Annotated in this window: 108 protein-coding genes, 5 tRNA genes and 1 other RNA gene (2 of these 114 cut by a window edge); 83 read left to right on the forward strand and 31 right to left on the reverse strand. The window is 49.0% G+C overall.

Translation table 11 applies throughout. The annotated features are described in order from the left end of the window. The 6 genes in view from XMG48_RS08850 to XMG48_RS08875 are tightly spaced (at most 23 nt apart) and all read left to right on the forward strand, a layout consistent with a single transcriptional unit that may run on beyond the window. Positions 1-472 carry the 3' portion of an acetyl-CoA C-acyltransferase gene (locus XMG48_RS08850; RefSeq protein ID WP_173481708.1) on the forward strand. The gene continues 710 nt to the left of window position 1, outside the view, so the window shows 472 of its 1,182 coding nt (coding positions 711-1,182); its start codon lies off the left edge, out of view; its stop codon occupies positions 470-472. Between the two features lie 17 nt (positions 473-489). Continuing rightward, positions 490-1,251 carry an SDR family oxidoreductase gene (locus tag XMG48_RS08855; RefSeq protein ID WP_173481709.1) on the forward strand — a complete coding sequence of 254 codons (762 nt, stop codon included), beginning with the start codon at positions 490-492 and terminating at the stop codon, positions 1,249-1,251. A 23-nt stretch (positions 1,252-1,274) separates the two neighbouring features. After that, positions 1,275-1,727, forward strand: a complete 453-nt coding sequence (locus XMG48_RS08860; protein ID WP_173481710.1) for a MaoC family dehydratase — start codon at positions 1,275-1,277, stop codon at positions 1,725-1,727. A 19-nt stretch (positions 1,728-1,746) separates the two neighbouring features. Beyond that, positions 1,747-3,696, forward strand: a complete 1,950-nt coding sequence (locus XMG48_RS08865) for an acetoacetate--CoA ligase (RefSeq protein ID WP_173481711.1) — start codon at positions 1,747-1,749, stop codon at positions 3,694-3,696. Between the two features lie 4 nt (positions 3,697-3,700). Further along, positions 3,701-4,486: an alpha/beta fold hydrolase gene (locus tag XMG48_RS08870; RefSeq protein ID WP_217363843.1), complete on the forward strand. Its 786-nt coding sequence runs from the start codon at positions 3,701-3,703 to the stop codon at positions 4,484-4,486. Between the two features lie 10 nt (positions 4,487-4,496). Beyond that, entirely contained in the window at positions 4,497-5,252 is a 756-nt protein-coding gene (locus tag XMG48_RS08875) for an enoyl-CoA hydratase (RefSeq protein WP_371731463.1), read from the forward strand. A gap of 8 nt (positions 5,253-5,260) precedes the next feature. Here the strand turns inward: XMG48_RS08875 and XMG48_RS08880 are convergent, their stop codons facing one another. Next, positions 5,261-6,280: an AraC family transcriptional regulator gene (locus tag XMG48_RS08880; protein WP_173481713.1), complete on the reverse strand. Its 1,020-nt coding sequence runs from the start codon at positions 6,278-6,280 to the stop codon at positions 5,261-5,263. A gap of 166 nt (positions 6,281-6,446) precedes the next feature. On the opposite strand from XMG48_RS08880, the gene XMG48_RS08885 reads away from it, so the two are divergent. The 11 genes from XMG48_RS08885 (at position 6,447) to XMG48_RS08935 (ending at position 21,155) form a co-directional block, all read left to right on the forward strand. Next, positions 6,447-7,286: a 3-hydroxyacyl-CoA dehydrogenase family protein gene (locus XMG48_RS08885; RefSeq protein WP_173481714.1), complete on the forward strand. Its 840-nt coding sequence runs from the start codon at positions 6,447-6,449 to the stop codon at positions 7,284-7,286. Between the two features lie 107 nt (positions 7,287-7,393). After that, positions 7,394-9,022, forward strand: coding sequence for an acyl-CoA synthetase (locus XMG48_RS08890; protein WP_217362097.1), 1,629 nt, complete (start codon positions 7,394-7,396; stop codon positions 9,020-9,022). Positions 9,023-9,069: 47 nt separating this feature from the next. Continuing rightward, positions 9,070-9,819, forward strand: a complete 750-nt coding sequence (locus tag XMG48_RS08895; RefSeq protein WP_173481716.1) for an electron transfer flavoprotein subunit beta/FixA family protein — start codon at positions 9,070-9,072, stop codon at positions 9,817-9,819. Positions 9,820-9,832: 13 nt separating this feature from the next. After that, positions 9,833-10,759: an electron transfer flavoprotein subunit alpha/FixB family protein gene (locus tag XMG48_RS08900; protein WP_173481717.1), complete on the forward strand. Its 927-nt coding sequence runs from the start codon at positions 9,833-9,835 to the stop codon at positions 10,757-10,759. Between the two features lie 74 nt (positions 10,760-10,833). Further along, the gene (locus XMG48_RS08905) at positions 10,834-12,603 is read left to right on the forward strand and encodes an acyl-CoA dehydrogenase (protein ID WP_173481718.1); all 1,770 of its coding nucleotides are present in this window, start codon (positions 10,834-10,836) and stop codon (positions 12,601-12,603) included. Between the two features lie 38 nt (positions 12,604-12,641). After that, complete coding sequence (locus tag XMG48_RS08910; RefSeq protein ID WP_173481719.1) at positions 12,642-14,270, forward strand: electron transfer flavoprotein-ubiquinone oxidoreductase; 1,629 nt, start codon at positions 12,642-12,644, stop codon at positions 14,268-14,270. 250 nt (positions 14,271-14,520) lie between these two features. Continuing rightward, complete coding sequence (locus XMG48_RS08915; RefSeq protein ID WP_173481720.1) at positions 14,521-14,952, forward strand: rubrerythrin family protein; 432 nt, start codon at positions 14,521-14,523, stop codon at positions 14,950-14,952. 59 nt (positions 14,953-15,011) lie between these two features. Next, the gene (locus tag XMG48_RS08920; RefSeq protein ID WP_173481721.1) at positions 15,012-16,352 is read left to right on the forward strand and encodes a heterodisulfide reductase-related iron-sulfur binding cluster; all 1,341 of its coding nucleotides are present in this window, start codon (positions 15,012-15,014) and stop codon (positions 16,350-16,352) included. 10 nt (positions 16,353-16,362) lie between these two features. Continuing rightward, the gene (locus tag XMG48_RS08925) at positions 16,363-16,947 is read left to right on the forward strand and encodes a DUF3501 family protein (protein WP_173481722.1); all 585 of its coding nucleotides are present in this window, start codon (positions 16,363-16,365) and stop codon (positions 16,945-16,947) included. A gap of 127 nt (positions 16,948-17,074) precedes the next feature. After that, on the forward strand, positions 17,075-18,073 hold the full coding sequence (locus XMG48_RS08930) for an efflux RND transporter periplasmic adaptor subunit (RefSeq protein ID WP_173481723.1): 999 nt from the start codon (positions 17,075-17,077) through the stop codon (positions 18,071-18,073). Position 18,074: 1 nt separating this feature from the next. After that, a complete protein-coding gene (locus XMG48_RS08935) occupies positions 18,075-21,155 on the forward strand; it encodes an efflux RND transporter permease subunit (RefSeq protein WP_173481724.1) in 3,081 nt (1,026 codons plus the stop codon). A gap of 80 nt (positions 21,156-21,235) precedes the next feature. Here XMG48_RS08935 and XMG48_RS08940 read toward each other — a convergent pair whose 3' ends face one another. Together XMG48_RS08940 and XMG48_RS08945 are read right to left on the reverse strand one after the other, a co-directional pair. After that, the gene (locus tag XMG48_RS08940; RefSeq protein ID WP_173481725.1) at positions 21,236-21,964 is read right to left on the reverse strand and encodes an SDR family oxidoreductase; all 729 of its coding nucleotides are present in this window, start codon (positions 21,962-21,964) and stop codon (positions 21,236-21,238) included. Positions 21,965-22,006: 42 nt separating this feature from the next. Next, on the reverse strand, positions 22,007-23,059 hold the full coding sequence (locus tag XMG48_RS08945) for an aldo/keto reductase (RefSeq protein WP_173481726.1): 1,053 nt from the start codon (positions 23,057-23,059) through the stop codon (positions 22,007-22,009). A 187-nt stretch (positions 23,060-23,246) separates the two neighbouring features. Here XMG48_RS08945 and gmk point away from each other — a divergent pair, with 187 nt between their 5' ends. From gmk to spoT, 3 genes are all read left to right on the forward strand, one after another. Beyond that, positions 23,247-23,864, forward strand: coding sequence for a guanylate kinase (gmk, locus tag XMG48_RS08950; protein ID WP_173481727.1), 618 nt, complete (start codon positions 23,247-23,249; stop codon positions 23,862-23,864). A gap of 65 nt (positions 23,865-23,929) precedes the next feature. Further along, complete coding sequence (gene rpoZ / locus XMG48_RS08955; RefSeq protein ID WP_173481728.1) at positions 23,930-24,142, forward strand: DNA-directed RNA polymerase subunit omega; 213 nt, start codon at positions 23,930-23,932, stop codon at positions 24,140-24,142. A 63-nt stretch (positions 24,143-24,205) separates the two neighbouring features. After that, complete coding sequence (gene spoT, locus XMG48_RS08960) at positions 24,206-26,332, forward strand: bifunctional GTP diphosphokinase/guanosine-3',5'-bis pyrophosphate 3'-pyrophosphohydrolase (RefSeq protein ID WP_173481729.1); 2,127 nt, start codon at positions 24,206-24,208, stop codon at positions 26,330-26,332. A 1-nt stretch (position 26,333) separates the two neighbouring features. On the opposite strand, the gene XMG48_RS08965 is transcribed toward spoT, so the two are convergent. Further along, on the reverse strand, positions 26,334-28,241 hold the full coding sequence (locus XMG48_RS08965; RefSeq protein WP_173481730.1) for an ATP-binding cassette domain-containing protein: 1,908 nt from the start codon (positions 28,239-28,241) through the stop codon (positions 26,334-26,336). Positions 28,242-28,308: 67 nt separating this feature from the next. Here XMG48_RS08965 and XMG48_RS08970 point away from each other — a divergent pair, with 67 nt between their 5' ends. Both XMG48_RS08970 and XMG48_RS08975 read left to right on the forward strand, forming a co-directional pair. Next, the gene (locus tag XMG48_RS08970) at positions 28,309-28,776 is read left to right on the forward strand and encodes a TIGR02444 family protein (protein WP_173481731.1); all 468 of its coding nucleotides are present in this window, start codon (positions 28,309-28,311) and stop codon (positions 28,774-28,776) included. 93 nt (positions 28,777-28,869) lie between these two features. Further along, positions 28,870-29,562, forward strand: a complete 693-nt coding sequence (locus tag XMG48_RS08975) for an FKBP-type peptidyl-prolyl cis-trans isomerase (protein ID WP_173481732.1) — start codon at positions 28,870-28,872, stop codon at positions 29,560-29,562. A gap of 63 nt (positions 29,563-29,625) precedes the next feature. Here XMG48_RS08975 and rsd read toward each other — a convergent pair whose 3' ends face one another. Together rsd and gshA are read right to left on the reverse strand one after the other, a co-directional pair. Further along, the gene (gene rsd / locus XMG48_RS08980; protein ID WP_173481733.1) at positions 29,626-30,093 is read right to left on the reverse strand and encodes a sigma D regulator; all 468 of its coding nucleotides are present in this window, start codon (positions 30,091-30,093) and stop codon (positions 29,626-29,628) included. 72 nt (positions 30,094-30,165) lie between these two features. Beyond that, on the reverse strand, positions 30,166-31,731 hold the full coding sequence (gshA, locus tag XMG48_RS08985) for a glutamate--cysteine ligase (protein WP_173481734.1): 1,566 nt from the start codon (positions 31,729-31,731) through the stop codon (positions 30,166-30,168). Positions 31,732-31,896: 165 nt separating this feature from the next. On the opposite strand from gshA, the gene XMG48_RS08990 reads away from it, so the two are divergent. The 3 genes from XMG48_RS08990 (at position 31,897) to XMG48_RS09000 (ending at position 36,104) form a co-directional block, all read left to right on the forward strand. After that, positions 31,897-34,167, forward strand: coding sequence for an ATP-binding protein (locus XMG48_RS08990; protein ID WP_173481735.1), 2,271 nt, complete (start codon positions 31,897-31,899; stop codon positions 34,165-34,167). Then, positions 34,164-35,525: a sigma-54 dependent transcriptional regulator gene (locus XMG48_RS08995; protein WP_173481736.1), complete on the forward strand. Its 1,362-nt coding sequence runs from the start codon at positions 34,164-34,166 to the stop codon at positions 35,523-35,525. The genes XMG48_RS08990 and XMG48_RS08995 overlap by 4 nt, the downstream gene beginning before the upstream one ends. A gap of 69 nt (positions 35,526-35,594) precedes the next feature. Next, positions 35,595-36,104, forward strand: coding sequence for a hypothetical protein (locus XMG48_RS09000; RefSeq protein WP_173481737.1), 510 nt, complete (start codon positions 35,595-35,597; stop codon positions 36,102-36,104). A gap of 10 nt (positions 36,105-36,114) precedes the next feature. On the opposite strand, the gene ilvA is transcribed toward XMG48_RS09000, so the two are convergent. After that, positions 36,115-37,629 carry a threonine ammonia-lyase, biosynthetic gene (gene ilvA, locus XMG48_RS09005; protein WP_173481738.1) on the reverse strand — a complete coding sequence of 505 codons (1,515 nt, stop codon included), beginning with the start codon at positions 37,627-37,629 and terminating at the stop codon, positions 36,115-36,117. A 127-nt stretch (positions 37,630-37,756) separates the two neighbouring features. On the opposite strand from ilvA, the gene rpiA reads away from it, so the two are divergent. Next, positions 37,757-38,428: a ribose-5-phosphate isomerase RpiA gene (rpiA, locus tag XMG48_RS09010; protein ID WP_173481739.1), complete on the forward strand. Its 672-nt coding sequence runs from the start codon at positions 37,757-37,759 to the stop codon at positions 38,426-38,428. Between the two features lie 60 nt (positions 38,429-38,488). Here the strand turns inward: rpiA and XMG48_RS12115 are convergent, their stop codons facing one another. From XMG48_RS12115 to XMG48_RS09020, 3 genes are all read right to left on the reverse strand, one after another. Continuing rightward, entirely contained in the window at positions 38,489-38,611 is a 123-nt protein-coding gene (locus XMG48_RS12115) for a hypothetical protein (RefSeq protein ID WP_256368141.1), read from the reverse strand. A gap of 105 nt (positions 38,612-38,716) precedes the next feature. Further along, positions 38,717-41,194 carry an ABC transporter permease gene (locus XMG48_RS09015; protein ID WP_173481740.1) on the reverse strand — a complete coding sequence of 826 codons (2,478 nt, stop codon included), beginning with the start codon at positions 41,192-41,194 and terminating at the stop codon, positions 38,717-38,719. Beyond that, entirely contained in the window at positions 41,191-41,874 is a 684-nt protein-coding gene (locus XMG48_RS09020; RefSeq protein WP_173481741.1) for an ABC transporter ATP-binding protein, read from the reverse strand. The genes XMG48_RS09015 and XMG48_RS09020 overlap by 4 nt, the downstream gene beginning before the upstream one ends. Before the next feature lie 94 nt (positions 41,875-41,968). On the opposite strand from XMG48_RS09020, the gene XMG48_RS09025 reads away from it, so the two are divergent. After that, positions 41,969-42,577: an arylesterase gene (locus XMG48_RS09025; RefSeq protein WP_254443080.1), complete on the forward strand. Its 609-nt coding sequence runs from the start codon at positions 41,969-41,971 to the stop codon at positions 42,575-42,577. A gap of 48 nt (positions 42,578-42,625) precedes the next feature. Here XMG48_RS09025 and XMG48_RS09030 read toward each other — a convergent pair whose 3' ends face one another. Further along, a complete protein-coding gene (locus XMG48_RS09030; protein WP_173481742.1) occupies positions 42,626-43,210 on the reverse strand; it encodes a superoxide dismutase in 585 nt (194 codons plus the stop codon). 214 nt (positions 43,211-43,424) lie between these two features. Here XMG48_RS09030 and XMG48_RS09035 point away from each other — a divergent pair, with 214 nt between their 5' ends. Beyond that, positions 43,425-43,709 (forward strand): hypothetical protein, encoded by a 285-nt coding sequence (locus XMG48_RS09035; RefSeq protein WP_173481743.1) that lies wholly within the window; start codon positions 43,425-43,427, stop codon positions 43,707-43,709. Here the strand turns inward: XMG48_RS09035 and nudE are convergent, their stop codons facing one another. After that, positions 43,710-44,255: an ADP compounds hydrolase NudE gene (gene nudE, locus XMG48_RS09040; protein ID WP_173481744.1), complete on the reverse strand. Its 546-nt coding sequence runs from the start codon at positions 44,253-44,255 to the stop codon at positions 43,710-43,712. A 40-nt stretch (positions 44,256-44,295) separates the two neighbouring features. On the opposite strand from nudE, the gene yrfG reads away from it, so the two are divergent. The 7 genes from yrfG (at position 44,296) to zapE (ending at position 50,584) form a co-directional block, all read left to right on the forward strand. Beyond that, positions 44,296-44,958 (forward strand): GMP/IMP nucleotidase, encoded by a 663-nt coding sequence (gene yrfG / locus XMG48_RS09045; protein WP_173481745.1) that lies wholly within the window; start codon positions 44,296-44,298, stop codon positions 44,956-44,958. Further along, complete coding sequence (gene hslR, locus XMG48_RS09050) at positions 44,955-45,335, forward strand: ribosome-associated heat shock protein Hsp15 (RefSeq protein ID WP_173481746.1); 381 nt, start codon at positions 44,955-44,957, stop codon at positions 45,333-45,335. Before yrfG ends, hslR begins: the two co-directional genes overlap by 4 nt. Before the next feature lie 67 nt (positions 45,336-45,402). Next, complete coding sequence (gene hslO, locus XMG48_RS09055; protein WP_173481747.1) at positions 45,403-46,281, forward strand: Hsp33 family molecular chaperone HslO; 879 nt, start codon at positions 45,403-45,405, stop codon at positions 46,279-46,281. A gap of 186 nt (positions 46,282-46,467) precedes the next feature. Next, positions 46,468-48,015 (forward strand): phosphoenolpyruvate carboxykinase, encoded by a 1,548-nt coding sequence (locus XMG48_RS09060; RefSeq protein WP_173481748.1) that lies wholly within the window; start codon positions 46,468-46,470, stop codon positions 48,013-48,015. 175 nt (positions 48,016-48,190) lie between these two features. After that, entirely contained in the window at positions 48,191-48,472 is a 282-nt protein-coding gene (locus tag XMG48_RS09065) for a hypothetical protein (protein WP_173481749.1), read from the forward strand. A 34-nt stretch (positions 48,473-48,506) separates the two neighbouring features. Next, the gene (locus tag XMG48_RS09070) at positions 48,507-48,989 is read left to right on the forward strand and encodes an Ivy family c-type lysozyme inhibitor (protein WP_173481750.1); all 483 of its coding nucleotides are present in this window, start codon (positions 48,507-48,509) and stop codon (positions 48,987-48,989) included. Between the two features lie 200 nt (positions 48,990-49,189). Further along, positions 49,190-50,584, forward strand: coding sequence for a cell division protein ZapE (gene zapE, locus XMG48_RS09075; RefSeq protein WP_217362096.1), 1,395 nt, complete (start codon positions 49,190-49,192; stop codon positions 50,582-50,584). 39 nt (positions 50,585-50,623) lie between these two features. Here zapE and XMG48_RS09080 read toward each other — a convergent pair whose 3' ends face one another. Beyond that, positions 50,624-51,580 carry a hypothetical protein gene (locus XMG48_RS09080; protein WP_254443632.1) on the reverse strand — a complete coding sequence of 319 codons (957 nt, stop codon included), beginning with the start codon at positions 51,578-51,580 and terminating at the stop codon, positions 50,624-50,626. Between the two features lie 137 nt (positions 51,581-51,717). Here XMG48_RS09080 and trxA point away from each other — a divergent pair, with 137 nt between their 5' ends. The 5 genes from trxA to ybaK all read left to right on the forward strand — a co-directional run bounded on the left by trxA (position 51,718) and on the right by ybaK (position 56,353). After that, the gene (trxA, locus tag XMG48_RS09085) at positions 51,718-52,044 is read left to right on the forward strand and encodes a thioredoxin TrxA (RefSeq protein WP_173481753.1); all 327 of its coding nucleotides are present in this window, start codon (positions 51,718-51,720) and stop codon (positions 52,042-52,044) included. Between the two features lie 180 nt (positions 52,045-52,224). Then, on the forward strand, positions 52,225-53,484 hold the full coding sequence (rho, locus tag XMG48_RS09090; protein WP_173481811.1) for a transcription termination factor Rho: 1,260 nt from the start codon (positions 52,225-52,227) through the stop codon (positions 53,482-53,484). An 83-nt stretch (positions 53,485-53,567) separates the two neighbouring features. Further along, complete coding sequence (ubiD, locus tag XMG48_RS09095) at positions 53,568-55,046, forward strand: 4-hydroxy-3-polyprenylbenzoate decarboxylase (RefSeq protein WP_173481754.1); 1,479 nt, start codon at positions 53,568-53,570, stop codon at positions 55,044-55,046. 77 nt (positions 55,047-55,123) lie between these two features. Then, positions 55,124-55,858: an NAD(P)H-flavin reductase gene (locus XMG48_RS09100; protein ID WP_371731462.1), complete on the forward strand. Its 735-nt coding sequence runs from the start codon at positions 55,124-55,126 to the stop codon at positions 55,856-55,858. A gap of 15 nt (positions 55,859-55,873) precedes the next feature. Further along, entirely contained in the window at positions 55,874-56,353 is a 480-nt protein-coding gene (gene ybaK, locus XMG48_RS09105; protein WP_173481756.1) for a Cys-tRNA(Pro) deacylase, read from the forward strand. Between the two features lie 22 nt (positions 56,354-56,375). Here ybaK and XMG48_RS09110 read toward each other — a convergent pair whose 3' ends face one another. Next, positions 56,376-58,316 (reverse strand): acetoacetate--CoA ligase, encoded by a 1,941-nt coding sequence (locus tag XMG48_RS09110; protein WP_173481757.1) that lies wholly within the window; start codon positions 58,314-58,316, stop codon positions 56,376-56,378. Between the two features lie 149 nt (positions 58,317-58,465). Further along, positions 58,466-60,385, reverse strand: a complete 1,920-nt coding sequence (locus tag XMG48_RS09115; protein ID WP_173481758.1) for an FAD-dependent monooxygenase — start codon at positions 60,383-60,385, stop codon at positions 58,466-58,468. A gap of 180 nt (positions 60,386-60,565) precedes the next feature. Between XMG48_RS09115 and XMG48_RS09120 the strand changes: the two genes are divergently transcribed. Next, positions 60,566-60,982 (forward strand): MarR family winged helix-turn-helix transcriptional regulator, encoded by a 417-nt coding sequence (locus tag XMG48_RS09120; RefSeq protein ID WP_254443635.1) that lies wholly within the window; start codon positions 60,566-60,568, stop codon positions 60,980-60,982. Between the two features lie 72 nt (positions 60,983-61,054). On the opposite strand, the gene XMG48_RS09125 is transcribed toward XMG48_RS09120, so the two are convergent. Continuing rightward, positions 61,055-61,651 carry a TetR/AcrR family transcriptional regulator gene (locus XMG48_RS09125; RefSeq protein WP_173495325.1) on the reverse strand — a complete coding sequence of 199 codons (597 nt, stop codon included), beginning with the start codon at positions 61,649-61,651 and terminating at the stop codon, positions 61,055-61,057. A gap of 76 nt (positions 61,652-61,727) precedes the next feature. Here XMG48_RS09125 and XMG48_RS09130 point away from each other — a divergent pair, with 76 nt between their 5' ends. From XMG48_RS09130 to XMG48_RS09145, 4 genes are read left to right on the forward strand one after another with little or no spacing between them, the layout of a single operon-like run. Then, positions 61,728-62,210 (forward strand): cytochrome b, encoded by a 483-nt coding sequence (locus XMG48_RS09130; RefSeq protein ID WP_173481760.1) that lies wholly within the window; start codon positions 61,728-61,730, stop codon positions 62,208-62,210. A gap of 4 nt (positions 62,211-62,214) precedes the next feature. Beyond that, positions 62,215-63,519, forward strand: a complete 1,305-nt coding sequence (locus XMG48_RS09135; RefSeq protein ID WP_173481761.1) for an efflux RND transporter periplasmic adaptor subunit — start codon at positions 62,215-62,217, stop codon at positions 63,517-63,519. Further along, the gene (locus XMG48_RS09140; protein WP_173481762.1) at positions 63,516-66,602 is read left to right on the forward strand and encodes an efflux RND transporter permease subunit; all 3,087 of its coding nucleotides are present in this window, start codon (positions 63,516-63,518) and stop codon (positions 66,600-66,602) included. The genes XMG48_RS09135 and XMG48_RS09140 overlap by 4 nt, the downstream gene beginning before the upstream one ends. Positions 66,603-66,612: 10 nt before the next feature. Then, positions 66,613-67,821 (forward strand): NnrS family protein, encoded by a 1,209-nt coding sequence (locus XMG48_RS09145; protein WP_217363688.1) that lies wholly within the window; start codon positions 66,613-66,615, stop codon positions 67,819-67,821. A 153-nt stretch (positions 67,822-67,974) separates the two neighbouring features. Here the strand turns inward: XMG48_RS09145 and folD are convergent, their stop codons facing one another. From folD to hemC, 6 genes are all read right to left on the reverse strand, one after another. Beyond that, complete coding sequence (gene folD, locus XMG48_RS09150; protein ID WP_173481763.1) at positions 67,975-68,823, reverse strand: bifunctional methylenetetrahydrofolate dehydrogenase/methenyltetrahydrofolate cyclohydrolase FolD; 849 nt, start codon at positions 68,821-68,823, stop codon at positions 67,975-67,977. An 81-nt stretch (positions 68,824-68,904) separates the two neighbouring features. After that, positions 68,905-69,405, reverse strand: coding sequence for a TIGR00645 family protein (locus tag XMG48_RS09155; RefSeq protein ID WP_173481764.1), 501 nt, complete (start codon positions 69,403-69,405; stop codon positions 68,905-68,907). Between the two features lie 10 nt (positions 69,406-69,415). Continuing rightward, positions 69,416-70,645, reverse strand: a complete 1,230-nt coding sequence (locus XMG48_RS09160) for a heme biosynthesis HemY N-terminal domain-containing protein (RefSeq protein ID WP_173481765.1) — start codon at positions 70,643-70,645, stop codon at positions 69,416-69,418. Continuing rightward, the gene (locus XMG48_RS09165; protein ID WP_173481766.1) at positions 70,645-71,844 is read right to left on the reverse strand and encodes a uroporphyrinogen-III C-methyltransferase; all 1,200 of its coding nucleotides are present in this window, start codon (positions 71,842-71,844) and stop codon (positions 70,645-70,647) included. The genes XMG48_RS09160 and XMG48_RS09165 overlap by 1 nt, the downstream gene beginning before the upstream one ends. 12 nt (positions 71,845-71,856) lie before the next feature. Further along, the gene (locus tag XMG48_RS09170; RefSeq protein ID WP_173481767.1) at positions 71,857-72,621 is read right to left on the reverse strand and encodes a uroporphyrinogen-III synthase; all 765 of its coding nucleotides are present in this window, start codon (positions 72,619-72,621) and stop codon (positions 71,857-71,859) included. Continuing rightward, on the reverse strand, positions 72,605-73,537 hold the full coding sequence (gene hemC / locus XMG48_RS09175) for a hydroxymethylbilane synthase (protein ID WP_173481768.1): 933 nt from the start codon (positions 73,535-73,537) through the stop codon (positions 72,605-72,607). The genes XMG48_RS09170 and hemC overlap by 17 nt, the downstream gene beginning before the upstream one ends. Before the next feature lie 165 nt (positions 73,538-73,702). Between hemC and argH the strand changes: the two genes are divergently transcribed. Beyond that, the gene (gene argH, locus XMG48_RS09180; RefSeq protein ID WP_173481769.1) at positions 73,703-75,100 is read left to right on the forward strand and encodes an argininosuccinate lyase; all 1,398 of its coding nucleotides are present in this window, start codon (positions 73,703-73,705) and stop codon (positions 75,098-75,100) included. Positions 75,101-75,162: 62 nt separating this feature from the next. Here argH and XMG48_RS09185 read toward each other — a convergent pair whose 3' ends face one another. Next, complete coding sequence (locus XMG48_RS09185; protein WP_173481770.1) at positions 75,163-75,675, reverse strand: glycine cleavage system protein R; 513 nt, start codon at positions 75,673-75,675, stop codon at positions 75,163-75,165. Between the two features lie 93 nt (positions 75,676-75,768). On the opposite strand from XMG48_RS09185, the gene XMG48_RS09190 reads away from it, so the two are divergent. Then, the gene (locus XMG48_RS09190; RefSeq protein ID WP_173481771.1) at positions 75,769-76,686 is read left to right on the forward strand and encodes an AEC family transporter; all 918 of its coding nucleotides are present in this window, start codon (positions 75,769-75,771) and stop codon (positions 76,684-76,686) included. Positions 76,687-76,883: 197 nt separating this feature from the next. On the opposite strand, the gene XMG48_RS09195 is transcribed toward XMG48_RS09190, so the two are convergent. The 4 genes from XMG48_RS09195 to XMG48_RS09210 form a co-directional block, all read right to left on the reverse strand. Beyond that, positions 76,884-77,477, reverse strand: a complete 594-nt coding sequence (locus XMG48_RS09195) for a 5-formyltetrahydrofolate cyclo-ligase (protein ID WP_173481772.1) — start codon at positions 77,475-77,477, stop codon at positions 76,884-76,886. A 5-nt stretch (positions 77,478-77,482) separates the two neighbouring features. Next, a non-coding RNA gene (ssrS, locus tag XMG48_RS09200) (6S RNA) lies at positions 77,483-77,661 on the reverse strand. 51 nt (positions 77,662-77,712) lie between these two features. Further along, positions 77,713-77,994 (reverse strand): cell division protein ZapA, encoded by a 282-nt coding sequence (locus XMG48_RS09205; protein WP_173481773.1) that lies wholly within the window; start codon positions 77,992-77,994, stop codon positions 77,713-77,715. Beyond that, complete coding sequence (locus tag XMG48_RS09210) at positions 77,991-78,200, reverse strand: TIGR02449 family protein (protein ID WP_173481774.1); 210 nt, start codon at positions 78,198-78,200, stop codon at positions 77,991-77,993. The genes XMG48_RS09205 and XMG48_RS09210 overlap by 4 nt, the downstream gene beginning before the upstream one ends. Positions 78,201-78,387: 187 nt before the next feature. Here XMG48_RS09210 and XMG48_RS09215 point away from each other — a divergent pair, with 187 nt between their 5' ends. The 8 genes from XMG48_RS09215 (at position 78,388) to XMG48_RS09250 (ending at position 86,230) form a co-directional block, all read left to right on the forward strand. Next, entirely contained in the window at positions 78,388-78,951 is a 564-nt protein-coding gene (locus tag XMG48_RS09215; RefSeq protein ID WP_173481775.1) for a UPF0149 family protein, read from the forward strand. Further along, the gene (pepP, locus tag XMG48_RS09220) at positions 78,951-80,264 is read left to right on the forward strand and encodes a Xaa-Pro aminopeptidase (RefSeq protein WP_173481776.1); all 1,314 of its coding nucleotides are present in this window, start codon (positions 78,951-78,953) and stop codon (positions 80,262-80,264) included. The genes XMG48_RS09215 and pepP overlap by 1 nt, the downstream gene beginning before the upstream one ends. Continuing rightward, positions 80,257-81,513: a 2-octaprenyl-6-methoxyphenyl hydroxylase gene (gene ubiH / locus XMG48_RS09225; RefSeq protein ID WP_371731461.1), complete on the forward strand. Its 1,257-nt coding sequence runs from the start codon at positions 80,257-80,259 to the stop codon at positions 81,511-81,513. Before pepP ends, ubiH begins: the two co-directional genes overlap by 8 nt. Next, a complete protein-coding gene (locus XMG48_RS09230) occupies positions 81,506-82,798 on the forward strand; it encodes a UbiH/UbiF/VisC/COQ6 family ubiquinone biosynthesis hydroxylase (protein WP_173481777.1) in 1,293 nt (430 codons plus the stop codon). The genes ubiH and XMG48_RS09230 overlap by 8 nt, the downstream gene beginning before the upstream one ends. Positions 82,799-82,880: 82 nt before the next feature. After that, the gene (gene gcvT, locus XMG48_RS09235) at positions 82,881-83,984 is read left to right on the forward strand and encodes a glycine cleavage system aminomethyltransferase GcvT (RefSeq protein WP_173481778.1); all 1,104 of its coding nucleotides are present in this window, start codon (positions 82,881-82,883) and stop codon (positions 83,982-83,984) included. 19 nt (positions 83,985-84,003) lie between these two features. Next, a complete protein-coding gene (gcvH, locus tag XMG48_RS09240) occupies positions 84,004-84,393 on the forward strand; it encodes a glycine cleavage system protein GcvH (RefSeq protein ID WP_173481779.1) in 390 nt (129 codons plus the stop codon). A 77-nt stretch (positions 84,394-84,470) separates the two neighbouring features. Continuing rightward, positions 84,471-85,667 (forward strand): class I SAM-dependent rRNA methyltransferase, encoded by a 1,197-nt coding sequence (locus tag XMG48_RS09245; RefSeq protein WP_173481780.1) that lies wholly within the window; start codon positions 84,471-84,473, stop codon positions 85,665-85,667. A 146-nt stretch (positions 85,668-85,813) separates the two neighbouring features. Continuing rightward, positions 85,814-86,230, forward strand: a complete 417-nt coding sequence (locus XMG48_RS09250) for a CBS domain-containing protein (protein ID WP_173481781.1) — start codon at positions 85,814-85,816, stop codon at positions 86,228-86,230. A 15-nt stretch (positions 86,231-86,245) separates the two neighbouring features. On the opposite strand, the gene XMG48_RS09255 is transcribed toward XMG48_RS09250, so the two are convergent. After that, on the reverse strand, positions 86,246-86,905 hold the full coding sequence (locus tag XMG48_RS09255; protein WP_173481815.1) for an HAD family phosphatase: 660 nt from the start codon (positions 86,903-86,905) through the stop codon (positions 86,246-86,248). Between the two features lie 140 nt (positions 86,906-87,045). Here XMG48_RS09255 and rppH point away from each other — a divergent pair, with 140 nt between their 5' ends. The 25 genes from rppH to fusA all read left to right on the forward strand — a co-directional run bounded on the left by rppH (position 87,046) and on the right by fusA (position 110,991). After that, positions 87,046-87,531, forward strand: coding sequence for an RNA pyrophosphohydrolase (gene rppH, locus XMG48_RS09260; RefSeq protein WP_173481782.1), 486 nt, complete (start codon positions 87,046-87,048; stop codon positions 87,529-87,531). 33 nt (positions 87,532-87,564) lie between these two features. Then, positions 87,565-89,859, forward strand: a complete 2,295-nt coding sequence (ptsP, locus tag XMG48_RS09265) for a phosphoenolpyruvate--protein phosphotransferase (protein ID WP_173481816.1) — start codon at positions 87,565-87,567, stop codon at positions 89,857-89,859. Continuing rightward, a complete protein-coding gene (locus XMG48_RS09270; RefSeq protein WP_173481783.1) occupies positions 89,860-90,669 on the forward strand; it encodes a sulfite exporter TauE/SafE family protein in 810 nt (269 codons plus the stop codon). Next, the gene (gene lgt / locus XMG48_RS09275; RefSeq protein ID WP_173481817.1) at positions 90,669-91,448 is read left to right on the forward strand and encodes a prolipoprotein diacylglyceryl transferase; all 780 of its coding nucleotides are present in this window, start codon (positions 90,669-90,671) and stop codon (positions 91,446-91,448) included. The genes XMG48_RS09270 and lgt overlap by 1 nt, the downstream gene beginning before the upstream one ends. A gap of 14 nt (positions 91,449-91,462) precedes the next feature. Then, entirely contained in the window at positions 91,463-92,314 is an 852-nt protein-coding gene (locus XMG48_RS09280; RefSeq protein WP_173481784.1) for a thymidylate synthase, read from the forward strand. A 12-nt stretch (positions 92,315-92,326) separates the two neighbouring features. Further along, positions 92,327-92,839, forward strand: a complete 513-nt coding sequence (locus XMG48_RS09285; protein ID WP_173481785.1) for a dihydrofolate reductase — start codon at positions 92,327-92,329, stop codon at positions 92,837-92,839. Positions 92,840-92,841: 2 nt separating this feature from the next. Then, positions 92,842-93,807: a bifunctional biotin--[acetyl-CoA-carboxylase] ligase/biotin operon repressor BirA gene (gene birA / locus XMG48_RS09290; protein WP_173481786.1), complete on the forward strand. Its 966-nt coding sequence runs from the start codon at positions 92,842-92,844 to the stop codon at positions 93,805-93,807. After that, positions 93,797-94,519, forward strand: coding sequence for a type III pantothenate kinase (locus tag XMG48_RS09295; protein ID WP_173481787.1), 723 nt, complete (start codon positions 93,797-93,799; stop codon positions 94,517-94,519). Before birA ends, XMG48_RS09295 begins: the two co-directional genes overlap by 11 nt. Then, the gene (locus XMG48_RS09300) at positions 94,519-95,160 is read left to right on the forward strand and encodes a hypothetical protein (RefSeq protein WP_173481788.1); all 642 of its coding nucleotides are present in this window, start codon (positions 94,519-94,521) and stop codon (positions 95,158-95,160) included. Before XMG48_RS09295 ends, XMG48_RS09300 begins: the two co-directional genes overlap by 1 nt. Before the next feature lie 23 nt (positions 95,161-95,183). Further along, a tRNA-Thr gene (locus XMG48_RS09305) sits at positions 95,184-95,259 on the forward strand. A gap of 17 nt (positions 95,260-95,276) precedes the next feature. Then, positions 95,277-95,360 (forward strand) — tRNA-Tyr (locus tag XMG48_RS09310). Between the two features lie 17 nt (positions 95,361-95,377). Further along, positions 95,378-95,452, forward strand: a tRNA-Gly gene (locus tag XMG48_RS09315). A 13-nt stretch (positions 95,453-95,465) separates the two neighbouring features. Further along, a tRNA-Thr gene (locus tag XMG48_RS09320) sits at positions 95,466-95,540 on the forward strand. Between the two features lie 165 nt (positions 95,541-95,705). Next, positions 95,706-95,781: transfer RNA gene (locus XMG48_RS09325), tRNA-Trp, on the forward strand. A gap of 62 nt (positions 95,782-95,843) precedes the next feature. Further along, the gene (gene secE, locus XMG48_RS09330; RefSeq protein ID WP_173481789.1) at positions 95,844-96,212 is read left to right on the forward strand and encodes a preprotein translocase subunit SecE; all 369 of its coding nucleotides are present in this window, start codon (positions 95,844-95,846) and stop codon (positions 96,210-96,212) included. A gap of 9 nt (positions 96,213-96,221) precedes the next feature. Beyond that, positions 96,222-96,764 (forward strand): transcription termination/antitermination protein NusG, encoded by a 543-nt coding sequence (nusG, locus tag XMG48_RS09335; protein WP_173481790.1) that lies wholly within the window; start codon positions 96,222-96,224, stop codon positions 96,762-96,764. Between the two features lie 95 nt (positions 96,765-96,859). Continuing rightward, positions 96,860-97,294 (forward strand): 50S ribosomal protein L11, encoded by a 435-nt coding sequence (gene rplK / locus XMG48_RS09340; protein ID WP_173481791.1) that lies wholly within the window; start codon positions 96,860-96,862, stop codon positions 97,292-97,294. After that, entirely contained in the window at positions 97,294-97,989 is a 696-nt protein-coding gene (gene rplA / locus XMG48_RS09345; RefSeq protein WP_173481792.1) for a 50S ribosomal protein L1, read from the forward strand. Before rplK ends, rplA begins: the two co-directional genes overlap by 1 nt. Positions 97,990-98,205: 216 nt before the next feature. After that, positions 98,206-98,700: a 50S ribosomal protein L10 gene (rplJ, locus tag XMG48_RS09350; RefSeq protein ID WP_173481793.1), complete on the forward strand. Its 495-nt coding sequence runs from the start codon at positions 98,206-98,208 to the stop codon at positions 98,698-98,700. A 42-nt stretch (positions 98,701-98,742) separates the two neighbouring features. Next, the gene (gene rplL / locus XMG48_RS09355; RefSeq protein ID WP_173481794.1) at positions 98,743-99,114 is read left to right on the forward strand and encodes a 50S ribosomal protein L7/L12; all 372 of its coding nucleotides are present in this window, start codon (positions 98,743-98,745) and stop codon (positions 99,112-99,114) included. Between the two features lie 178 nt (positions 99,115-99,292). Continuing rightward, positions 99,293-103,393 carry a DNA-directed RNA polymerase subunit beta gene (gene rpoB, locus XMG48_RS09360; protein WP_173481795.1) on the forward strand — a complete coding sequence of 1,367 codons (4,101 nt, stop codon included), beginning with the start codon at positions 99,293-99,295 and terminating at the stop codon, positions 103,391-103,393. A 66-nt stretch (positions 103,394-103,459) separates the two neighbouring features. After that, positions 103,460-107,686: a DNA-directed RNA polymerase subunit beta' gene (gene rpoC, locus XMG48_RS09365; protein WP_173481796.1), complete on the forward strand. Its 4,227-nt coding sequence runs from the start codon at positions 103,460-103,462 to the stop codon at positions 107,684-107,686. 112 nt (positions 107,687-107,798) lie between these two features. Further along, the gene (gene rpsL, locus XMG48_RS09370; protein ID WP_173481797.1) at positions 107,799-108,173 is read left to right on the forward strand and encodes a 30S ribosomal protein S12; all 375 of its coding nucleotides are present in this window, start codon (positions 107,799-107,801) and stop codon (positions 108,171-108,173) included. 147 nt (positions 108,174-108,320) lie between these two features. Continuing rightward, a complete protein-coding gene (rpsG, locus tag XMG48_RS09375) occupies positions 108,321-108,791 on the forward strand; it encodes a 30S ribosomal protein S7 (RefSeq protein ID WP_173481798.1) in 471 nt (156 codons plus the stop codon). 106 nt (positions 108,792-108,897) lie between these two features. Then, positions 108,898-110,991 carry an elongation factor G gene (fusA, locus tag XMG48_RS09380; RefSeq protein ID WP_173481799.1) on the forward strand — a complete coding sequence of 698 codons (2,094 nt, stop codon included), beginning with the start codon at positions 108,898-108,900 and terminating at the stop codon, positions 110,989-110,991. Between the two features lie 48 nt (positions 110,992-111,039). Here the strand turns inward: fusA and XMG48_RS09385 are convergent, their stop codons facing one another. Together XMG48_RS09385 and hemL are read right to left on the reverse strand one after the other, a co-directional pair. Further along, complete coding sequence (locus tag XMG48_RS09385; RefSeq protein ID WP_173481800.1) at positions 111,040-111,624, reverse strand: hypothetical protein; 585 nt, start codon at positions 111,622-111,624, stop codon at positions 111,040-111,042. A gap of 6 nt (positions 111,625-111,630) precedes the next feature. Continuing rightward, the gene (hemL, locus tag XMG48_RS09390; protein WP_173481801.1) at positions 111,631-112,914 is read right to left on the reverse strand and encodes a glutamate-1-semialdehyde 2,1-aminomutase; all 1,284 of its coding nucleotides are present in this window, start codon (positions 112,912-112,914) and stop codon (positions 111,631-111,633) included. A 180-nt stretch (positions 112,915-113,094) separates the two neighbouring features. Between hemL and argC the strand changes: the two genes are divergently transcribed. The 3 genes from argC (at position 113,095) to XMG48_RS09405 (ending at position 115,037) form a co-directional block, all read left to right on the forward strand. Continuing rightward, entirely contained in the window at positions 113,095-114,129 is a 1,035-nt protein-coding gene (gene argC / locus XMG48_RS09395; protein ID WP_173481818.1) for an N-acetyl-gamma-glutamyl-phosphate reductase, read from the forward strand. 66 nt (positions 114,130-114,195) lie between these two features. Beyond that, entirely contained in the window at positions 114,196-114,534 is a 339-nt protein-coding gene (gene erpA / locus XMG48_RS09400) for an iron-sulfur cluster insertion protein ErpA (RefSeq protein ID WP_173481802.1), read from the forward strand. Positions 114,535-114,596: 62 nt separating this feature from the next. Beyond that, positions 114,597-115,037, forward strand: a complete 441-nt coding sequence (locus tag XMG48_RS09405) for a YtoQ family protein (protein ID WP_173481803.1) — start codon at positions 114,597-114,599, stop codon at positions 115,035-115,037. Here XMG48_RS09405 and XMG48_RS09410 read toward each other — a convergent pair. Continuing rightward, a protein-coding gene (locus XMG48_RS09410; protein WP_173481804.1) for an anhydro-N-acetylmuramic acid kinase crosses the window boundary here: on the reverse strand, positions 115,034-115,343 show its 3' end. It continues 776 nt past the right edge of the window; 310 of the gene's 1,086 nt are visible here — the last part of the coding sequence; its start codon lies off the right edge, out of view; the stop codon is at positions 115,034-115,036. The two genes, XMG48_RS09405 and XMG48_RS09410, sit on opposite strands and share 4 nt — an antisense overlap.

The raw sequence follows: 115,343 nt of genomic DNA on the forward strand, positions 1-115,343 counted from the left end.
AAAAGATGGCACAGTCACAGCTGCCAATTCTAGCTCGATCTCTGATGGAGCATCTGCGCTATTACTTATGCGAGAGTCCACGGCTAAGGCTAAGGGGCTCACACCGTTGGCTCGTATAGCTTCGCACAGTACCCATGCTCAACTACCTGCGGAGTTCACAATTGCGCCAATCGGTGCGATTAAGAAAGCAGCTGAACGTGCTAACTGGGATCTAAATTCCATTGATCTCTTTGAGATTAATGAAGCCTTCGCGGTAGTGACCATGTTGGCGATTAGTGAACTAGGTTTAGATGGTTCTAAAGTCAATGTTCGTGGTGGTGCTTGTGCGCTAGGACACCCGATAGGTTCAAGCGGCTCGAGAATCCTTGTGACTCTTCTGCATGCTCTAAAACAGAGCGGGAAAAAGCGTGGCTTAGCTTCGCTTTGCATTGGTGGTGGCGAGGCTACTGCAGTCGCGATTGAAATGATTTAAGACAGGGTGAAATCAATATGCAAATAAAAAATAACGTGTTTGTTATTACCGGTGGTGGACGTGGACTTGGCCGAGCAATGGCCGAAAGTCTTGCTAGGCAGGGGGCTGGTTTGGCTCTTATCGACCTGAGTGAAGAAAACCTCAACGAAGCGGTTGCCTCGTGTCAGTCTCTAGGTGGTGAAGCGCGAGGATATCTTTGCGATATTACTAACGAGACAGCGGTAGAAGACTGTTTTGTTAAGATCAAAACAGAGTTTGGAAAGATCAATGGATTAGTGAATAACGCCGGACTCATGCGCGATGGTATGTTGATAAAAGTTAAGGATGGAGAGTTGCAAGACAAGATGTCACTCGATCAGTTCCAGTCTGTTGTGAACGTTAATATGGTCGGTAGCTTCCTGTGTGGTCGTGAGGCTGCTGCGATTATGGCGGTTCAGGGTGAAGGTGGCGTTATTGTAAATATCTCCTCAGTTTCACGTGCGGGTAATATCGGTCAGACCAACTACTCGGCAACTAAAGCGGCTGTTGCAACAATGGTAGCAAGCTGGGCGGGTGAGTTGGCGCGACATAAGATTCGTGTTGGTGGAATTGCACCAGGTGTTATTGCTACAGAAATGACTGCGCAGATGAAACCAGAAGCGATCGACAGGATGATTTCATCTGTACCGCTGCGTCGCTTGGGTGAAACCGAAGAGATGGCTCACACTCTACAATATATTATTGAAAATGACTTCTTCACCGGTCGAATCGTTGAGATGGATGGCGGGCTAAGAATCTAGTAAGAGAAACGGAGCTATATTTTATGCGTTATTTCGATGATTTCACTATAGGAGAGCGCCTCGAAGGCGGCAGTGCAACGTTAACTGAAGCTCAGATTATAGACTTCGCGATGATGTATGATCCGCAGAGTTTTCATGTAGATAACCAAGCGGCAGCTGAAAGCCATTTTGGAGGTTTGATTGCCAGTGGCTTTCAAACGATTGCCCTCTGTTTCAGACTATTTATTCAGCGGGATCACTTTAGGGCCTGCTCTATGGGTGGGCCAGCAATCGATGAGCTCCGTTTTTTGATCCCAGTGCGTCCAGGTGACACTCTGAGGTGTGAAGCGCAGATCGAGGAGTTAAGCCCTTCAAAATCAAAACCAAACATCGGCATCGTACGTTACCGCATAGAGGGCTTTAATCAGCATAGAGAGAAGGTCGTGAGCTATCTTGTGACTAATATGCTTAAACGTCGACCTGAAGATAAGCCTTAGCGCAAAAGAGATTCCTATTATGGCTAAACAACTTTGGCAACCGACTCAGTCCCAGATTGAACATACTCAGGTGTGGCAATTTATGCAGACCGTTAATCGCAAATACTCATTAACTCTGCAGGAATATTCTCAACTTCACGAATGGTCAGTTGAGAACTCTGAGCAGTTTTGGTCTGACATTTGGGACTCGGCTGATGTGTTAGGCGATAAAGGGCGTGAGCCTTATCTGGTAGATAGGCAAAAAATGCCTGGAGCGCGTTGGTTTCCCGGCGCAAAGCTAAACTTTGCAGAAAATCTGCTTAAGTTTCGTGATAATCGCACTGCGATTTTATTTCGCAATGAGCAGGGTGGGCGACAGAGCCTAAGCTACTCTGATTTGTATACTAGTGTTGCTCAATGTGCATCCGCTCTGCGTAATCTTGGTGTTGGGAAGGGCGATGTAGTTGCTGGTTTCTTACCAAATCTGCCGCAGACCTGCGTTGCTATGCTGGCTGCAACAAGTCTAGGTGCAACCTGGACATCCTGCTCTCCGGATTTTGGTTTTCAGGGGGTTCTCGATCGATTTGGTCAGGTTGCTCCTAAAGTTCTTTTCACCGTTAGTGCCTATCTCTATAACGGCAAACGTATCGAAACGTGGGAAAAGAGCGCACAGCTTGTAGATGCTTTACCGTCTGTAGAGCAGTTGGTAGTGATTCCCTACATTGACGAGTACGTTGAACTCTCTGTGATTAGCAAGGCGTTGCACTGGGAAGACTTTGTTGATAAGACAGCTTCCGACATCAGGTTTGAGCGAATGGCCTTTGATGATCCGCTTTATATTATGTATTCATCAGGCACTACTGGCCAGCCAAAATGCATAGTGCATGGCATCGGTGGGACACTTTTGCAGCATCTTAAGGAGCATCAGTTACACACTGATCTGAGGCGCGAGGATACCCTCTTTTACTACACAACTTGTGGCTGGATGATGTGGAACTGGTTAGTGAGTGGTCTTGCTACAGGCGCCACACTAATGTTGTTCGATGGCTCTCCCTTCGCTCCTGGACCTCGCGTGTTGTGGGATATAGCGGAACAGGAGTCTGTGACTATCTTTGGTACGAGCGCTAAATATTTGGCAGCGCTGGAAAAGACTGGCTTTAAGCCGCGTGAGTCTCATAATCTATCGCAACTACGAACGATACTATCGACGGGTTCTCCTCTTAGCAATGAGAGCTTCGAATATGTATACCGTGACATTAAAGAAGATCTTTTACTCGCCTCTATCTCTGGAGGTACAGACATTATTTCCTGCTTCGCACTCGGCTGTCCAATTTTGCCTGTATACGCTGGCGAGTTGCAGTGTCGCGGTTTGGGTATGGCTGTGGCAATACTCGACGATGGAGGCGAAACAGTAGTTGAACAGAAGGGAGAGCTGGTTTGCTGCGACCCCTTTCCATCAATGCCAATCGGTTTTTGGGATGACCCCGGCCAAGTGAAGTATCGTTCTGCCTATTTTGATCGATTTGAGAATATCTGGGCTCATGGTGACTACGGCGAAATTACGAAGCAGGGCGGTTTAATAATTCATGGGCGATCTGATGCAGTATTGAATCCTGGCGGTGTGCGTATAGGAACAGCTGAGATCTATCGTCAAGTTGAGCAGTTAGGAGAGGTGCTCGAGAGTGTCTGTATTGGGCAGCCGTACAGAGATGATACGAGGGTCGTTCTATTTGTCGTGCTTCGTGAAGATTTTCGACTGGATGATGAGCTCAAACTGAAGATTCGACAGCAGATTCTAAAAAATACAACGCCGCGTCATGTGCCTGCTGTAATTATTCAGGTTTCCGAAATCCCTCGCACAATTAGCGGTAAGATAGTCGAACTGGCCGTGCGCAAAACTGTCTTAGGCGAAAAGGTTAATAATGTGGAAGCGCTAGCGAATCCGCGCGCTCTAGAGCTATTCAAGAATTTAGCAGAGTTGCAGGAGTAATAGGGTGGAGAAACAGGTCACTACCGATCAGGGGCTGGTTAGCATAAAGATCTGGGGGGCAGAGCTATATCCCGAAATTGCGCCCCTGGTACTTATGCATGATTCCCTTGGTTCGGTTAACTTGTGGCGTGAATTTCCAGAACAGCTTCTCGAACGACTCCAACGACCTATTATCGCATATGACCGTCTCGGATTTGGAAACTCCGACTCCAGAGCAGTATTACCTAACCTCGACTTTATAGCTGAAGAAGCTAAGCACTACTTTCCACAAATTAAAACTGCTTTAGGGTTTAAAGAGTATCTAGTTTTGGGCCACTCAGTGGGAGGTGCGATGGCTGTGGAAATTGGTGCTTCGGACCCTGATTGTTTGGCGGTAATTACGATTGCAGCACAGGCTTTTGTGGAGAAGCAGACGCTTAAATCTATCAGCGAAGCAAAGTTACTCTTTACGCAGGATGGTCAGCTCGAAAAGCTTGAACGTTGGCATGGTGCGAATGCTCGGTGGGTACTTAGTGCCTGGACCGATGTGTGGCTAAATCCTGACTTCGCTGAATGGCGTCTAACCGATGCGCTTAATGAGCTAAAATCTCCAGTGCTCGCTATTCATGGTGAATTGGACGAGTATGGCTCGCAGGCATTTCCCCAATATATTCATGATCAGAGTGCAGGCCCCTCTGACCAGGTGATAATTCCCGATTGTGCTCACGTTCCGCATAGAACAAATGCAGAGCAGGTGCTTGAGAGTATCGAACAGTTTCTGAAAACTAATCTAGTCACAGACCAACAATAAGAGGAATGATGTGATGACAGTTTTAATACGTGAAGACAAAAGTGGTGTGGTGAAGCTAACCCTTAATCGCCCTGATCACTTCAATACTCTATCTGAAGCATTGCTTGAAGCGCTGCAGCACGAACTCGATGATATTGCACAGGATGAAAGTGTGCGCTGTGTGGTGATAGCAGGTAGCGGTCGCGGTTTTTGTGCTGGGCATGACCTGAAAGAGATGCGCGCTCATCCTCAGCAGAGTTATTACCAGGACCTCTTCGGGCGTTGTGGTAAAGTAATGCAAAGCATTGTGGCGCTTCCTGTGCCTGTAATAGCGAAGGTTCATGGAATTGCGACTGCCGCAGGATGTCAGTTGGCTGCTAGCTGTGACTTGGTAATTGCGGCAAGTTCTGCCCGCTTCGCAGTATCGGGTATCAAGCTAGGGCTCTTCTGTTCGACTCCTGCGGTAGCGTTGTCTCGATCTATCGCACCAAAGCGAGCTTTCGATATGCTCGTGACCGGTGATTTTATCAATGCTGATACAGCGTATGACTGGGGTCTAGTCAGTCAGGTCGTAGAAGAGGAAGAGCTTGATCAAGCTGTGGCCGACAAGGTTGCTAAAATTACCGAAAAGAGCCCTGATGCAATCCGCTTTGGCAAAGCAATGTTCTATCCGCAACGTCAGATGGCTCTATCAGATGCCTACGCATTTGCTGGCGATGTTATGGCTGAGAATATGATGTGCCAATCTGCCATCGATGGTATTGATGGTTTTTTGCATAAATCTTAAAGGATCTATTATGGGGCAGACCTGTTACCAGACCTAAATTCTCTAGGAGTTTGGCCGGTCCACTTCTTAAAAGATCGGGTAAATGCAGCAGTTTCAGAAAAACCAAGCTGTTGCGATATCCGCTGAATTGAAAGAGAGGATTGGTTTAGTAGATGTAGAGCACTGTCTCGTCTGAGCTCGTCTTTAATATCTTGAAATCCAGTACCCTCATCATCAAGTTTTCTTCGTAGCGTTCTAACAGTCATATTGAGTTGATGGGCGACACTTTCCATATCTATCTCGACAAACTCCATGTGACCCATGATATCTCTGACGCGACGGGTGAATACCGGTAGATACTCTTGTCGCGTGAACCATTGCAGCGGTGCACTTCTCAAATGATCTCGAAGGGTGTCGAGATTTTGGATAATTGGCGCTTTTAACGCCTCTACCTCAAAGATGAGTCGGTTAGCGGATGCTTCATATGAGACTGGGCAGGGGAAGATAAGCCGATACTCATCTGCGTGTGGTGGTTTGGGGCCTGTCATTTGCGCTTCAAATAGTTGGATCCTGCGGCCAATGAGCCAGCTTGGAAAGCGGTGCCACAACAGAAGTAGGAAGTCTCTTAGAAGGTAATCTGGATCCAATTCAGGTTTAGATAGCGACATCTCTAACGTCACTTTTTCTCCGTCGATAGATAGATTAAGCGAGAGGGATTCGTTCACTAAGCGGTAAAAGCGGCATAGGTGCTTGTAAACCTCTAACAGGTTTTCTGCACGCACGGCCTCTCTCGCGAAAAGACTAAACGTTCCGTACCGGGCTGGACGTTCGGCACAGGCCATGAACTCATCGTCACCCCGCTCCCATGAGAGTCGAGCTAGCGAGCCAAATTGCGCGGGCGTTAACCTAAACTTCTGGTTACCGAGAAGTCGCCCGTCCAGATTTGCGTCTTTAAGCAGTGAGCCAATATCAACACCCATTCGAGCTGCAGATTTAAGTGTTCCCAATGCAAAATGACTGGAGATGCTGTTGTTATCAAAATTCTGCATTGATCTGACCGAAAATCTATCTATTGGCTTCTACTTAGGTATTAGTGTCACAATATAGCGCAATTTCATGTCCGAAAATATCAATAAATAGTCTCGCCTTGTCATTTAGTCCTTGCTTTAATTGCTAGATAATTCCAAACATGCAAAAAAGCTTAAGGTTGGTTACATGATTCAGCAGGTTGGTGTCGTTGGTGCAGGTCAGATGGGGCAAGGTATCGCCCAGGTTTTGGCGTGCGCAGGCATCCAGGTTGTTTTGGTAGATATCTCCGCAGATCAGTTGGAGCTAGCGCTCGGTCGAACTGAAACGAGTGTTGCTAAGTTGAAAGAGCGCAACAAGCTGGCTGCGGGATGCAATCCACTCCCTTTCATTACCACATCTGTATCAATGGATGCGCTAGCTAATTGTGACCTGGTGGTTGAGGCTGCTACTGAAGATGAGATGACCAAGCGTAAGATTTTTCAAGCGCTCAATGGTGTATGTAAACCTTCAGCTATTCTGGCGAGTAATACCTCCTCAATTTCAATCGGTCGATTGGCAGCTTTAGTAGAAAATCCAGATCGTATGTTGGGTGTGCACTTCATGAATCCGGTGCCTTTGATGGCCCTGATTGAAGTGATAGTGACTAAGCACACCTCAGAAAATACTCGATCGGCTGTGCTCGAGCTCGCTGAGAAATTAGGTAAAACAGCGGTTGTTGTTAAAGACCGTCCAGCTTTTGTGCTTAATCGAATTTTACTTCCGACCATTAATGAAGCGATTCGTGTTGTCGAAGAGGGTACTGCAACACCAGAACAGGTCGATCAAATCATGACACTTGGGGCAGGCTTCCCAATGGGGCCGCTAGCTCTCGCTGATATGATTGGTCTAGATACCTGCTTAAGTATTTTGGATTTGATGTTTGTTGAGCTGAAAGATGCTCGTTATCTACCTGCACCTCTTTTGCGTGAAAAAGTGGTTGAGGGAGAGTTAGGTAAGAAAAGCGGAAAAGGTTTTTATACCTACTAAAATTAGGGAATTAACGCTGTTTAAGCTGCTCAAAGCGGTTTAAGCTGTGACGATAAACAGAATAAACGAGTGGTAAAACTCGCAAAAAATAAATGAGGGATAATCAGATGCACAACTCACCCTTTGAGACCAACCTTGATCAATGCTCTGCAAACTATGCAGCATTAACACCTATCAGCTTCCTTGAGCGTTCTGCGTTCATCTACCCTGATCGAACTGCAACAGTGAATGGCGCTGTTCGTCGTACTTGGTTAGAGACTCTCACACGTTGTAAGCAGTTAGCGAGCGCCCTCAATAAAGCGGGTGTTAAAAAGGGTGAGGCCGTATCAATCATTGCATCTAACCTTCCAGAGCATTTTGAATCGCACTTCGGTGTGCCGATGGCTGGAGCTGTTCTTAACTCGATTAACACGCGTCTGGATGCGGCAGCTGTTGCGTTTATCCTTCAGCACGCTGAAGCAAAGGTATTCCTAGTCGATAAAGAGTTTGGTGAATTGGCTACGGCTGCACTAGGCATGCTAGACAACAAACCGCTTGTGATTGGTATTGATGATGCTAGCTATGATGGCGGTGTGATGATCGGTGAGATGGACTACGAAGCGTTTATCGCTGGTGGTGATCCGGAATACGATTTCCCGCGCGTTACTGATGAGTGGAATGCGATCTCATTAAACTACACTTCAGGTACTACAGGTGATCCGAAAGGGGTTGTTTACCACCACCGTGGTGCTTACCTGAATGCTGCAAGCAATGCGTTATCTTGGGGTATGGAAATTCACGCATCGTACCTTTGGACTCTACCAATGTTCCACTGTAACGGCTGGTGTTTCCCTTGGACCATTGCCGCACAAGCGGGCGTCAGTGTGAGCTTGCGTCATGTCCGTGCCGATAAGATTTTTGAACTAATCAAAGAAGAAGAGGTTGGCTACTTCTGTGGTGCGCCAATCGTTCTTAATATGCTGAACTCATCTCCTGCTGAGATGAAAGCGGGCATCAACCACAAAGTTAAAGTAATGACCGCGGGTGCTGCTCCTCCAGCTCCAGTTATCGCTGGTATGGAAGCAATTGGTTTTGAGGTAACTCATGTCTACGGTCTAACTGAGACCTATGGTCCATGTGCTGTTTGTGCATGGAAAGATGAGTGGAATGAAAAATCACCTGCAGAAAAATCTGTGCTTAAAGCTCGCCAAGGTGTGCGTTCGCCAATGATGGAAGGCATGGTGGTTATGGATCCAGAGACCATGGAACTTGTGCCTAAAGATGGTGAGACCATGGGTGAGATCTTCATGCGAGGTAACCTTGTCATGAAGGGCTATCTGAAGAACCCATCAACTACTGAGAAGTCATTCAAAGGCGGCTGGTTCGCATCGGGTGATTTGGCGGTATGGCATGCAGATGGCTACGTGCAGATTAAAGACCGTTCGAAAGATGTCATCATCTCGGGTGGTGAGAACATCTCTAGTATCGAAGTTGAAGGTGTTCTTTATTCTCACCCTCACATTCAAGAGGCTGCAGTTGTAGCGAAGAATGATGAGAAGTGGGGCGAAACACCGTGTGCATTCGTCACTCTAAAAGAGGGTGCGCCAGAGGTAAGTGAAGCGGATGTGATCGAGTTCTGTCGTGAGCACCTAGCACGTTTCAAAGTACCTAAGAATGTTGTTTTCGGTCCGCTACCAAAAACGTCGACTGGTAAGATTCAGAAGTTTGTACTGCGCGATCAAGCAAACGCGCTGTAACACAGTTTAGTAGACTGGTCTTAGTGGCCAGGATTTAAGGAGTTAACATGAAAGCATTAGTCGCAGTAAAACGCGTTATTGACTACAACGTTAAGGTTCGCGTTAAAGCGGATAACAGCGATGTAGATTTGGCAAACACTAAGATGTCGATCAACCCATTCTGTGAGATTGCAGTTGAAGAAGCTGTACGTCTTAAAGAGGCGGGTGTCGTGTCTGAGATCGTTGTGGTTTCAATTGGTGACAAGTCTTGTCAGGAGCAGATGCGTTACGCAATGGCACTAGGTGCAGATCGAGGTGTGCAGGTCGAAGCGGAAGGCAAACTAAACTCTCTTGATGTTGCTCGCATTCTTGCGAAAGTGAACGAGTCTGAAAATGCTGGCATCTTTATTCTTGGTAAACAAGCGATCGACTCTGATAATAACCAGACTGGTCAGATGCTTGCGGCTCTTCTAGATGTGCCACAGGCAACTTTCGCATCTGAAGTAAAAATTGCAGACGGTAAAGCTCAGGTAACTCGTGAAGTGGATGGCGGTCTTGTGACTGTTGAGATGGATCTTCCAGCAGTTATCACTACTGACCTTCGTTTGAACGAACCACGTTTCGCAGCACTGCCAAAAATCATGCAGGCTAAACGTAAGCCACTGGATGTTAAGACTCTAGCTGACCTTGGCGTTGAGCTAACAAACAGCGTAGAGCTTATCTCTGTTGAGACTCCAGCAGAGCGTAGCGGCGGTATCAAAGTGGATTCAGTAGATGCACTGATCGACAAGCTACGTAACGAAGCACAGGTTATTTAAGGGAGAGTTGATGATGAAAACGTTGATTATTGCTGAACACGACAGTCAGTCACTTAAAGGTGCAACTCTTTCCGCAGTGACTGCTGCAACTAAACTAGGCGCGCCAGTTGATGTGCTAGTGGTAGGTTCTTCTGTAGCTGCGGCTGCAGCGCAGGCAGCTTCAGTTGCGGGTGTTGATCGTGTCCTAACAGTTGAAGATTCTGCTCTTGAACACTCACTTGCTGAGTTTGTTGCACCAATCGCTAAGCAGCTTGCAGGTGATTACACGCACGTTATTTTAGGTGCGAGCACTTTCGGTAAAGATTTGGCACCACGTGTTGCTGCACTTTGCGGTGTGAATCAGCTATCTGAAGTTATCGAAGTGATCGATGCAGATACGTTCAAGCGTCCAATCTACGCTGGTAACGCTATCGCGACTATGAAGAGCAGCGACGCGCTTAAAGTGATGACTGTTCGTGGTACTGCATTTGCTGCTGCTGGTAATGGCGGTTCAGCTGCTGTTGAAGCGGCATCAGTGACTGTCCCAGCTGCGAAAGTACGTTTCGTAGGTGCAGAGGTGAGCGAATCAGATCGTCCAGAACTTGAATCTGCAGATATCGTTGTTTCAGGTGGTCGTGGTGTAGGTTCTAAAGAGGACTTCGCTAAGGTATTCGAACTTGCAGATAAGCTTGGTGCTGCAGTGGGCGCATCACGTGCTGCGGTCGACAGCGGCTTTGTGCCAAACGATATGCAGGTTGGCCAGACAGGTAAGATGGTAGCGCCTAAGCTATACATTGCTGTAGGTATCTCAGGCGCTATCCAGCACCTTGCAGGTATGAAAGAGTCAGGCACTATCGTTGCTATTAACAAAGATGAAGAAGCGCCAATCTTCGGCATTGCAGACTACGGTCTAGTGGGTGATCTACACGAGATCCTTCCAGAGCTAGTATCGAAAATCTAAATCAAACAAGGGCAGCCTAGCTGCCCTCTGTTTTTAAGAGCTTTCCAACGCTTTCCAAATCGGGAATCTATTCTATGAGTATCTATAACGCGCCTGCACAGGACACCGCTTTTGTATTGGATCAATTGGTTGAATTCGATCAACTTTGCCAGGCGATGGGCCTGGATGAAGTTAATCTTGAACTGGCCAATGTCGTCGTTGAAGAGGCGGGTAAGCTCGCATCTGAAGTACTGGCTCCGCTCAATGCAGTGGGTGACCAAAATGGCGCACGCCTTGACGGTGATAAGGTTATAGAGACCTCAGGTTTCTCGGATGCTTACCAGCAGTACATGGAGAACGGTTGGGCAACCTTAACCGCGCCGGAAGCTTTTGGTGGGCAGGCCCTTCCGAATGTAGTGGGTACCGCCGTGAACGAGCTTTGGCACTCGGCCAATATGGCGTTTGCACTCTGCCCGATGTTGACTCAGGGTTCGATTGAAGCACTGATCGCTCACGGCAGTGATGAGCTAAAAGATCAGTACCTATCGCGCTTAGTCAGCGGTGAGTGGACCGGCACCATGAATCTGACTGAACCTAACGCGGGTTCAGATTTAGCAGCCGTTTCAACCAAAGCGGTACCGAATGGCGATCACTACCTGATCTCAGGCCAGAAGATCTACATCACTTGGGGCGATCATCAGATGACCCCGAACATTGTGCATTTAGTCTTGGCGCGACTTCCAGATGCACCGGCCGGTGTAAAAGGGATTTCGCTGTTTATCGTGCCTAAGTTCTTGCTGGATGAGAACGGAGAGCCTGCAGAGCTAAACGATGCAAAATGCATCTCTCTAGAGCACAAATTGGGCATTCATGGTTCGCCAACCTGTACGATGAGTTTTGGCGATAATGGCGGTGCAGTAGGCTACCTGGTCGGTGAAGAGAACAAAGGCTTGGCTTACATGTTCACCATGATGAACCATGCACGTCAGTCGGTGGGTCTGCAGGGTTTGTCGATCTCTGAACGTGCTTATCAGCAAGCGGTTGCCTACGCGAAAGAGCGCACACAGGGCAGTCGTAAAGATGGTTCGAAAATCCCTATTATTGAGCATCCCGATGTGCGTCGCATGTTGATGGCGATGCGCTCGGGCTGTGAATCGATGCGTGCATTGGCCCTAGTTGCTGCTGCTGAGATTGATCGTTCGCACATCGAGGGTGATCAAACGGCGGCTAAAGCGCGTGTTGAACTGTTAACGCCGATCGTGAAGGGCTGGATGACAGAGATGGCCAATGAACTGACCTCTCTGAATATTCAGGTTCATGGTGGCATGGGCTTTATCGAAGAGGCTGGCGCGGCTCAGCACTACCGTGACGCCCGTATCTTAGCCATTTATGAAGGTACTAACGGCATTCAGGCACTGGATCTGATTGGTCGTAAAACCTTGAGCGATAACGGTGCAGCGTTAGCGGATCTGCTTGATGAAATGGCGGCTATTGAAGCCGATCTTCGAGCGTGCGGACTTGATAAGATGGCCAATCGTTTTGTGGCATCCGTGGCCCGCGCACGAGAGATTCGAGAGTTTATTCTTGATCGTGCTGCTGCCGATCGCAGCTTAATGGGTGCGGTCGCATTCGATTTCTTAATGCAGATGGGCTACCTCACCGGCGCCTACCTAATGGCAAAAGAGGCCATTCGAGCTAAAGCCTTAAGCGGAGCAGGTTCTGCTTACTCGGATGAGTTTTTGGCCGCTAAAGTTGCCACCGTGCGCTTTTATGCAGAGCACTACTTGCCACGAGCAGAAGCTCATGCACAAACGATTATGACGGGCCTTGATGCCGCATTTGTGCTGAGTGACGAACAGTTTTAATTTACATTTCAGTGATTGAGTCGTTTTAGGAGAGATCAATGGATTATGAAGTAATGGACTTTGATGTCCTAATTGTAGGTGCAGGCCCTGCGGGACTTGCAGCTGCTTGTAAGATCAAACAACTCAATGCTGATCTGATGGTCTGTGTTGTTGAGAAAGCGGCTGAGGTGGGTGGTCATATCCTGTCAGGCGCGGTGGTCGATCCTAAAGCGTTAACTGAACTCTTCCCAGATTGGAAAGAGCAGGGCGCACCCCTGGTCACTGAAGCGAAAACAGACGAAATCGTCCTTCTGAAAAACGAGATAAAATCGATTACAGTGCCTAACTTTGTGGCACCTAAAACGATGCACAACCACGGCTGTTACATCGCCTCTGTTGGCAATCTGTCACGTTGGTTGTCAGAACAGGCTGAAGCCTTGGGTGTTGAGGTGTTTCCTGGCTTCCCTGCGGCTGAAGTTCTTTATAACGAAGACGGCAGTGTCAAAGGTGTTCTCACCGGTGCGATGGGCATTGGCGAAAACGGTGAAGAGAAAGATAGCTACGTGCCGAGCATGGCGCTGCAGGCTAAGTTCACACTCTTTGCCGAAGGCTGTCGCGGTCATTTAGGTAAAGAGCTGATCAGTCAGTTCAACTTGGATGAGGGCAAAGATCCTCAGCACTACGGTCTTGGTATTAAAGAGCTATGGGATATCGATCCTGCGCAACATAAAGAGGGCTTGGTGATTCATGGCTCTGGTTGGCCATTGAGTGACGGTACAAGTGGTGGCTTCTTCCTTTACCATGCTGAGAATAATCAGGTCGTTGTGGGCCTAATCGTCGATTTGAACTACTCAAACCCTTGGGTCAGTCCTTTTGATGAATTCCAACGTATGAAGCACCACCCGAAAATCGCGCAGTACTTAGAGGGCGGTACTCGTGTCTCTTACGGTGCACGTGCCATTGCTAAGGGTGGTTACAACTGTCTTCCAGAGATGACCTTCCCTGGTGGTCTATTGATCGGTTGTGATGCCGGTACCTTGAACTTCTCGCGCATCAAAGGTGTTCACACGGCAATGAAGTCGGGCATGTTGGCGGCCGAAGCGGTAGTCTCTGCTATTGCTGAAGAGTCAAACACGGCAACCACATTTAATGATCTCTACAAAAACTCTTGGTTGTACCAAGAGTTGTACAGCTCACGTAACTTTGGCCCAGCTCTACATAAGTTTGGTCCAATTCTTGGTGGCGCTTTCAATACGCTGGATCAGAACATCTTTGGTGGTCGTATCCCAGTGACACTGCACGATACTCACGTCGACCATGAGATGCTGCGTCCAGCAAGCGAGTGTACGAAGATCGATTACCCTAAACCAGACGGAAAGCTATCATTCGATAAGCTTTCGTCAGTGTTTATTTCGAACACCGTGCATGAGGAGGATCAGCCTTGTCACCTACAGCTGAAGGATAGCCGTGTTCCTATCACCGTTAACTTTGCTCAGTATGCAGAGCCAGCACAGCGTTACTGCCCAGCCGGTGTATATGAAGTGCTTGAAGATGAAGCCGAACCACGCCTTCAGATTAACGCAGCCAACTGCCTGCACTGTAAGACCTGTGACATCAAAGACCCCACCCAGAATATTCGTTGGGTGGCACCAGAGGGTGGCGGCGGCCCTAACTACCCGAACATGTAAATCAGGCATTGGTTTAGCGGCCTGGTGAATTACTAATTAAAGAGAGCTTTTTAGCTCTCTTTTTCGTTTCTTAAAGAGACCGCTTTATGTTGCCAGCTTTAGGGTTGAAAGGTGAATAGGAAAGATCTATCAGCACCATAGAAAATTAAAATTAAGCCAATTTTGAGATCCTGGCGTATTTTTAAGTGAGACAAGAAATTTTCTTGTCCAAGCTCTGTTTAGTTAGCTAACAAAAATAGGAGAGAACATCATGGATCTCAAAGGTACTAAAACAGAAGAGAATCTAAAGGCAGCATTCGCTGGCGAATCAAAAGCAAACCGTCGTTACCTATATTTTGCCAACATGGCAGACATCGAGGGTGCTCCAGAAGTAGCCAACGTATTCCGTAATACGGCTGAAGGTGAAACTGGTCACGCGCACGGCCACATGGAATACCTAATCGATGGTGGTTCAGGTGACCCTGAAACTGGTCTAGCTGCAGGTAATGTGGCGGAAGCACTGGAATCTGCGATTGCAGGTGAAACTCACGAGTACACTGACATGTACCCAGGCATGGCGAAAGCAGCTCGTGAAGAGGGCTTTGACGAGATTGCTGATTGGTTCGAGACGCTTGCAAAAGCAGAACGCAGTCACGCTAATAAGTTCCAGAAAACACTGGAAGCTTACAAAGCGGAAGCGTAATCAGCCCACGATAGGTCGGGCAACCTGTTCGACCTATCGATCTTTGCCTGGAGAGTGTTATGAGTACAAAAAAAGAGGGCAATCTAGAAGCCCCAACACGCCATCCTCTGGATTGGAAAAATCCAACTTTTTACGACAAAGATGACCTTCACCAAGAGATGGAGCGCGTCTTTGATATCTGTCACGGTTGCCGTCGTTGCCTGAGTTTATGTGACGCCTTCCCAACGCTGTTTGATCTGATTGATGAAAGCGAAACTATGGAAGTCGATGGTGTTGCTAAAGAGGACTACAAGAAGGTTGTTGATCAGTGCTACCTCTGTGACATGTGTTACATGGCGAAGTGCCCTTACGTACCTCCACACCCGTTTGATTTAGATTTTCCGCATCTTATGCTGCGCGCTAAAGCGGTCGAGACCAAAGAGAAGGGTCTCCCCATGCGCGACAAGATTTTATCCAGCACTGACACCACCGGTAAGCTAGCCGGTATCCCCATTGTCAGTGAGACGATTAATACGGTTAACCATTGGAAGCCGACGCGCAAAGCACTCTCTGCAACCTTAGGCGTTGACGAAGAGGCATGGTTACCGCCATTTGCAAGTAAGAAGTTACGCAGCAAAGCCAAGCCGAATGAGATTTTTGACGTTGTAGCGGGTGAACGCACACCCGGCAAAGTGGCACTGTTTGCGACCTGCTACATCAATTACAACGAGCCGGGTATTGGTGAAGATTTTATTGCAGTACTAGAGCACAACGACATACCTTGGACCTTTGCTCAGAAAGAGGTCTGCTGTGGCATGCCGAAGCTAGAGCAGGGCGATCTTGAAGGGGTGGACTCACTAAAACGTATCAACATCCCGCAACTGGCTAAGTTAGCCAAAGAGGGTTATGCGCTGACGTCGGCTGTGCCAAGTTGTACCTTGATGTTTAAACAAGAGCTGCCACTAATGTACCCGGATGACGAAGAGGTTAAGTTGGTACAGGAAGCATTTTGGGATCCGTTTGAATACCTGATCGCACGTCAAAAAGATGGTCTATTGAAAGCGGAGTTTGAACAAGGACTAGGTAAAGTCTCTTACCATGTTCCCTGTCACGGTCGCGTGCAAAACGTCGGTAAGAAAACCGAAGAGATGTTGAAGCAGATTCCTGATACCGAACTAAAAACAGTAGAGCGATGCAGTGGTCACGCGGGCACTTACGGTGTTAAGAAAGAGTTTCATGAAAAAGCGATGAAGATAGGTAAGCCGGTATTCCGTCAGATGGCTGATTTTGATCCGGATTACATTTCGAGTGACTGCCCATTGGGAGGAGCTCACATCGCACAAGGTATCGATAAAAATCACGATAAGCAGCCAGAAAAGTCACACCCAATATCACTATTGCGCAAGGCTTATGGCATTTAAGGAGTAGAGTATGACCCAATTAGTACGCGACTCGTTAATGTCGCTGGAAACCTACCACAAAGAACGTCCTGAATTTCGTAAAAAGGCACTGGAGCACCGCCGTCGAAGAACGGTCTTTATTGGTCCCAACGTCACGCTTCAGTTTGAAGACGAGTTGACCATCCGCTACCAGATCCAAGAGATGCTTCGCATCGAGAAAACCTTCGATGAAGAGGGTATTCAAGATGAGTTGGATGCCTACAACCCACTGATTCCAGATGGGACCAACCTGAAGTGTACACAGCTCATTGAATTTGCCGATCCAGATGAGCGCAAAGTGGCACTGGGTAAGTTGGTCGGGCTTGAACACAAAACCTATGTTCAGGTATTCGGCCATGAAAAGGTGTTTGCAATAGCCGATGAAGATCTAGAGCGCAGTACTGAAGAGAAGACCAGTGCCGTCCACTTCATGCGTTTTGAATTGACCGATGAGATGATCGCGACACTCAAAGCGGGTGCGGCTCTTGCTGTCGGTGTGGACCACCCCAACTATCAGCACCATGTTGATGAAGTGGACCCAGAAACTCAGGTTACTTTAACCGCTGATCTTAAATAGTTCTGATCCCTGAAGAGAGGGTGCAGTCGGCCACCCTCTCACTCTTTCATTTTGCAATGCACCATTCCTTGCTAGACTGCGTAGATATCGGTCTAGATTTTTAGACCATCCGTCACAATCGAGGTTAATGATGCGCTCCCTTCTTTTTGTTCTAGTGTTTGGCATAGCTAATAGTGTTCAGGCAGCACCTGTGGTGTCGACTCAGTCTTTTGCTGACTTAGTCTATTACCCAACATTCTCAGCACCTGCAGAAGTGATCAGTGCCAATGATGCTGCGCTGAGTGCAGAGCTCTCTGCACGTATTGTGAAGATCAATGTTGAGGTGGGTGATCGAGTGAAGCAGGGCGACGCTCTGGTGAATTTAGATTGCCGTACCTACGAGAGTCAGTTGGCGACGCAAAAAGCGGTTTTGAGTGAGTTGCGCTCACAACGCCCACTTTTGAGTGATCAATACGAACGTGCCAAGACCTTGAACAAACGAGGCAATCTAGGTGACGATGCTCTGCAACAGCGTGAAACGGCGCTTACCTCATTGGATGCCCGCATCGATGTGCAAAACCGTCAGATTGAACTGGCTGGTATTGCGACTGAAAATTGTTCGCTGGTTGCTCCATTCGATGGAGTCATTGCAGCACGAATGGCTCAGCTAGGTGCCTTAGCCGCTCCCGGTATGCCTCTGCTTCAGTTGGTTCAAACGGATGGGGCAGAACTAGAAGCCAAAGTCGCCCCTGGAAAAGGGGTTGCTGAGAGCAAGGTGTGGTTTGAAAGCAACGGCCAATCTTTCGCGGTTGAGTTAAGAGCTAAATTGCCCATTATTGATCGTCGCGAACGCACGCAGACCTACCGTTTTATTTTTACTGAAGCGACGCCCGAGATTGGTGCAACGGGTCGTTTAACCTGGACCGCCAATCAACCGCACGTCTCCTCTGAACTGTTGGTTCGTCGTAAAGTCGATGGCGAATGGAAGCTTGGTCTGTTGCTTGAAGAGCAGGGTGTCGCACAATTTGTCGTCGTCGACGGTGCCATAGAGGGTCAGCCTGCGGCGGTTGATCTTCCCAAGGGGTCACAGGTCATTACCGAGGGTCGATTGCTCGCAGTCGAGGGCGAAGCGGTAGAGGTGCGCTGATATGTGGCAACGCTTCATTACTAACCATGTGCTAGCTAACCTGACCTTCTTGCTAGTACTGGCGGTCGGTCTGTTGAGTTATCAAGGACTACCCCGCCAACAAGATCCAACCATCAACTTCAACTGGATCATCGTCACCACACCGCTGCCGGGTGCTACAGCGCTTGATGTTGAGAGTAAGGTGACGGATCCGCTTGAAGATGCGTTACGTTCACTGGCCGATGTAAAGTTTGTCTCGAGTAATTCACGTGAAGGGATCTCTAGTATCCTAGTGCGCTTTGAGGACATCGATGATCGTACCTTCGATAAACGCTTAGCCGATCTGCGTCGTGAAATACAAAACACTGAATCTGAACTGCCGGATGCTGCGTTAGATTCACTGATTCTGGAGATCACCAGCTCCAATGCCTTCCCTGCCGCAACGGTGGCGGTGACCAGCTTGGCGGATGACGAGAACCTGCGTCTGCAAGCGACTCGTATCGACAAAGATCTGTCCCAGCTTAAAGGCGTTTCTCGCATCGACCCTGTGGCACTGCCTGACCCAGAACTGCAGGTCAATCTGGATGTCTCTGAACTGGAAGCCCTAGGCATTACCCCACAACAGGTTGCCAACACCGTTACTGCCTTCTTCCAAGATGAGGCGGCTGGTAACTTGGTACAAGGCGATCGTAACTGGTTGGTGCGTGTTGTCGGTACGGCCGCTGACCCAAGCTATCTGGCCAATCGACCGGTATTGGGGGCATCGGGAGAAGTGCCACTGTCACGTGTCGCCAGTGTCGAGCGCGCTCGTGAAGATTCTAGTTTCTTAGTACGTGTCGATGATAAACCGGCTGTGCTGTTGGCGGTAATGAAGAAAGAGGGTGCCAACACCCTGGAATTGGTTGAGCGTGTTCAGACCTACATGGATGAGCGAAATGCTCTATCGGTTGAGACCGGTGTCGAGATGGTCTTGATCGATGATCAGACCATTGCGACGCGCAAGTCGATTCAAATCATGGAGAACAATGCCCTGATCGGTCTGATCCTGGTGTTGGTTGTGGCTTGGCTCTTCTTAGGTACACGCATCGCACTGCTCACAGCGATCGGCATCCCCTTTATTTTGGCAGCCACTTTCTGGGTACTGGCGGGACTGGGCGAAACGTTGAACGTCACCGTGCTGTTGGGTGTGGTGATTGTGTTGGGTATGTTGGTTGATGACGCCGTCGTTGTGGTCGAATCGATCTACTATCGGCTACAGCGCGGATTTTCGGGGATTGCCGCCGTTCAGGGTTCGTTGAAAGAGGTAGCGGCTCCCGTCACAGCGGCGGTACTGACCACCATCGCCGCTTTTTTACCGCTGATGCTACTGCCCGGTATTTTGGGCAAGTTCATGAAGGTTATTCCTATGGTGGTGTCGATCGCCCTAGCGATCAGTCTGATTGAAGCCTTTTGGATGCTGCCTGCCCACATTTTGGCGGCTAAGGTTGGGTTTGATAAACCGAGTCGAATTCAGCGTCTGCGTGAAACCATGACCCACCGCGTGCAGATCACCTATGTTCGTCTGTTGATCAAAGCGCTGCGCCGTCCGGTTCTCTCACTGATTGTCGCCGTATTGCCACTGATAGGCGCGGTCGGTGCCCTAGGCAACGGCTACATTAAGATGGATTTCTTTGCGGCCGATCCTGTCCGCCTATTCTATGTGAACGTTGAAATGCCGGCAGCGACGCCTGTCGCGAAAACGATGGAGGTGGTCTCACGTGTGGAAGAGCGTGTCCGTCAAAATGTGCGTGACGGGGAAGTGCGCGCCATCGCAAGCTATGCCGGTCAGATGTTTACCGAGACAGAGCCGCGTATTGGCGAGCAGTACGGCCAGATTCTTGTCGGTCTAAACCCTAAAACACCTGAACTGCGCACAGTTGAAGAGATGACCGATGCGGTGCGTGAAGATTTGGGTGACATTGCCGGTCCGATTCGCATCTCATTCTTGCGCCTATCGGGTGGTCCGCCTGCCTCTAAACCGATCTCGGTCAAGGTACGTGGTGATGATTACCAAGAGATTCGCGACGCTACCAACATTCTGATTGAAATTCTGAACAGTCACGAAGATTTCGTGGATGTTGAAGACGATGCGGCTCGTGGTCGTTATGAGTTGAGTCTGGAGTTAGACAGTGATGCGATCAATCGTACAGGTTTGAACCCTGCGGATGTTCGTCGCACCCTGCGCCTATTGGTCGACGGTGAAGTTGTCGCGAGTATGCGAGATGCCGGTGAACGCCTGGATGTTCGTGTTCGTGCTAATCCTGAGTCGCTACCCTCTCTTGAGCGTCTGCTTAGCTACCGTATTCCTGTTCCCGCGGGCGGTGCTATTCCTCTGTCGGAGTTGGTAATAGAGGAGCGTAAACAGTCGTTGGGTAACATTCGTCACTACAACTTCCGTCGTGCAATCACCTTAGAGGCTGACCTTCGCTCTGGCGGTATGGATACCGTACAAGCCAACGCCTTCTTGCTAGAGCGCTGGAAGGAGTACGAAGCGCAATATCCTGCCATCGATCTCGACTTCTCGGGTGAGTTGGATGATATTCAAGAGAGTATGGATTCGATTGCGATTCTCTTCTTGGTCGGCGTCGGCTTGATGTATCTAATATTGGGCACGCAGTTCCGCAGTTACTGGCAGCCATTAATGATCTTGGCGACAGTGCCACTGGCGTTTACCGGTGTTGTATTGGGCTTGATCGTGACGCAAAACCCGCTCAGTCTCTACACTATGTACGGTGTCGTGGCCTTAGCCGGTATTGCCGTGAATGCCGCGATCGTACTGATATCGGCCGCCAATGACCGAATTGGCAATGGCATGAGCCTGATGCATGCGACGCTTTATGCTTCGCGTCGACGGGTCATTCCGGTATTGATTACTACCCTGACCACCATGGCGGGTCTATTTTCGCTTGCAGCGGGTCTGGGTGGTAAGTCACTGATCTGGGGCCCAGTCGCCACCTCGATCGTATGGGGCTTGGGCTTCTCGTCTGTGCTAACGCTGTTTGTGATTCCGCTTCTTTATCGTCTGTCGATGCGAAGAGCGGTTAAGCGAATTTCTGAAAGCTGAAGTAGTTTTAACGCTAGCTCCAAGGTATGAAACCTGCCTTAGGAGCTAGCACTCGGTGCGAAGCGAAAATTACTCGCCCATCAGAGATCAAAATTCGTTGGAATGATGACCATGTCACGCACAGTCATATGACGTGGCCTAGTCAACATAAACAGCAACGCCTCTGCGATCTCTTCTGGCTCGATTAGGCTGCCATTGGCACGAGCCTCTTTTAATTTACCTTCCGGCCAGTCCGAGAGTAATCCCGTTGCCACAGGCCCAGGTGATACCGATCCAATACGAATGCCGTGCTTAAACATCTGACGTCGAGTCGTCTGAACAAAACAGTCGATCGCCCATTTTGATGAGGCATAAATAGGTTCCCATGGCGTCGGGTAGTGGGCTGCTAGCGAGCTGGTCACCAAAATGTCACCGGTCTCTCGCTCAATCATATGCGCTAACACAGCTTGTACGTTTTTCATCACCACATTGATATTTAAATTCAGCATTCGATCAATCTGGTCAGCGTCAGACTCCATGAGATCTCCGCCGACATAGAGCCCAGCGTTGGCGTGAAAGATATCCAGATGCCCAGTCATCTCCAGAATGCGTGGCACCATCTCTTTGCACTGTTCCGGATCGAGCAGGTCAATGACCAGTGGTAGAGCCTTATCCCCAAGACGACTGCAGATATCAGACAGCGCAGACTCGTTTCGATCGATAAAGATAACTGTGGCACCTTCATCCAGCATCGCTTTGGCACTGGCGAAACCAATGCCTGACGCAGAGCCTGTAACCGCGGCAATTTTGCCTTTTAATTGTTCGCTCATATCAATCTCTTATTTTGCATCGGCTATCAGGATAGCCGCCTCTTAAAAGGGTTGAGGGTAGCGCTTAAAGACAGCCGCTAACTCAGTTTGTAGCTCTTCAGACAGTAGCATATCAAAAGCGGCGATGTCCTCTTTTAGTTGATCCATTGAGGTCGCCCCAATAATGGTAGAGGTTACGCCATCAACCTGATCACACCATGCGAGTGCAAGCTGTGACGGGGTGTAACCAAACTGTTTGGCTAACTTGACGTACTCTGCAACAGCTTCATGAGCCTGGGGTGTATTCCGATGCAGGGCAGCGGGGTTTGAGATGCTCCAGCGGCTTCCTTTCGGCATTGCTCCATCAGCGTATTTGCCAGAGAGTAATCCTGATGCCAACGGTGACCAAGGAAGATAGGCGATCTCTTCGTGAACGCAGTTTTCGATCAAATAGGGCCAATCTTTGGCATGCAATAGACTAAACTCATTCTGAATCGATACGGGTTTTGGCAGATCGTATTCACGGCTCAGTTTTAGATAGGTGTTGATACCCCAAGTGGTATCGTCAGACAGGCCAAAATGACGAATTTTTCCCGCTTTTATGCAATGGTCTAACCCTTTCAAGATATCGAGCATCTGAGCTTCATGCTCCGCCGCGTTAATGTCGCTGAACTTGAAGAAGTTTGGCGTATGCTTACCAAAGTGGGGTGATGTCCGGTTTGGCCAGTGCAGTTGGTAAAGATCGATGTAGTCAGTCTGTAGACGCTCAAGTGAGTTGTCGACCGCTTCAATTACTGCCTTGCCAGTAATGGGCCCCCCGCTTCGAACCCAGGGTAGTCCAATTCCAGCGATTTTGGTGGCGATGATCATCTCACTGCGACGAGAAGGGTTGCGGGCAAGCCAGTTACCAATAATCGCTTCTGTTTTTCCGTAGGTCTCAGCCGTTGGGGGTACTGCGTACATCTCGGCGGTATCAAAAAAATTAATGCCAACCGACAATGCATGCTCGATCTGTTCATCGGCTTCGGCTTGGGTGTTCTGTTTCCCCCAAGTCATGGTGCCTAAACAGATTCGCGAAACGTCTAAACCACTGGTTCCTAAACGGCTGAACTGCATGCTAACTCCTTCTAAGCTGAATCAAATTCTAAGTGGGCAGGTTAATGCTTTACGCTAACACACTCTGTATAGATTCGGTGACTCTATTGTTAGTTGCCCTCTGCTGGTTCTAGTGTTTCGGTTCTATCCCTAAACAGGAGCCTTATGTTGTTATATCATTCTCGGCTTATTAATCAGGGTGTCAGTTATGTCAGCAGCTCAGGGCTTTCTTTATATCATTTCCGCTCCGTCCGGTGCCGGTAAAACCAGTCTCGTTAAAGCGTTATTAGAGCGCGATCAGCGCATTCGCGTGTCGGTGTCTCATACTACCCGCGCTGCTAGGCCTGGCGAGGAGGACGGTGTTTCCTACAACTTCGTTGATCTACCTGAATTTGATCGTCTGATCGAAGCGGGACAATTTCTCGAATACGCAGAAGTCTTTACCAATAAGTACGGCACATCAAAAGGCTGGGTGGAGTCGCAACTGGCACAGGGTATCGATGTGATTCTAGAGATAGATTGGCAGGGTGCTGAGATCGTTCGTGAAAAGATGCCCAAAGCGCGCTCTATTTTCATTTTGCCACCGAGTCGCGAAGAGCTTCTGCGTCGATTAACCGGGCGTGGCACCGACAGTGACGAGGTGATTGCCGGTCGTATGGCGCAAGCTGAATCTGAGATGAGTCACTACGGCGACTTTGACTACCTAGTGATTAATGACCAGTTTGAGACCGCTCTGGATCAATTGGCCGCTATTTTTACCGCAAATCGTTTAGAAATGGCGGTTCAACAGCAGGCGCAGCAAAGATTACTGGCTGAACTCTTGTAGAGAGCTGCCTAAACTCTGTACAATCGCCGGTTCGAATTTGTTACTACTCTTTAAAGAGGTTACTCATGGCACGTGTTACTGTAGAAGATTGCCTAGACAATCTTGATAACCGTTTTGAACTTGTAATGGTTGCGTCTAAACGTGCGCGTCAGATCGCTACGGGTGGTCAAGATCCTAAAGTTGAATGGGAAAATGACAAACCAACGGTTGTTGCTCTTCGTGAAATCGCCGAAGGTCACACAACTCGCGCAGTGCTTGACGAGCCAGTTCTAGACTAACTCTTCCAACTCTCTTCAAAGTGGGGCATCATCCTTATCATATTGTTTGTTAAGCGATAACTGATGCCCACTATAGACGCTCTATCCGAACGCCTTACCGAATATTTGGACTCCGATGAGATCCGAAAGGTAAGGCGTGCTTATTTTTACGCGGAACAGGCCCATGATGGTCAGCGTCGTAAAAGTGGTGAGCCCTACGTTACCCATCCCCTAGCCGTTGCCAGTGTTCTTGCTGAGATGCACATGGATCGCGACTGTCTAATAGCAGCCATGTTGCACGATGTCATCGAAGATACTGAGATCGATTTTGACGGTATCTCTGGCCAGTTTGGTGAAACCGTTGCACGAGTTGTTGATGGTGTATCTAAACTGACGCATCTTGAGTTCGAGAGCAAAGCGGAAGCGCAGGCAGAAAACTTCCAGAAGATGGTCTTAGCGATGGCAGAAGATATTCGCGTCATCATCGTTAAGCTAGCGGATCGTCTTCACAATATGCGTACGTTGGGTGCTATGCGCCCAGATAAACAGCGTCGTATCGCTAAAGAGACTCTGGATATCTACGCACCGATTGCAGCCCGTTTGGGTATGCGTGATGTTCAGGTAGAGCTAGAGGATTTAGCGTTTAAATCTTTCCACCCGATGCGTGCTAAGTACATTCGCCGTGCGGTGGTGCAAGCGCGGGGGCAGCGTAAAGATATTATCTCTGAGATACAGGAGGCCATTAATCGCCGCTTGAAACAGGAGGAGTTAGTCGGTGAAGTGACCGGCCGTGAGAAACACCTCTACTCAATCTATCGCAAAATGAAGAGCGAAAATCGCAGTTTTGCCAGCATCATGGATGTGTTCGCTTTTCGTATTGTTACGACATCTGTTGATAACTGTTACCGAATTTTAGGCGCAGTACATAACCTGTTTAAACCCGTACCGGGGCGCTTCAAAGATTACATTGCTATCCCAAAAGCAAATGGCTACCAATCGCTGCATACCGATCTGTTTGGTGCACGCGATATTACTATTGAGGTACAGATCAGAACCCATGAGATGGATGCCGTCGCTGCGCAGGGTATTGCCGAACACAGCCACTACAAACAGAGTGGCGATGGCAGCAGTGCCGAAGGCTCTTACAACCGTGCGCGCAAATGGCTACAAGGCCTGCTTGAAATGCAGCAGGCTGCCGGTGACTCGATGGAGTTCATCGACAGCGTTAAGAAAGAGCTGTTCCCAGATGAGGTCTATGTCTTCACTCCGAAGGGACGCATTCTTGAGCTACCGAAAGGGGCAACCCCGGTCGACTTTGCTTATGCGGTTCATACCGACGTGGGTAACTCCTGTATCTCCTGTCGTGTTGATCGACATCTATCGCCGCTGTCAGAGCCGCTGAAAACCGGTCAGACCGTTGAGATCATCACAACCCCACGTGCCCAACCCAATATGGCTTGGCTCAACTTTGTTGTGACCGGTAAAGCAAGGACAGCGATTCGCCACTTCTTGAAGAACCAAAAACAGCATGAGTCGATCGAGTTGGGTCGTCGCCTGTTGAACCAGTACTTGGCTCAATATGAGATCAGTGATCAACAGCTTGATCAGAATAAGCTGGACAAGCTGTTACAAGATTTGAACTTCGAGACTCTCGATGATCTGTTAGAAGATATCGGATTGGGTAATCGAATGGCTTACGTCATCGCTCAGCGTCTACAACCGACGGATGGTGAATCTGACGAACCAGAATCACTTATTGGTACAGACGGTAAACCGATCTCGATTCGGGGTGCAGAAGGCATGGTCATGCACTTTGCTCGCTGTTGTTACCCCATTCCTGGCGACAATATTGTCGGTAATATCTCGGCAGGACGTGGCTTGGTGGTGCACCGCTCTGACTGTCGCAACCTCAACGGTAAGCGTGACGAGACCACCAATCGCAACATCTACATCGAGTGGGGCGAAACAGGTGAGGATGAGTACACCACCGTTTTAGAAGTTCAGGTTGAATCACAACGAGGCATCATCGCACAGCTGGCGATGGCGGTCTCTTCAGTAGGCGGGAACGTCAATCAGCTACTGTCAGGCGAGAAAGATGGTCAGATGAATGCCGTTACCATTGAACTGACAGTGACCAACCGTGTTCATCTGGCGCGGGTTATGAAAAAGCTGCGTGCTATTAAGCAAGTGACCCGAGTGAGTCGAATTTAGCCTAGGCGTGCTCTTGTTCAAGCTCTTCGAGCTGCTCTTGAGTTTCAAACCACTCCAGCTCAACACCCTCTAATTCGCTTTTAGCTTCGGCCTGCTGGCTTAGTAGGGCCTTTAACTCATCTTTGCGTTGATCCGTATACAGATCCGTGTCGGCAAGCTGTGACTCTAGGGCTTCCAACGATTGATTGAGCTTCTCCATTTTCGCATCAAGCTTCTCAAGCGCTTTTCGCAAAGGGCGTAATTTAGAGCGTTTTTCAGCCTCGATGCGTTTCTGCTCTTTCCGATCGGCGGCGCTTTGTGAGCGGCCTTCCGATGCGATGACCGGTGAAGAGTCCTCTTGCCGTTGGGTCGCTAGCCATTTGTGGTAATCATCGAGGTCACCGTCAAACTCGGTCACTTTGCCCTCGGCGACCAGAAGAAACTGATCGACGGTGTTCGCCAGTAGATGGCGATCGTGGGACACCAAGATAATCGAGCCTTCAAAGTCCTGAAGGGCTAGAGTCAGTGCGTGACGAACTTCCAGATCCAGGTGGTTGGTGGGCTCATCGAGCAGCAGCAGATTGGGTTTGTGCCAAGCGATCAATGCTAATGCAAGGCGAGCCTTTTCACCGCCAGAGAAACGTCCAATCGGATCCAGTGCATCATCGCCACTGAAACCAAAAGAACCGGCAAACGAACGCAGTTGAGCTTCGGTTGCCTTAGGAGCAATACGCTGCAGATGCAACAGAACCGAGGCGTTCATATCCAGTGCTTCGAGCTGATGCTGTGCGAAGTAGCCAATCTTTAGATGCTCACCACAGGAGCGCTCGCCACTGATTAGAGGTAGATCTCCGACCAAGCTTTTGACTAGGGTCGATTTACCAGCGCCGTTTCTACCCAGTAGGCCAATTCGCTGACCGGGTACAAGACTAAGTGATACACCGTTAAGAATTTTACTCTGTTCGCTGTAACCCAGTTCCGTGTTGTAGAGATTCAGCAGGGGCGATGAGAGTTTGTCGGAACAGTCGAATCGAAAACTAAACGGTGAATCGATGTGTGCCGCGGAGATCATCTCCATGCGCTCTAGCTCTTTAATGCGGCTCTGCGCCTGTTTGGCTTTGCTCGCCTTGGCTTTAAATCGACGCACAAAGCTTTCGATGTGTGCTATTTGTGCCTGCTGCTTGTCGTAAGCGGCTTGTTGTTGCGCGAGTCGTTCAGCGCGCATGCGTTCAAAAGCGGAGTAGTTGCCTTTATACAGGGTGAGCTGTTGCTGATAGAGGTGTACGACTTGGTTAGCGGTTGCATCGACAAAGGCGCGGTCGTGCGAAATCAGAATCAGGGTGCCTGGGTATTGATTCAACCACTGCTCTAGCCAGATGGTGGCATCCAAATCTAAGTGGTTGGTCGGTTCATCCAGTAGTAGCAGTTCAGATCGGCACATCAATGCCTGAGCAAGGTTAAGACGAATGCGCCAACCACCCGAAAAACTCTGAACGGGTTTGCTAGCGTCATTAGGTGCAAAGCCTAAACCATTGAGTAGAGTGTGGGCGCGGGATTCGGCACGGTAGCCATCAATGGCATCCAGTTGTGCGTAAAGCTCACCTAACTCTGGGCTATGTTCCTGCTCGGCAATGGCCAGTTTGCTCTGCAGCTGGCGCAGCTCCTTGTCACCATCGAGTACATAATCCAACGCGCAACGATCACTGCTGGAGACCTCTTGGGCCATATGCGCAATCTTGCCAGGAGCGGGTTTGTGTAGCTCCCCGGTGTCCTGTGATAGCTCACCTAGAATCAGCTTAAATAGACTCGATTTACCGACGCCATTGGCACCAATAAGGGCGACCTTCCAACCAAAATGGATGTTTAGGTCGGCGTGGTCAATTAGGCGCTGGGCGCCACGTTGTAAACTGAGCTGTTCAAGTCGTATCATGGGCGGCAAGTCTATCACAGCAAGGGCCGTAATCCTCTCTGTTAGATTCCTTATATTTGGAGATATCGTGGTTCCTTCAGGATTAAAACTCGACAACCCTTTGTGGTCTTTCGCCCTAGAGATCTACCCGTCAGTCGCTAAGCCGATGCTATCGATTCAGTCGAAAGGTGGGCGAGTCAATTTAATGTTGGCCGCGCTCTGGTCGGCTTCTGAGCAGATCGAATGGCCTGATTCGGTTCCCGACGCTATTGAGGCGTGGCATCAAAAAATTTTGCCGATTCGGTCGCAGCGTATGTCGTTAAAACCTCAGCTTAATGACTACCCCGAACTTGAAGCCCTGTATCAGCATTTAAAAGGGGTGGAGCTGAACATGGAGCGCGTCGAGATAGCGATGCTTCATCAGTGGCTTGCGCCCAAGCCTAAAGCGATGAACCTGATAACAGCGCAATCTAATTTGGACAGAGTCTCAGCCGGCGTCAGTGATATTGATCAGGATAAGGATGCCGTTCTTCAACGCCTGAAACCGCAAACCTAATGGGTTTTAATCCTGCGGTGTATAGGTTTTAATGTTTCTTTCATCTCATTCAGAGACACTGGTCTCATTGATAACACGAATAAGGATTTTCCAATGAAAAAAGCGGTATTAGCGCTTGCTCTATCTTCTGCAATGCTAGCGACACCTTCTCAGGCGACTGAACTTACGACCGATGATCAAAAGTTGAGTTACGGCATGGGCTTGGTACTTGGTGAGCGTCTAATGGCTGATTTCGACTCTCTTGACTACGATCTACTGAGTCAGGGTGTTAAGGACATGTTCGAAGGCAACAAGCCGTTGATGACCATGCAGGAGCTGTCTGATGTGATGATGGCATTCCAAGCGAAAAAGCTAGAAGCTGAACAGGCGAAAGAGCAAGCACTAGCGGATGCTAACCTGAAAAATGGCCAAGACTTCATGGCAGAGAATGCTAAGCGTGAAGGTGTTGTCACTACTGATACGGGTCTTCAGGTAGAGATTTTGGAAGAGGGCGCAGGCCCTACACCAACAGCAGAAGATAACGTCAAAGTGCACTACAAAGGTATGCTGATCAATGGCCAAGAGTTCGATAGCTCTTACGGTCGTGGCGAACCAGTGACCTTCCCGCTGTCTGGCGTTATCAAAGGGTGGACTGAAGGTCTGCAGATGATTAAAGAGGGTGGTAAAGGACATCTAGTGATCCCATCTGATCTGGCTTACGGCCCTGGCGGTGCTGGCGGTATGATCGGACCAAACGCGACGCTAGTGTTCGAAGTTGAACTGCTTGCGATCAATCCGGCTGAGTAAATTGCTCATATATAAAAGAGGCTGCCATTTGGGCAGCCTTTTTTGTTTCAGTGTCCCGCAAATTTAGCTAACGGCTTCGCGATGTGTCTCATGCAGCATGGCGATCATCTGATCCTCTAACTCAAATCGATCAGCCAAGGCTTCGCCCAGTTTAGAGACCTGTTCGCTGAAGTAGCGGATATCTTCAACGGTCGCTGCAGGCAGATCAGAGAAACGGTCGTTAAAATCGAGCGCAAGATCGGTTGAAATCTGAATCTTGGGAAGGAGTGCTTGAGCCTCTGCTAGTTGTGAATCGCTGAAGGCTTCTCCCTCTGCTACCAGCTGTTGGTAAACTTCAAAGTGTCCTGATGAGAGGTAGTCTACCAAGAGTTGGCAAAATTCACCCAGTCGCGCATCCAACTCTTCGCCCACTTGAGTATGGGGAATTTCCATTAGAATTCGAATTAACGCGGCACGTTCATCCAGCCAATGGTCAATAATGGTGCTGACACCGCCCCAGCGTTCACGAGCATCTTTGCAGTTCTCTAACATAACAAAACCTCCAACTGAGATTTCAGTCTATGCCGATCGATAGAGTGCTGGCAAGTGATAACTAAGTTCCACTTAGGAGGCTAGGTAGTGCTGAAGGAATTCATCAAAGGGTGCTTCATCTTGTGATTCAGCATCGCGCTGTTTGGCCAGTGACTGTTCAGCCTCTTCAGTTAGTCGATGTTTAACAGCTGGATCAAGCGGTTCGCGTGACAGGGTCTCGCGGTGCACCTGTCCCATTTTGAGCGTCCACTGTTGGAAGGTGAGTGAGCTCGATTTCAGCTCGCTAATAATTTTAGCTGAAGGAGTCAGCTGCGGATCAGCTACCAGTTCATACTGTTTCTGAACCGCTTGTTGATAGGCATTTCCGCCGTGGATCTGATCGAGTAATTCAGCGACCAGAGTCACCTGATCGAGGATGTCGCGAGCAAACTGCTCACGTGACACTTCGCCCTCAAGAGTCTCAAGCATCAGACCTGGGCGACGCCCTTCAGAGACAATCTTGTCTTTGTTGTGAGCTACCATAGCGCATTCAGTGCTAGTAAGTAGTTGCTCACCTGCAAATAAACAGGTTAACAGGAAGGCGTCCATAAAGAGGCTCTGCTGCAGATCGATACCAATCGGCAGCAGTGGGTTGATATCGGTGTTACGTACTTCGATGTACTGAACCCCTCGTTCCATCAGTGCGTGGACAGGTTTTTCACCGCTGAAGGCAACGCGTTTCGGACGAATGTCACTGTAGTACTCATTCTCAATCTGCAACACATTGGAGTTGAGCTGGCGATACTGGCCATCGACTTTAATACCAATCGCTTCATAGGGTTGGTGCGGTTGGTGTATCGCAGCCTGAAGAGAGTCTGAGTAGGTATCAAGATGGTTGAAGCAGACGTTCAGCCCCTCTTGGGCTCTGTTTGAATAGCCCAGATCACTCATACGCAGTGACGTTGCGTAGGGGAGGTAATAGGTATCATCGTCGAGAGGCTCTAGGTGGTGCTCTACAGAGTGCAAGAAATCTTTGCTGACAGCCGGTGATGCACCGAACAGGTAGAGCAGCAACCAGCTGTAACGACGGAAGTTACGAATCAGTGCAAAGTAACGATCGGAGGCGAAATCTTGGTCGCTAAGTTCCGAGTCGCACACCTGTTTCCACGCTGGCCAGAAGGCTTCCGAAATCGAGAAGTTGTAGTGAATGCCTGCGATGGTCTGCATCATCTTTCCGTAACGATGCTCAAGGCCCACACGATAGATGTACTTCAGTTGTCCAATGTTGGAGCTGCCGTATTCGGCAATGCGTATGTCATCTACCGATTTGATCGCACAGGGCATGCTGGCACACCAGAGCGATTCATGACCTAGTAAAGAGTAGGTGAATTGATGCAGTTCGGTCAGCTCTTTGAGTGAGTCGCGCACATCGGTGCTGACTCCGGTAATGAACTCCATCAGAGCTTCAGAGTAGTCGGTCGTGATCTGTCCATGGGTCAGCGTAGAACCCAGCGCGGCGGGGTGGTCTGTCTTGGCAATATGACCGGCACTGTCGATTCGAAGTGCCTCTTTCTCGATGCCGTGACCTAGCTCACGCAACAGATGTTGATGACCGCTTGCAACGAGGCGATCCAGATTCTCTTTAACTGCTTGTAACACCTTGAAGCTTCCTTACTCTTGGTTGGCGAAGTATATCAGAGAGCCTTCAGAAACCACGAGGATTGCAGACGATTTAATTTCATATTCAACATCGGGGTTGTGGGATGCCCTGCAAGGTGGAAAAATCGATATCTGTTTATTTAAAACGCCTATACAGGATAGTCGATGCCCGAGCGTTATACGCCCAAACAGTTCTTACCTTTCCGACCCGAAGTGATTCTAGGTGTGCTTACGCTGTTTGTCGTCTCTTTGATCTACTTGACCCTGTTTACCCGTCAACAGGCATTAGAGGAGCTGCATCAGCAGGCCTCCAGTGAGCTTGATCGTTACCGAGTGTCAGTGGAGCAGAGACTGGATCGTTTTCGTAGCTTGCCCGAACTGTTAGCCGATCATGAATTACTGGCTGATGCGGTCACTGGCGCCGAAGAGGAGCGTGTTGGGCAGGCGAATCTCTATCTGCAACGAGCCGTTGATCTGGTCAATGCATTGGATATCTATGTGATGGACAGTGCGGGCTACACCAGAGCCTCCAGCAACTGGTTTAAAGAGACCAGTTTTATTGGGCGGAACTTCTCATTTAGGCCCTATTTCACCGATGCCATGAAAGGGCAGTCGGGGCGCTATTTTGCTTTGGGCAGTACGACGAATAAACGGGGCTACTACTTCAGTCACCCGATGCACCGCAATGGTGAAATCATTGGGGTTGTCGTCGTTAAGATCGACTTGGATCAGATCGAAGAGCGCTGGAACAACCCGGCCACCGAAGTGATGGTGTCAGATGAGGATGGCGTTATCGTTATCAGTACCGAGCCAGATTGGATGTTTAAGACACTCAGCCCGCTGTCAGATGAGCAGATGAAGCGGATAGCCGAAAGTCTTCGATACGGTGATCAGCCGCTTAATTCTTTGAATATTGCTAAACGCAGTGTGGAGGATGAGCAGTTTGAGATCATTACTGTGCTGCACAATGAGAGTGACAACCCTGCAGCATCGGCCGAGCTCGACACACGACAGTATCTGCTGTTGGCGGACCAGATCTCTAACACTGGTCTGACCGTTCGCCATCTCGCCAATCTGCAAACGGTTGAAGATCGCGTATTGGTGGTGCAGTTGATTACCACGATACTGGGTGTGTTGATCGTTCTGGCCAGTCTTGTGGCCTTTCAGCGACGCCGCATTCGCATTGAGCGTCAGCGCTATACTGAGCGTGAAAGCCGAGTTCGAAAAGAGCAGGAAGCGCGCATTGAAGGCGTGATTAATAATACTCAGGTTGGCCTCTCTCTGATCGATACAGAAGGTAAGATTGAGTACTTTAATCCGGTGCTGGAGAGACTGCTGGGGTATCGCTTGGATCAGATCATCGGCAAGCCGTTTCATGAGCTACTGTCGCCGCAGGATCAGTTACTACTGAAGCGCTATATTGAGTTAGAGGTCGCAACCCGTGAACAGCATCTGAAGCTGGAGGTGGATTGCCTCAACGCTAATGGTAGCGTTATCCCGGTTGAACTGACCCTCAGTAACATGGAGCAGAGTGGCCGTTATCACCTGATTGTCACCTTGGTTGATATCACCGAACGTCGCGAGCATTTACAGGCCTTACAGCGTGCACAAAATGAGCTTGAACGTCGTGTTGCAGAGCGTACTCAGGACCTTCAGGCCGCCAACAAAAAGCTATTGTCCGAGATCGAAAATCACCAGTTAACTCAGAACGAGTTGGTACAGGCGGCTAAGTTGGCGACCATTGGTCAGATGTCAGCCGGTATAAACCACGAGTTGAATCAACCACTGACGGCAATTCGCAATTACGCCGATAACGCCTTGAAGTTTCAGACACTGAATAATGCAGAACGAGTCACGAGCAATCTGCAGCAGATTGCCAATCTGACGCAGCGAATGGCCAACATACTGCACCCCCTGAAAGAGTTCTCGCGTAAGCAAGATCCGCAACAGAGTAGTGTGTCGCTGCGTGATCTGCGCGATGGGGCTATGTCTATCCTTTACGGGCAGTTAGAGCGTCAAAATGTTGAGATCACCTGGCCCGATAACTCGGATCAAATTTGGTTGAAAGCGGATCTTCTGCGTATGGAGCAGGTGATGGTGAATCTGATCAACAACGCTGCTCAAGCGATGGAGCAGAGTGAAGATAAGCAGATTCAGGTTCGTACAGAGTTTCTCGGGGAGCAGATCGCCATCTCTGTATGCGATACCGGACCCGGTTTAAGTGATGAGGCGTTAGAGCAGATCTTTACACCATTTTTTACCACAAAAGAGCAGGGGCTTGGTTTGGGGCTTGGTCTCTCTATTTCGCAGCGGATTGTCGAGTCGCTTGGTGGTATGCTTAGCGCCCACAACTTACCCGAGGGTGGCGCCGAGTTTCGTATTCTTCTAAATAGGGCTCAACCACCCAGTGCACAAGCAACTAAGGAGTCCGAGTGACAGAGTCTAGAGCTGACGAGATTCAAGTATTACTGGTAGATGATGACGCCTACATCTTGGATTCGGCTGGGCAAACGCTGGAGCTTGAAGGTTACTCTGTGGTGACCTGTGATCGTGCTGAAAAGGCGTTGGGTATCATCAGTTCAGGTTGGTCGGGGATTGTCGTCACCGATATCAACATGCCGGGTATGACCGGTTTAGAGCTACAGGCTAAGATCAAAGCCATCGATTCTGATATTCCGGTCATCATTATTACCGGTCATGGCGACATCTCTATGGCGGTAACGGCGATCCGTGATGGCGCCTACGATTTCATTGAAAAACCCTTTGCCTCTGAGCTGCTGATTGATGTCGTACGTCGTGCGATCGAAAAGCGCTCGTTAACTCTCGAAAACCGAGCGCTTAAAGAGGAACTAGCCACTCACAACGCGGCAGGCCCTCGTTTAATTGGCGCCAGTCCGCGCATTCAACAGCTGCGTAATATTGTTCGAGCGGTTGCTGATACCCCTGCGGATATTTTGATTCACGGTGAGACCGGAGCGGGTAAAGATCTGCTAGCTCGCTATATCCATGAAAACAGCAGCCGTCGCGGGGCCAACTTTGTCGCCATTAACTGTGGGGCGGTTCCTGAAAACCTAATTGAGAGTGAACTCTTTGGCCATGAGGCGGGCGCCTTTACCGACGCCAAAAATCGTCGAATTGGTAAGTTAGAGCATGCTCAAGGTGGAACACTGTTCTTAGACGAGATCGAAAGCATGTCGATCTCTTTGCAGATTAAACTGCTGCGTGTGTTGGAAGAGCGTGTCATTGAGCGTTTAGGTTCGAACGACCCTATTTCACTGGACTTAAGAGTCATCGCCGCCTCTAAAGTGGACCTGCGTGAAGCGGCCGACCAGGGCGATTTCCGAGAGGATCTCTACTATCGACTCAATGTCGTTCGAGTCGATCTACCCGCCCTTAGGGAACGCCGCGAAGATATCCCTTTGCTGTTTAAACACTTTGCTCTGGTCGCCTCAGGTCAGTTTGGCCGTGAAGTCGAACCGCTAACACCGGAGCAGATTCAGCAACTTGTCGCCTATGATTGGCCAGGTAACGTGCGTGAGCTGCGCAATGTGGCGGAGCGTTTTGTGCTGCTCGGTGAGCTCAATTGTGGGGAAGCGGGCGAGTTGGAGAGTAATCAGAACACCACTATGAGCCTACCTGATCGCGTTGAGTACTTTGAGAAAACGTTGATTCAAACCGAATTGGCTCGTCATGCCGGCTCAATCAAAGAGACGCTGGCCGCTTTGGGTCTACCTAGAAAAACCCTCTCTGACAAAATGCGTAAGTACGGTCTTGATAAAGCGGACTACAAATAACGCACCCGGTTGTCAGGACCTGACTATTCGTTATACTTGCCCGCTTGTTTGAATATAAGGCGACTCTCTATGTTGGGTTCAATTGCAGCTGTTTGGGGTATTGTTGGCGTTGTTGCTCTGTTGAGCAGTGCAATCTATCGCTTAGCCCCCATGGCTTTGGAACTTCCGTTTGCTGAATTGAGTTTTGGCCATTGGGTGGCACTGGCTTTCTCGTTGGTTTTTATGGGATTTGCAGAGGGATATCGAGGCTTCCAGCAAAACTTTTCACCTCGTGCAGCAGCGCGAGCTCGCTACCTTCGTCACCATGTGACGCCTGCGCGTTTGGTACTCGCACCGCTCTTTTGCATGGGGTTCTTCCATACCACTAAGAAGCGCAAAATCGTCAGCTATTCACTGACCACATTTATCATTGTGTTGATCATTGTGGTGCACTCTATCCCGCAACCTTGGCGCGGCATTGTCGATGCTGGTGTCGTACTGGGTCTGACCTGGGGAACTATTTCGTTGCTGGTATACGGAATGAAAGCGCTAACTAAAGAGGTGTTCGACGTCTCACCCGAGACCCCAGAACACCACTGATGTTTTTCGGTTAACCTAGGAAGAGCTGGTAGGCTGGGTTGGTGGTCTCTTCAAACCAGGTGTAGCCCAACTCGTCTAAATACTTACGCACTTCAGAACGCTCTTTCTTAGGCACTTCCATACCCACTAAAACGCGTCCATAGGCAGCGCCGTGGTTGCGGTAGTGGAACATTGAGATATTCCAACGCCCACCCAGAGTATTTAGGAACTTCATCAACGCGCCTGGACGCTCTGGAAATTCAAAGCGGAAGAGCGCTTCGTCACCACAGGCATCAGGCTTGTGACCGCCAACCATATAGCGAATATGACTTTTTGCCACCTCGTTATCGGTAAGGTCTGTCACTTCATCTAATGCGTCGTTAAGTTCGGCCAGTAACTCTTCGCGACCATCGTTGTTTTTTCGGATTTGAACACCGGCAAACACCACGGCCGCATCGCTGTCGCTATAGCGGTAGTTGAACTCAGTGATGTTGCGATTCCCCAGCGTTTTACAGAACTGCTTAAAGGCACCTGGTCGCTCTGGGATTTTGGCCGCTATTAATAACTCACGTTTTTCACCGATCTCTGAACGCTCAGCAACATGACGCAGACGATCAAAGTTTACGTTGGCCCCTGAGTTGATGGCGATTAGATTTTTGCCGGTGCACTGCTCGCGCTCGACATAGCGTTTGAGGCCGGCAACCGCTAGGGCACCTGCGGGTTCTGACACCGCACGGGTATCGTCAAAGATATCTTTAATGGCCGCACAGATCTCATCCACGCTGACGGTGATCACTTCATCGACATGATCTTTACATATTTCCCAAGTGTGCTTACCGATCTGAGCTACGGCGACACCGTCCGCAAAGATGCCAACTTGTGGCAGTGTGGCACGACGACCCTTCTCCATAGCCAGTGCAAGACACGCGGACTCATCCGATTCAACGCCAATGATCTTGGTCTCGGGTCGAAGGTATTTTACGTAAGCCGCCACGCCGGCAATTAAGCCGCCACCGCCGACCGGTACAAAGATCGCCTCGATGGGGCCAGTATGCTGGCGCAACATCTCCATCGCAACGGTACCCTGTCCTGCAATGACATCGGGGTCATCGTAGGGCGGGATGTACGTTAAGCCTTTCTCTTGCTCTAGTTTGGCAGCATGCTGGCGCGCATCGTCAAAGGCATCACCGTGCAGAACCGCTTTTCCGCCCAAGCGACGCACGTTGGTGACTTTCACGTCTGGCGTAGTTTTGGGCATAACAATGGTCGCTTTAATACCAAGGTATTTAGCCGCATTTGCAACGCCTTGAGCGTGGTTGCCGGCCGATGCAGTAATAACACCGCGCGCCTTCTCTTCATCGGTCAGCTGGGCCATACGGTTGTAGGCACCACGAATTTTGAACGAGTAGACAGGTTGTTCATCCTCACGTTTTAGTAAGACTTTGTTACCTGTGCGCTCGGACAAACCGGGTGCGTCATCCAGTGCGGTTTCGACGGCTACGTCATAAACGCGCGCTTCGAGAATTTTTCGTATGTATCGCTGCATAGTGATCAAGAGCTGTTTTGCTTAAGAAATATGGATGCAAATGGTATAGACTCACTGCTATTGCGTCTAGATAGCCAGGCAAATGGCTGCTAAAACACCCGAAAATTGACTGTTTAGAGATGGATTGATGACTCAAGACGAAATGAAACAGGCGGTCGCACAAGCGGCACTGGATTATGTATTGCCAAAATTAAAAGCGGATTCGGTGATTGGTATCGGAACCGGCTCTACGGCTAACTGCTTTATTGATGCTTTGGCAGCACACAAAGGTGCATTCGAGTCGGCCGTGGCCAGCTCGGAAGCTTCTGCCGAGCGTCTGCGCTCACATGGCATTGAAGTGGTTGATTTGAACTCAGTATCAGGTATTGAGGTCTACGTCGATGGCGCCGATGAGTTCGATCCACACCTAAACTTAGTCAAAGGTGGCGGTGGTGCGTTGACTCGCGAGAAGATTGTCGCAGCAGCATCCAAAGAGTTTGTTTGTATTGTCGACCAGACTAAACAGGTGGATGTCTTGGGCGCTTTCCCTCTGCCGGTAGAGGTGATTCCGATGGCTCGTTCCTACGTGGCTCGCGAATTAGCGAAGCTGGGTGTTCAGCCTGAATACCGCCAGGGCTTTGTAACCGATAATGGCAACATCATCTTGGATGTCCACGATATGGAGATCCTCAATCCAAAAGGGCTAGAGCGAGAGTTGAACGACTTGGTGGGTGTTGTCACCAATGGTCTGTTTGCGCTTCGTCCTGCAGACCTTGTCCTGATGGCAACGCCAGAGGGTGTTGAGACACTGACTGTTTAAGTCGTAAAAGTACAACCAAAAAAAGGAGCCATTAGGCTCCTTTTTTGTTGGTTGAGTGGCTTACCACTGAACAACCTGAGTGAGTGCGATGCTGACTGGCATAGTGATCCAAGCAAGAGCAACTAGGTTGATTGCGATCCAGCCCCAGCCAGATTTGTCACGGAAGTTTTCGTCGTGTGCCATGGTTTTAAACCCTCAAATTTGTTGATGTAGATCAAAATTTGAGCGAATTCTACACATCTTTAATGAAAAATAACACTACTCCAATAGTGGAATTAGCCGTTGTTATTACCCATTGGATTTAAGAATGGCATAGCACTGCTCTATCTTAAGTGGAGCACGCAGCAGACTGGCTATCGCAATAAACGCGAAACTAGCCAATATTGGCAGAGTGAACCACAGCTCCCAGTGAGCAGAGAGCGGTATCTTCAACAAAAACTGATTCATGGCTGCCAAGGTGATCTCTGCACTGAACACAGCGAGTGAGCCACACACTAGACCCAAAAGACCAAACTCCAAGAGATCAAGCTGTTTGGTCTCAGTCGCTCTTGCCCCTAATGTTTGCAGCAGTGCCACCTCAGTTTTACGCTGTTCTAATGCTTGGAGCAGGGTGATAGTGACCAGAATAAGGCCAGTCGCCAGCGTCATAATCAACACAAAGGCCGAGCTTTCAGCGAGTCTTTCTAACCAGCCAGCGAGCTGTTTCATCAGTTGATCGATATCGATCAAGGTTAACGACGGGAATTCGCGAAGCAGTTCGTTCGCTTGTGCTTTGCGCTCCTCGGCCAGTTTAAAGCTGGTGATCCATGTGCCCGGATAAGATTGCAGTGCTGCTGGCGAGAAAATGACGTAGAAGTTGGGTTGGAAAGATTCCCACTTCACTTCACGCACACTGGTGATGACACCACTGACGGGCTGGCCACCAACGTCAAAGCCGAGCTTGTCACCCAGTTTAAGCCCTAGATCCTCCAGCATGTCCCGCTCGATTGAGATCTGGTGCTCGCTAGAGTCTGAATCCCACCACTCACCTTGGATGATTTGGTTATGCACCGGTGGTTGCTGACGCCAGGTCAGGTTTAACTCACGGCGTAGAGAGTTATCTTTTAGTTGCTCTTCGTTAAGCTGAGGTCTAATCGGTGCATCGTTAAGATCCACTAATCGCCCGCGTATCATGGGATAGAGTTCGGTATCAATGTCGCGTTCTGCTAGGAACTGATCGACTCCCGGCTTTTGCCACTCCTGGATATTGATTAAGAAGTAGTTCGGCACGTCTTCAGGGAATTGCGCTTGCCACTCTTTGACTAAGTCCTGACGAGCCACCCAGATAACGCTCAACAACATCAGTAACAGAACCATGACACCCGCTTGTAATCGGTGCCATTTACGTTGCTGGCGCAAACGCATGGTGAGCAAACGCCCAAGGGCAAGGCGGTTAGCTAAAAAACGCCCGAGGCTATGCAAAATCAGTTGGGCCAACCAACCGAACAGCAGGCCGCTGATACCCAGCATGATCAGTAAAACCGCAGCAGCGGCAGGCGCCGCCAAAAATAGCAGTAAGACAGCGCTTAGCAGTACCAGACTGATGAGGTAGAGCCCCCAGCTCGCTTTTTGAGTCGTGTTCGTCTGGTCGCTTCGTAGTAACTGTGCAACTGGGACCTTGGCCTGCTCCAGTGCGGGAGGCATGCCGAGTAGAAGTAGCATCGCATACCCCAACGCAGGGCCTATTATGTAGCTACTCCACTGCGCGTTAGGGAGCGCTTGTGGAAGCAGACCGGATAGCCAGATATCGGCTAGGCCAGCGAGAAGAGCGCCAGCCATCCCGCCAATCACTGCGATAACGGTTGCGGCTATGCCAAGTTGCCAAAAATAGAGCCTTACTAAGGCGTTGGGTGTTAACCCCATGCTTAAGAAGAGCGCGCTGCGACTCTGCTGGGCATGTCCGAAACGACGCAGTGCCAACAGAATGGTCAGTGATGCAAGCAGTAGGGTCGTCAGTGAACTCAAACGAACATAGGAGAGACCGTTAGCGAGGGCGTTACCGGTGACCGGTTGATCATTGATCAGTGACAGTATCCGCTCGTGGTTCTCCAGCGTCGGTTTTAGACGTGCCTCGTACGTTTTAAGCTGATCATTGTCACCACTGATCAGTAGACGGAACTCGGCTCTAGAGCCAGGACCCAGTACCGCGCTCTTCTCAAGATCTTGCTGATTGACCAGAAGATGTGGGTTGAGTGTGTTGAAACCGCTGCCTCTATCGGGGGACTGCTTTAACCTGGCGGTAAGCACTAGATCGGCGTAACCGAACTGCAGGGTATCTCCAATCGACAGGCCTAGTTGATCAATAATGCGCTCTTCAGCCCATGCGGTTCCCGGCTCAGGTGCCGCTACTTGCATAGGTGGATCAGTAATCACCTCTCCCCTGAGCGGGTAGGGATCAGAGATTACTTTGGCTGAGCTTAGGATGAGGTTGTCACCAGCACCGACCATGGTGGGGAATTGAATCACTCGGGTGGTGGTTAGCCCCAGCTCTTCAGCTAGGTCCGTGCGTTGTTCATTAATGGGTCGACTGGATCGAACGACCAGATCGGCCCCTAGCACTGAGGCACTCTCCCTGAGGAGGCCACTCTCTAAACGATCACTGACGATCGATAGAAAGCTGGTCAGTGTCACAGCGAGTAGAGCCGCAAGGATTAATACTCGCCACTCAATGGTGCGCAGTTGCACCCACAGCTGTCGCCTTGCGATGCGGGGAATGGCAGAACTCATGACAGCTCCTCGATAGCCCCATTACTCAGTTGAATTCGACGCTGACAGCGTTTTGCTAGCTCAAGGTCGTGAGTGATCAATATCAGCGTTGTGCCCTGTTGCTCGTTTAATGAGAAGAGCTGTTCAACGATTTGCTGCCCCGTCGCTTCATCGAGGTTGCCGGTAGGCTCATCGGCAAAGAGCAGGGCAGGGTTACCTGCAAAAGCACGCGCTATCGCCACGCGTTGCTGCTCGCCACCGGACAGTTGTAAAGGATAGTGATCAGTTCGATCACCCAGCCCGACGTTTTGTAGCCATTCCGACGCTGTTGCCTCCGCGTTTTGCTGCTGGCGAATCTCAAGGGGTAGTGCGACGTTGTCCTGTGCTGTTAGCTCGGGCAGTAGGTGAAAGGATTGGAAAATAAAGGCAATTTTATCGGCTCTGAGTTTTGCTCGTTCTGCATCCGACAGTGACTCTAAAGGCTTACCTTCAAATTCGACTGTCCCAGAGGTGGCCGTATCCAACCCCGCAAGCAGACTGAGTAGCGTCGATTTACCGGCGCCAGATTTACCGATGATCGCTATCGTCTCCCCGGCATTAATGGTTAGGTTGAGATTGACGAACAGATCCAGTGTTCCGCTTCCGGTCTTAAACTGTTTTCCCAGCTGTTTTGCTTCAAGTAGAACGGAGCGGCTAGTCATGGTGTCCTCTTAATGATCCAATAGTCTTCTAATACCCTTACGACTATTATTAATTTTGGGTTTGTTACGTCGCTTTTAAAGGTTCGAGGTCGTTTTGTTAAAGAATTTCATACTGCACTTATTCATCGCTTTTTGGTTAGCGCTGCCGGTTAAGGCAGCGGATATTATGGTGTTGGGAGATAGCCTCTCGGCCGGTTATGGATTAACCCCGGGTGAAGGTTGGGTAGAGTTGATGGAACAGCGTTTGGAAAGTTCCGGTCTGACGTTATTAAATGCCAGTGTCAGTGGTGAAACCACAGCCGGGGGGCTGGCGCGACTTCCCGATCTGTTAGAGCTACACGAACCTAAATGGGTCCTGCTTGAGTTAGGAGCCAATGACGGTTTACGCGGTACTCCTCTGAATATTATTCAAACCAATCTTGAAGCTTTGGCCAGTAAGATTACTGAGTCAGGTGCAAAGCTGATTGTGATTGGTATTCAGCTACCGCCCAACTATGGTCCACGATACACCCGCGCTTTTTTTAATCTATTCCCCCAGCTGGCTGAAACATTTGATGCACCACTCGTGCCATTCCTGTTAGAGGGCGTGGCGACCGATTGGGATCTGATGCAGTCAGATGGCCTACACCCTAAAGCGGTCGCTCAGCCGATCATTCTTGAGACCGTGATGAGTGTTGTGGGACCGGAAATAGGCGTGCAGTAGACAATAAAAAAGAGAGCCGAAGCTCTCTTTTCAATGACGGGCTACTGATTAAGCCGCTAGGTTTGCGTTTGCAAAGTCCCAGTTCACAAGTGACCAGTAACCGTTTAGGTAGTCTGGACGTACGTTGCGGTAATCGATGTAGTAAGCGTGTTCCCAAAGGTCTACAGTCAGGATCGCTGTTTGACCGTTAGTCATTGGCGTGCCTGCGTTGCTAGTGTTTACGATCTCTAAAGAACCGTCAGCGTTTTTAACCAACCAAGTCCATGAAGAACCGAAGTTGTTAACCGCTTTGTCGTTTAGCTCTTCTTTGAACTTGTCGAAAGAGCCCCACTGAGCGTTGATCGCGTCAGCAATAGCGCCTGTTGGCTCACCGCCACCGTTTGGTGATAGGCAGTTCCAGTAGAAGGTGTGGTTCCATACCTGTGCTGCGTTGTTGAATACGCCGCCAGCTGGTGCCGTTTTGATGATCTCTTCTAGAGATTTACCTTCAAACTCAGTACCTGGTACTAGGCCGTTTAGCTTAACCACGTAAGTGTTGTGGTGTTTGCCGTGGTGGAATTCTAGAGTTTCAGCAGAGATGTGTGGTTCTAGTGCATCTTTTGCGTATGGCAGTGCTGGAAGTTCAAAGCTCATTTTATGCTCCAATCATTTCAGTTAGTCAGGGCATAAAAACCCTGGCGGTAAGTTAGTGGATGCGATCATATCACCTTTCGCCCGACTATTAATGGCACAAAAAGTAATGTCTTTAGATCACTCGGTTGTTTCGTATCTGCAACTAAAGATAGCTGAAATTATGTTCACCTCTGATTACAATGCGGCCATCTTGATCATTTACAAGGCTTAAAGCATGTCAAAGGTTCTGTTGTGGATCGCCGTTGTTATGGGCGCCATCTACATTGTTCGTGTTAACTACTTTGGATCCAAAACCTACGAACCGTTTATGAACGGTTGTCTGGTGTCAGGTGCCTCTGAAGCGCGCTGCAGCTGTCTAACCGATTATGTCCACGAGCGCTTTGACGACTTGGAAGTCGGTCGCATTCTGCGTAGTGATCGGTCTGATGCTGGTTTTTCTGAGCGCGTGGATCGCGTTATTGCAGCTGGTACGTTGGCCTGTAAGTCTGCGGATCAGTAACTACTGCTCGGCAAGCCATTGCTTGACCAGAAACAGTGCGGCAATGGCTCGGCCTTCATGAAAATCACTCTGCATCGCCAGTGTCTCGATATCCGCCAGTGGGTATTTCACAACTTCCAGAGGCTCTGGTTCATCACCTTCTAAACGACTCTCATAAAGATCCTGCGCCACAACCAGTGTCAATGAATTCCCCATGTAGTTGGGAACCGCGCTCATATTTCGGATAACCTGAAGTTGATTGGCAGCAAAACCCGCCTCCTCTTGAAGCTCTCGATTGGCTGCTTGTAGGGCATCTTCGCCGGGATCGATCACGCCTTTGGGTAGTGTTAAGACATAATCATCAAAGCCGGTCGCATACTCTCGAATCAGAACGATGTTCTGTTGGGCATCGATGGCAAGCACCATGACGGCGCCTCGGCCCTTGGATGCCAGACGTTCAAATCGACGCTCCTCACCATTGCTGAAGCGAAGGTCGACCTGCTCGACATGAAACAGTGCACTCTTCTCTGGCTTAGTGACCTTCAAAATTTCCGGTTTGATCGGCATACTGGTATCCAAATAACGTTTCCTAGAGTGTTCCCCGATTATGCTTCAATGGCAAGAGATAGACACCGTCTTCTTAGATATGGACGGCACCCTGTTGGATCTTCACTTCGATTCACACTTCTGGCTTGAGTTTCTGCCTGCTCGTTACGCAGAGATTCACCAAATCGATGTTGAAGAGGCTAAGAAATATATCCTGTCGAACATTATGGAGGAGCAGGGGACATTAAACTGGTACTGCTTTGACTACTGGAGCGAACGCTTTCAGCTTCCGATTGCTGAGTTAAAACATGAGGTGGCCGATAAGATTGGCTATCGCCACTCTGTGCCCGAGTTTCTTGCTTGGCTCAAACAGAGTGGCCGACGTGTGCTGATTGTCACCAATTCGCACCGTGCAGGGGTTGATTTAAAGTTCTCTCGTACCAATTTAGCGGATGAGGTACAGGGTGTGATCAGTTCACACGACTATGGCTATCCGAAAGAGTCGCAAGCCTTTTGGGAGACTCTTATGAAGCATGAGCCCTTCGACCCTGAGCGTACATTGATGGTGGATGACAGTCTACCGGTTCTGCAGTCCGCACATGATTTCGGCATCAAGCATCTGCTAACGATTGATCAGCCTGATCTGCAGATGCCCCCACGCGACATGAGTGATTGTGATTTTATGTCGATCAATGATTTTAATGAGGTAATGGTAAACGAATGAGTAGCGGTATCCGTCTAGATAAGTGGCTTTGGGCTGCCCGGTTCTACAAGACCCGAGGCATTGCCAAAGAGATGATTGAAGGCGGTAAGGTGCACTACAACGGGCAAAGAGCAAAGTGCAGTAAAGCGGTTGAGATTGGTGCCAAGCTTAAGATTCGTCAGGGCTACGACGAGAAAGAGATCGAGATCGTTGCACTCTCTGATCAACGTCGTGGCGCGCCAGAAGCTCAAAAACTCTACGTTGAGACTCAAGCCAGTATCAATAAGCGCGAAGAGAACGCTGCGATGCGTAAGCAGTTGGGCTCAGGGCCTGATGCACGACCGGATAAAAAGAGCCGTCGTGAGTTGTTGCGGGTTAAAGGTTATTTACGAGATTGATAGCTGAAACCTGCACCAATTCCGCGTAAAATCGCGCCCCAATTGTTAAATTATTATAGGTCTTCTGATGAGCACACCTGATCAAATTCAACGCGTCCTGTTTGATAATGCCGACGTGCGAGGCGTTGTTGTCGGTCTTGAAGAGAGTTTCCAGCAAGCGATTGCTTATGGTGACTACCCGGATGAGATTCGCCACCTGTTGGGCGAGATGTTGGCGGCGGTTGTGCTACTCAGTTCAAACTTGAAGATCGAAGGTCGTTTGTCACTTCAAGCACAGGGCGACAGTGGACTGCGTCTGCTTCTTGCTGAGTGCAACGATAAAGGCCAGGTCCGTGCGATTGCTCGTTTTGACGAAGAGACTCTAAAGCACGGCGAGCGTTTCGATCACTCCTTTGTTAATGGTCGCATGGCGCTGACCATGGAGCCTGAACAGGGTCAGCGTTACCAAGGCATTGTACCGCTTGAAGGGGCGAGCGTTGCCGAGTGTATCGAAGGCTATTTCCGCCAATCAGAGCAGCTACCCACGCAACTGATTCTGACCACCGATGGTCAGCGTGCCGCTGGCATGATGCTGCAAGTGTTACCGGCTGCTGGCAATGGTGATGAGGATTGGAATCACATCTCTACTCTGGCGCAAACCCTGCAAAACGATGAGCTACTCGAGTTGGATAACGAGACACTGTTGTATCGTCTATTCCACCAAGAGAGCGCACGTATCACAGATCCTGAGCCGTTAAGCTTCTCGTGTGACTGTTCACGTCAACGCAGTGCAGCCGCTCTGCAAACGATGACCGAAGAGGAGCTTCTGAGCCTTGCTGAAGAGCATAACGGTGTCGTATCAACAACTTGTCATTTCTGTAATCGCAGCTATGATTTTGATGCGCAAGACATTAAAGCACTGTTCCACAACGATGGGGCATTGAACGAGAGTGACTCGTTACACTAAAGGTTATCGATCTGGGGGTTTGTTAGAGCCCCCGGCTATGAGATAATCGCGCACCTACAAAAAGAGTTGGCCACGACCTTTCAAACCAACCACCAATAATATTATTTAAATTATTTTCCGCGTTCCGCCCTCTTTGAGGACGGTAACTTTTAGGTACAAATGGGTTAAAGCCCAAGGGATCAGTTGATGACTAAAGAGTCAATCGCAGAGAATCACCTTAACCTGACGCCTGCCGCGTTGGTTGAGGCTGCTATCGCACGCAATGAAGGCGTACTAGCAAACACAGGTGCACTTGTCGTTACTACCGGTAAGCGTACAGGTCGTTCACCAATGGATCGTTTCATCGTCCAAGAGCCAAGCACATCCGATGCCATCTCTTGGGGGCCAATCAACCGTCCATTCGACGCAGACAAGTTTGATGCATTATGGGCGCGTGTTGAAGCGTACATTTCTGAGCAAGAGTCTTTCACTTCTGAAGTGCATGTCGGTTCTGATCCAAGTCACTACCTTGCAGTGCGTATGACCACTGAAACTGCATGGCAAAATCTTTTTGGTCAAAATCTCTTCATCCGTCCAAGCGACTACAACCCTAAGGGTAAAGAAGAGTGGCAAATTCTTAACGCTGCTGGTTTCGAGTGTGAGCCAGAGCGTGATGGCACCAACTCTGATGGCTGTGTCATTCTGAACTTCGCACAACGTAAAGTGTTGATCGCCGGTATGCGTTACGCGGGAGAAATGAAGAAAGCGATGTTCTCTGTACAGAACTTCCTTCTACCTGAAAAAGACGTGCTACCAATGCACTGTTCAGCGAACATTGGTGAAGATGGCTCAACGACGCTCTTCTTCGGTCTTTCAGGTACTGGTAAAACAACCCTTTCTGCAGACCCAAGCCGTTACCTAATCGGTGATGATGAGCACGGTTGGGCGAAAGGCGGTGTCTTCAACCTAGAAGGCGGTTGTTACGCTAAGACAATCAACCTTAGCCAGAAAAACGAACCGATCATCTGGGATGCAATCCGTTTTGGTGCAATCGTCGAGAACGTTGTTCTAGACGAGTGTCGTGAAGCGGATTACAACGATGTCAGCCTGACAGAGAACGGTCGTTGTGCCTACCCGTTGAGCCATGTTGAGAAGCGTTCGGCGACTAATATGGGTGACGAGCCAGATAACATCGTATTCCTAACCTGTGACCTAACCGGCGTACTGCCTCCTGTCTCTATCCTGAGCAAAGAGGCAGCGGCGTACCACTTCCTATCTGGCTACACAGCGTTGGTTGGCTCTACAGAGATGGGTTCAGGCGGCGGCATCAAGTCGACCTTCTCAACCTGTTTTGGTGCACCATTCTTCCCGCGTCCACCAAGCGAGTACGCAGAACTACTGATCAAGCGTATCGAAGAGTACGGCTCTAAAGTTTACCTAGTGAATACCGGTTGGACCGGCGGTAGCTACGGTACAGGTGAGCGTTTCAGCATCCCAACGACTCGCGGCATTATCTCAGCGATCCAACACGGACACCTTAAAGATGTGGAAACTAAGCACATCCCTGGTCTAAACCTAGAAGTGCCTGTGACCGTTCAGGGTGTTGATGACAACCTACTTGTGCCACGTGATACTTGGGCAAACGGCGCCGATTATGATGCTGCTTGTGCCGATCTGACCGCACAGTTCGTTAACAACTTCGAAAAATTTGAAGGTGTTGATGAGAAGATCATTGCTGCAGGCCCTCAAATTTAAGAGGCTGCAAGCAGTATAGAGAGGCGACCTAAGGTCGCCTTTTTTATTGCTGTGAAAACTAATTTCGAACTTAAACCTTGGGTACTCCATGTAAGAAACACCTGGCTTTGGCGGTGTAAGTTAATCTGTGATTCAATAGAAAAAAATATCAAGGGTTTAAAGGAGGGTCTGAACGATGTTAGATGAGGACTTAATCGCAGACTGGCTCGGACCTGTATACCAAATACTTCGTTGGCTTGGTTTTTCTGAAGCTTGGCACTTTGGTGGGTTGTTCATCTTCTTCGCTGTAGGCTTCATTGTTTCCATAAAATTCACGTCCAAAAAACCAGCCATAACTTTGAACCAATCTGAAATCGATGCGGTTCGCGAGGCAAAAAATAAGAAGGGGTTGTCAGGAATACTTGCAGCTTTCAAAGCAGGTGAACAAGTGGGCAGCAGAAACAAAAAAAATAAATGAGACTGATATCCACTCAGGACAGAGGGGCTCTTCTATGAACAATCAAATAGCAGCTGTGTTGAGCGTGTTAATGCTAGCGGTTCCAGTTCAAGCCGAAGAAAACCCAACGCGTGACGATTTCTCCGATGTATTAAAACAACCAATGCCTGACTATCTCACAGACGTGATCGACAAACCGGACTATCGGATGAAATGGAACGGTCTGTTTGAAGGCGAGGTTGGTGTAGATCAGTGGTTGGCTGAATACCTGGACAACGGTGCCGTGGAGCATCCAGTTGAGTACGTAGAGGAGGGCGGTTTCGTTTTTGAAATTTATAGTCTGTGTGAGCCTCACAACTGTTGGGGTAGCAAATTTACGTTTGTCGTCTCCAAAACATGCCCTCTAGTTCATGGGGTGATGACTAGTTTCGACGAAGTGACTCGCCAATTCGGCGTAAAGCTGAAGTTCTATGATGGGGACAAGCCAATTTATGTTCTGCCTCAGTTTGCAGACCTTTGCAGAGCTGAGCTCAAATAACTCTCGTTATCAACTATAGCCAAAAGGTTATCAGACCGATAAACAGATCTAATTTCATATTACTGAGGCTTGGGGGTAAATTTTAACTATCTAACAAACAGGAGAAACGCGATGAGTGGTTTCAATGAAAGACTTGATCATATATTGCCTACCATACCGTATTACTGATCAGATTCATGATGAGTACGGTTAGGAAGAATATGGCAGCACAACATTTCGTCACCCAGCAACCCCTATCGATAGGCCCCGTGACTGAGACCTATGAACGAATGGTGGATGCGGGGGAGGTGCAACGAGATGAGGCACAAGTCACACTAGCCGCAAAACTCGATGCTCTGCATGATTCGCTTGCCTTGCTACCGCCAGTCCCTGTGGGTTCTGATAAATCGATAGCGAGCAGTACTACTAGCAACAGCCCGCTTCCACTTGGACGATCTTTGGTCTCCGCTCAGTTCTCTCTTCGAAAGAAACTCAATTTGTGGTCTTTTAGTCCACCACCGCGCGGTATCTATATTCATGGTCCGGTCGGAGTCGGCAAGAGCTTTCTAATGGACCTCTTTTACGCGTCGGTTAAGGCTTCTATTACCAAGCGCCGCGTCCACTTTCATGAATTCATGCTAGACGTGCACCATCGCCTATTTGTCTTCAAACAGAAGCACCCACTAGATGATGTGATGCCTGTTGTTGCACAACAATTGGCACAGGAAGCTCAACTCCTCTGTTTTGATGAATTTCAAGTAACCGATGTTGCCGATGCCATGATTTTGAAGCGACTGTTTTCATTATTATTGGATAGGAATGTCGTAGTGGTCGCCACCTCAAACCGCTCCCCGGATACATTGTATGAGGGAGGCATTAACCGATCCCTCTTTTTGCCATTCATAGACATGTTAAAAGACAGGTTCGACATTATCTCCATGGAGGATTCCGCCAGAGATTATCGACTCGAAACTCGAGCAGATGGTCATTCCTATTTTTGGTCAAACAAGGATGTACATGGCAATAACAACATTCAGTCGCAGCTTAAAGATATATTTGGTGGCACTGTATCGGGAACTGAGGACGAGGTCATTGACGTACGCTTCGGCCGCACCGTCCAGGTCAAACGACATAATGACCGGTGCGCCTGGTTTGATTTTTCCGAGTTGTGTCACCAGCCGCTTGGCGCGTCCGATTATATTTCCCTTTGCGACCGATTTCCGGTCCTCATCATCGACGGTGTTCCGCAATTAGACGTCAATCACCTTGACGAAGGGCGACGATTTTTGACCCTCATTGACCTGTGTTATGAATCTCGCACCCGCTTGGTGCTGGCAGCCAACGTCCCACTCGATGAACTGTTTGTCGATTTCTCAGCGCAAATTGAACGCAGCGATGGCAATGAAGAGTTGTTTGTTAGTGAAAAAGGGGGCAACTCAAGCTCCTTTGCGACGACCATGATTCGTTCCAAAGAGGGTGAAGATATGGAGTGGTCGGCAACGGGTCTAAATGGCGCGTCACTGGCAAAATTATCGGCCGCCAATGATCTAGCCTTCTCTTTTCGACGAGCCGCGTCTCGGTTGGTCGAAATGAGTGGTAAGGATTGGGGGCGGTAAAAACTTCAACGACTCAAAGCCGCCTCTCAGTTTTTAATATTACTCCTGCTTTCTCATGAAGAATCGATAGAAGGTTTGATCTGATATCAGAGGTAGTAGCCGCGTTAGTAGGGCAATGATAATCAGTGCAAAAGCCAATCTAGCCCAGAGTATGCCGTGCAGTTCTGCACCGGTTAGTGCGATCAGTAGGGTATCTTCAATCAGGCTGTGACACAGGCCAAGAAGGGCAAAAGAGGCAAAAATATCGCGTCCACTGATGGTGCCTCGCTCTGCTTCACGAATCAGTAATCCGCCACCATAGGCTAATCCCAGTGTCATCCCTATTAAGCTCATCGGTAGGGCTTCTCGTTTAATACCAATCAGTTTGAGAATCGGTCTAAGTAGATATTCGATGGCGCGCTCTAAACCCGTCACTTTGGCAATTCTTAGAACGGCTACCAAACCAAAAATGACGACAACGGTCCAAAATAGCATCTCGAGTTGTGCACTTAGCCACGCGGTCCAACTGTTGTCACCAATCTCTGGGGCAAAATCGAAGCTAACCAGCTGCTGCATGCTGGGCATATCTTGGTAGACCCAATGCATACAGATCGCAAGCCCAAGTGCGCCGCCAATGCGAATCAGAATCATCGGCAGTAATCGGCAACCCCCTCGATAGGTGATGGCGATCTCAACAATCAAGTTGTGAGCGCCCAACATGAGGATGCCCATTAATGTGATCTGCTCTAGGGTCCAATCTTGTGAGTAGGTGAATAGGACAATTAAGCCTGCGTAGATGTTGGTGAGCAGAGTGGTGGCCCATACAATGCCGGCAATGGCTGGAAGCCCCAGCCACTCCATAGGTGCACTAAGAGTATCGGCTAAGAAGTCGGCTGCACCGATTAGCCCCAATAGGCGTACAACAACGATGGCTGGGATGAGTATTTTGAACAGGGTCAGGGTAACGCGAACACTGTCCTCTGTGACTTCACGCAGGTGTTTCATTAGTGGATTCATCACAGTTCTCGACATCATTCCCATTATTGGTGAGCAGATGCTATTATTGGGCAAGTTATTTTGCAATTTAAGGTTGATGTCTTGTTAAGACAAGTCTTGCAACCGCTTCGCGTAAAACGCATTGGAGATAAGAACAGATGAGCGAAAACATCCTAAACGTAACTGACGCAAGTTTCGAAGAGGACGTCCTTAAGGCTGAAGGTCCAGTACTGGTTGATTACTGGGCAGAGTGGTGTGGCCCTTGTAAAATGATCGCACCGGTCCTAGAAGAAGTTGCGACTGAGTACGCGGGTCGTTTGAAAGTGTGTAAGTTGAACATCGACGAAAACGCTGAAACCGCTCCTAAGTTTGGTATTCGTGGTATTCCAACACTGATGATCTTCAAAGGCGGCAACGTTGAAGCAACCAAAGTTGGCGCACTGTCTAAGTCGCAGCTAACGGCGTTTGTTGACGCAAACATCTAAAAAATAGGTAAAAGGCGGGTTATCCCGCCTTTTCTTTGTCTATTGGCTAGACAGCACCACCAACTGGTTATATATTAACTACGTTGGTTGATTTCTGACCAACCCAAATAATCTTCTTCTAATTTCAATCATTCCTGTCTCGCGGCTCTCGTCGTGCACGACACTATTCATAACGAAAACATGAACCTTACCGAACTCAAACTAAAAAGCATGCCTGAACTGCTCGATATCGCAGCAGAAATGGGCCTAGATAACCTTGCTCGTTCTCGTAAACAAGATGTCATCTTCTCGATCCTTAAGAAGCACGCCCGCAGTGGTGAAGATATTTACGGTGACGGTGTTCTTGAAATCCTACAGGATGGCTTCGGCTTCCTTCGTTCAGCGGACTCTTCTTACCTAGCTGGACCTGATGATATTTACGTATCGCCAAGCCAGATTCGTCGTTTCAATCTGCGCACGGGTGACACCATTGCTGGAAAGATCCGTCCACCGAAAGACAGTGAGCGTTACTTCGCACTGCTTAAAGTGGCTGAGATCAACTACGACAAGCCTGAAAATGCCAAGAACAAAATTCTGTTTGAGAACCTTACGCCACTCTTCGCTCAGAAGCGTCTGCGTATGGAGATCGGTAACGGTAGTACAGAAGACATTACCGCACGTGTGTTAGACCTAGTGACGCCAGTCGGTAAAGGTCAGCGTGCATTGGTGGTTTCGCCACCTAAAGCCGGTAAAACATTGATGCTTCAGAACATTGCTAACAGCATCACTCGTAACAACCCAGAGTGTTACCTGATTGTTCTTCTGATTGATGAACGTCCGGAAGAGGTAACCGACATGCAGCGTACGGTGCGTGGTGAAGTGGTAGCTTCAACGTTTGATGAGCCGCCATCACGTCACGTCCAAGTGGCAGAAATGGTGCTAGAGAAAGCGAAACGTCTAACTGAACACAAGAAAGATGTCGTCATTCTTCTGGATTCGATTACTCGTCTAGCGCGTGCCTACAACACGGTTGTGCCTTCTTCGGGTAAAGTCCTTACCGGTGGTGTCGATGCGCATGCACTTGAGCGTCCTAAGCGTTTCTTTGGTGCGGCACGTAACATCGAAGAGGGTGGTAGTTTGACGATCATTGCTACGGCTCTTGTTGATACGGGCTCTAAGATGGATGAAGTCATCTTTGAGGAGTTCAAAGGTACTGGTAACGCCGAAGTTCACCTGGATCGCCGCGTTGCTGAGAAGCGTGTCTTCCCTGCGATCAACATTCGTCGTTCTGGTACTCGTCGTGAAGATCTTCTAACAACTGAAGAAGAGCTCCAACGTATGTGGATTCTGCGTAAGCTGTTGGATCCAATGGAAGATGCGGCCGCAACTGAATTTGTCATCGATAAACTGAAGGACTTCAAGACCAACGAAGAGTTCTTCCTTTCGATGAAGCGTAAGTAATCAATCTGAGCGTTTATTTGGCTTAGTATTGAAACAGGGCGAGCATTTACCACTCGCCCTTTTTTGTTTTTGCCGAGGATTGTATGGCGACACCTAAGTACAGAGATCTGCGTGATTTTATTAGCCAGCTGGAAGCTCGTGGTGAGCTCAAGCGAATAACGCATCCTGTCGACCCCAACTTAGAGATGACAGAGATCTGTGACCGCACGTTAAAAGCCGGTGGTCCAGCACTGCTGTTTGAAAACCCGGTTGGTTATGACATGCCGGTATTAGGCAACCTGTTCGGTACACCTGATCGCGTTGCACTGGGCATGGGGGAAGAGTCTGTTTCGGCACTGCGCGGTGTCGGTAAATTGCTGGCGCAACTTAAAGAGCCTGAACCACCCAAGGGTTTTAAAGATGCACTGGACAAAATACCACTCTACAAACAAGTGCTGAACATGGGGCCCAAGGTAGTCAAAAAGGCACCTTGTCAGGAAGTTGTACTTGAAGGTGATGCCGTCGATTTGGATCTGATTCCGATTCAGACCTGCTGGCCAGGTGATGCGGGTCCTTTGGTCACTTGGCCATTGGTCATTACTCGCGGGCCTAACAAAAAGCGTCAAAACCTAGGTATCTACCGCCAGCAGAAAATTGCTAAGAACAAGCTGATCATGCGTTGGCTGTCACATCGTGGTGGTGCGTTGGATTTTCTTGAGTGGAAGCAACAGCATCCTGGTGAGCCTTTCCCGGTTGCAGTGGCGTTGGGTGCGGATCCTGCGACCATTCTAGGCGCTGTGACACCGGTCCCCGATACTCTGTCCGAGTACGCTTTTGCCGGACTGTTACGGGGTGGGAAAACGGAAGTGACGCCCTGTATTGGTAGCGACCTGCAAGTACCTGCTAGCGCAGAAATCGTATTAGAGGGTTACATCTACCCTGACGAAATGGCGGACGAAGGTCCGTTTGGTGACCACACCGGCTACTACAACGAGGTCGACAGTTTTCCCGTCTTTACGGTGGAACGCATCACGAAACGTGCTGATGCGATCTATCACAGTACTTACACGGGCCGTCCACCGGATGAACCGGCTGTTCTGGGCGTTGCATTGAACGAGGTGTTTGTACCGATTCTGCAGAAGCAGTTCCCAGAAATTGTCGATTTTTACTTGCCACCAGAAGGATGCTCTTACCGCATGGCGGTCGTCAGTATGAAGAAGCAGTACCCGGGTCATGCTAAGCGTGTGATGCTGGGTGTATGGTCCTTCTTGCGTCAATTCATGTACACCAAATTTGTTGTCGTTGTGGATGAAGACGTGAACACTCGTGACTGGCAGGATGTCATCTGGGCCATTACTACGCGTATGGATCCGGCTCGGGATACGGTGATGATTGAGAATACCCCGATCGACTATTTGGACTTTGCATCCCCTGTGTCTGGGTTGGGTTCCAAAATGGGATTGGATGCGACCAATAAGTGGCAGGGCGAAACGGATCGTGAATGGGGAGAGCCCATTACCATGGATGAGTCGGTGAAACGTCGAGTAGATGATATCTGGGCTGATCTTGGAATCGACGACTAAGTCCCCACTATTTAGTTACCTGACTAGAGTAAATTGTTAATTCACGCATCGCGTGGACTGTTATTTGGAGAGTGAACGTGGCAAGGAAAGTTACGACGATTTTATCGGCTGATCTGTTAAATAGGGATGTTTACCGTATCCGCCTTTTGCTTCCTGAGTCTGAGCAAGCGGGCGCTGAATTTAAAGCGGGACAGTATCTAGATATCTGCCTGCCAGACGGGAAAAAAGCTTCATTCTCTATTGCCTCGGCACCCGAGGCAGGTCGTGAATTAGAACTTCACATTCGCCACATGCCTGACAGTGAGTTCAACGACTCGATTGTCCAACACCTGCTGCATCAACCGAGCGTTGAAGTGGAGTTGGCGATGGGCGACTGCACCATCAATCTAGATGAGCTCAATGACGATCAGCCCATCATCTTTGCTGCCGCCAGTACCGGTTTTTCACAGGTGAAAAGTATTGTTGAGCACCTGATCGCCAGTGCGCGCAAAAATCCGATCCATGTCTATTGGGGCGCGCGGGTTGAAGACGATATGTATCTCGAAGCGTTGCCGAAGAGCTGGGCAGAGCACCACGCCAACATTCACTTTATTCCTGTCGTTAGTGAACCAGATAAGAGCCCGGGTTGGAGTGGACGTACGGGCTTACTACCAGCGGCCATTGTGGAAGATGTTGACGACCTGACAAAAGCAGAGGTGTTCGCATGCGGATCGCCGGCAATGGTGTATGCACTGTTGGATGCTTTAGAAGAGCAGGGCTTTACTCAGAGTCAGATGAAATCTGACGTGTTTGCCTACGCTCCGCGTCCTTAATCATTAAATTCACCTATGACCCCTGCTATTGATGCTGCCAAAAAGGCAAAAATATCCTTCAATACGCATCAGTATGAACATGCACCCGGGGCCGCTTACGGCCTCGAAGCTGCAGATAAGTTAGCCCTCGACCCAGGTCAGGTTTTTAAAACTTTGATGCTTGAGACTGACCGAGGCCCAAATGCGCTAGCGGTCGCAGTCATACCAGTAGCAGCAACGTTGGATCTCAAAGCCGCAGCCAAAGCGCTAAAACAGAAAAAAGTATCGATGGCGGATCCTCAGGTTGCTCAGCGCTTAACCGGCTACTTGGTTGGAGGGATCAGTCCACTGGGGCAGAAGCGAGTTTTTGCTACCTTAATTGATCAGAGTGCCGAGTCTTTGAAGACTTTGTATGTCAGCGCTGGCAGACGTGGACTTGAGATTGAGTTGGCACCAACTGACCTGTTGAGAGTCACACAAGGTCAGTTTGCAGCGATTGCTAAGTTTAAAAATTAATTAGTTTGGGTCGTTTTAATTCCTAAACTCCTAACCCTTCAAACAGCTCTAACGCCTCTGGATTAGCCAGTGACTCTCTATTTTTAACCGGCTCGCCAACCAGCACGTTGCGTACTGCTAGCTCAACGATTTTTCCGCTTTTGGTTCTCGGGATGTCCGTAACCGCTTTGATGATACCGGGTACATGTCTCGGCGTGGTGTTGTTGCGGATGGTGCGTTTTATCTCGGCCACTAGGTCGTCGGTGAGTTCCAGGCCGTCTGCGAGCACGACATAGAGCGCTACCACGACATCATCCTCTTTGGGTAACCCGACGCAGATGCTATCGGTGATTCCCGCGACCTTTTCGACTTGACGGTAGATCTCGGCTGTACCGATTCGGACACCGCCTGGATTCAATACCGCGTCAGAGCGACCGTGGATGATCACGCCCTTTCGTTTTGTCAGTTCAGCGTAATCACCGTGCGCCCAGATGTTATCGAAGCGTTCAAAGTAGGCTGCTTTGTAACGTTCACCCTGCGGATCATTCCAAAAACCGATGGGGCGGCTAGGGAAGGGGGCTGTACACACCAATTCACCCTTCTCCTCGAGCAAAGAGTTGCCCTCATCGTCATAAATATCAACGGCCATACCTAAGCCTCTGGCCTGTAACTCGCCTGAGTAGACGGGGAGGGTCGGCACACCCAACGCAAAGCATGAGACGATGTCGGTTCCGCCTGAGATAGAGGCCAGATGAAGGTCTTGTTTAACTGAGTCATAGATAAACTCGAAACTTTCCGGTGAGAGTGGCGATCCGGTCGAGAGTATCGATCTAAGCTGAGCAAAGCTGTGGTGCTGATTGGGTAAGTAACCGGCATTCTGAATCGCGGCTATGTACTTGGCGCTGGTGCCGAAGGCAGTGATCTCCTCTTGCTCCACGATGTCCCACAGTGCCGAGGCAGTCGGGTGGAAAGGGGAGCCATCAAACAGAACGAGTGAAGCACCAACTGCTAAACCAGATGCCATCCAGTTCCACATCATCCAACCGCAGGTTGTGAAGTACATTAACCGGCTGTCAGGGCCTAAGTCTGTATGTAGGGCTAGCTCTTTCATGTGCTGGAGCAGTGTTCCGCCAGCGCCATGCACGATGCATTTAGGAACTCCTGTCGTGCCCGATGAGTAGAGGATGTAGAGCGGGTGATCAAAAGGGAGTTCAACAAAATCGATGTCGCCGGCTTGGTCGTCCAGTGCCTCTGACCAAGGCTGTGCTCCCTTGATCCCCGTTAGATCGGGTGAATCATTCAGAAACGGGTAGACCACGACCCCTTCTACACTGGGAATGCGATCAACGATCTCCGGTAGTTTGTCGAGGTTGTTAATCTGTTTGCCTGCGTAGTGGTAGCCATCTACCGTAAAGATCAGTTTCGGTTCAACTTGCCCAAACCGGTCGACGACGCCATTGACACCAAAGTCAGGTGAGCAGGATGTCCAAACCGCTCCCAGTGCTGTGGTGGCCAACATCGCAATGATCGCCTCTGGCGCATTGGGTAGGTAACCTGCAACACGATCGCCGGCGCCGATATTCATCTTTTTCAGGTAGCCCTGTACCGATGCAACCTGCTGAAAGAGCTCTGCATAGGTCAGCGTTCTGCGTTTGCCATTCTCACCCCGAAAAATGATCGCAATGCTGTCATCGCGACGTTTTAATAGATGCTTGGCAAAGTTGAGCTTGGCCCCTTCAAACCAACGGGCGTCACGAATTCCAATCCCGGTTTGTAGAACCTCTTGTGCTGGCTGACTGAACTCAATATCGAGAAACTGGCACACCGAGCCCCAAAACTGATCGGGCTGATCGATACTCCACTGCCACAGATCATCATAAGTCGACAGTGCCAGTGAGCACTGGTCGTTCACGCGGTTTTGGAATTCGGTTAAGCGTGCAGCTGCAATGCGTTGATTACTTGGCTGCCATAGCAGTTTAGACATGAGGTTACCTAGGGTTAAGACACTATAAGAACCTTAAGTTAAGGCGTTCATTCACTCAAGCGGAAAAACAGCGGAATTCACTTCGCGAAACCGTTGATGTGCGCAATAAAAAAGGCACCCTCAGGTGCCTTTGATCCTTGGATCTGAACTTAGTTCTGCTCAACAAAGATGTTGGAGAAGAAGTCGGCCAATTCGTCGGTTGCCGATAGTGGCAGTACGTGTGCGATGTACTGGTCTGGACGAACGACGATCATACAGCCTTGCTCACGATCGATACCGCGCATATCGAAGATGTCGCCATTACCTTTATGATCAACACAGAAGACTTTCTCATGATCCTGGATACCCAGCTTGCCCTTCTTAGGAATCAGTAGAGAAGGCATTTTATCGTAATCCAAGTCGTAGAATGTCTGCTGGAATACAGCGCGAACATCAATGACTGAATCGATGTCAGCACCTGACTTGGTGTACTTAACAACCGGTGAGTTGCTGTCGTTCTCTAACCAGTCCGCTAGCGTATGAATGGCAGAGCTTGAGCTGGTGTCGTTTTTGCCTGCAAATGCGTAGATTCTCCAACGAGCATCGGCCTGAGCTGCGTGACCAAGTTGCATGTGCTTAGCATCTGATAGGCGTAGAACCGGCGCTGAGTGGAAACGACGTCCAATCTCTTCTCCTGTTGCTAGTGCTTGGTAAGTTTGTGCACCGGTTAGAATTGATTCATCATATTTAACGGCCAGACCGCCGGTGAACTCCAGATTCTCTTTGAAGGCACGAACGAAACGAGGCTCATCGCCTTTATCCAGTTCAGACGTACCAGGAGGTGCCGACATGATGCGCGCCCACTCGTGGTCGGTCTCAACAAGACGTTTCGCTTCTGTCCAACGCTCTTTAGAGTAAGTGTGTAGTAGAGATGCGTCTGATTGACCAGTCAGTACGTGGACTAACTTCCAGCCTAGGTTGAAGGTATCTTGCATTGATACGTTCATACCCTGACCCGCTTTCGGGCTGTGCGTGTGACAGGCATCGCCCGCAGTGAATACGCGAGGGTTGCGAGTTGCACGCTCTTCATCAGTCACATCATCGAAACGGTCCGTCATGCGGTGACCAATCTCGTAAACAGACCACCAAACAACCTCTTTCACATCGATGCTGTATGGGTGCATGATGCGGTTAGCCGCTGCGATCGTGTCATCCGATGTGAACTTGCGGTTGGCAACGCGCTCATCTTCTTTTAGTTTATCCAGCTCCACGTACATACGGAACATGTAACCACCTTCACGAGGAAGGATCAGTACGTTGCCCTCAGTGGCAGAGGTGATCAAACATTTCTGGCGAACATCAGGGAAATCTGTGTTAGCTAGGATGTCCATTACACCCCAAGCCTGGTGAGCAGCATCGCCGTGCAGCTCGCCACCAATGGCGGTACGAACGTTAGATCGTGCACCGTCACAGCCGACCACGTAGTTAGCGCGAACAATCTTCTTCTGGCCTTTGTTTACACCGGTGTTCACCAGAGTCACTGTCACTGGGTATTCATCAAGAGATGGGTTTACTTCCAACGTCTCTACCGACCAGTTGTAATCTGGTTGCATACGCGTCGGTGAGTTATCCATCACCTCAAGGAACCACTGGTGGATGCGTGACTGGTTAACAATGATGTGAGGCATTTCAGATGAGTCATCAGCAACATCCTGTACACGGCCAATGCGTTGGATATTCTTTGGATTTTCTGGGTCTGGCATCCAGAAGTTGGTCTGGTTTACCCAGTAAGCTTCACGCTTAACGGCATCGGCAAAACCAAAGGCTTGGAACATCTCCATGGTACGCGTGTTGATACCATCGGCTTTACCTTTTTGGATATTCATTGGGCTTGGTTCAACGATCATCGTGCTGATCTCGGGGAACTGAGAGAGCTGAGCCGCCAGACAGAGGCCTGCAGGGCCTGTACCTGCAATCAGTACATCGACTTTTTCAGGAAGAATGGCATTAGGCGCGAATTCGCGACGGTTAGGTGCAGCATTTTTGCGATCTGGGTTACCACCACGGAAACCATCTTCGTAATATTGCATCACTAGACTCCTTATTATCTTCTGTCTCTTAGTGCGGCTCAGAGAACCTTGTTAGTAAGTATGCTTACTATTTGTGCTCATAGTGTAACCAAAGTTTTATGTGGTTGTAAACTAGTAAGTATACAAACTAGTTCTTTTCAAATAGGATGGAACAAACAGTAAAAAGTGTTGGAGAACGAGTTGTCCTACTACGAGATGCCTGGTCACCTGATACGTCGCTTAAGTCAGCAGTCGAATCAGGTGTTTCAAGATGAGATGAAGCGTATCGGTGCCGATGTCACGTCGGTGCAATTTGCCTCAATGCAGGCAATAGAGTTGCATGGCGAGATGGAGCAGTCACAGATCGCGCAGTCGATTCACTACGACAAAGCGACGATTGGAGGCGTGATTGATCGACTCGAAAAACGTGGTTGGGTAGAGCGTAAATCAAACCCCAAAGATCGACGCGCTAAATTGGTGACGCTAACCAAAGAAGGGCGTAAGGCTCTGGAGGAGATCACCCCGGTGGTTAAGGCGTTACAGGATCAAGTGGTAGCCAATTTAAGTGATGACGAGCGCGCTCTGTTTATCAAATTGGCGCAAAAGGTTGTCTCTTAATATGTTTTGACTACTGAAGTCTATGAGTGAGGATCGCCTAACGGCACATAGCCGCCGCTCACATTTGATGGGCTAGCTCAGTAAGACATCAATCAATTTGAGGGATAATTGATTGCCACTAGTTACTAAATCGAAGCTTTTATCACTCAATCCCCATCGTACCGCCTGCCCCTGTATTAACGATGTTAAATATTTGGCTATATCAGGCACTGTAATTTCCGATTGGTCACGACCAATGAGTGCCTCTTCAATCAAGGATGTGAGATGGCTATCAAACACAAACAGTGTTTCTCTGATAATCGTTCGCAGCTCTTCATTCTCAGTGTTTAACTCACGTGAAAAGAGGATCAAGGGCAATGCGGGTGTATTCTGAATAAGTTCAAGCTGGCAACGGACTAATCGAGCAACTCGCTGTTTAGCATCCACCTCTTTGGACAGGAGTAAGTTTTCAGTCCATGCGCTCTTCAGACCATCAGTAACTTTGCGAATTGCTGCTACCCACAACTCATCTTTATTTTTGAAATGGCGGAAAACCGTTCCCTGCGTGACTCCAATTCGCGCTGCGATATCACTGGTAGTAAGGCGGTCTGGACCGATTTCATAAGCCAACTCTAGAAGCGCATTGATAAGTTCATCTTTGCGCTTTGTTGCGGACATTCTTTTTAGCAAAACGTTTTCTCTTGTAAGTAATTAAATACTAACATAACATTAGAACTATCTAATTAATAGTTAAAGGACCCAAACAATGTCCAATCAATTACGCTGGTATAGCAAAACTCAAATCGTACTCCATTGGATTACAGTGGCTCTTGTTATCGCTCAATACGTGCTTCACGACTCTATCGTAAACGCTTGGGAACTCATCCAATCAGGCAAGTCTGTTTCCTTTGATCCGCTAGTGCTGTCACACGTAGCTGGCGGTATCTTTATAGCAGTAATTGTACTCATAAGATTGCGTTTGAGGTCAATAAACACCCATGAAACAAAAGACTTACTGGGCAACAGATTATCAAACATAGCGCATAAGCTTCTCTATGCAATTTTACTCATGATGGTACTTAGCGGTGGAATGGCATGGTTCTTCAATATTGACGCTTCGGCCAATGCACACAACCTTTTTAAGGTATTACTTTTAATAACAGTTCTTGGGCATGTTTTAGCTGCTCTTTACCATCATTTCATAATGAAAGATGGTTTATTGAATCGAATGTTTCTTGCAAGGAAGTAACAAGATGCAGTGGACTCGTTACATAAAGTTTGGAATTCCTATTGTTGTGGGAATTGCTGGAACTGCATTACTACTCAACGGCGTCAAACCACCAGAAAAGAGCGCATCGTTAATAGAACTCAAAGCGGTTAAATACTTAGTTGTTCAGCCCGAGGAAGCATTCTCAGAGATGTCGATTTCGGGAACAATTGAGGCAAGCGACAAATGGTCGGCTGTTGCACAGGTTAAAGGGGAAATTTACCGTTCTAATGACTCAATCGTTGAAGGACTTTGGGTTAATGCTGGTGATGTAATTCTAAAGATAGATCCTTTGGACTATGAGCTTGCTATTTCTCAAATTAGTGCTGAGTTGTCTGGTATTGAGTACGAGCTTTCACTTCTTAATACTGAGGCAGAAAACACTCGGCGGATCTTAGATTTAGAGCAGCGACAGCTTACCTTCGCAAAAGCAGATCTAGATCGAATCCAAAAGCTATATGCCAGCGGATCCGCAACACGTAAGCAATTAGATGATGTCCAAAGGGCCACTCTGACTTCGGAGAAAATAGTTACAGACATTAATAATGGCTTGTTACTTGTAGAACCTAAGAAGCAGAAGCTGTTAGCTCAAAAGCAAGCGTTAAGTATCTCACTAGACCGTGCACATAGGGATTTAGCTAGAACAGATATTATTGCGCCTTACCCACTTAGGATCTCAAAACTGCTTGTTGAAGACTATCAGGCTGTTAATGTTGGACAGCCGTTAATTGAAGGGATAGGCATTAAATCAGCCGATGTTACTGCACAAGTAAACATCGATAAGTTCAGAGATTTAATCGGTCTAAATACGCCACCTTCCACGCTGAATAATGAATTTGTAACAGATACATTAAATAAACTGGTTTCTGCTGAAGTGCGAACAGTTGGGAGCGTAAGCGAATCTTGGAAGGCAGAGATGATATCTGTTCGCACAGAGCTAGATAACCGAGCAAGAACACTTCAAATCGTAGTAAGGGTAGATGATCCATATTCGAGCCATTCAGCCGCTCAGAACTTCCCGCTGTTACCAAATCAACCCATTGAGTTGGTATTTAGAACAATTCAGCCCTCAAGTGTAATTACGATTCCATTATCTGCGATCCACCAAGATCAAGTTCTATTGCTAAATGAAGAGAATGAAATTGAGTTTCGAGAAGTCCAGCTTGGTCTCATGCAAGAGAACCAAGTGAAAATTATGAGCGGGCTTAAAGCGGGTGACAAATTGATACTCGACTCTCTTATAACAGCAATACCAGGACAAAAGTTTACTGGGATTGAGGTAGCGAAATGATTCGATGGTTTACATCTCATCCCACTGCAGCAAACTTACTTCTTTTAGTGTTTATAGCCGTTGGATCGTTTTCAGCACCAACTCTTCTACGAGAGACATTTCCAGACTTTCGCCCTGTCGAGGCAGAGGTATCGGTCGTTTATCGTGGCGCAACACCTTCAGATGTTGAAAAGAAAATATGTGAGCCCCTATGGGATGCCGTTCAATCAGTTGAATCACTGAGTGATTTTGTCTGTACAGCACAAAACAATTTAGCTCACGCTGTAGCGACTATGCAGCCAAGTGGTGATGCTGTTAGGTTTGTTAGCAATCTAAAAACTGAAATCTCGGCAATAGATTCATTTCCAACATTAGCTGAAGCTCCTGTTATTCGTGAACTTCATCGCACTGATTTAGTGGCCTCTGTCGCTGTATCTGGTGAGCTACCACTGGAACAACTTGATCACTACTCAAAGAATCTACAAGACCAATTAGCTTCACTCGATACTGTAGCTAAAGTCATTCGTTCTGGTGTAGGGGAGAGAACCTGGTCAATACAGGCTGATCCTCGTGTTTTGAAAGAGTACGGTTTAACAACCTCCTCTATCGCCAATGCACTTAAACAACACAGCATTAATGTTCCTGCTGGAACTCTTGAAGGAGAAAGCGGTGAATACAACATCAGATTTGACTCCGAAGCGCTATCTAAGAATGCCCTATTCAACCTACCCATTATCACCTTAACCAATGGTGCTGTGATCAATCTGAGTGATATCGCTAGCGTAGAGGAGCATTATGAGCCAGCGAGTAACGCAGCCTATTTAGATGGCGTTCCTGTCATCCTACTTGAAGTACACAAACCCCTGGATGCTGACGCTTTAAGATCTCTCGACGACCTAACAAATACGGTGAAAGCCGAGCAAAGCAGAGGTATTGGCTCGATTCACCTTGAAGTCGTTCAGGATGTAACTTCAATTATACGAGATCGATTAACAATGCTGGTTCAAAACGGCGTCGTTGGTCTAGTCCTTGTTGTACTCGTAATGAGCCTATTCTTCAGACCTGCTTATGCAGCATGGGCAGCAATGGGATTGCCTGTAGCGTTTCTAGGCGCCTTTGCATGGATGTCATTGACTGGTGAAAGTTTAAATATGATCACCGTAGTTGCGTTACTTATGGCTATAGGGATTGTTATGGATGATTCGATTGTATTATCCGACTCCATAGCAGTGCATTCTCATGGTAACGTGACTTTGAATTCAGTAGTTCAGGGCGTTGTAGCGGTTGCTCCAGGTGTAGTCTCTTCATTCCTTACAACTGTTTCTGTATTTTTGCCGTTATCATTTTTAGCAGGTGAGCTTGGCGCTGTACTTGAGGTACTTCCAGTCGTTCTTTTAGCTGCGTTAACAGCAAGCCTAGTTGAGGCTTTTTTCATACTTCCTCACCACCTAAAACAAAGCCTAACTAAATCGAATTATTCGCCCAACAAATTCAAAGTCCGCTTCGAAGAGATCTTTAATTCATTTAAAGAGCGGGGCGTTGGCAGGCTAGCAGACTGGGCTATTGATCATCGCTGGCTAGTTGTTGGAGTCGCTGTTGGATTATTGATCCTTACTATTGGAGCCCTAGGTTCAGGCGTAGTGAAGCGGGAAGCAATGCATGAAATTGATGGTGATGTAATTGAAGCACGAATTTTACTACCCATGGGGGTATCGCTCGGTAGAACTGAGGAAGCTGTCCGCCAGGTGGAAGAAGCCCTTGCGCGTGTGAATATCGAGCTAAAGTCTAAACAACCGCAACAACAGGACCTTGTGAAACGTGTGATAACTCGATTCGGAAGAAATTTATCTGTTGGAGAGAGCGGAAGTCATGTGGCTACGGTTTCAGCGGATCTATTATCTGCAGAGATTCGAGCTACAACGCTCGATGAACTCATTGAAATATGGAAACGTGAAATTGGGGTATTACCAGGCATCACATCCCTAATTATTACAGAGCCTGGTATTGGTCCGCAGGGTATAGCCGTAGAGCTAAGACTTTTCCATGAGGATTTGAATTTGCTTTCGAAGGCTTCGCAAGAGCTATTAAGTGAAGTAGAGAAGTACAATGGCGTATTAAACTCCAAACATGATCTAAATGTTGGCAAGCCTCAACTTGGCATGCAGATAACTTCTGACGGACAAGCTTTAGGCTTAACGCCATTAGCTATTGCTAATCAGTTGCGAGGAGCGTTTCTTGGCGAAACCCTTGATGATATTCGCGTTGGTGAACTCCAATACGCGATTGAAGTGAAGTTTGCAGATAACAGCACACAAGACATCAACGATCTGTTGGCTTTTGAGCTACAACTGAGTGATGGATCAACAGTTCTCTTACCTAATGTTGTCCAGCTTTATGAAACTAGAGAGTGGAGTTCAGTTACTCAACGAAATGGGGCAAGATCTGTAACAATTCAAGCGGATGTGGATGGCCGTATAGCCAATGCTGATGCCATTACTGCAGACATAAAGAAAAACCTGTTACCTAATATTCAATCAGAATACTCGGGTATTACGTTTGAAATAGCAGGGCAAGCAGCGAATTCGGCTGAAACTGTTGCCTCTATTCTTCGTGGGTTCTTGATTGGAATAGTAGGGGTATATCTAATTCTTTCATTCCAATTTAGGAGCTATGTTGAACCCTTGATAGTGCTCCTAACTATCCCAATGGCATTTCTTGGCGTTGTATGGGGTCACTATTTGATGGGGTACAATATATCTATGCCATCACTTGTTGGGGCAGCATCGCTATCAGGTATCGTTGTAAACAATGCAATACTGTTAATAGGCGTCATCAAAGAGAGAGTTTCTGATACCAAGTCGGTAATAGATGCTGCTAGCGAAGCCGTTCGCTCAAGATTTCGTCCTATTTTTGTTTCAGTTTCAACGACCATAATGGGAATGGCGCCATTACTCACGGAAACATCGACTCAAGCACAAACCCTTAAACCACTGGTGATTTCTGTTGTGTTTGGTTTGCTAGCATCAACAGTATTGGTCATGATTGTTGTTCCTTCACTATATGCAATTGTTAATGACCTGAAATCTAAGTCACCGACAAACTAAGAGACTATTTGTGGCTCTATTACAAATTGATGGATCCGTTACAGAAGAAAACAATACGAAGAGGCATCACCCTGCTTTTCTAAACGCAGCATTCAGGCCATTCTTCTTGCTTGGTGCTGCGTTTGGTGCATTAAGCATACCCGCATGGGCTCTTAGTTTTCTCGGTTTGATTAAGTTTGATTTCTATGGCGGTGCCTATGCGTGGCACCTTCATGAAATGCTATTCGGATTTTTTCCAGCAATCATGGTTGGGTTTCTCCTAACTGCTGTGCAAACCTGGACAAAGCGAAAATGCATTGAAGGATGGTGGTTAGCTGCTCTTGTACTGACATGGCTTCTAGGTCGTATAACACTTGCCTTTCAACCCGCCTTTTTTCGTGATTACACAATCGTTATAGATCTTCTCTTCTTGCCTGCCTGTGCTGGCTTTTTAGCGCGCCCGATACTGCAAGCCAAGATGTGGAGGAATCTCTTTTTTGTACCTATCCTACTTGTGATGGCGATGATGAATGCTGTCTTTCATTTTTCATTGTCGAGTGAGTCTATCGTTGATATCACCACTATTTCGCACGCCATGGTCATCCTTGCAGCGCTAGTAATGAGCATAATGGGGGGGCGAGTCTTTCCCATGTTCACAGCCAACGGAACAAAGACACCTCGGGTTAACTCGATTGGGTGGTTAGAGCAACTTTCGATTCTAAGCATTGTGATTGTGTTTATTACAACTTTGGCTCAAAACTTTGTACCGATCACTCTTAGCATTGCTGTTCTATTCGTGGCAGGGATTTCAAATCTATTTAGGGCTTTGCGATGGAGGCTATGGGTGACGTTGCAGGTCCCACTAGTATGGTCCTTACATCTTAGTTACTTAGCTATGAGTCTAGGTTTTATTCTACTCGCCTTGGCGAAAATGAATTTGATACCAAGTGTTTCATTTGGTTTTCATTCGATCACGGTTGGCGGGATGGGACTTATGATCTTATCGATGATATCGAGAGTTTCATTAGGGCATACTGGACGACTTATTAAGGCTAATGTTTGGGTTACTTGTTCCTTATTAGCCCTTAGTTTTGCTGCGATTGACCGCGTCACAGGGTCATTACTCGGCATGGAATATTCAATAGTTATAGCGTCATCAGCTCTACTTTGGAGTATAGGCTTTTTGATTTTTGTGTTTGCCTATACCAAAATCTTATTCACTGAAAACATGTCACGATAATGCTGAAATGACCTTTGAAACGTGGAGTGTAAATTTAACTTGAGTGTCTCAAATGGGTCGTGAGTAGCCGTCTGCGTTGTGCCGATAAGAAACAAAAAGGAGAGCTACTGCTCTCCTTCGTTGGTTTTAAATGCAATCAGTTAGCATTCAGCTTTAGCCAGATATCTTCTTTTCCCCGGCTGCGACACACTGGAATATTAGAGTGTTGATGGTCATAGGGCCAACGCCGCCTGGGACAGGAGTCAAAGCAGCAACACGACTCTCTAGTGGTGCAAGTTCGATATCACCCACACCGCCTGGGTGGTAGCCAGCATCGACAACGATGGCGCCATCTTTGATCCACTCTGCTTTAATGAATTCTGGGCGGCCAACCGCACCCACGACGATATCAGCCTGTTTGATAATGTCGGCTAGTCCTTGGGTGCGTGAGTGACAGATGGTCACAGTCGCATCAGCGTTTAACAGCATCATGCCCATCGGCTTGCCTAGAATAGGGCTGCGACCAACTACGACAGCGTTCTTACCTGAAAGCGGAATGTCATAAGCGTCTAGAAGACGCATAATGCCTTGTGGAGTTGCGGAGCCGTAGGCCTCTTCCTGCATCGCCATGCGACCGAAGCCAAGACAGGTGACACCGTCTACGTCTTTTTCTAGAGCGATGGCATCGAAACAGGCACGCTCATCAATCTGTTCTGGAACTGGGTGCTGAAGCAGGATGCCGTGACAGTTTGGATTACTGTTCAGCTCTTGGATTTTCTCTAACAGCTCTTCGGTGGTGGTCTCTGCACCCATCTCAACCGTGATTGATTCCATGCCGATACGTTTGCAGGCATTCTGCTTCATGCGCACGTAGGTTGCTGACGCTGGGTCAGCGCCTACCAAAATAGTGGCTAATGCAGGCGTTTGACCGCCGCTTTTCGCTTTAAGGTTTTCAACGCGTGTAGCGAGTTCAGCTTCGGTTTTTTTAGCAACGGCGCTGCCATCAAGAATCAGTGTGGTCATGGTTTTCCTGTGGTTGGGGTCTAGCAAATTGAATTGTGCGGATTCTATCACTACTGATCGAATTTTGCTCGATCAGCTCTCTCATTTAGGGCTTTTGCGGGTGATCTTATCAAGCATGCCCATTGCCACTGCTGAGATAACAAAGGTTAGATGAATGACGACGTACCAGAGCAGTTTATCGTTATCGATGTTGCTCGCATTCATAAAGACCTTAAGTAAGTGGATTGAAGAGATGGCAACAATGGAGGCGGCGACTTTGTTCTTCAGAGAGTTGGTATCGAGTGTGCCAAGCCATTCGAGCTTTTCTGTCGATTCACGAATATCGAGGCGCGAGACAAAGTTTTCATAGCTTGTAAACATGACCATGACGATCAATCCCGAGACTAACGCGATATCAATAAGAGAGAGAATGATCAAAATGAGATCAGCCTCTGGTAGAACCGTCACATCGGTCAGGACGTGTATCACTTCTTGGAAAAACTTAATGGCCAATGCGACCAGGGCTAAGCTAAGTCCTAAGTAAATGGGCGCTAAAATCCAGCGAGTTGAATACATCAAGCGCTCAATAAAACGTTCAGCCACGGTGCAATCCTTAATGAGTTAAATGGTGTCGTGTCGTGCGATCCGCTTCCGACGGAGTTGGCAGTTGAAGCGGTGCGTTCTTGGAACTCAACAGTTGAGCCGCTTCGCGCTGTTCACCCAGCTGTAGGTAGAGCTCGGTTAGTTCGATCAACGTCTGTGCCTGATGGTTGAGTTCGAGTGATTTTCTGTAGTGCGTTAACGCGGCTCCCCATAACTGAGCGCGACGAGATAGACGTGCCAGAACCAGTTCTACCGCCGCATTGTCAGGCTGCTGTTTTAACCAGCCTTTAGCCGTTTTGATCATGGAATCTGGATCATCACAGGGCAGTTCGCTGAAGCGAACCGCTAGATCGTTATCCCAGTGTTTAGCTAACCACTTAATGATCTGCGAGCAGGCATCTGCTGTTTCGTTTAGGGCGGTTAGCTGGCCAATGTAAGCGCGGCGAACTTCTGGATCTTGTTGTGCTTCGTAACTCAGATCTTCCCAACACTGATCTAGCGCAGTACGAGACGTCTCTTCTAGATTGTTCAATTTAGAGAGAGCGGCTGTGCGTCTTAAAGTTTGTATGTCGCTGCTGTTTAAAACCTTGCGCTTTTGCAGGCTCGGTAGCATTGGCAGTAGCGCGTTCCAATCGCGTTTCGCACTCAGCAACGCCGCTTTTTCACGATCTACAGCGGTTGAGTTTGAGCGCTCTTTTGCAAGTCTGCTGAGCAGTTCGCCAGCCCTCTCATGGTGACCTGATTTAACGTCAAAACGTACCTGCTCGAGTTGAAGGCGTAACTCTGACTCAGGTGACTCTTTAGCCGCTTTGATAAGAATGCGGTGCGCCTCTTTTTCATCCCCTTGCTCTGCCGCGCATCGAGCCGCTTCTAAATAGAATAGGGCAGGAGTTCGACTGAGTTCTGCAGCTTGGATAAACAGGCGGCGAGCTTTCCATAGGTCACCATCCAGTTCCGCTTCCAGCGCTTGATTGGATTTTGTGCCGGCTTTTCTATCACCGCGCGCTTCGCTCCAGCGGCGGAGCTTCTCGGCAGGTGAGCGCCAATTCGAGAATAGATTGAATAGCCAGTGGGTCAATGTGAACAGCAGAACCACCGCGATCAGAAGCACCCACAGACTGGTCTCAATGGAGACCTGTTGGTAGGCAATCAAGACATATCCACTGTCTTTCATCATGGCCTGCCCGACCCAAGCACCTACTAATAGTAGGAGTGAGAGTAGGATTAAAAAGCGTCTCATTACTCTGCCTCCCTGCGCAGGTTAGCTATCTCTTTTTGATGCTGCTGCAGAGCCTTCAATGATCCCGAGATGTCCGGAATCGTTGGCGACACATTCAGGGTTGTTAGTTCCGCTAGGGATTGGATTAGAACACTGGTTGTGTAGTTATCCTTATCAAAGTACTGCATCAACAGAGACTGCGCGCGTGACAAGCTGGTTGTGAATACAGACTGCTGTTGACGTAATAGCGCCAGTTGCGCCTGTTCTAACAACATCTGGATATTTTGGCGAAGGTAGTGACCTTGATCCGGTGATAGGATCGGCTCTACCGGCTGATCGTGTCGTTGAATAACGATCAGCGACTCAAGTTTGCTGATCGCTTTGGCAAAACCATTGGTGATGTTCTGCTGTGTCTCTGCATCTACCTGCTCAGAAATGACGTTGTCGATCAGCTCAGGCAGTTGGCGTTGTTGCTCTAAGGTGAGTGTGGGTAAGTCTTTACTACGCTCAATCAGTGCTGCAACTCGAAGGTAGGTACCTTCTATGTCCAAATTGGGTACTGATTCGAGTTTCGAGATATCACTGGCAAGGCTTTGGCGCAGTGGGTATAGGCTGACATCATCCAGCTCTTTAAGAATGGTGTCGGTACTGCGCAAGAGGGCCAGTGCACCTTCGGCGCGGTTCTCCATCAAGATGCGTTGGTTCGCTAAGCGTAATAGATACTCAGCCTCAGCTAGGCGCCAGTCACTCTCTGATCGTTCACGACCGGCTTCGACCTGTTTGATGGCATCACTTAGGCGTTCTTGTAGAGTGGCGATTTCGGCCGTTTGTGCCACTTTTTCCGCTTGGATCTGTTGGAAGCTCTCAGTCAGCTCGGCAACTGCTGCATTGGCATCATTGACCGCTGCAGTGGCTTCCAGCTGTTGAGCGGCACTGCGCTGATTAAAGCGCTCTTCGAGTTGGGTGAGTTTTTGCTGGGCCAGGTAACCGCCAGCACCCACCGCCCCAAGAGCAACCAGACTGATGATCGTAGCTAGGATTGCTGACGCGCTTTTTTTGGCTGGGCCAGTCTCTTTTACATCAGAGGTCTCTTTCAATTCGGAGCTATCTTCAGCCTGATCGCTGGCCGTCTCTTCTACCTTTGACTCTACAACTTCAGCTTCGAGAATCTCGGCATCTTCTACTTGATCGATTTGATTCTCTTTATCGGAGTGACTCATCGCTCTATTCCTTTATTGAAATCGCTGCTCTAAGGCCGCGATCATGGCACTGTCATCAGCACCGTCTGCGACTGTGATATCGGTAAAACCTAAGGTATTTCCCAGATCGGCAACACGCTGACTGGGAACAAAAATGGGTGTATCGGCAAACATGCCCCACTCATCGGCAAGCTTCGCTAAATGCTCTAACGCTTCGCCACTACTAATGAGTATAGCGCCTGGTGCCTGTTTAAAACATTCTGAAAGTTCAGCGTCACTGTATTCAGGCATTTGACGTTGATAGAGACTGATCGTTTCGACCTTTGCACCACGCTCGGCTAAGGTCTCTTCTAGGAGTGTTCTACCGCCTACGCCTTTGAATATTAGGATTCGTTCTCCTAAAGGTTGGGCAAATGCAGGCAGTGTTAACAGGGCTTCTGAATCGAGTCCTTCATTAGTGGCGGCATGAATCTCATAACTGGCCAGTTCATCAGACGTCCCTTTGCCGATGGCGTGCCACTGCACCCCAATAGGCAGTTGAGGCCAGAGTTGATCGAGTAGGTCAATGGCAATTCTGGCCGCATTTCGGCTGACAACGATGACGTGTTGATAGAGGTCGAGATCCAGTAGTTTGCTTTGCAGACCAGGGGTGGATGGGTTCTCTAGATCTTCAGGAATGATCTCTAGAAGCGGCAGTGGAATAGGCGTAAAGCCTCTCTCTTTCAGGGCAGACGTTAGCGCGCCCTGCATGGCTGCCGGGCGCGTGGTTAGTACGCTGGGTTTAGCCGCGCTCGGCATACACCTGCTCTAGAATCTCACCGGCACCTGCTGCAAGGAGCTTTTCAGCTAACTCAATTCCCAAGGCTTCGGCACTCTCTTTGTGACCGCGAATCTCATCGCGCAATACCAGTGTGCCATCAGGGCGACCGACTAGGCCGCGTAACCAGAGTTGATCGCCTTCCAGTTCGGCATAGCAACCGATTGGAACCTGACAGCCGCCCTCAAGGCGTTTGTTCATGGCGCGTTCGGCAATAACACGAGCAGCCGTTTCGTCGTGGTTCAGTGGTGCTAACAGAGCCTGAGTCTCTAGATCATCCATTCGACACTCGATGCCGACTGCGCCTTGGCCACCGGCGGGAAGACTCTCGGTAGAGTCGATTTGATGTTTAATGCGATCTTTCAGCTCAAGGCGAATCAGTCCGGCTGATGCTAGGATAATGGCGTCATATTCACCGGCATCGAGTTTTCCAAGGCGGGTTTGAACATTGCCACGCAAGGTTTTGATCTCTAAATCAGGACGGCGTTCACGCAGTTGCACCTCGCGACGAAGCGATGAGGTACCCACCACAGCCCCCTGCGGCAGTTCATCAAAGTGGTTGTAAGTGTTGCTGACAAACGCATCGGTGGGTGTTTCGCGCTCACAGATGACAGACAATCCTAGACCTTCTGGAAACTCCATCGGTACATCTTTCATAGAATGCACGGCGATATCGGCACGCCCTTCCAGCATGGAGACTTCTAACTCTTTAACAAACAGGCCTTTACCACCGATTTTAGCGAGAGGGGTATCCAAAATCTTATCGCCGCGGGTCACCATAGTAACTAGCTCAACGTTAAGATCGGAATGTAGCTCTTCAAGACGGGCTTTTACGAATTCTGCTTGCCATAAAGCGAGTAAGCTTTGGCGAGTCGCAATGCGGAGTGTGCGTGACATGAAACTTCCAAATAGAGATCTTTTTTTCGAATTTTCTAAGTGTATCAGATGTCTCTACTAAATTGAGCGTCCGGACGGGTTATTAGATCGGCTGAGAGTGCTATAATCGCGCCACTATTTTATGCGGTGTCATCCACCGAGACAGTTTCAAGAGAGGTAAATGAGATGAGTGATCAAACGAACCAGCAGTGGGGTGGTCGTTTTAGTGAGGCAACCGATGCGTTTGTGGCTCGATTCACAGCCTCTGTTGATTTTGATCAGCGTCTCTATCGCCAAGACATTCAGGGCTCTATTGCGCATGCACGCATGCTGACCAAAGTGGGTGTTCTGACTGAAGATGAGCGCGATGCAATCATTAAAGGTCTGGGTGAGATTCGCATTGAGATTGAACGTGGTGAGTTCGAATGGTCTGTTGCACTGGAAGATGTGCACATGAACATTGAAGCGGCACTGACTAAGAAGATTGGCATTACCGGTAAAAAGCTGCATACCGGACGTTCGCGTAACGACCAAGTAGCGACCGATATCCGCCTCTACATGCGTGATGAGATTGACCAGATACTGTCTGAAATCACGCGTCTGCAAGCGGGTCTTTTGGATCTGGCTGAGCGCAATGCTGACACAATCATGCCTGGCTTCACTCACCTGCAAACGGCACAACCTGTTACCTTTGGTCACCACCTGTTGGCCTGGTACGAGATGCTTTGTCGTGATTACGAGCGTTTTGCGGATTGTCGTAAGCGTGTCAATGTGATGCCACTCGGTGCCGCGGCTTTGGCCGGTACGACCTACCCAATCGATCGTCACTACACTGCAGAGCTTCTAGATTTTACGATGCCAGCTCGCAACTCATTAGATGCTGTGTCAGATCGTGATTTCGCGATTGAATTCTGTGCTGCTTCAAGCGTGTTGCTGATGCACATGACTCGTATGTCAGAAGAGTTGGTGCTTTGGACCTCTGCACAGTTCAACTTTATCAATCTTCCAGATCGCTTCTGCACCGGCTCTTCAATCATGCCACAGAAGAAGAACCCAGACGTGCCTGAGCTGGTACGTGGTAAATCGGGCCGTGTTTACGGACATCTGATGTCGTTGCTGACGTTGATGAAGTCACAACCGCTGGCGTACAACAAAGACAACCAAGAGGATAAAGAGCCTTTGTTTGATGCTGTCGATACGGTTCAAGGCTGTCTGCGCGCGTTTGGTGATATGGTGCCTGCGATTGAGGCTCGTCCTGAAGAGATGCGCGAAGCGGCTCGCCGTGGTTTCTCTACCGCAACGGACTTGGCTGACTACCTAGTGCGTGCAGGTGTTGCCTTTCGTGATGCCCATGAAATCGTTGGGCTGTCGGTGGCTTATGGTATTAAAACAGGCAAAGATCTATCCGATATGACTCTTGAAGAGCTACGTCAGTTCTCAGATCAGATTCATGAAGATGTCTTCGAAGTGCTAACCCTCGAGGGCTCGGTGGCCGCTCGTGACCATATTGGCGGTACGGCACCTAACCAAGTTCGATTGGCGGTTGCGGCGGGTCGAAACGAGTTGGCGCAACGCGCTGAGTAATATTCGGCGATCCTAAGCAAAAAAAAACTGCCTACGGGCAGTTTTTTTGTTTTAGGGTCTCGTTAGGCGAAGGTGATGTCGACCATCAGATCGGATGCGATCTCTTCAAGTGCTGCTTGTACGCTGTCTAAATCAACGCTTTTCGGTACTTGCAGTTCACCTTTGGCTTTAAACAAAAGCTCAGATGACATAGAGCCGGGTGTCAGTTCGGTTTCTAAACTGGCGAGGTTAACGCCCAGTAGCGACAAGGTATTGGAGATATCACGAACGATACCCTGTTTGTCATGTCCAACCAGATCAAGGGTCACGGTTTCATACTCGGTTGCACTCTCTTGACTGTTGCTGACTTCACAAGAGACGCGAATGCCTTGCTCTTTTAGGTCATCTAATGCGCGAGTTAAACCGTCCAAGTTTGCGGCAGGTACATCAACCACCACAACGCCCGCGAATTTACCCGCCAGTTGCGATAGACTGGATTCAGACCAGTTGCCTTGGTGCTCTGAGATGGCTGCAGAGATAAGGTTTACTAGTCCTGGTTTATCATCAGCAATAAAGCTGAGCACTAAAGATTTCATTGTTGTCGCTCCACAGATAGGATGCTCTAAAGCATGATCGTTACTAGGTTTGTCTCAAAGACTAGCACTTTGTTTGGCAAGAGTGCATAACTGATGGATATTTTTGCGGCCCTCTGGCCTGTCTTCGCACTTCTGTTGTTAGGTGTGTTGATCAATCGAATCCAGTTCGTTGATCACGACTTTTGGAACGGCGCAGAGAAGATCATCTACTACCTATGCTTCCCAGCCCTGTTAGTGACACGGCTCGCCGCGGCTGACTTTAATGGCAGTGAATCTCTGGTGTTGATTGAAGCGGTACTGCTACTTCTAGCGCTAGGCTCGCTGTTCTTACTCGCTTTGCAGAAGCTTTTCAAATTCAGTGCGGCTTCATTTACTTCGGTTTACCAAGGCGGACTGCGTTTTAACACCTACATCACACTGGCTATTGCGGCGAGCCTGATTCCCAGTAAGGGGTTAGTGATTGCGGCGATCATCGCCTCCGTCATGATTCCTCTACTCAATCTACTCTGCGTGTTGGTCTTTGCCCTCTACAGCGATAAACGCCCCTCTGTTTTAACTGTGTTGAAGCAGATATTAAGTAATCCCCTGATTGGTGCCTGTCTGCTGGGCTTGGCGTTGAACCTCTCTAAGTTGGGCATACCTTCTCTCGTCACACCGGTGTTGGAGCTGTTGGCTCAGGTTGCCTTACCGCTGGGTCTGTTGGCGGTGGGTGCGGGAATCAATTTAAAGGCGATGCGATCTTCAGGTTTGCCATTGATGATGGGCGTTGCTGCTCGATTAATCGTTATGCCGCTATTGGCATTGGCGGTTGGCGCGATGCTTAAACTCTCATCAGAGTCACTGCTGATTTTTATGGTGTTTGCGTCGGTACCAACGGCTTCAGCGGCCTATATTCTTGCAAAACAGCTGAATGGAGATGCCCCCTTAGTTGCAAATATTCTCTCTGCACAGACTCTGTTATCGATGCTGACATTGCCGGTGGCGCTATCCTTGCCGAGCCTGATTTTGTGAATTGATATTAATTTTGAAATTTTTTTGAACTTATTTTGAACTTTTTTCTGATGCTGAGGTCTTACTTAATAAGCCTCCTAGTTTCAGTTCAAAATATGAAAATGAAACAATCTCCAGACCTATTGCTGCTACTCACGGTTACCTTAGTAACCGGAGTTGCAGTGACCGGGTTGATCCAATCGATCTAAACTCACTCTTTAAGCAATATAGCGTCTCTTTTCAGTCGCAATGCCGTGCATAGGAACATCCCAAGGTTGTATCGGTAGTTGCTCAACCTTTTGCAGGTCGTGTGCCACGCCAATGAGTTTAGGGCCGTGCATGAACCCTTTTTTCTGTGTGAATTCGAAGGTTCGATCGTAGTAACCGCCCCCCATGCCCATGCGTCCACCTTGCTGATCAAATGCAACCAGCGGCATCAGTACTAGATCCACTGCCCAGGCAGGAGAGTGTGAGCGCTTTAATTTTGGCTCCCAAATCTTGTAGCGATTTTGGTTCATTGAGGTGTTGGGTTGATATTGAGTAAACCAGAGTCGATTGTGTCGAACCGGATGCAGTACCGGCAGGTAGACCGATTTCTTAAGTTTCCAACACAACTTGATGAGCGGTTGAAGATCGATTTCACCATCGTTAGCTAGGTAAACGGCAATGCGTTTAGCGCGATGAAAGTAGGGGGCTTTTCTTAGTTGGTGAACTAATGAGAGTGCAGCACGCTTCTGCTGTTTACTGGAGAGCGCACGACGTGCTCGACGTTTCTCAAGACGAATGGTTTTTCTATCTTCGATACTGAGCATAGAGAAAAGACCCCAGGATGCCGGTGGTGTTCTTGGCCCTGAACCCGAAGGTTCAGAGTGGATACGAGTATAAATATATTAGGCTTTCCGCACGCGGACATGCTCACAATACCTATTCCCCGCATCCGGGAAAATGATTATCGGCTCGAGGGACTTGAACAACTGTCGAACATCCCAGGGTTGAGTTAATTATAACCCTATGAAGCCGCTATTAAAGGGTTTAAGACCGGAAAAACTATGAAAATTTTGCAAGCGTCGCGTCGATCTTATCGATCAACTGCTTGGATTCATCGTTTGAGCTCGCTTCGGCTTTTGATGAGTTCAAATTGTCATAACTCAGGTTGAGGGCCGCCATCACTGCGATACGTTCCATGCCCAGTAGTTTGCCGCTGCTGGAGATCTCACGCATTTTCTCGTTCAAGTTTTCTGCTGCAGCAATAAGGCCTGCCTCAGCGCCGGCTGGGCAGCTAAGTGTGTACTCTTTATCAAGAAGGGCAACGGTCAGTGTGTTACTCATGAGCTTTTCTCCAAAACACGAAGGCGATTTAGCATCGATTCAACACGACTACGGGTGCCCTCATGTATTTTGAGTAGCTGAGCACGCTCCTCTTTCAACTTCAGGTTCTGTGTCTGTAAGTGACGATTCTGCTCATCCAACTTTTGTACCAACTCGATCAATTGATCAACTTTGGTGGCGAGCGTTGATGGGTTTGCTTCTGACATTGACTGCCTCGAACGTTTTGAATTCCGACCATATTAGCAGGCAGTTGCATTGGGTCAATGTTCTGCATAGCTCCAAAGGCCGCAAAGTGCTAGGATCATCCCCAATAAATGCTCTTGAAAGCGGTCGTCTTAAACGCCCTCTGAATAGCATCTGAACCTTTATTTCTACCGTAATAAGTGAGAGTCGATGAGCGCGCCAGATTTTGATCAACTAGCCAATTTAATGATTGAAGAGGGGGCTATCGCCTTTTCACCCTCTGAGTTACATGGCGCGATCGTTGGGCAGCTCACCGCCGCTAAACGTTTTGATAAAGCGAGTCTTGAGGCGTTTTGTGTCACTCAAATGGATATCACTCGTATCGCTCTTGAGAGCAGCAGCGAAAAGTTGATGGCACTCTACACCCAGATTTTAGAACAGCTGGAATCATCCGCTTTTGAGTTGGCCATTTTACTACCGGATGATGAGCAACCTCTGGCTGAGCGTGCAGAGCAGTTAGGCCTTTGGGTGACTGGGTTCCTAGCAGGTTTTGGCATGGCGATTGGCGATCAAGGGCAACATCTCTCTAATGATGCGCAAGATGGTCTTAAAGATCTGGTGCAAATTGCGCAAATTGAGGCGGACGGCCAGGCCGAAGAGGACGAGAATCTCCTGATGGAGGTGGAAGAGTACGTTCGTATGGCTGCCATGCTGCTATTTAGTGAATGTAATAAAGCGGAGTCTACTGAGTCTGATAAACCGGTAATGCACTGATGAAAATTGATCTCTCAATCTACAAAGAGCGTCGAGCTAAACTGCTCTCTGAGTTACCTGACAATTCGGTCATGATTATCGCTGCGGCCTCTTTGGTCAGCCGCAACGCCGACGCTGAGTTTCCGTTTAGGCAGTCGAGTGATTTCTACTACCTTACGGGATTTAATGAACCGGATGGTTTGTTGCTGCTTAAGCCAAGTTCAGATCAGCCGGTGGTACTGTTCTGTCAGCCACGTGATCCTGAAATGGAGATCTGGACTGGTTACCGAGCAGGTCCAGAGGGTTGCATTGAGACCTTTGGCGCGGATGCTGCATACAATCTTTCAGAGATTGATCAACAGCTTCCCAGCCTAATCGATGGCGTTGATCAGCTGTTCTACCCGTTAGCACGCGATGCTGCATTGGACTCCCGGGTAAAAGGTTGGATTCAGGATCTGGCTAAACGTGTTCGAGCGGGCGCTGAAGTTCCCAAGGCTTTGAGTGATTCAGATCCTATTTTGCATGAGATGCGTCTGTTTAAATCCGATGCTGAGATCGCCATCATGCAGCGAGCGGCCGATATCTCTGCAGAGGCTCATGTTAAAGCGATGCAGCAGTGCCGGGTTGGCATGAATGAGTACCAACTGGAAGCGATTATTCAGAGTCACTGCATGGCTGAGGGTGCTCGTTTTCAAGCTTACACGCCTATTGTGGCGGCAGGGAAAAATGCCTGTATTCTTCACTACATCGACAACGATCAGACCATTAATGAGGGTGATCTCATTCTGATAGATGCAGGTTGTGAATTGGATAACTATGCCAGTGACATTACCCGGACTTTCCCTGCTAACGGCCAGTTCAGCGAAGAGCAGCGTGCCATCTATCAGTTGGTCTTAGACGCCAACAAAGCCTGCATTGACGCGGTCAAACCGGGTTGTAATTGGGACTCTCTGCATCAGTTGTCTGTCGAAATATTGACTAAAGGGTTGGTTGAGCTCGGTTTGCTGTCGGGTGAGGTGGATCAGTTAATTGAATCGGGCGCTTATCGTCGATTCTATATGCACCGCATTGGGCACTGGTTAGGTATGGATGTTCATGATGTTGGCTCCTACCGTGTCGAGGGTGAGTGGCGAGAGCTTTCGCCTGGCATTGTTACGACCATTGAGCCGGGTCTCTACATCGCCCCCGATGATCACACCGTCGAAGAGCGCTGGCGCGGCATCGGTGTTCGCATCGAAGATGATGTTTTGGTAACAGAAGAGGGTGCGCGAGTTTTAACCTCTGCAGTACCCAAAGAGATTGATGAGATAGAGGCATTGATGCGCCGTGCATGAATCGCAGTTTGATCTAATCATTTGTGGTGGTGGCATGGTGGGCGCCAGTTTAGTCGCTGCGTTAATGCCTTCTGCCAAATCCTTAGGTCTTAAGATCGCTCTTGTTGAGCAGAGCCCTATGCAGGCTAAGCCCAATCCTCAGTTTCAGCCCAGCTTTGATGCTCGCTCAACCGCATTGGCTTATGGATCCCGAACCGCCTTTGAATCTATGGGTGTGTGGGAGCTGCTCTATGAACACCTCACTCCCATCGATCGGATCCATGTTTCTGACCGAGGACGTTGGGGTCAAACGACCATGAGTGCTGAGCAGGAGCGCGTCGACGCACTGGGCTATGTTGTCGAGAACCACTGGTTAGGTCAGGTGTTAATGAGTTCGGTGCTGGCCGCGCGTGATCAGGTCGAACTCTTTTCGCCGGCGACCGTTGAATCGGTTGAGTGGGTGGAGGGTCAGCGTCATGTGGTGATAGATCAAGATGGTGAGTCGATAACCTTAACAGCACCACTGGTGGTCATGGCGGATGGTGGACGTTCTGAGCTAAGACAGCGTATGGGTATTGAGTATCGCCAGACCCCCTATCATCAGCATGCACTCATTGCCAACCTAGAGGTCGATCGCCCTCATGATGGCGTTGCTTATGAACGTTTTACCGAAAATGGTCCTATTGCTCTGCTTCCGATCGAAGATCACGAAGGGCGCCACCGTATGGGGTTGGTTTGGACGCTGTCTGACGATCAGGTCAATTCCCGCATGGAGCAGATCGATCAGCAATTTTTGGCCGATCTTCAACAAGCCTTTGGCTATCGCGCCGGTCGCCTGATTGGAGTGGGTGAGCGATTCTCCTACCCACTGCATTTAACCTTGGCTGATGAGCAGGTTCGCCGTGGTTTGGTGGTTCTTGGTAATGCCGCTCATGCTCTGCACCCCATTGCAGGTCAGGGGTTCAACCTAGCCTTGCGCGGTGTTTGTGAGTTAGCGGAGCGGATTATTCTGGCCAAGCAAGCGGGCCAAGATATTGGTGCATTAGCCATGTTGGAGGAGTTCATTGACGGGCGTCGAAAAGATCAAAGTCGTACGATCGGGTTTGGCGACTCTGCATTGAAAATCTTTAGCTCTACTAATCCGGCTCTCCGTTTGGGGCGAAGCTTGGCATTGCAAACCCTAGACTTAATTCCATCGGCACGCACTCTATTGGCGAGGGCTGCGATGGGCTTGGATACCCCAGCGGCGAGGTTAAAGTCTAATGACTGATAGGAGTGCTATTCGCTCAGTGGACGTTGCCATTGCTGGCGCAGGTATGACTGGCTTGGCTGCAGCGATTCAACTGGCGGATCTTGGTTTGAAGGTTGAGGTGTTGGATCAGTTTGGTATGGATCTGTCGACCATTGATGATCAGGCTGCTCAACTCATGCAGGGGGCTTTTGATTCTCGTGTGAGTGCTCTCACACTGGCCTCTGTCGAGTTACTGAAATCCTTGGGGGCTTGGTCGCATATTCTTGGCTGGCGCGCAGAACCCTATGAGAAAATGCATGTTTGGGACGGTGAAACGCGTGGCGAGGTCGATTTTGACTGTTTTGATATTCACGAGAAGCAGTTGGGCTTTATCGTAGAGAATCGCCTGATTGTTTTAGGTCTATTAAAAGCGGCACTTGATCGTGCAAATCTTAAGCTCAATTTCGCCTCACGTATTAAAACACTGGGGCGATTCCAAGAGTCTAGTCGACTCATAGAGCTCGAAGATGGTGATCTTTTGTCTGCGCAGCTCGTGGTGGGTGCTGACGGTGCCCACTCCAATACACGTAAGCAGTTGGGTCTGGCTACGCATGAGTGGGACTATGGTCAGCACGCTGTCGTCGCAACGCTTGAGATGACTCAGCCTCATCAACACACCTGTTGGCAGCGGTTTACAGAGGATGGCCCTCTTGCACTGCTCCCTCTTAAGACCGCAAGCGCCCATCATGTCTCGTTGGTCTGGTCGACCTCGCCTAAACATGCAGCAGAACTATTAGAGATGGATCAGGATGCCTTTTGTGCAGCCGTCAGCTTTGGTTCGCGTGATGTGTTGGGCCGAGTGGCGTCGGCAACTGGTATTCAAAAGGTTCCGTTAAGACAGCGTCACGCCAAGCACTATGCTGTTGAGGGAGGAGTACTGATCGGCGATGCTGCACACACGATCCACCCGCTTGCAGGGCAGGGTGTCAATTTAGGTTTTTTGGACAGCGCTGCGCTCAACGACGTGATTGCTCAGGCACAGATGCGTCGTGAGCCGATCGGTGATGCGAAGGTGTTAAAGCGTTATGAGCGTTCAAGGCAGATGAGTAACCTGCGCATGAGCGCGGTGATGGAAGGGTTTAGGCGTCTATTTGCTCCACAACCAGCTCCGATCGAATGGGCGCGCAGTGTTGGTATGCGTCTTTTCAATCGCGTTGAGCCAATTAAGCAGCACATTATGTCAGAAGCGATGGGCCTTTCCGGCGATCTACCGACTCGGATGCGACGAGCAGCGTCGGCAAGCGTTGATCAAAGATTGAACTAAACCCATTTTAGGGTAAACTTCTTGTCCCTTTTTGAAACTCCGCAGAGAAGCGGAGTTTATTGATTGAATAACAGGACTGTAAATGGGACACAAAACTCCACTCTATGAGTTGCACGCATCAATGGGCGGTAAGCTTGTCGATTTCGGCGGTTGGGATATGCCATTGCACTATGGTTCTCAGCTAGAAGAGCACAATATCGTGCGCCAAGATGCAGGTATGTTCGATGTGTCGCACATGACCATTGTTGACGTATCAGGTCAGGAATCACGTAAGTATCTTCAATATCTTGTGGCTAATGATGTCGCGCGTTTAGAAGTTAAAGGTAAGGCGCTCTATACAGCCATGCTCAATGAGCAGGGCGGCATTATCGATGATCTTATTATCTACTTGATGACTGATAAGAGCTCTTCTAACGAGTGGTACCGCTTGGTGGTTAACTGTGCGACGCGTGAGAAAGATTTGGCCTGGATGGCGGATCGAGCGATCGGTTTTGATGTGACGTTAAATGAGCAACCTGAGTTGGCCATGGTCGCTGTGCAGGGTCCTAAGGCGCGTGCAAAAGTCGCTGCGCTTCTTGGTGGATCGCGTGAGCAGGCCATTAACGAACTATCGGTCTTCCAAGGGTTTGAGTCGGAAGGGTGGTTTATTGCCCGCACCGGTTATACCGGCGAAGATGGCCTTGAGATCATGGTGCCTGATGATGAAGTTGCTCAGTTTTGGTCTGCACTGGCTGAAGCGGGTGTCGCACCTTGTGGCTTAGGTGCGCGTGATACGCTTCGCCTGGAGGCGGGTATGAATCTATACGGCAGCGATATGACCGATTCTGTGACTCCGTTAGAGTCCGGCATTGCATGGTCGGTGGCGTTTGAACCATCTGATCGACAGTTTGTCGGTCGTGAGGTTCTTGATCAGCAAAAAGCGAATGGCGGCTACGATAAGTTAGTGGGCTTGGTGCTTGAAACAAGAGGTGTCTTAAGAGGGCATCAGCGTGTTATTGTTGACGGTGTTGGTGAGGGTGAAATTACCAGTGGTACATTCTCCCCAACCTTAGGCTTCTCGGTCGCTCTGGCTCGAGTGCCTGCCGGTACTGGTGCTGCTGCGAAAGTTGAAATGCGTGGAAAAGAGATCGACGTTCGAGTCGTCCGTCCGTCTTTCGTCCGCAACGGCAAAAAAGTTTTTGAATAATCAGATCAGGTGATAAAAGATGAGTAACGTTCCTGGCGAATTGAAGTATGTAAGCAGCCACGAGTGGATCCGTGTTGAGGGTGATGGCACTGTAACGATTGGTGTTACAGACCACGCGCAAGAAGCACTGGGCGATGTGGTATTTGTTGAGTTGCCTGACATCGATGCAGAGGTGTCTGCTGGTGATGACGCAGGTGTGGTTGAGTCTGTAAAAGCAGCATCTGATATCTATGCACCGGTTAGCGGTGTTGTCGTTGCGGTTAACGATGATCTTGAAGATGCACCAGAGATGGTTAACAGCGACCCTTATGGTGATGGCTGGTTCTTCAAACTTAAACTGACTGATGAGAGTGAATTGGATGACCTTCTAAGCGCTGACGAATACTCAGCTGCTTGCGAAGAAGAGTAATCTGATCTGACTAAAACCCCGGTTGGCTTGAAAGTTTCAATGCCAACCGGGGTATTTTTATTTTTGGTAATCGCTAGATGAAAGCAAAATCTTTAGTTCTACAGCAGGGTGCAGATCGCCGTCTTCGTGGAGGACACGTCTGGATCTACAGTAATGAGGTGGACAATAAAGCCTCACCCCTGAAAAATTTTGAGGTGGGAGAGCAGGTCCAGGTTGTAGATTCCCAAGGTCGCCCAAGAGGCAGTGCGATTATCAACCCCAATACCTTGATCTGTGGTCGTCTGTTTAGTCGTGATCCAGAGCAAGAGCTCGATCGCTCGCTGATTGTGCACCGTCTCAACATCGCACTGTCTTTGCGCGAGATGAGTTTTGATCAGCCCTGCTACCGCTTAGTGTATGGCGATTCGGACGGTCTACCTGGCCTAGTGATCGATCGATACTACGATATCTTTGTGATACAGATTTCGACGGCAGGGATGGAGAAGGTTCAGCATCATGTGATTGATGCCTTGAACAAGGTCTTTATGCCGGCCGCCATTGTGTTGCGTAATGACGGTAAGTTCCGTGAAACCGAAGGTCTTGAGGCCTACGTTGAGGTGGTTCAAGGTGAAGTCGGCGATCTGTCACCACTGTCTGAAAATGGCGTTAACCTAGTTGCACCCCTGTTGACGGGGCAAAAAACAGGTTGGTTCTACGATCACCGTGAAAACCGAGCACGTATGCAGACGATGGTGAAGGGTAAAAAGGTCCTTGATCTGTTCAGTTATGTGGGTGGCTGGGGTGCTCAAGCACTGGCTGCCGGCGCGTCTGAAGTGGCCTGTGTTGATGCGTCTGCAGGCGCACTGGAAGTGGCTGAAGAGAATGCGCGTCTACAAAATGCTCTGCCGAAATTTAGAGCTCTGCAAGGCGATGCCTTCGATATCTGTAAAACACTGGTAGCTGATAAAGAGCGCTTTGATGTGGTGATCGTCGATCCACCTGCCTTTATTATGCGCAAAAAAGACATTCGTAATGGTGAGCGTGCTTATGCACGTATCAACAACTTTGCGATGCGTCTGCTGAAGCGTGGTGGTGTGTTGGTATCGGCATCATGCTCAATGCACCTGCAGACAGACCGTCTAGTCGATATGCTACGGACCAACAGTCGTGAGCTGGATCGTCAGGGGCAAATTTTCGCACAGGGCTATCAGGGAGCGGATCACCCTATTCACCCAGCGATTCCTGAAACTGAGTATCTGAAAGCTTATTTCATGCGCTTATTGGCGAATGAGTGATCAGAATTTATGGAAGAGAAAAACGGAGCCCTAGCTCCGTTTTTTTGTGCCAGATCATTTGATTGATTATCTCTTAAGTCTGAGTGTGGAAAAAATTGGATTTTGAACCACAATTAAAGTGTGACTCTAATCAATAGGAGAGAGTAATGTTTTCCCAGAAACTGGTTTCAGATCTAATGGATGCTTCGGTCGTGCCTCTGCAAGAGTCTGCCTCTTTGGAGGTGGCGGTTGCCCACCTTGTTGATTCTAACTACCCGGGTCTGCCCGTTGTTAACACTGAGGGCAAAATTTCAGGATTCTTGTCAGAGCATGACTGCCTGCGCTACCTCATCTCAAGTAGCTACTATCTTGATGATCGCACCTGTGTCAGCGATATCATGTATCGCCAACCACTGACGGTCTCTCCTAAAGAGACGCTGTTGCAGCTGGCTGAGCGCATGGAAGGTGGTAAGCCTAAGGTTTACCCAGTCTGTGAAGAGGGTAAGTTGCTTGGAATAGTAACCCGTAAAAATGTGATGCGTGCACTTAATGACACGCTGGCGAATACCAAAAAATCCGCTTAAAACAGTTGCGTAGGATTAGCGGCGAAGATCAAGGATCGGCCAGCCGCGCTGCTGAGCTTCAGCTGTTAGTCGTTCGTCTGGGTTAACGGCTACGGCGCGTTCTACCTGCTCAAGCAGAGGTAGATCGTTGATTGAATCGCTGTAGAAGTGGCTGCCAGAGAGGTTGGCGTTGTGCTCTTTGAGCCACTCGTTGAGTCGGGTAACTTTGCCAGATTGGAAGCAGGGTGTGCCCGCTATTTTTCCTGTGTATGCACCATTGAGCTGTTCTGGCTCAGTGGCAAGAAACTCATCTACCTCTAAGCGTTTAGCAATGGGTCCTGTGACAAAGCTGTTGGTCGCGGTGATGATCATCAGCCTATCTCCCGCGGCGCGGTGTGTTGCTAAGAGCTCTTCAGCCTTAGGCAGGATGATCGGCTCAATAACCTCGGACATGAATTCGTTGTGCCACTGATCTAGTTGAGCTTTGCTGTGCTCTGTCAGTGGTTTTAACGCAAACTCGAGAAATTCGTTGATATCCATCGTACCCGCTTTGTACTGTTCAAAAAAGCGATCATTTGCGGCTCGGTAGGCGGTCTCATCAACAATGCCTTTTTGACACAAAAACTCCCCCCATGCGTGATCACTGTCGCCGTTGAGTAGGGTGTTATCCAGATCAAAAATAGCCAAGGGTTTCATAAGGTTCTCGTGTTTAGGATTCGCTGCAGAGAATACGGGTGTCTGAGCTGACTGGCAAGACACTGTGAATAGTCTATTTCTTAAAAGTTGGTACTGTGGAACAATAGGACCATAAGTTAAAGTTTTTTAAGGAAAACAAAGTGATCGATTCAGATGGGTTTAGACCGAATGTAGGTATCATTTTGGTTAACTCGCTGGGTCAAGTTCTGTGGGCGCGTCGTTGTGGTCAAGATGCGTGGCAGTTTCCACAAGGTGGAATCAATGCGGATGAGACCGCTGAACAAGCCATGTATCGTGAACTCCATGAAGAGATCGGCCTAACGAAAAAGGATGTGGAGATCCTCGGCGTTACCCGTGGTTGGTTAAGGTATCGTCTGCCAAAACGCATGATTCGTCGTAATCAGTTTCCACTCTGTATAGGTCAAAAACAGAAGTGGTTTATGTTGCGCATGTTGAGTCGTGACGAGGCAGTGAAAATCGACTGTTCGGACACCCCAGAATTTGATGGTTGGCGATGGGTGAGTTATTGGTACCCAGTAGGGCAAGTCGTCTCATTTAAAAAAGAGGTTTATCGTAAAGCGATGCGGGAGTTATCTCCTCGTTTGACACGTATCGTTAAACGCTAGACACACAATGTCTAAAAGGAGTCGCACATGAGCATGCTCGCTCGATTGCGTCAGATTGTGCAGGAAGTAGGCAGTGAGTCCGATCTTGAGTCGGTACTTTCCCTTACTGTGCGTCGCATTCGTGAGACAATGTCGACTGAAGTGTGCTCCATCTACCTAACCGATACGCAAACGAATCGTTATGTGCTTCGTGCCACCGAGGGTTTGAATCAGGACGCGGTGGGTAAAGTCTCTCTATCCTCGACTGAGGGTATCGTGGGTTTAGTCGGTTCTCGTGCAGAACCGATCAACCTTGAAGATGCCTTCACTCACCCTTCGTTTGTCTATCTACAATCGACCGGTGAGGAGCGCTTCCACGCCTTCCTTGGTGTGCCGATTATCCATCAGCGTAAAGTGCACGGTGTGTTGGTTGTTCAGCAGCGGGAAGTTCGACGCTTTGATGAGTCTGAAGAGGCTTTCATGGTTACTCTGTCGGCTCAGCTCGCTGGCGTGATTGCCCATGCCGAGGCCACCGGCTCCATTCTTGATGTTTTTGCTGCCGCTAAACAGGATGATGAGCCTGTCACGGCGAAGCGTTTTGTCGGTATCGCTGGCGCACCCGGTGTCGCTATCGGTAATGTCTATGTGGCAACGCTCTCTGCAGATCTACGCAGTGTGCCTGACAAGCCGGCCAATGATATCCAGGCAGAACTGCAAGATTTCGAACACGCCCTGGTTCAAGTGCGGGAAGATATTCAGAAGGTCTCTGACTCTCTAGCGACGCGCCTTAGAACAGAGGAGCAGGCGCTCTTCGAAGTCTACCTCCGTATGCTGGATGACAATGCCATTCCAAGTGAAGTGCGAACTAAGATTGAGGCAGGAAACTGGGCTCAGGGTGCGCTTCGGGAAGTTATTCAAGCTCATGTTAGGCAGTTCTCCGATATGGAGGACCCCTACTTGCGCGAGCGGGCAACTGACATTCGTGACTTAGGTCGTCGTCTGCTCTCGGCAATGCAACAAGAGGGGGCTGAACGGGTTCCTGATTTCCCAGATAACACGGTTTTGATTGCCGATGACCTTTCGCCGGCTATGCTCGGTTTGGTGCCTGAAGATAAGTTGGTCGGTATGGTGTCTGTGACCGGCTCTGGCTCCTCACATGCCGCCATATTGGCTCGTTCAATGGGTATTCCAACGCTGATGGGTGTGGTTGAGCTGCCCTATACCAAGCTTGATGGTCGTCAGGTTATTGTCGATGGCTACTCAGGCAGGATCTACGTTGACCCGACAGATGATCTGTTAGAAGCCTACAGCTCTATTCTCAAAGAGGAGCGAGCGATTGAGGCTAACCTGGATCAACTTCGCGACCTTCCCGCTGAGACACAAGATGGTTTCAATCAGACGTTATGGGTTAATACCGGTCTGACGGCAGATGTGGAGCGTGCGGTTAAACGCGGTGCTGAAGGTATCGGACTCTATCGTACAGAAATTCCGTTTATGATTAGGGATACTTTTCCTTCTGAACTAGAGCAAGCGGACAGTTACCGTCGTCAACTGGAAGCCTTTGCCCCCAAACCTGTAACCATGCGCACCCTAGATATTGGTGGTGATAAGGCGTTGCCCTATTTCCCAATTGAGGAAGAGAACCCATTCCTTGGTTGGCGAGGCATTCGTGTCACCTTAGATCATCCCGAGATCTTCCTTGTTCAGGTGCGTGCTATGTTGCGGGCATCTGAGGGGCTCAATAACTTAAGGATCATGCTGCCAATGATCAGCAGTGTTCAAGAGGTGGAAGCGGCGCTGGAGCAGATTAATCAGGCGTTCAACGAGTTGTTGGAGGAGGGGTTGGATCTTCAGAAGCCTGAGATTGGCGTCATGATTGAAGTGCCCGCTGCGGTCTATCAAATTGGCCGTTTTGCGCCTTTGATCGATTTTGTCTCAGTCGGTTCTAATGATTTGACTCAGTATCTGCTCGCAGTTGATCGCAATAATCCGCGTGTTGCTGATCTCTACACCACCTATCACCCATCGGTGTTGCAGGCACTGCAGTTGATTGCTAATGAGGCGCACAAATACCAGAAACAGGTCTCTATCTGTGGTGAGATGGCGGCCGATCCCGGCGGTGCGTTGCTGTTGATGGCGATGGGTTATGACGTGCTTTCAATGAACTCGACCAACTTACCTAAAGTTAAGTTGGCGATTCGCAGTGTTGAATATAAAGATGCAGCGTTGCTTTTAGGGCAGGTGATGAAAATGGATGAGTCTTCAGATATTCACCTATTGCTTCGTGAAACGCTTCAAAACGCGGGTCTGACACAGTTGACGCGTCCCGTTCTTCCAGGAAACGATTAGATGATAGAGACATTAATTACCTACCTAGTTCTAGGTTCGGTGGCTGGCGTTGTGGCTGGGCTCTTTGGTATTGGTGGCGGTCTTTTGATCGTCCCCGTTCTTATCTTTAGCTTTACGGCTCAGGCGATGCCAGAGGTCGTTGTGACCCACGCTGCAGTAGCGACTTCACTTGCAACCATTGTGGTTACCTCGATCAGTTCGGTACTGGCGCATAATAAACGCGGTGCGGTTCGCTTTGATCAGTTTAAGCCGCTCGCTGTCGGTGTTGCCGTTGGTGCTATGGTCGGTGTTTGGATCGCTGATCAGTTAAGTGGTGATAATCTTCAAATCATCTTTGGAGTTTTTGCCTGTATGGTCGCAGTGCAGATGGCTTTCGATTTGAAGCCGCGTCAGGGTAAAAGCACGCCTGAAAACTTAGAGTTGGGTGTTGCGGGTTCAGTCATTGGTGGAGCCTCCTCTATTTTTGGTATCGGCGGTGGTACCTTGACGGTGCCCTACTTGACCGCTCGAGGCAGTGAGATGCGTGAAGCAGTCGGCACTTCAGCCGCAGTCGGTTTGCCCATCGCGCTGTTCAGTGCTCTGGCTTATATCTGGGCCGGCCAAGATGCGGCGGGTATGCCTGCCTATAGTGTTGGCTACATCTATCTGCCAGCCTTTGTGGGCATTGCGATTGCCAGTTCACAGTTTGCTCGAGTCGGTGCGAAATTGGCGCACTCTCTGCCACAAAAACACCTGAAAAAGATCTTTGCCATCTTCTTAATGGTCATTGGTGTTCGTTTCTTGCTGATTAACTTGATGGGGTTGGCGTGATCTGGACTCATGATATTGACCCAGTTGCGGTCGGCTTTGGTGCGCTTCAAATTCATTGGTACGGCATTATGTACCTGCTCGCATTCGGTTCGGCCTATTGGTTGGGTACTGTTCAAGCAAAGCGAACCGGTCTATGGAGCGAAAAGCAGCTTTCTGATCTGATTTTTTATGGTGCTCTAGGTGTCATTCTTGGTGGCCGAGTCGGTTATGTCCTTTTCTACCACTTTGACTACTTCTTAGAAAATCCCCTCTGGTTATTCCATGTTTGGGAAGGGGGGATGTCCTTCCATGGTGGTTTGTTAGGGGTGGTTGCTGTCATTCTCTGGTTCTCTAAAAGTCAGGGTAAATCGCTTTTCGAGATCGGTGATTTTGTCGCCCCGCTCGTGCCTTTAGGTTTGGCTGCTGGCAGGATGGGTAACTTCATCGGTGGTGAGTTGTGGGGGCGTGCCACTGATCAGACCTGGGGTGTGATCTTTCCACGTGCCAACGACCTGTTAGCTAGACACCCTTCGCAGCTTTATGAGGCGCTGCTCGAAGGTATTGTTCTGTTCTCAATTGTCTGGATCTACTCAATGAAACCGCGCAAGTTGGGGTCGGTTTCAGGGCTCTTTTTGTTAGGTTACGGCCTTGCTCGTAGCGCTGTAGAGTTCTTTAGGGAGCCGGATGCGCATCTTGGCTTTATTGGGTTTGATGTTTTAACAATGGGTCAGTTACTCTCTCTACCCATGATTTTGATTGGGCTTTATCTGCTTATGCGCCCAGTTGCGTCGAAAAATTAATCTAAGGTTATTGGATGAAACAGTATTTAGAGTTGTGCCAACGCATCATTGATGAAGGCGTCTGGGTGGGTAATGAGCGCACCGGTAAGCGTTGTTTAACAGTGATTGATGCCAATCTTGAATATGATGTCGCGGGCAATCAGTTCCCGCTCGTCACAACGCGCAAGAGTTTTTACAAAGCGGCTATTGCTGAGCTATTGGGTTACCTACGTGGATACGATAGTGCGGCTCAGTTTCGTGATATTGGCTGTAATACGTGGAATGCTAACGCAAACGAGAATGGTGCTTGGTTGAATAATCCTGCTCGTAAAGGTGAGGATGACATGGGGCGTGTTTACGGAGTGCAGGGTCGTCAGTGGATGGCGTCCGATGGCAGCGTCACCGATCAGCTTAAGAAGATTGTTGATAACCTCTCTAAAGGGATCGATGATCGCGGCGAAATCCTGACCTTCTACAACCCGGGTGAGTTTCATCTTGGTTGTCTGCGTCCTTGTATGCATACCCACACCTTTTCGCTATTGGGTGATCAGCTCTTTTTAACATCCTATCAGCGCAGTTGTGATGTGCCGCTGGGCCTCAATTTTAATCAGGTTCAGGTCTATGTGTTGTTGGCGTTGATGGCCCAGATAACCGGTCATAAACCAGGTAAGGCGTATCATAAGATCGTCAATGCGCACATCTATGAAGATCAGTTGGAGTTGATGCGTGACGTGCAGCTTAAGCGCGAACCTTTCCCTAGCCCGCAGTTAAAGATCAATCCCGATATTAAATCGCTTGAGGATATCGAAACCTGGGTGACAACGGATGACTTTGAAGTGGTTGGCTATCAGTACCATGACGCCATTCAATACCCATTTTCTGTATAAGTAGGAGAGGTTATGAGATTAGCTTTAATCGTCGCTCAGGGTTTAAATCGCGTTATTGGTAATGACAATAAACTGCCTTGGTACCTACCTGAAGATCTGCGTTATTTCAAAGAGGTGACCATGGGTAAGCCCATTATTATGGGTCGCAAAACCTTTGAGTCGATTGGCAAGCCTCTGCCAGGTCGTTTGAATATCGTCATTACACGAGATTCGAATTGGAGTGCTGAAGGTGTCAAAATCGTGGCAAGCCTAGAAGAGGCTATCGAGGTCGGTGAGGCACAGGCTATGATCGATGGGGTAGAGGAGGCTGTCATTATTGGTGGTGCTCAGATCTATGCACAATCGCTACCTCTTGTTGATCGTCTCTACCTGACACAGGTAGAGGCTGAACCCGAGGGTGATGCTCATTTTCCTGAAATTGACTACGGCCAGTGGCAAGAGTTGGGTCGTCAATCTTTTCCTGCCGGCGATCAGCCGAACCGCTACCCCTACGCATTCATCGTCTACGACCGCAGCGAGGCGTAACCGTGCAACGACTGTTATCGCTGCTGGCAGATGGCCAGTATCGCAGTGGTAACAGTCTGGCTGCGATTCTGGACATATCCTCATCCGCACTTCGAAAAGAGTTAGATAAACTCAGTGCTCTGGGAATCGCTATTCAATCATCGAGAGGGCGGGGTTATCGCATCAATGGCGGTCTAGATCTGCTTGATGAACAGTTTATCGCAAATGAGTTGTCCTCTCTTAACTATGACCGCATCGACGTTTTAGATTCGGTCGACTCGACCAATCGTGTTGCGCAAACCCATATGTCTGATGGCTGTCGCAAAGTGTTAGTGGCAGCTGAGTATCAGGGGCAGGGTCGAGGTAGACGCGGACGTCAGTGGGTGAGCCCTTTTGCGGCCAATTTGTATCTTTCACTGGGCTGCCAATTTAAAGGGGGCGCGGCAGCACTCCAAGGTCTAAGTTTGGCGGTTGGGTTGGCTGTTCAGCAGGCATTGAGTTCGCTTGCTGTGACAGGAGTGCAGTTGAAGTGGCCGAATGATCTCCTATTAGAGAAGCGTAAGCTGGGTGGGGTATTGATCGAGCTGGCCGGCGATCTGACGGGTGAGTGTTCTGCTGTGATTGGTGTTGGGATCAATGTGAAGATGCCGGACAGTGTCAATTCGAGCATTGACCAAGAGTGGTCGGATTTGGGCAACTACATGTCAGGTACGCTAACTCGTTCTCAGCTTTTGATTGAGATTGTCCGATCATTAACTCAACTGTTAAATGAGTTTGAAACAAAAGGTTTCTCGGCATACGCTCAGCAGTGGCAGGCGGTCCATGCATTCCAAGATTATCCTGTTAGGCTCTTAATGGGTCACGCTGAAGTGGAGGGTATTTGCCGAGGTGTGGATGCGCAGGGTGAGGTGCTAGTGGAGGTTGAGGGTAAGCTAAACCGTTACTCTGCTGGTGAGATTAGTTTACGAGGAGTTAACAGTGCGTCTTGAACTGGATATAGGCAACAGTCGAGTTAAGTGGCGCCTGGTATCAGATCGGGTTGAACGCGAGGGTGTGACCAGACTGGTTGATCCTCAATGGCCTGATGCATCGGTGGATGCTCTTTGGATTAGCTCAGTTGCGGCGTCAGAGGTTAATGAAAGGCTCTCCTCGGAACTGGAACAGCGCTATGGCTGTACTCCAGAGTTTGCTCGTGTTTCGAAAGAGTGCGCGGGTGTGCGCTGTGGATATGAGGAGGTCTCTCGATTAGGTGTCGACCGTTGGTTGGTTTTGTTGGCTGCTTTTCAGAGAGGGAAGGGAGTGCCCGCGATACTGGTTGATGCCGGCAGTGCGGTGACCATCGATCTATTGACGGCAAATGGGCAGCATACAGGTGGATTTATCACCCCAGGTTACCAAATGCTGCAGAGTGCGCTGCTGGGGCAAACGGCAAACATCCGTTTTGAGCAAGAGGCTAGTGCTCAACCCTTTGGTGGAGTCGATACTGCTAGCTGTGTTTCATCAGGTGCGGAGTTAGTATTTGCCGGTCTGGCTCACTCTATTTTGGCTCTAAGAGCAGATTTCAATGAGCAGGCGAGTGTTCTGTTAACCGGTGGTGATGCTCTTAAGCTTTTTGAATATATTAAGTCAGAACCTAGGGTTGAGTGTCTGCCAAACCTGGTGTTAGATGGATTGAGTTTGGCGGAGAGGGTGACACTTTAATGTTACGTTGGTTGGTGTTGTTAGTGCTTTTAGGGAATGCGCTGCTGTTTTTGTGGTACGCGCAAGAATACCGATTTGCAGACACCGTCAGGCAGCCAGACATCAGGCCTGCCGCGCTTCGACTTCCCAATGAACTTGATGCAAGCGAGCAGTTAGTATTGCGTCCAAGGGAGTGTGGTTATTTTCAGCCTTTAGAGAGTGACTATGAGGCAGAGAGGTTGCTTATTCAGCTTGAAGGCTATGGAGTAGATCTCGCTTACGAAAAGATTCCTCCTGTTGCGCAAGGTTGGAAAGTTGAATTGCCCCTGCCAGCAGATGCCGATCGTCGTGTTGCCTTGCTCGATCAGCTGGCGTCACTGGGTTGGGTTCCCGAGAGTCGCGATGGTGCACTAGTGATGGGCGTCTATCCTGATGATGCTGCCGTCGATGAGTTGCGAAAGCAGTTCCCAGATGATTTACAGAGCAAATTGCGTAAAAAGGTTAACACCATTCAAAGTGATGCTTTTCGTGTGACTGTAAGCTACCTACAAGGGTTTGAATTTGATCAAGAATTGATCGAAATGGTCGCGACACAGTGGCCTGGCGCTCAATTTGAAAAAAAACCCTGCGAAGGGGTTGCAACGCTGAAACCTGATCAGTAAGATACGCCCCACTTCATTGCTGAGCCGGTATAGCTCAGTTGGTAGAGCAACTGACTTGTAATCAGTAGGTCCCGAGTTCGACTCTTGGTGCCGGCACCATTTCAGCAATAAGTACTGGTGGGATTCCCGAGTGGCCAAAGGGATCGGATTGTAAATCCGACGCGAAAGCTTCGATGGTTCGAATCCATCTCCCACCACCATTTCGATAGCTCCTTCGGCGGGTATGGTATAGTGGCTATTACCTCAGCCTTCCAAGCTGAAGAGGCGGGTTCGATTCCCGCTACCCGCTCCAATCGACGATATTCGCTCATGTAGCTCAGGGGTAGAGCACACCCTTGGTAAGGGTGAGGTCGGCGGTTCAAATCCGCCCATGAGCTCCATGACATATGTAAGGTAGATTAATTGTCTGCCTTTTTTTACGTCTTGGGGTAGGTGTCAGAGCGTCTCGAAGTGGGTTTTCAATACCGCATAGGCTGCTGAATTTCTTGGTTTTATCAGTTGAAACTGAGATTTTAGGCGGGTATAATGCGCGTCCCTTGTTGTATAGGGTAGTGGCTCAATTGGCAGAGCAGCGGTCTCCAAAACCGCAGGTTGGGGGTTCGAGTCCCTCCTACCCTGCCACCTTTTACAGGTGGTTTATATGCAGCAAATCTAGCTTAAGTGTTTGATTAGTAGAGGTTCTGGTGAACTCAAAAGTTTCTGACGACGTGTCTAAATTTGACAGCCTGAAGTGGCTTGTTGTTATTGCGATCGTTGCTGTTGGTGTGGTCGGTAACTCCGTCTACGCTAACGAGTCACTGCTCTATCGTGTGCTTGCGTTAGTTGCGCTCGCAATTGTAGCTGGCTTTGTTGCACTTCAAACGGCAAAAGGTAAAGCGTTCTTCCGTCTATTCAAAGAGGCGAAGAATGAGATTCGCAAAGTGGTATGGCCAACTCGTCAAGAGACGTTGCAGACGACCTTGATCGTTGTTGTGGCTGTATTGATTGTTGGTCTTTTGCTTTGGGGTCTGGACTCGCTACTCGGCTGGGTAGTGTCTGGCTTTATTGGTTAAGAGGTTTCTATGAGTTCAGAAAAGATGCGCTGGTACGTTGTTCACGCTTACTCTGGTTATGAGAAGCGTGTTCAGGCTGGTCTGCTAGAAGCGATCGAGCGTCACGGTATGGAAGATCTGTTTGGCGATATCCTTGTGCCAACAGAAGAGGTTGTAGAGATTCGTGATGGTAAGAAGCGTAAGTCTGAGCGCAAGTTCTACCCAGGTTATGTGCTCGTTAACATGGTGATGAACGACGAAACTTGGCACATGGTTAAGAGTACGCCACGTGTTCTAGGTTTCATAGGTGGTACGGCAGATAAGCCTGCACCAATTACTCAGCGTGAAGCTGATGAGATTCTACGTCGTGTAGAGAGTGGTGTTGATAAGCCACGTCCTAAGACGATGTTTGAAGCGGGTGAGATGGTGCGTGTTAATGATGGCCCATTCGCTGACTTCAATGGTGTTGTTGAAGAGGTTGATTACGAGAAGTCACGTCTGAAAGTGGCTGTATTGATCTTCGGTCGCTCAACACCGGTTGAACTTGAGTTCCGTCAGGTCGAAAAAGTTTAACGAAGGTTTTTAACGAACTGAGTGGCTGAAAGGCTGCTCGGTTTTTGTTGTGTAAAGGGGAGCCGAGAGGCGCTTGTACCCAAAGGAGTAGCTCAATGGCTAAGAAGATAGAAGCCTACATTAAGTTGCAGGTTAAAGCAGGTCAGGCGAACCCAAGTCCGCCAGTAGGTCCTGCGCTAGGTCAACACGGTGTGAACATCATGGAGTTCTGTAAAGCGTTCAACGCACAGACTCAATCGATGGAACCTGGTATGCCAATTCCAGTGGTTATCACTGTATACGCTGATCGTAGCTTTACGTTCATCACTAAGACTCCACCAGCTTCAATCCTATTGAAGAAAGCGGTTGGTCTTAAATCTGGTTCATCTCGTCCAAACACTGAGAAAGTGGGTACTGTTACTCGCGCTCAGCTTGAAGAGATTGCAACAATTAAAATGGCTGACCTTACTGCTGCGGACATGGATGCAGCGGTACGTACGATTGCAGGTTCTGCACGTCGCATGGGTCTAGTTGTGGAGGGTGATGAGTAATGGCTAAGTTGACTAAACGTCAAAAGGCGATCGCTGAAAAAGTAGAAGCGGGTAAATTGTACGCTGCTGCTGATGCTGCTCAGATTCTTTCAGAAGTTTCTGCTGTTAAATTCGCTGAGTCTGTAGATGTTGCGATCAACCTAGGTGTTGATCCGAAGAAATCTGACCAGGTTGTACGTGGTTCAAGTGTTCTTCCAAACGGTACAGGTAAAGAAGTTCGTGTTGCTGTATTTGCTCAAGGCGAAAACGCTGAGAAAGCAAAAGAAGCGGGCGCGGACGTTGTTGGTTTTGAAGATCTTGCTGAGTCAGTTAAAGCTGGCAACCTAGACTTCGACGTAGTAATTGCAAGCCCAGACGCTATGCGCGTTGTTGGTGCGCTAGGTACAGTGCTTGGTCCACGTGGCCTAATGCCAAACCCTAAGGTTGGTACTGTAACTCCAGATGTTGCTGGTGCAGTTAAGAATGCTAAATCTGGTCAGGTACGTTTCCGTACTGATAAGAACGGCATCATTCACGCGTCAGTTGGTAAAGTAGGCTTCGAGCCAAACCAAATCGCTGAAAACGTAGCGGCTCTACTTGCTGAGCTTAAGAAACTTAAGCCAGCGTCTGCTAAAGGCGTTTACGTTAAGAAAGTAACCCTGTCTACCACTATGGGACCGGGTCTACAGGTGGATGTTGCGTCACTAGACGCTTAATCCTCCAGCAAAGGTATTTGAGGGTCTTCAGACCTGTCTGACAGAGACGAAGACCGTCAAAGACCGCAGGTGATGCTATTGATTCTTCAGTGGCATCTTAATGGGCCAACCAGCCTGCGCAGACGGTGAGATTCCTCGGAATCATTTTAGCCGTACTCATGCCTCGCGTAAGCGGGGTGGTTGGTAAATATGTCGAAAGACAACCAGGAGTAAATTGTGGCAATAGGACTTGAACAGAAAAAAGCGATCGTCGCTGAGGTTCAGGAAGCTGCTGGCTCTGCATTGTCTGCTGTCGTTGCGGATTCCCGCGGCGTTGAAGTAGGCGATATGACTGCACTGCGTAAGCAGGCACGTGAAGCGGGTGTATGGCTTAAAGTCGTACGTAACACGCTAGCACGTCGTGCAGTAGAGGGCACAGCTTATGAATGTCTAGCGGACTCGTTCGTAGGTCCAACTATCATTGCTTTCTCTCAAGAGCACCCAGGCGCTGGCGCCCGTATCTTGAAAGACTTTGCAAAAGGCAATGACAAGTTTGAGCTGAAAACAGCTGCCTTCGAAGGCGAGATCGTTGATATCGCAATGCTAGCAAGCCTACCGACATACGACGAAGCACTAGCGAAGCTAATGAGCTGCATGAAAGAAGCAGCTGCTGGCAAGCTCGTACGTGCTATCGATGCGGTACGCGTTCAGAAAGAAGAGCAAGCAGCTTAATTGGCTGGTTGCTAAGTAACCGATTTAATAAAGGAATTAATCATGTCTCTGTCTAAAGACGATATCCTAAATGCAATTGCTGAAATGTCAGTAATGGACGTTGTTGAACTAGTTTCTGCAATGGAAGAAAAATTCGGCGTATCTGCTGCAGCTGCAGTAGTTGCTGGTCCTGCTGGCGATGCTGGCGGTGCTGCAGAAGAGAAGACTGACTTCGACGTTGTTCTAGCTTCTGCTGGCGATAAGAAAGTAAACGTAATCAAGGTAGTTCGTGCAGTAACTGGCCTTGGTCTTAAAGAAGCGAAAGAGATGGTTGACGGTGCACCTTCAACTGTTAAAGAAGGCGCTTCTAAAGAAGAAGCTGAGCAGATCAAAGCTGATCTTGAAGCAGCTGGCGCTTCTGTCGAGCTTAAGTAATAACTTGAGCTTGCTGCGCATTAAGCAGCTCTACGCTGCTTAAAAAGCGTATGGCTGGTGGCAAAAATGCCACCGGCCTTTTTCCGTTATTAGTAGATAGACTTTTTAACGGAACGAATTGCTCGATAATTTATCGAGTTTGGTTTCTCAACCTAGATGCACATGCTGGGGAACACTGATGGCTTATTCATACACTGAGAAGAAACGTATCCGAAAGGATTTCAGTAAACTCGGTCAGGTAATGGAACTACCTTACCTGCTCGCGACACAGCTGGATTCATATCGTAAGTTTCTAGAGGCGGGCGCTACTTCTGAAGGTCGCACCGAAGAGGGGCTTCATGCCGCATTCAATTCTGTATTCCCAATCGTTTCTTACTCTGGAAACGCTGCTTTGGAATACGCTGGTTATCGCCTAGGTGAGCCTGTCTTTGACGTAAAAGAGTGTCAGCAGCGTGGTATCACCTACGCAGCGCCACTTCGCGTTAAAGTGCGTCTGGTGATCTACGATCGCGATTCGTCTACGAAAGCGGTTAAAGACATTAAAGAGCAAGAAGTTTACATGGGCGAAATGCCGCTCATGACTGAGAATGGTACCTTTGTTGTCAATGGTACTGAGCGCGTAATCGTATCGCAGCTCCACCGTTCACCTGGTGTATTCTTCGATCACGACAAGGGTAAAACACACTCATCGGGCAAATTGCTTTACTCTGCTCGAATCATTCCTTACCGTGGTTCTTGGCTCGACTTCGAGTTTGATCCAAAAGACTCTCTATTTGTTCGTATCGACCGTCGCCGTAAACTGCCTGCGACTATCTTGATGCGCGCGCTTGGTTTCCAAGCAGAAGAGATTCTAGATATCTTCTTTGACACGACTGGCTGGAATCTATCGAAAGATAAGATTCAGATGGATCTTATTCCTGAGCGCCTACGTGGTGAAACAATGAGCTTCGAGATCCTTACACCTAAAGGTGATGTGATTGTTGAAGCGGGTCGCCGTATCACTCCGCGCCACATCCGTCAGATGCAGAAAGAGGGTATGACTCAACTAGAGACTCCTGCAGAGTACCTAGTGGGCAAAGCTCTAGCTAAAGATATCGTTGATCCTGCTACAGGTGAAGTACTGCTTCCTTGTAACACCGAGCTGACTGAAGAGGCGGTAGCTAAACTTCAAGAAGCTAAGATCGAACGTTTCGAAACGCTTTACACTAACGAACTGGATTGTGGTCCATTCGTTTCTGACACTCTTCGTATTGACCCGACTCGTAACCAGCTAGAAGCATTGGTAGAGATCTACCGTATGATGCGTCCTGGTGAGCCGCCAACGAAAGAGTCAGCAGAATCACTATTTGAAAATCTATTCTTCTCTGAAGAGCGCTACGATCTTTCTGCGGTAGGTCGTATGAAGTTCAACCGCCGTCTTGGTCGTGAAGAGGAGACAGGTTCAGGCATTCTGTCTAAAGATGACATCCTAGATGTTATGAAGACACTGATCGAGATCCGTAACGGTAAAGGCGTTGTTGACGATATCGACCACCTTGGTAACCGTCGTATCCGTTCAGTTGGTGAGATGGCTGAGAACCAATTCCGTGTCGGTCTTGTTCGTGTAGAGCGTGCTGTACGTGAGCGCCTAAGCATGGCTGAATCAGACAACCTGATGCCTCAGGATCTGATCAACGCTAAGCCAGTTGCAGCTGCCATTAAAGAGTTCTTTGGCTCGTCGCAGCTGTCACAGTTCATGGACCAGAACAACCCGCTTTCCGAAGTAACTCACAAGCGTCGTGTCTCTGCACTAGGCCCAGGTGGTCTAACGCGTGAGCGCGCGGGCTTCGAGGTTCGTGACGTACACCCAACTCACTACGGTCGTGTATGTCCTATCGAGACTCCTGAAGGTCCAAACATCGGTCTGATCAACTCGTTAGCTGTGTTTGCTCGTACAAACAACTACGGCTTCCTAGAGACTCCTTACCGTCGCGTTGTTGATGGTCAGGTAACAGACGACATCGATTACCTATCAGCTATCGAAGAGTCTAACTTCGTTATCGCACAGGCTTCGGCAACGGTGGATGCGAAGAACAAACTGACTGATGAGCTGGTCACTGTTCGTCACTTGAACGAAACAACCGTAATGCCTAAAGAGCGCGTACAGTACATGGACGTTTCACCACGTCAGGTTGTATCGGTTGCGGCAGCTCTTATCCCGTTCCTTGAACACGATGATGCGAACCGTGCATTGATGGGATCGAACATGCAACGTCAGGCTGTTCCAACACTGAAGGCTGATAAGCCGCTTGTTGGTACCGGTATCGAGCGCAACATTGCTCGTGACTCGGGTGTCTGTGTGGTTGCTAAGCGTGGCGGTGTTATTGAATCTGTTGACGCAAGCCGTGTGGTTGTTCGCGTTAACGATGACGAAATTACTGCAGGCGATGCAGGTGTAGATATCTACAACCTAACTAAGTACGTGCGTTCGAACCAGAACACATGTATCAACCAGCGCGCAATCGTTAACCTAGGTGAGCAGGTATCACGTGGTGATATCCTAGCCGATGGTCCATCGGTTGACCTTGGTGAGCTAGCCCTTGGCCAGAACATGCGTATCGCGTTCATGCCTTGGAACGGTTTCAACTTCGAGGACTCGATCCTAATCTCTGAGCGTGTTGTTCAAGAAGATCGTTTCACTACGATCCACATTCAAGAGCTAACCTGTGTCTCTCGTGACACTAAGCTAGGCTCTGAAGAGATTACTGCGGATATCCCGAATGTTGGTGAATCTGCACTCGCTAAACTAGACGAATCAGGCATCGTGCACATTGGTGCAGAAGTAGGTCCTGGTGACATTCTAGTAGGTAAAGTAACGCCTAAAGGCGAAACTCAATTGACTCCTGAAGAGAAGCTACTGCGTGCGATCTTCGGTGAGAAAGCGTCTGATGTTAAAGACACCTCTCTACGTGTTAAGACAGGTACTGTTGGTAAGGTTATCGACGTTCAGGTCTTCACTCGTGACGGTGTTGAAAAAGATGAGCGTGCAATCGCTATCGAGCAAGCTGAACTTGCAAGCATCCGTAAAGACCTTGATGACGAGTTCCGCATTGTTGAAGTGGCAACCTTCGAACGTCTTGAGCGTACGCTAGTTGGCCTTAAAGCTGACGGTGGTGCTGGTCTTAAGAAGGGTCAAGAGATCACGTCTGAATTCCTTGCTGAACTTAAACACGATGAGTGGTTCAAGATTCGCGTATCTGACAGTGCAGCAGCAGAGATGCTTGAAGCGGCTAAGAAGCAGCTTGAAGAGCGTCGCGAAATGCTGGATAAGCGCTTCGAAGATAAGAAGAGCAAACTTCAGACGGGTGATGATCTAGCGCCTGGCGTACTTAAGATTGTTAAGGTGTACGTAGCAACTAAGCGTCGCGTACAGCCTGGTGACAAGATGGCAGGTCGTCACGGTAACAAGGGTGTTATCTCAGTTATCATGCCTGTCGAAGACATGCCTTACGATGAGAACGGTGAGCCAGTTGATGTGGTGCTTAACCCACTAGGTGTACCGTCTCGTATGAACGTAGGTCAGATCCTTGAGACTCACATGGGTGCTGCAGCGAAAGGTCTTGGTCGTAAGATCAACACCATGCTGGAAGTTGAGCGTAAGAAGGCTGAAAAAGTTAAGGAAGTTCGTGAATTCCTTGAAGCCGTCTACAACGCACAGCACAGCGGCCTAGAGTGTGCTCGTAAAGAAGATCTTAAGTCATTCAGCGATGACGAGATCTTGGCTCTGGCTGACAACCTCAAAGCGGGTGTTCCACTAGCGACTCCAGTCTTTGATGGTGCTAAAGAATCTGAAATCAAAGCGCTGCTGCGTCTTGCAGACATGAATGATAGTGGACAGGTGGATCTGTTCGATGGTCGCACAGGCGACAAGTTCGACCGTCCAGTGACTGTTGGCTACATGTACATGCTGAAACTTAACCACTTGGTTGATGACAAGATGCACGCACGTTCAACCGGCTCTTACAGCCTTGTTACTCAGCAGCCGCTGGGTGGTAAAGCTCAGTTCGGTGGTCAGCGCTTCGGTGAGATGGAGGTTTGGGCACTGGAAGCGTACGGCGCAGCTTACACGCTTCAAGAGATGCTCACAGTCAAATCCGATGACGTGAATGGTCGTACGAAGATGTATAAGAACATCGTCGATGGCGACCACAGCATGGATCCAGGCATGCCTGAATCATTTAACGTGCTGATCAAAGAGATCCGTTCTCTCGGTATCGATATCGAGCTAGAGAACGAGTAAGGGCCTAATTGAACATCGGGCTGTATGCCAAGTGCTGCAGCCCCCTCCCGTGAGGAGCTATAGATAATGAAAGATTTACTTAATCTGTTGAAGACTCAAAGTCAGAGCGACGAGTTCGATTCGATCCGTATCTCTCTGGCTTCACCAGACATGATTCGTTCATGGTCTTATGGTGAGGTTAAAAAACCTGAGACGATTAACTACCGTACATTCAAACCAGAGCGTGACGGTCTGTTCTGTGCCAAGATTTTCGGTCCTGTAAAGGATTACGAATGTCTATGTGGTAAGTACAAGCGCATGAAGCACCGTGGTGTTATCTGTGAGAAGTGTGGCGTTGAAGTGACAATGACTAAAGTGCGTCGTGAGCGCATGGGTCACATCGAGCTAGCCTCTCCAGTTGCACACATCTGGTTCCTTAAGTCACTACCGTCTCGTATCGGCTTGATGCTAGATATGACCCTTCGTGACATCGAGCGCGTTCTCTACTTCGAATCATTTGTTGTGATCGATGAAGGCATGACGACGCTTCAGCGCGGTCAGCTAATGAACGACGAGCAGTACTTTGAAGCACTGGAAGAGTTCGGTGATGACTTTGACGCTCGTATGGGTGCTGAAGCGATCGGCGAACTTCTAAAGTCGATCGATCTAGAAGCTGAGATCTCAGTTCTTCGTGAAGAGATTCCTGCGACTAACTCAGAAACTAAGCTTAAGAAGATGTCTAAGCGTCTTAAGCTACTTGAAGCGTTCTACAAGTCTGGTAACAACCCAGAGTGGATGATCCTAAAAGTTCTTCCAGTTCTACCACCAGATCTACGTCCACTAGTACCACTGGACGGTGGTCGTTTCGCAACCTCTGATCTTAACGATCTATACCGTCGTGTGATCAACCGTAACAACCGTTTGAAGCGTCTTCTAGACCTTAACGCTCCAGATATCATCGTACGTAACGAAAAACGTATGTTGCAGGAATCTGTCGATGCGTTGCTTGATAACGGTCGTCGTGGTCGTGCCATCACTGGCTCTAACAAGCGTCCTCTGAAGTCGCTTGCTGACATGATCAAAGGTAAGCAGGGTCGTTTCCGTCAGAACCTTCTAGGTAAGCGTGTTGACTACTCTGGTCGTTCTGTAATCGTGGTTGGCCCATCACTGCGTCTTCACCAGTGTGGTCTTCCTAAGAAGATGGCTCTTGAGTTATTCAAGCCATTTATCTTCTCTAAGCTAGAGCTTCGTGGTTACGCAACTACGATTAAAGCCGCTAAGAAGATGGTTGAGCGTGAAGAGCCGCTTGTATGGGATATCCTTGATGAGGTTATCCGTGAGCATCCAGTTCTTCTAAACCGTGCACCGACACTTCACCGTCTTGGTATCCAGGCATTTGAGCCTGTTTTGATCGAAGGTAAAGCGATCCAGCTACACCCACTTGTGTGTGCTGCGTATAACGCCGACTTCGACGGTGACCAGATGGCGGTACACGTACCGTTGACGATCGAAGCGCAGCTTGAAGCTCGTGCTTTGATGATGTCTACCAACAACATTCTTTCGCCATCAAATGGTGAGCCGATCATCGTTCCTTCACAGGACGTGGTATTGGGTCTGTACTACATGACTCGTGAGCGCATCAATGCGCAGGGCGAAGGCATGGCATTCTCTGATATCAAAGAGGTTCAGCGTGCGTATGGTGCTAAACAGGTTCACCTACAGGCTCGCGTGAAGGTTCGTATCAACGAAACGATCCGCGACATCGAAGGTAACGAAGAGTCTCGCACTGCAATCGTTGATACGACAGTGGGTCGTGCAATGCTGTTTGATATCGTTCCAACGGGTCTTCCGTTCGAACTGATCAACCAGGCGATGAAGAAGAAAGCGATCTCGCGTCTTCTTAACGAGGCGTACCGTCGTTGTGGTCTGAAGGATACGGTTATCTTTGCTGACCAGCTAATGTACATGGGCTTCCGTCAAGCAGCGCTTTCAGGTGCATCGATCGGTGTTAACGATTTCGTTATCCCAGATGAGAAAGTGAACATTGTTGCTGAAGCCGACACTGAAGTGAAAGAGATCGAGCGTCAGTTCGCAGACGGTCTTGTTACTCAGGGTGAGAAATACAACAAGGTTGTCGATATCTGGTCTCGTGCAAACGAATTGCTTGCTAAGAAGATGATGGACAACCTGAAGTCTGACACAGTGATCAACGCTGAAGGCGAGCAGGAAGAGCAAGAGTCTTTCAACTCTGTCTACATGATGGCCGACTCAGGCGCACGTGGTAGTGCGGCTCAGATTCGTCAGCTAGCAGGTATGCGTGGTCTGATGGCTAAGCCAGATGGCTCGATCATCGAGACACCGATCACGGCTAACTTCCGTGAAGGACTAAACGTACTTCAGTACTTCATCTCGACTCACGGTGCTCGTAAGGGTCTAGCCGATACGGCACTTAAGACTGCGAACTCGGGTTACCTAACTCGTCGTCTAGTAGACGTTGCTCAGGATGTGGTTATCACAGAGCAAGATTGTGGCACTGAAGAGGGTCTAGTGATCCAGGCGCTAATCGAAGGCGGCGACGTAGTTGTTGGTCTAGGTGAGCGTGTTCTTGGTCGTGTTATTGCACAAGACGTTCTTGATCCACAGGGTAAAGATGTATTGATCCCTGCGGGTACATTGATGGATGAAGCTTGGGTAGCACGTCTAGATAATGACGATACTTACAGCTCGATCGATGAAGTGATCGTTCGTTCTGCTATTACCTGTGAATCACACCACGGTATCTGTTCAAGCTGTTACGGTCGTGACCTAGGTCGCGGTCACAAGGTTAACATCGGTGAAGCTGTCGGCGTTATCGCTGCACAGTCAATCGGTGAGCCGGGTACACAGCTTACCATGCGTACCTTCCACATCGGTGGTGCGGCATCACGAGCAGCTGCTGTCGATAACATCCAGGTTAAGAACGGCGGTGAAATTCGTCTACACAACCTTAAAACCGTTGAGCGTGCAGATGGCAACCTAGTCGCTTCTTCACGATCTGGTGAGATCGGTGTAACCGATGAGCACGGTCGTGAGCGCGAGCGTTACAAAGTACCTTACGGTGCAGTGATCAAAGCGAAAGATGGCGACACTGTCGAAGCAGGCGCAATCATTGCTAACTGGGATCCGCACACTCACCCAATCGTAACCGAGGTTGCGGGTCGCATTCAGTTTGCTGGTCTTGAAGACGGCATCACTGTTAAGCGCCAAGCGGATGAGCTAACAGGTCTAACTACGATCGAAGTATTGGATATCAAAGACCGCCCACAGGCAGGTAAAGATATCCGTCCAATGATCAAGCTTGTTGATGCCAAGGGTGAAGACGTTCTTCACGCTGGTACAGCAATGCCTGCACAGTACATGCTGCCACCTAATGCGATCTTGAACCTTCAAGATGGTGCAGATGTGGGTGTTGGTGACGTCCTAGCACGTCTACCACAAGAGGGTACTGTCAACAAAGATATCACCGGTGGTCTTCCACGCGTAGCGGATCTATTCGAAGCGCGTAAACCAAAAGAAGCGGCTGTGCTTGCTGAGATTTCAGGTACTGTCAGCTTTGGTAAAGAGACCAAAGGTAAGCGTCGTATTGTGATCACTCCAACTGATGGTGCGGATCCAATCGAAGTGATGATTCAGAAGTGGCGCTCGCTTAACGTCTTCGAAGGTGAGACAGTTGAGAAGGGTGAGGTGATCTCAGATGGTCCATCAAGTGCACACGATATCCTGCACGTATTGGGCGTAGAAGAGCTAGCTAAATACATCGTTTCTGAGATCCAAGACGTTTACCGTCTACAGGGTGTAGGCATCAACGACAAGCACATCGAAGTGATTGTGCGTCAGATGCTTCGCAAGGTAGAGATCCTAGATAGCGGTGATTCTGAATTCATTCAGGGTGAACAGGCTGAATTCGTAGATGTGACAATCGCAAACGAAAAATTGGTTGCTGAAGGTAAGCAGCCAGCTAAGTTTGAACGTGTGCTTCTAGGTATTACTAAAGCCTCTCTGGCAACAGAGTCGTTCATCTCTGCAGCGTCGTTCCAGGAGACAACTCGTGTCCTAACGGAAGGTGCAGTAACCGGCAAGAAAGATTACTTGCGCGGTCTGAAAGAGAACGTGGTTGTGGGTCGTCTGATCCCAGCCGGTACTGGTCTTGCATACCACAGCGAACGCAAACGCAAACGTATGCAGGATACAGAATCTAGCGTCACTGTAAGTGCTGAAGAAGTACAAGCAGCTTTGACTGAAGCATTGAACGCTTCAGTGGAAGATTCTGAATAATTTCAGAAGACGTTGACGAGAAGGGGTGGAATTGATTAAAATTTCGCCCCCTGAATGACTAGGGCTTCGGTCCTAGTCTTTTTGTTGTTTAACTAAACGTGGAGTTTGCTTAATGGCAACTATCAACCAGCTGGTGCGCAAACCACGTAAACGCGTTGTAGAGAAGTCTGATGTTCGTGCATTAGAAGCTTGTCCTCAACGTCGTGGCGTATGTACCCGCGTTTACACTACTACACCTAAGAAACCGAACTCAGCACTACGTAAAGTTTGTCGTGTTCGTCTTACTAACGGTTTCGAAGTTTCTTCATACATCGGTGGTGAAGGTCACAACCTACAGGAGCACAGTGTTGTTCTTATCCGTGGTGGCCGTGTTAAAGACCTACCTGGTGTACGTTACCACACTGTACGTGGTGCGCTTGACTGTGCGGGCGTTAACGACCGTAAACAGGGCCGCTCTAAGTACGGTGCTAAGCGTCCTAAGTCTTAAGTTCGTCTACTTTCTATGAGAGTCGGCGAAGCTGTTAAGCAGGACCTAGTCCGCGCTGGTAGCTAGACCGAGACGATAAGAGTAAGGGCAGGCTTAATTGCCTGAGTAACCTGAAGACCTTTTAAACGATTTATTGAGGGCTTATCCATGCCAAGAAGACGCGTCGCTGCAAAGCGCGAAATTCTACCGGATCCTAAATTCGGAAACATCACACTGGCTAAATTCATCAACCACTTGATGATTAGCGGTAAAAAATCTGTAGCAGAGAGCATCGTTTACGGCGCTCTAGCGAAAGTTGAAGAGCGTACTAAAGCAGATCCTTTGGAACTGTTTGATAAAGCGTTGGAAACTGTTCAGCCTATGGTCGAAGTTAAGTCTCGCCGCGTTGGTGGTGCAACTTACCAAGTACCTGTTGAAGTTCGTCCATCACGTCGTATGGCGCTTGCAATGCGTTGGCTGGTTGACGCATCGCGTAAGCGTGGCGAAAAAGACATGTCTCTTCGTCTAGCGGGCGAGCTACTAGACGCGGCTGAAGGCCGTGGCGCTGCGGTTAAGAAACGTGAAGACGTTCACCGCATGGCTGACGCTAACAAAGCGTTCGCACACTTCCGCTTCTAAGCGTTTTTATCTGGCGAAATGGTGTTATCATTTCGCCAGCTTTAAATTCGCTTTTTTAAAGCCTTCGTTTATGACGAGGGCTTTTTACGTTTCAGGAGTTTGATCAATGGCTCGTACTACCCCAATTAATCGTTACCGTAACATTGGTATCTGTGCTCACGTAGATGCTGGTAAAACGACAACAACCGAACGCGTTCTGTTCTACACAGGCATGTCACACAAGATCGGTGAAGTGCACGATGGCGCTGCAACCATGGACTGGATGGAGCAAGAGCAGGAGCGTGGTATCACCATTACCTCGGCTGCGACAACCTGTTTCTGGAAAGGGATGAATCAGCAGTTCGATGAGCACCGCGTTAACATCATTGATACTCCTGGGCACGTTGACTTTACCATTGAGGTAGAGCGTTCACTGCGTGTACTGGATGGTGCCGTTGTTGTGCTCTGTGCCTCTTCGGGTGTTCAGCCGCAGACTGAAACGGTATGGCGTCAAGCAAACAAGTACGAAGTACCTCGTATGGTGTTTGTGAACAAGATGGACCGTGCCGGTGCAGATTTCTACATGGTGGTTGATCAGCTTAAACAGCGCCTGGGTGCTGTACCAGTACCTATTAATATTCCGATTGGTGCTGAAGATGAATTCAAAGGCGTCGTTGACCTGATCAGCATGAAAGCGATCATGTGGAACGAAGCCGATCAAGGTATGACCTATGATCTGGAAGAGATTCCAGCTGATCTACAGGACCGTGCCGAAGAGCTTCGTGAAGAGCTGCTAGAAGCGGCGGCCGAAGCCAATGAAGAGTTGATGGATAAGTACCTTGAAGAGGGTGAGCTATCTATTGATGAGATTAAAGCGGGTCTGCGTCAGCGTACTCTGAATAACGAGATTGTTTTGATGCTAGCCGGTTCTGCGTTCAAGAACAAAGGCGTTCAAGCAGTACTCGATGCGGTTATTGAGTACCTACCATCGCCGACTGAGGTCAAAGCGATCGAAGGTACATTGGATGATGCTGCTGAGACCGTTGAAACGCGTGAAGCGGATGACAACGCGCCGTTCGCATCACTGGCATTCAAGATCGCTACCGATCCCTTTGTGGGAACCTTGACGTTCGTTCGTGTCTACTCAGGTGTGTTGGTATCTGGTGACAGCGTTTATAACTCGGTTAAGCAGAAGAAAGAGCGCATCGGTCGTATGGTGCAGATGCACGCTAACAGCCGTGAAGAGATTAAAGAGGTTCGTGCAGGCGACATCGCTGCGATGATCGGTCTTAAAGATGTGACCACAGGTGATACGCTGTGTGATGCTGACAAGAAGATCGTTCTAGAGCGTATGGAGTTCCCTGAGCCAGTGATCTCGGTTGCGGTTGAGCCTAAATCACAAGCGGATCAAGAGAAGATGGGCTTGGCACTGGGCAAATTGGCGCAGGAGGATCCATCCTTCCGTGTTGAGACCGATCAAGAGACAGGCCAGACCATTATTTCGGGTATGGGAGAGCTTCACCTAGACATCATCGTTGACCGTATGAAACGTGAGTTCAAGGTTGAAGCGAACATCGGTAAGCCTCAGGTGGCTTACCGTGAGAAGATCCGCAGCAGTGTTGTTGCAAACCACAAGTTTGCCCGCCAGTCAGGTGGTCGTGGTCAGTATGGTCACGTTGTCGTTGAGTTCTCGCCAAGTGATGACGAAGGGTTGGAGTTCATCAATGAGATCGTCGGTGGTGCGATTCCAAAAGAGTACATTCCTGCGATCGAGAAAGGTATCTCTGAGCAGATGAAGAACGGTGTTCTTGCGGGCTACCCATTGATCGGTCTGAAAGCGCGTCTTTACGACGGCTCTTTCCACGATGTCGACTCTAATGAGATGGCCTTCAAGATCGCCGCATCACAAGCACTTAAAAAGTACGCTATGGAAGCTGATCCTTGTCTTCTAGAGCCGATGATGAAAGTGGAAGTCGTGACACCTGAAGAGTACATGGGTGACGTGATGGGTGACCTTAACCGCCGTCGTGGTCTGGTTCAGGGTATGGAAGATACGACATCAGGCAAGGTGATTCGTGCTGCAGTGCCACTGGGTGAGATGTTCGGTTATGCGACCGATCTTCGTTCAGCATCCCAGGGTCGTGCGACCTACTCAATGGAGTTTGAAAACTACGCAGAAGCGCCGAAAAACATCCTTGATGGCATGTTGAACCGCTACTAATTGATATCAGTGATTAAAAAGCAGAGCCGGTTTACCGCCTCTGCTTTTTTATGCCTGTGAAGCTTTGGCCTTCAATCCTTTGGAGGCAAACAGAAGCGTCAAACTAAGGGCTAAGTAGAGTAGTAGATCAGAGGTGTTGGCTTTCCAGCTGAAAATAGCGATTGCCAGTAGAAGTGCAGCACTCAAAAACGAAGCTCGTTGGGATCTGATTTTGCTAAGAAAGGCAGCTGCTCCTAATGCACCTATTAGAACAATAGCCAACACCATAGCGTAACCTGCTCCGGCATCCATTCTACGGCAGAGCTCAAACAGGGCAATCAGTGCCAGTAGGTAACGCCCCCAGGTTTGCATGGTGAAGCTGCGCTGCACCGCACGTGCCAGCAGTGCGCTAGCCATCATAGGGGCCCCTGCATAGAGGGCCAAATTGTTCAGTATCCGAAGCAGTGTCGAACTGTCCATGGAGTCACTGGTCAGGGTGAAGCTGCCAATGAGTGCAATGATCATGCTCAGCAGTGAGAGTCGAGTGACTTTGATCTCACTGCTGCTATCGAGGTCATCTTGCGTCCCTCTGAAGAGGTAGAGCGTGCTAGCGATGGCTGCTAGCAACAGGAGTATTTGCCCCAACAGAGTCATCGTAGATTACCCCAGTTTCGCAAAGGCGCGGTCAGCCGCTGCAATGGTTGCGTCTAGGTCAGCCTCTGTATGAGCGGCGGAAAGGAAGCCCGCTTCATACGCTGAAGGTGCCAGATAGACTCCTTCGTCGAGCATGTGGTGGAAGAACTTTCCGAACGCTTCAACATCACAGGCGGTTGCATCACTAAACCCAGTGATGTTCTCACGATCGGTGAAGAACAGACCAAACATACCACCTACTGCGGTCGTGGTCACAGAGATGCCGTTTTTAGCCGCTACTGCCTTCAACCCTTCGGTGAGGTATTCTGTCTTCGCGCTTAACTCTTCGTACAAGCCTTCACGCTCCATCGCGGTTAGCATAGCAAGGCCGGCACGCATGGCTAGAGGGTTGCCTGATAGGGTGCCCGCTTGGTAAACAGGGCCCAGTGGCGCGATCTGATGCATGATCTCCAGTTTGCCACCAAAGGCGCCAACGGGCATGCCGCCGCCAATGATCTTGCCTAGAGTGGTAAGATCAGGTGTGACACCATAAAGCTCTTGTGCACCGCCGCGCGCTACGCGGAAGCCACTCATCACCTCGTCAAAGATCAAAACGGTTTCGTATTCATCACAGATGGCACGCAAGCCTTCCAAGAATCCTTCTACTGGAGGGATACAGTTCATGTTGCCAGCGACTGGCTCAACGATGATGCACGCAATCTCTTTACCCACTTCAGCGAAGGCCTGTTTGACACTCTCTAGGTTGTTAAACTGCAGTGTGATGGTGTGCTCCGCCAGTGCAGCAGGCACTCCAGGTGAGTTTGGTTCGCCCAGTGTCAGTGCTCCTGAGCCCGCTTTGACCAGCAGTGAATCGGAATGACCGTGGTAGCAGCCTTCAAATTTAACGATCTTATCGCGACCGGTGTAACCTCGCGCTAATCGGATGGCACTCATGGTCGCTTCAGTACCCGAGCTGGTCATGCGAACCATCTCCATTGAGGGTACAAGCTCACAAATTTTGTCTGCCATCTCTGTTTCGATTGCTGTTGGTGCACCGAAAGAGATGCCGTGGTTTAGGGCATCACGCACCGCATCGATCACAGGAGGGTAGTTGTGGCCAAACAGCATAGGGCCCCAAGAGCCGATGTAGTCGATGTACTGTTTGTCATCTTCGTCGAAGATGTAAGCGCCTTCGGCACGTTTAACAAAGACCGGTGTGCCACCGACACCTTTGAACGCACGAACGGGTGAGTTAACACCGCCTGGGATGTGTTTCTGGGCGGCTTCAAATAACTGTTCTGACTTAGACATCAACTTAACCTCGGTAAACATTTTTGACCATTATCCACAGCCAGCAAGGGAGTGTCAGTAGTACGCCTGAACAAATCCCTTGGATCGTGAATCTGGAGTTGGAAATCACTGTGGCGTATTATACAGCACCTGAATTCTTAAGACTCAGTCAGTATGGCTAACATGGAGCGTGGAACTATCGTGATTAAAGTAGGTATTGTGGGTGGCACGGGTTATACCGGCGTTGAACTGCTTAGACTGTTGGCCAACCATTCAGAAGTCTCTGTCGAGGTGATTACCTCCCGCTCTGAAGAGGGTATGCCAGTTGCTGATATGTTCCCCAATCTTCGTGGTCATTACGATCTAGAGTTTACCGTGCCAGATGTTGACCGCTTGGCCGCCTGTGATGTTGTCTTCTTTGCAACGCCGCACGGTGTTGCCATGTCGATGGCGCCGGCGTTAGTTGACCGTGGTGTGCGCGTGATCGATCTGGGTGCTGACTTCCGAATCAAGGATGTACCGCTTTGGGAGAAGTGGTACAAGCTGGACCACAGCTGCCCAGACCTGGTTGAGAAAGCGGTCTACGGTTTACCTGAGTTGAATCGGGAGCAGATTAAAGATGCGCAGTTAATTGCTTGTGCTGGCTGTTACCCCACCGCGACTCAGCTGGGCTTTTTGCCGCTGCTAGAAGCGGGTTTGGTTGATACACGCCGTTTGATTGCCGACTGTAAGTCGGGTGTATCCGGTGCCGGTCGTGGCGCCAGTGTTGGTACATTGCTGTGTGAGTCGAGCGAGAGTTTTAAAGCCTATGGTGTGCCTGGCCACCGCCACCTCCCTGAAATTCGCCAAGGACTCACTTGGGCGGCGGGTAAGCCGGTCGGTTTAACCTTTGTACCTCATTTGACGCCGATGATTCGTGGTATTCACGCGACGCTCTACTCTACGTTGAAAGACCCTGTTGATTCGGGTCTGCAAGAGCTCTTTGAAGCACGTTATGCCAACGAGCCTTTTGTCGATGTGTTGCCTGCAGGTTCTCACCCTGAGACTCGCAGTGTAAAAGGGTCTAACTTCTGTCGTATCAGCGTTCACCGTCCACAAGATGATGATACGGTCGTGGTTCTCTCAGTCATCGATAACTTAGTGAAAGGTGCTTCTGGTCAGGCAATTCAGATCATGAACATTATGTTTGGCCTAAAAGAGAATGCAGGCCTCACTAACGTAGCGTTGATGCCATAATTCTTGACTGTTTTACTTGGTTTTGTGAGAATTCACCCATTCCAATGAATTTTGAGGTGTGTATTCATGTCCGCTGATGCCGATATGATCTTTACTGACTCTGCTGCAAATAAGGTACGTACTCTGATTGAAGAGGAGCAGAACGATAACCTAAAGTTGCGCGTCTTCATTACTGGTGGTGGCTGTGCAGGTTTTTCGTACGGCTTCACTTTCGATGAGTCTGTGGCTGAAGATGATACTGTGGTTGAGAATGCGGGAGTGACCATGGTGGTTGATCCGATGAGCTTTCAATATCTTGTGGGTGCAGAGGTGGATTACAAAGAGGGTCTACAGGGTTCCCAGTTCGTGATCAACAATCCTAATGCAACAACGACTTGTGGTTGTGGTTCATCTTTCTCAATTTAAATGAATGCTATAGGCCAGCGGCTCCTAGCAAGAGTTGCTGGCTTTTTTATTAGGGGGCTATCATGAGTTACAAAGTGTATATGTCGGGTGAAATTCATACCGATTGGCGTGATGTGATTCGCCAAGGTACTGAAGCATTGGGTCTGGATATTACCTATTTGGCTCCGGTCACTGATCACCCTGCCAGTGATGCTGCCGGCGACCACTTGGGAGAGCAGTCAGATAATTTCTGGCGTGATCACCAGTCATCCAAAGTGAACCTAATTAGAACCAAAGGGATGATCGAACAAGCTGATCTGGTTGTGATTCGTTTTGGTGACAAGTATAAGCAGTGGAATGCTGCATTCGATGCAGGCTACTGTGCTGCTTTGGGTAAGCCTTACATTACTCTGCATGCAGAAGATTTGATTCACCCACTTAAAGAGGTTGATGCTCAATCTCTAGCCTGGGCCAAGACGAATGAGCAGGTAGTGGAGACGTTGCGCTACGTCCTTCAGCCTTAAGCGGGAAAGAGCGCGCCAAGGCGACGCTCACCGAAGGCGCCTGTCACAGCTGGGATATTCCCAGCTTTTTTGTTTTTGAAAGCCCAAGCTAGCCAAGCAAAGGCAGCGGCTTCCATGGCATCGGCTGACCAGCCTAATAGGTCGCTGGATATAATGGTGAAGTCAGGTAGGTGTGCTGTTAGGCGTTCAATCAAATGATCGTTTCGCGCGCCTCCGCCACATAGAATCAGTTGACAGTGGGTCAGCTTGGCCTGTTTTAGAGCGTCAGCAATGGTCACTGCGGTTAATTCAGTCAATGTCGCTTGA

The organism is Marinobacterium sp. xm-g-48 (genome assembly GCF_013282925.1).
In the GTDB taxonomy this organism is placed as follows: domain Bacteria; phylum Pseudomonadota; class Gammaproteobacteria; order Pseudomonadales; family Balneatricaceae; genus Marinobacterium_E.

Coding starts and splice junctions, on each gene's coding strand:
- XMG48_RS08855 (WP_173481709.1), top strand. CDS start 490: ATGCAAATAAAAAATAACGTGTTTGTTATTACCGGTGGTGGACGTGGA.
- XMG48_RS08860 (WP_173481710.1), top strand. CDS start 1,275: ATGCGTTATTTCGATGATTTCACTATAGGAGAGCGCCTCGAAGGCGGC.
- XMG48_RS08865 (WP_173481711.1), top strand. CDS start 1,747: ATGGCTAAACAACTTTGGCAACCGACTCAGTCCCAGATTGAACATACT.
- XMG48_RS08880 (WP_173481713.1), bottom strand. CDS start 6,280: ATGCAGAATTTTGATAACAACAGCATCTCCAGTCATTTTGCATTGGGA.
- XMG48_RS08885 (WP_173481714.1), top strand. CDS start 6,447: ATGATTCAGCAGGTTGGTGTCGTTGGTGCAGGTCAGATGGGGCAAGGT.
- XMG48_RS08890 (WP_217362097.1), top strand. CDS start 7,394: ATGCACAACTCACCCTTTGAGACCAACCTTGATCAATGCTCTGCAAAC.
- XMG48_RS08895 (WP_173481716.1), top strand. CDS start 9,070: ATGAAAGCATTAGTCGCAGTAAAACGCGTTATTGACTACAACGTTAAG.
- XMG48_RS08900 (WP_173481717.1), top strand. CDS start 9,833: ATGAAAACGTTGATTATTGCTGAACACGACAGTCAGTCACTTAAAGGT.
- XMG48_RS08905 (WP_173481718.1), top strand. CDS start 10,834: ATGAGTATCTATAACGCGCCTGCACAGGACACCGCTTTTGTATTGGAT.
- XMG48_RS08910 (WP_173481719.1), top strand. CDS start 12,642: ATGGATTATGAAGTAATGGACTTTGATGTCCTAATTGTAGGTGCAGGC.
- XMG48_RS08915 (WP_173481720.1), top strand. CDS start 14,521: ATGGATCTCAAAGGTACTAAAACAGAAGAGAATCTAAAGGCAGCATTC.
- XMG48_RS08920 (WP_173481721.1), top strand. CDS start 15,012: ATGAGTACAAAAAAAGAGGGCAATCTAGAAGCCCCAACACGCCATCCT.
- XMG48_RS08925 (WP_173481722.1), top strand. CDS start 16,363: ATGACCCAATTAGTACGCGACTCGTTAATGTCGCTGGAAACCTACCAC.
- XMG48_RS08930 (WP_173481723.1), top strand. CDS start 17,075: ATGATGCGCTCCCTTCTTTTTGTTCTAGTGTTTGGCATAGCTAATAGT.
- XMG48_RS08935 (WP_173481724.1), top strand. CDS start 18,075: ATGTGGCAACGCTTCATTACTAACCATGTGCTAGCTAACCTGACCTTC.
- XMG48_RS08940 (WP_173481725.1), bottom strand. CDS start 21,964: ATGAGCGAACAATTAAAAGGCAAAATTGCCGCGGTTACAGGCTCTGCG.
- XMG48_RS08945 (WP_173481726.1), bottom strand. CDS start 23,059: ATGCAGTTCAGCCGTTTAGGAACCAGTGGTTTAGACGTTTCGCGAATC.
- gmk (WP_173481727.1), top strand. CDS start 23,247: ATGTCAGCAGCTCAGGGCTTTCTTTATATCATTTCCGCTCCGTCCGGT.
- rpoZ (WP_173481728.1), top strand. CDS start 23,930: ATGGCACGTGTTACTGTAGAAGATTGCCTAGACAATCTTGATAACCGT.
- spoT (WP_173481729.1), top strand. CDS start 24,206: ATGCCCACTATAGACGCTCTATCCGAACGCCTTACCGAATATTTGGAC.
- XMG48_RS08965 (WP_173481730.1), bottom strand. CDS start 28,241: ATGATACGACTTGAACAGCTCAGTTTACAACGTGGCGCCCAGCGCCTA.
- XMG48_RS08975 (WP_173481732.1), top strand. CDS start 28,870: ATGAAAAAAGCGGTATTAGCGCTTGCTCTATCTTCTGCAATGCTAGCG.
- rsd (WP_173481733.1), bottom strand. CDS start 30,093: ATGTTAGAGAACTGCAAAGATGCTCGTGAACGCTGGGGCGGTGTCAGC.
- XMG48_RS08990 (WP_173481735.1), top strand. CDS start 31,897: ATGCCCGAGCGTTATACGCCCAAACAGTTCTTACCTTTCCGACCCGAA.
- XMG48_RS09000 (WP_173481737.1), top strand. CDS start 35,595: ATGTTGGGTTCAATTGCAGCTGTTTGGGGTATTGTTGGCGTTGTTGCT.
- ilvA (WP_173481738.1), bottom strand. CDS start 37,629: ATGCAGCGATACATACGAAAAATTCTCGAAGCGCGCGTTTATGACGTA.
- rpiA (WP_173481739.1), top strand. CDS start 37,757: ATGACTCAAGACGAAATGAAACAGGCGGTCGCACAAGCGGCACTGGAT.
- XMG48_RS12115 (WP_256368141.1), bottom strand. CDS start 38,611: ATGGCACACGACGAAAACTTCCGTGACAAATCTGGCTGGGGCTGGATC.
- XMG48_RS09015 (WP_173481740.1), bottom strand. CDS start 41,194: ATGAGTTCTGCCATTCCCCGCATCGCAAGGCGACAGCTGTGGGTGCAA.
- XMG48_RS09020 (WP_173481741.1), bottom strand. CDS start 41,874: ATGACTAGCCGCTCCGTTCTACTTGAAGCAAAACAGCTGGGAAAACAG.
- XMG48_RS09030 (WP_173481742.1), bottom strand. CDS start 43,210: ATGAGCTTTGAACTTCCAGCACTGCCATACGCAAAAGATGCACTAGAA.
- XMG48_RS09035 (WP_173481743.1), top strand. CDS start 43,425: ATGTCAAAGGTTCTGTTGTGGATCGCCGTTGTTATGGGCGCCATCTAC.
- nudE (WP_173481744.1), bottom strand. CDS start 44,255: ATGCCGATCAAACCGGAAATTTTGAAGGTCACTAAGCCAGAGAAGAGT.
- yrfG (WP_173481745.1), top strand. CDS start 44,296: ATGCTTCAATGGCAAGAGATAGACACCGTCTTCTTAGATATGGACGGC.
- hslR (WP_173481746.1), top strand. CDS start 44,955: ATGAGTAGCGGTATCCGTCTAGATAAGTGGCTTTGGGCTGCCCGGTTC.
- hslO (WP_173481747.1), top strand. CDS start 45,403: ATGAGCACACCTGATCAAATTCAACGCGTCCTGTTTGATAATGCCGAC.
- XMG48_RS09060 (WP_173481748.1), top strand. CDS start 46,468: ATGACTAAAGAGTCAATCGCAGAGAATCACCTTAACCTGACGCCTGCC.
- XMG48_RS09065 (WP_173481749.1), top strand. CDS start 48,191: ATGTTAGATGAGGACTTAATCGCAGACTGGCTCGGACCTGTATACCAA.
- XMG48_RS09070 (WP_173481750.1), top strand. CDS start 48,507: ATGAACAATCAAATAGCAGCTGTGTTGAGCGTGTTAATGCTAGCGGTT.
- zapE (WP_217362096.1), top strand. CDS start 49,190: ATGGCAGCACAACATTTCGTCACCCAGCAACCCCTATCGATAGGCCCC.
- XMG48_RS09080 (WP_254443632.1), bottom strand. CDS start 51,580: ATGAATCCACTAATGAAACACCTGCGTGAAGTCACAGAGGACAGTGTT.
- trxA (WP_173481753.1), top strand. CDS start 51,718: ATGAGCGAAAACATCCTAAACGTAACTGACGCAAGTTTCGAAGAGGAC.
- rho (WP_173481811.1), top strand. CDS start 52,225: ATGAACCTTACCGAACTCAAACTAAAAAGCATGCCTGAACTGCTCGAT.
- ubiD (WP_173481754.1), top strand. CDS start 53,568: ATGGCGACACCTAAGTACAGAGATCTGCGTGATTTTATTAGCCAGCTG.
- ybaK (WP_173481756.1), top strand. CDS start 55,874: ATGACCCCTGCTATTGATGCTGCCAAAAAGGCAAAAATATCCTTCAAT.
- XMG48_RS09110 (WP_173481757.1), bottom strand. CDS start 58,316: ATGTCTAAACTGCTATGGCAGCCAAGTAATCAACGCATTGCAGCTGCA.
- XMG48_RS09115 (WP_173481758.1), bottom strand. CDS start 60,385: ATGCAATATTACGAAGATGGTTTCCGTGGTGGTAACCCAGATCGCAAA.
- XMG48_RS09130 (WP_173481760.1), top strand. CDS start 61,728: ATGTCCAATCAATTACGCTGGTATAGCAAAACTCAAATCGTACTCCAT.
- XMG48_RS09135 (WP_173481761.1), top strand. CDS start 62,215: ATGCAGTGGACTCGTTACATAAAGTTTGGAATTCCTATTGTTGTGGGA.
- XMG48_RS09140 (WP_173481762.1), top strand. CDS start 63,516: ATGATTCGATGGTTTACATCTCATCCCACTGCAGCAAACTTACTTCTT.
- folD (WP_173481763.1), bottom strand. CDS start 68,823: ATGACCACACTGATTCTTGATGGCAGCGCCGTTGCTAAAAAAACCGAA.
- XMG48_RS09160 (WP_173481765.1), bottom strand. CDS start 70,645: ATGAGACGCTTTTTAATCCTACTCTCACTCCTACTATTAGTAGGTGCT.
- XMG48_RS09165 (WP_173481766.1), bottom strand. CDS start 71,844: ATGAGTCACTCCGATAAAGAGAATCAAATCGATCAAGTAGAAGATGCC.
- XMG48_RS09170 (WP_173481767.1), bottom strand. CDS start 72,621: ATGCCGAGCGCGGCTAAACCCAGCGTACTAACCACGCGCCCGGCAGCC.
- hemC (WP_173481768.1), bottom strand. CDS start 73,537: ATGTCACGCACACTCCGCATTGCGACTCGCCAAAGCTTACTCGCTTTA.
- argH (WP_173481769.1), top strand. CDS start 73,703: ATGAGTGATCAAACGAACCAGCAGTGGGGTGGTCGTTTTAGTGAGGCA.
- XMG48_RS09185 (WP_173481770.1), bottom strand. CDS start 75,675: ATGAAATCTTTAGTGCTCAGCTTTATTGCTGATGATAAACCAGGACTA.
- XMG48_RS09190 (WP_173481771.1), top strand. CDS start 75,769: ATGGATATTTTTGCGGCCCTCTGGCCTGTCTTCGCACTTCTGTTGTTA.
- XMG48_RS09195 (WP_173481772.1), bottom strand. CDS start 77,477: ATGCTCAGTATCGAAGATAGAAAAACCATTCGTCTTGAGAAACGTCGA.
- XMG48_RS09205 (WP_173481773.1), bottom strand. CDS start 77,994: ATGAGTAACACACTGACCGTTGCCCTTCTTGATAAAGAGTACACACTT.
- XMG48_RS09210 (WP_173481774.1), bottom strand. CDS start 78,200: ATGTCAGAAGCAAACCCATCAACGCTCGCCACCAAAGTTGATCAATTG.
- XMG48_RS09215 (WP_173481775.1), top strand. CDS start 78,388: ATGAGCGCGCCAGATTTTGATCAACTAGCCAATTTAATGATTGAAGAG.
- pepP (WP_173481776.1), top strand. CDS start 78,951: ATGAAAATTGATCTCTCAATCTACAAAGAGCGTCGAGCTAAACTGCTC.
- XMG48_RS09230 (WP_173481777.1), top strand. CDS start 81,506: ATGACTGATAGGAGTGCTATTCGCTCAGTGGACGTTGCCATTGCTGGC.
- gcvT (WP_173481778.1), top strand. CDS start 82,881: ATGGGACACAAAACTCCACTCTATGAGTTGCACGCATCAATGGGCGGT.
- gcvH (WP_173481779.1), top strand. CDS start 84,004: ATGAGTAACGTTCCTGGCGAATTGAAGTATGTAAGCAGCCACGAGTGG.
- XMG48_RS09245 (WP_173481780.1), top strand. CDS start 84,471: ATGAAAGCAAAATCTTTAGTTCTACAGCAGGGTGCAGATCGCCGTCTT.
- XMG48_RS09250 (WP_173481781.1), top strand. CDS start 85,814: ATGTTTTCCCAGAAACTGGTTTCAGATCTAATGGATGCTTCGGTCGTG.
- XMG48_RS09255 (WP_173481815.1), bottom strand. CDS start 86,905: ATGAAACCCTTGGCTATTTTTGATCTGGATAACACCCTACTCAACGGC.
- ptsP (WP_173481816.1), top strand. CDS start 87,565: ATGCTCGCTCGATTGCGTCAGATTGTGCAGGAAGTAGGCAGTGAGTCC.
- XMG48_RS09270 (WP_173481783.1), top strand. CDS start 89,860: ATGATAGAGACATTAATTACCTACCTAGTTCTAGGTTCGGTGGCTGGC.
- XMG48_RS09280 (WP_173481784.1), top strand. CDS start 91,463: ATGAAACAGTATTTAGAGTTGTGCCAACGCATCATTGATGAAGGCGTC.
- XMG48_RS09285 (WP_173481785.1), top strand. CDS start 92,327: ATGAGATTAGCTTTAATCGTCGCTCAGGGTTTAAATCGCGTTATTGGT.
- XMG48_RS09300 (WP_173481788.1), top strand. CDS start 94,519: ATGTTACGTTGGTTGGTGTTGTTAGTGCTTTTAGGGAATGCGCTGCTG.
- nusG (WP_173481790.1), top strand. CDS start 96,222: ATGAGTTCAGAAAAGATGCGCTGGTACGTTGTTCACGCTTACTCTGGT.
- rplK (WP_173481791.1), top strand. CDS start 96,860: ATGGCTAAGAAGATAGAAGCCTACATTAAGTTGCAGGTTAAAGCAGGT.
- rplA (WP_173481792.1), top strand. CDS start 97,294: ATGGCTAAGTTGACTAAACGTCAAAAGGCGATCGCTGAAAAAGTAGAA.
- rplL (WP_173481794.1), top strand. CDS start 98,743: ATGTCTCTGTCTAAAGACGATATCCTAAATGCAATTGCTGAAATGTCA.
- rpoB (WP_173481795.1), top strand. CDS start 99,293: ATGGCTTATTCATACACTGAGAAGAAACGTATCCGAAAGGATTTCAGT.
- rpoC (WP_173481796.1), top strand. CDS start 103,460: ATGAAAGATTTACTTAATCTGTTGAAGACTCAAAGTCAGAGCGACGAG.
- rpsL (WP_173481797.1), top strand. CDS start 107,799: ATGGCAACTATCAACCAGCTGGTGCGCAAACCACGTAAACGCGTTGTA.
- rpsG (WP_173481798.1), top strand. CDS start 108,321: ATGCCAAGAAGACGCGTCGCTGCAAAGCGCGAAATTCTACCGGATCCT.
- fusA (WP_173481799.1), top strand. CDS start 108,898: ATGGCTCGTACTACCCCAATTAATCGTTACCGTAACATTGGTATCTGT.
- XMG48_RS09385 (WP_173481800.1), bottom strand. CDS start 111,624: ATGACTCTGTTGGGGCAAATACTCCTGTTGCTAGCAGCCATCGCTAGC.
- hemL (WP_173481801.1), bottom strand. CDS start 112,914: ATGTCTAAGTCAGAACAGTTATTTGAAGCCGCCCAGAAACACATCCCA.
- erpA (WP_173481802.1), top strand. CDS start 114,196: ATGTCCGCTGATGCCGATATGATCTTTACTGACTCTGCTGCAAATAAG.
- XMG48_RS09405 (WP_173481803.1), top strand. CDS start 114,597: ATGAGTTACAAAGTGTATATGTCGGGTGAAATTCATACCGATTGGCGT.